At 41.1% G+C, this 115,343-nt stretch carries 97 protein-coding genes and 2 pseudogenes (1 of these 99 running past the window's edge); 77 read left to right on the top strand and 22 right to left on the bottom strand.

Translation table 11 applies throughout. The annotated features are described in order from the left end of the window. On the bottom strand, positions 1–102 hold the start of the coding sequence (gene pflB, locus Q4546_RS06580) for a formate C-acetyltransferase (RefSeq protein WP_102439873.1). The gene continues 2,181 nt to the left of window position 1, outside the view; the window shows 102 of its 2,283 coding nt (coding positions 1–102); its start codon is at positions 100–102; the stop codon falls past the left edge of the window. A gap of 531 nt (positions 103–633) precedes the next feature. Between pflB and focA the strand changes: the two genes are divergently transcribed. After that, positions 634–1,548 (top strand): formate transporter FocA, encoded by a 915-nt coding sequence (gene focA / locus Q4546_RS06575; protein WP_102519460.1) that lies wholly within the window; start codon positions 634–636, stop codon positions 1,546–1,548. Positions 1,549–1,900: 352 nt separating this feature from the next. After that, positions 1,901–3,427 (top strand): putative basic amino acid antiporter YfcC, encoded by a 1,527-nt coding sequence (gene yfcC / locus Q4546_RS06570; RefSeq protein WP_102439871.1) that lies wholly within the window; start codon positions 1,901–1,903, stop codon positions 3,425–3,427. Positions 3,428–3,541: 114 nt separating this feature from the next. On the opposite strand, the gene Q4546_RS06565 is transcribed toward yfcC, so the two are convergent. Both Q4546_RS06565 and cysK read right to left on the bottom strand, forming a co-directional pair. Continuing rightward, complete coding sequence (locus Q4546_RS06565; RefSeq protein WP_303445938.1) at positions 3,542–4,618, bottom strand: methyltransferase; 1,077 nt, start codon at positions 4,616–4,618, stop codon at positions 3,542–3,544. Between the two features lie 277 nt (positions 4,619–4,895). Then, the gene (cysK, locus tag Q4546_RS06560; RefSeq protein WP_102439869.1) at positions 4,896–5,861 is read right to left on the bottom strand and encodes a cysteine synthase A; all 966 of its coding nucleotides are present in this window, start codon (positions 5,859–5,861) and stop codon (positions 4,896–4,898) included. 357 nt (positions 5,862–6,218) lie between these two features. Between cysK and Q4546_RS06555 the strand changes: the two genes are divergently transcribed. Continuing rightward, entirely contained in the window at positions 6,219–7,340 is a 1,122-nt protein-coding gene (locus Q4546_RS06555) for a beta-ketoacyl-ACP synthase III (RefSeq protein WP_102439868.1), read from the top strand. A 125-nt stretch (positions 7,341–7,465) separates the two neighbouring features. Here Q4546_RS06555 and Q4546_RS06550 read toward each other — a convergent pair whose 3' ends face one another. Both Q4546_RS06550 and cysZ read right to left on the bottom strand, forming a co-directional pair. Then, entirely contained in the window at positions 7,466–9,862 is a 2,397-nt protein-coding gene (locus tag Q4546_RS06550; protein WP_303445937.1) for a carbohydrate binding family 9 domain-containing protein, read from the bottom strand. A 342-nt stretch (positions 9,863–10,204) separates the two neighbouring features. Then, positions 10,205–10,969: a sulfate transporter CysZ gene (cysZ, locus tag Q4546_RS06545; RefSeq protein ID WP_076540003.1), complete on the bottom strand. Its 765-nt coding sequence runs from the start codon at positions 10,967–10,969 to the stop codon at positions 10,205–10,207. Positions 10,970–11,173: 204 nt separating this feature from the next. Here cysZ and Q4546_RS06540 point away from each other — a divergent pair, with 204 nt between their 5' ends. The 19 genes and pseudogenes from Q4546_RS06540 (at position 11,174) to Q4546_RS06450 (ending at position 39,407) form a co-directional block, all read left to right on the top strand. Continuing rightward, positions 11,174–14,599 carry a chromosome segregation protein SMC gene (locus Q4546_RS06540; protein WP_303445936.1) on the top strand — a complete coding sequence of 1,142 codons (3,426 nt, stop codon included), beginning with the start codon at positions 11,174–11,176 and terminating at the stop codon, positions 14,597–14,599. 29 nt (positions 14,600–14,628) lie between these two features. After that, entirely contained in the window at positions 14,629–15,693 is a 1,065-nt protein-coding gene (zipA, locus tag Q4546_RS06535; RefSeq protein WP_102440420.1) for a cell division protein ZipA, read from the top strand. Between the two features lie 65 nt (positions 15,694–15,758). Continuing rightward, complete coding sequence (gene ligA, locus Q4546_RS06530) at positions 15,759–17,765, top strand: NAD-dependent DNA ligase LigA (RefSeq protein WP_303445935.1); 2,007 nt, start codon at positions 15,759–15,761, stop codon at positions 17,763–17,765. 149 nt (positions 17,766–17,914) lie between these two features. Further along, positions 17,915–18,367: pseudogene (locus tag Q4546_RS06525) on the top strand (DUF2919 domain-containing protein); the annotation flags it as partial. Positions 18,368–18,649: 282 nt separating this feature from the next. Continuing rightward, positions 18,650–19,855, top strand: a complete 1,206-nt coding sequence (locus Q4546_RS06520) for an HD-GYP domain-containing protein (RefSeq protein ID WP_303445934.1) — start codon at positions 18,650–18,652, stop codon at positions 19,853–19,855. 30 nt (positions 19,856–19,885) lie between these two features. Beyond that, positions 19,886–20,707 (top strand): SDR family oxidoreductase, encoded by an 822-nt coding sequence (locus Q4546_RS06515; protein ID WP_303445933.1) that lies wholly within the window; start codon positions 19,886–19,888, stop codon positions 20,705–20,707. Positions 20,708–20,795: 88 nt separating this feature from the next. Continuing rightward, positions 20,796–21,029 (top strand): RNA-binding S4 domain-containing protein, encoded by a 234-nt coding sequence (locus Q4546_RS06510; RefSeq protein ID WP_102440416.1) that lies wholly within the window; start codon positions 20,796–20,798, stop codon positions 21,027–21,029. 10 nt (positions 21,030–21,039) lie between these two features. Beyond that, positions 21,040–21,432 (top strand): ribonuclease E inhibitor RraB, encoded by a 393-nt coding sequence (locus Q4546_RS06505; RefSeq protein ID WP_102440415.1) that lies wholly within the window; start codon positions 21,040–21,042, stop codon positions 21,430–21,432. Positions 21,433–21,563: 131 nt separating this feature from the next. Beyond that, positions 21,564–23,549 carry an NERD domain-containing protein kinase family protein gene (locus Q4546_RS06500; RefSeq protein WP_102440414.1) on the top strand — a complete coding sequence of 662 codons (1,986 nt, stop codon included), beginning with the start codon at positions 21,564–21,566 and terminating at the stop codon, positions 23,547–23,549. Positions 23,550–23,656: 107 nt separating this feature from the next. Then, positions 23,657–24,100: an N-acetyltransferase gene (locus Q4546_RS06495; protein ID WP_303445932.1), complete on the top strand. Its 444-nt coding sequence runs from the start codon at positions 23,657–23,659 to the stop codon at positions 24,098–24,100. Between the two features lie 1,261 nt (positions 24,101–25,361). Then, the gene (locus Q4546_RS06490; protein WP_303445931.1) at positions 25,362–27,128 is read left to right on the top strand and encodes a S8 family serine peptidase; all 1,767 of its coding nucleotides are present in this window, start codon (positions 25,362–25,364) and stop codon (positions 27,126–27,128) included. A 70-nt stretch (positions 27,129–27,198) separates the two neighbouring features. Further along, positions 27,199–28,062 (top strand): hypothetical protein, encoded by an 864-nt coding sequence (locus Q4546_RS06485; protein WP_303445930.1) that lies wholly within the window; start codon positions 27,199–27,201, stop codon positions 28,060–28,062. Positions 28,063–28,561: 499 nt separating this feature from the next. Then, positions 28,562–28,829: pseudogene (locus tag Q4546_RS06480) on the top strand (Anion transporter); the annotation flags it as partial. Between the two features lie 442 nt (positions 28,830–29,271). Continuing rightward, the gene (locus Q4546_RS06475; RefSeq protein WP_102440412.1) at positions 29,272–29,625 is read left to right on the top strand and encodes a hypothetical protein; all 354 of its coding nucleotides are present in this window, start codon (positions 29,272–29,274) and stop codon (positions 29,623–29,625) included. A 537-nt stretch (positions 29,626–30,162) separates the two neighbouring features. Next, positions 30,163–31,542, top strand: a complete 1,380-nt coding sequence (locus Q4546_RS06470) for a DASS family sodium-coupled anion symporter (RefSeq protein ID WP_102440411.1) — start codon at positions 30,163–30,165, stop codon at positions 31,540–31,542. 249 nt (positions 31,543–31,791) lie between these two features. Beyond that, positions 31,792–32,553: a TSUP family transporter gene (locus tag Q4546_RS06465; protein WP_102440410.1), complete on the top strand. Its 762-nt coding sequence runs from the start codon at positions 31,792–31,794 to the stop codon at positions 32,551–32,553. Between the two features lie 76 nt (positions 32,554–32,629). Continuing rightward, entirely contained in the window at positions 32,630–33,889 is a 1,260-nt protein-coding gene (sbcD, locus tag Q4546_RS06460) for an exonuclease subunit SbcD (RefSeq protein ID WP_102440409.1), read from the top strand. Beyond that, complete coding sequence (locus tag Q4546_RS06455) at positions 33,889–37,686, top strand: AAA family ATPase (RefSeq protein ID WP_303445928.1); 3,798 nt, start codon at positions 33,889–33,891, stop codon at positions 37,684–37,686. The genes sbcD and Q4546_RS06455 overlap by 1 nt, the downstream gene beginning before the upstream one ends. Before the next feature lie 446 nt (positions 37,687–38,132). Then, positions 38,133–39,407: a peptidoglycan DD-metalloendopeptidase family protein gene (locus Q4546_RS06450; protein ID WP_102440407.1), complete on the top strand. Its 1,275-nt coding sequence runs from the start codon at positions 38,133–38,135 to the stop codon at positions 39,405–39,407. A gap of 60 nt (positions 39,408–39,467) precedes the next feature. On the opposite strand, the gene Q4546_RS06445 is transcribed toward Q4546_RS06450, so the two are convergent. The 4 genes from Q4546_RS06445 to Q4546_RS06430 all read right to left on the bottom strand — a co-directional run bounded on the left by Q4546_RS06445 (position 39,468) and on the right by Q4546_RS06430 (position 42,613). Further along, positions 39,468–39,902, bottom strand: coding sequence for an HNH endonuclease (locus Q4546_RS06445; RefSeq protein ID WP_102440406.1), 435 nt, complete (start codon positions 39,900–39,902; stop codon positions 39,468–39,470). Positions 39,903–39,943: 41 nt separating this feature from the next. Continuing rightward, the gene (locus Q4546_RS06440; RefSeq protein WP_102440405.1) at positions 39,944–40,627 is read right to left on the bottom strand and encodes a M48 family metallopeptidase; all 684 of its coding nucleotides are present in this window, start codon (positions 40,625–40,627) and stop codon (positions 39,944–39,946) included. A gap of 101 nt (positions 40,628–40,728) precedes the next feature. Then, entirely contained in the window at positions 40,729–41,166 is a 438-nt protein-coding gene (locus Q4546_RS06435) for a DUF3010 family protein (RefSeq protein ID WP_102440404.1), read from the bottom strand. Between the two features lie 79 nt (positions 41,167–41,245). Continuing rightward, the gene (locus Q4546_RS06430; protein ID WP_102532118.1) at positions 41,246–42,613 is read right to left on the bottom strand and encodes a DEAD/DEAH box helicase; all 1,368 of its coding nucleotides are present in this window, start codon (positions 42,611–42,613) and stop codon (positions 41,246–41,248) included. A gap of 118 nt (positions 42,614–42,731) precedes the next feature. On the opposite strand from Q4546_RS06430, the gene rssA reads away from it, so the two are divergent. The 6 genes from rssA to Q4546_RS06400 all read left to right on the top strand — a co-directional run bounded on the left by rssA (position 42,732) and on the right by Q4546_RS06400 (position 48,965). After that, positions 42,732–43,706, top strand: a complete 975-nt coding sequence (gene rssA, locus Q4546_RS06425) for a patatin-like phospholipase RssA (protein WP_102476082.1) — start codon at positions 42,732–42,734, stop codon at positions 43,704–43,706. 426 nt (positions 43,707–44,132) lie between these two features. After that, positions 44,133–46,253, top strand: coding sequence for an anaerobic ribonucleoside-triphosphate reductase (gene nrdD / locus Q4546_RS06420; protein WP_102440401.1), 2,121 nt, complete (start codon positions 44,133–44,135; stop codon positions 46,251–46,253). A 146-nt stretch (positions 46,254–46,399) separates the two neighbouring features. Next, on the top strand, positions 46,400–46,873 hold the full coding sequence (gene nrdG, locus Q4546_RS06415; protein WP_102440400.1) for an anaerobic ribonucleoside-triphosphate reductase-activating protein: 474 nt from the start codon (positions 46,400–46,402) through the stop codon (positions 46,871–46,873). Between the two features lie 139 nt (positions 46,874–47,012). Beyond that, positions 47,013–47,369, top strand: a complete 357-nt coding sequence (locus tag Q4546_RS06410; RefSeq protein ID WP_076540062.1) for a YibL family ribosome-associated protein — start codon at positions 47,013–47,015, stop codon at positions 47,367–47,369. A gap of 86 nt (positions 47,370–47,455) precedes the next feature. Next, positions 47,456–48,070, top strand: coding sequence for a GTP cyclohydrolase II (gene ribA, locus Q4546_RS06405; RefSeq protein ID WP_076540064.1), 615 nt, complete (start codon positions 47,456–47,458; stop codon positions 48,068–48,070). A 28-nt stretch (positions 48,071–48,098) separates the two neighbouring features. After that, on the top strand, positions 48,099–48,965 hold the full coding sequence (locus tag Q4546_RS06400; RefSeq protein WP_102476085.1) for a hypothetical protein: 867 nt from the start codon (positions 48,099–48,101) through the stop codon (positions 48,963–48,965). A 119-nt stretch (positions 48,966–49,084) separates the two neighbouring features. Here Q4546_RS06400 and Q4546_RS06395 read toward each other — a convergent pair whose 3' ends face one another. The 5 genes from Q4546_RS06395 to suhB all read right to left on the bottom strand — a co-directional run bounded on the left by Q4546_RS06395 (position 49,085) and on the right by suhB (position 52,113). Beyond that, positions 49,085–49,435, bottom strand: coding sequence for a VF530 family DNA-binding protein (locus Q4546_RS06395; protein WP_102476086.1), 351 nt, complete (start codon positions 49,433–49,435; stop codon positions 49,085–49,087). A gap of 114 nt (positions 49,436–49,549) precedes the next feature. Next, positions 49,550–50,215 (bottom strand): AAA family ATPase, encoded by a 666-nt coding sequence (locus Q4546_RS06390; RefSeq protein WP_102440397.1) that lies wholly within the window; start codon positions 50,213–50,215, stop codon positions 49,550–49,552. A 42-nt stretch (positions 50,216–50,257) separates the two neighbouring features. Beyond that, positions 50,258–50,560 (bottom strand): PilZ domain-containing protein, encoded by a 303-nt coding sequence (locus Q4546_RS06385; protein WP_102440396.1) that lies wholly within the window; start codon positions 50,558–50,560, stop codon positions 50,258–50,260. A 147-nt stretch (positions 50,561–50,707) separates the two neighbouring features. Continuing rightward, positions 50,708–51,115, bottom strand: coding sequence for a phosphate-starvation-inducible protein PsiE (locus Q4546_RS06380; RefSeq protein ID WP_076540074.1), 408 nt, complete (start codon positions 51,113–51,115; stop codon positions 50,708–50,710). 194 nt (positions 51,116–51,309) lie between these two features. Beyond that, on the bottom strand, positions 51,310–52,113 hold the full coding sequence (suhB, locus tag Q4546_RS06375; protein WP_076542340.1) for an inositol-1-monophosphatase: 804 nt from the start codon (positions 52,111–52,113) through the stop codon (positions 51,310–51,312). A 149-nt stretch (positions 52,114–52,262) separates the two neighbouring features. On the opposite strand from suhB, the gene trmJ reads away from it, so the two are divergent. The 12 genes from trmJ to Q4546_RS06315 all read left to right on the top strand — a co-directional run bounded on the left by trmJ (position 52,263) and on the right by Q4546_RS06315 (position 66,991). After that, positions 52,263–53,000: a tRNA (cytosine(32)/uridine(32)-2'-O)-methyltransferase TrmJ gene (gene trmJ, locus Q4546_RS06370; protein ID WP_102440394.1), complete on the top strand. Its 738-nt coding sequence runs from the start codon at positions 52,263–52,265 to the stop codon at positions 52,998–53,000. A 24-nt stretch (positions 53,001–53,024) separates the two neighbouring features. Then, positions 53,025–53,846, top strand: coding sequence for a serine O-acetyltransferase (gene cysE, locus Q4546_RS06365; protein ID WP_102476087.1), 822 nt, complete (start codon positions 53,025–53,027; stop codon positions 53,844–53,846). A gap of 313 nt (positions 53,847–54,159) precedes the next feature. Next, positions 54,160–54,621, top strand: a complete 462-nt coding sequence (gene iscR, locus Q4546_RS06360; RefSeq protein WP_076542338.1) for a Fe-S cluster assembly transcriptional regulator IscR — start codon at positions 54,160–54,162, stop codon at positions 54,619–54,621. 79 nt (positions 54,622–54,700) lie between these two features. Continuing rightward, the gene (locus Q4546_RS06355) at positions 54,701–55,915 is read left to right on the top strand and encodes an IscS subfamily cysteine desulfurase (protein WP_102440392.1); all 1,215 of its coding nucleotides are present in this window, start codon (positions 54,701–54,703) and stop codon (positions 55,913–55,915) included. A 39-nt stretch (positions 55,916–55,954) separates the two neighbouring features. After that, complete coding sequence (gene iscU, locus Q4546_RS06350) at positions 55,955–56,338, top strand: Fe-S cluster assembly scaffold IscU (protein WP_076542320.1); 384 nt, start codon at positions 55,955–55,957, stop codon at positions 56,336–56,338. A 14-nt stretch (positions 56,339–56,352) separates the two neighbouring features. Continuing rightward, complete coding sequence (gene iscA / locus Q4546_RS06345) at positions 56,353–56,676, top strand: iron-sulfur cluster assembly protein IscA (RefSeq protein WP_102440391.1); 324 nt, start codon at positions 56,353–56,355, stop codon at positions 56,674–56,676. A 60-nt stretch (positions 56,677–56,736) separates the two neighbouring features. Beyond that, positions 56,737–57,261 carry a co-chaperone HscB gene (gene hscB, locus Q4546_RS06340; RefSeq protein ID WP_102440390.1) on the top strand — a complete coding sequence of 175 codons (525 nt, stop codon included), beginning with the start codon at positions 56,737–56,739 and terminating at the stop codon, positions 57,259–57,261. Positions 57,262–57,350: 89 nt separating this feature from the next. Then, positions 57,351–59,213 (top strand): Fe-S protein assembly chaperone HscA, encoded by a 1,863-nt coding sequence (hscA, locus tag Q4546_RS06335; RefSeq protein ID WP_102440389.1) that lies wholly within the window; start codon positions 57,351–57,353, stop codon positions 59,211–59,213. An 8-nt stretch (positions 59,214–59,221) separates the two neighbouring features. Continuing rightward, positions 59,222–59,557, top strand: a complete 336-nt coding sequence (gene fdx / locus Q4546_RS06330; protein ID WP_076542310.1) for an ISC system 2Fe-2S type ferredoxin — start codon at positions 59,222–59,224, stop codon at positions 59,555–59,557. A gap of 445 nt (positions 59,558–60,002) precedes the next feature. Next, complete coding sequence (gene ndk, locus Q4546_RS06325) at positions 60,003–60,434, top strand: nucleoside-diphosphate kinase (RefSeq protein ID WP_102440383.1); 432 nt, start codon at positions 60,003–60,005, stop codon at positions 60,432–60,434. A 785-nt stretch (positions 60,435–61,219) separates the two neighbouring features. Then, positions 61,220–63,850: a TonB-dependent receptor gene (locus Q4546_RS06320; protein ID WP_303445927.1), complete on the top strand. Its 2,631-nt coding sequence runs from the start codon at positions 61,220–61,222 to the stop codon at positions 63,848–63,850. A gap of 426 nt (positions 63,851–64,276) precedes the next feature. Then, the gene (locus Q4546_RS06315; RefSeq protein ID WP_303445926.1) at positions 64,277–66,991 is read left to right on the top strand and encodes a TonB-dependent receptor; all 2,715 of its coding nucleotides are present in this window, start codon (positions 64,277–64,279) and stop codon (positions 66,989–66,991) included. A gap of 164 nt (positions 66,992–67,155) precedes the next feature. On the opposite strand, the gene Q4546_RS06310 is transcribed toward Q4546_RS06315, so the two are convergent. Both Q4546_RS06310 and Q4546_RS06305 read right to left on the bottom strand, forming a co-directional pair. Further along, complete coding sequence (locus tag Q4546_RS06310) at positions 67,156–67,518, bottom strand: TraR/DksA C4-type zinc finger protein (RefSeq protein WP_076542304.1); 363 nt, start codon at positions 67,516–67,518, stop codon at positions 67,156–67,158. A gap of 333 nt (positions 67,519–67,851) precedes the next feature. After that, positions 67,852–68,808, bottom strand: a complete 957-nt coding sequence (locus tag Q4546_RS06305) for a tRNA-dihydrouridine synthase (RefSeq protein WP_102476091.1) — start codon at positions 68,806–68,808, stop codon at positions 67,852–67,854. A gap of 314 nt (positions 68,809–69,122) precedes the next feature. Between Q4546_RS06305 and Q4546_RS06300 the strand changes: the two genes are divergently transcribed. From Q4546_RS06300 to nadE, 16 genes are all read left to right on the top strand, one after another. Next, positions 69,123–69,584 (top strand): hypothetical protein, encoded by a 462-nt coding sequence (locus Q4546_RS06300; RefSeq protein WP_303445925.1) that lies wholly within the window; start codon positions 69,123–69,125, stop codon positions 69,582–69,584. A 155-nt stretch (positions 69,585–69,739) separates the two neighbouring features. Beyond that, complete coding sequence (locus Q4546_RS06295) at positions 69,740–70,573, top strand: DUF692 domain-containing protein (RefSeq protein ID WP_102436342.1); 834 nt, start codon at positions 69,740–69,742, stop codon at positions 70,571–70,573. Further along, positions 70,573–71,322, top strand: coding sequence for a DUF2063 domain-containing protein (locus Q4546_RS06290; protein ID WP_102436340.1), 750 nt, complete (start codon positions 70,573–70,575; stop codon positions 71,320–71,322). The genes Q4546_RS06295 and Q4546_RS06290 overlap by 1 nt, the downstream gene beginning before the upstream one ends. A 349-nt stretch (positions 71,323–71,671) precedes the next feature. Further along, positions 71,672–72,037: a YbaN family protein gene (locus Q4546_RS06285; RefSeq protein ID WP_102436336.1), complete on the top strand. Its 366-nt coding sequence runs from the start codon at positions 71,672–71,674 to the stop codon at positions 72,035–72,037. A 158-nt stretch (positions 72,038–72,195) separates the two neighbouring features. After that, positions 72,196–72,747, top strand: a complete 552-nt coding sequence (gene apt, locus Q4546_RS06280; RefSeq protein ID WP_198589273.1) for an adenine phosphoribosyltransferase — start codon at positions 72,196–72,198, stop codon at positions 72,745–72,747. 219 nt (positions 72,748–72,966) lie between these two features. Continuing rightward, positions 72,967–75,681, top strand: coding sequence for a DNA polymerase III subunit gamma/tau (gene dnaX, locus Q4546_RS06275; protein WP_102532185.1), 2,715 nt, complete (start codon positions 72,967–72,969; stop codon positions 75,679–75,681). Between the two features lie 130 nt (positions 75,682–75,811). Continuing rightward, positions 75,812–76,141: a YbaB/EbfC family nucleoid-associated protein gene (locus tag Q4546_RS06270; protein WP_076542292.1), complete on the top strand. Its 330-nt coding sequence runs from the start codon at positions 75,812–75,814 to the stop codon at positions 76,139–76,141. 121 nt (positions 76,142–76,262) lie between these two features. Next, the gene (locus Q4546_RS06265) at positions 76,263–76,658 is read left to right on the top strand and encodes a GFA family protein (protein WP_303445924.1); all 396 of its coding nucleotides are present in this window, start codon (positions 76,263–76,265) and stop codon (positions 76,656–76,658) included. 114 nt (positions 76,659–76,772) lie between these two features. Next, on the top strand, positions 76,773–77,270 hold the full coding sequence (locus tag Q4546_RS06260) for a hypothetical protein (RefSeq protein ID WP_102476095.1): 498 nt from the start codon (positions 76,773–76,775) through the stop codon (positions 77,268–77,270). After that, the gene (locus Q4546_RS06255) at positions 77,263–77,493 is read left to right on the top strand and encodes a helix-turn-helix transcriptional regulator (protein ID WP_102436328.1); all 231 of its coding nucleotides are present in this window, start codon (positions 77,263–77,265) and stop codon (positions 77,491–77,493) included. The genes Q4546_RS06260 and Q4546_RS06255 overlap by 8 nt, the downstream gene beginning before the upstream one ends. Positions 77,494–77,712: 219 nt before the next feature. Further along, positions 77,713–78,312 carry a recombination mediator RecR gene (recR, locus tag Q4546_RS06250; RefSeq protein ID WP_076542258.1) on the top strand — a complete coding sequence of 200 codons (600 nt, stop codon included), beginning with the start codon at positions 77,713–77,715 and terminating at the stop codon, positions 78,310–78,312. A 399-nt stretch (positions 78,313–78,711) separates the two neighbouring features. Continuing rightward, positions 78,712–80,625, top strand: coding sequence for a molecular chaperone HtpG (gene htpG, locus Q4546_RS06245; RefSeq protein WP_102435782.1), 1,914 nt, complete (start codon positions 78,712–78,714; stop codon positions 80,623–80,625). 74 nt (positions 80,626–80,699) lie between these two features. After that, a complete protein-coding gene (locus tag Q4546_RS06240; RefSeq protein ID WP_102435780.1) occupies positions 80,700–81,572 on the top strand; it encodes a tetratricopeptide repeat protein in 873 nt (290 codons plus the stop codon). Positions 81,573–81,692: 120 nt separating this feature from the next. Further along, positions 81,693–82,337 carry an adenylate kinase gene (adk, locus tag Q4546_RS06235; RefSeq protein WP_076542252.1) on the top strand — a complete coding sequence of 215 codons (645 nt, stop codon included), beginning with the start codon at positions 81,693–81,695 and terminating at the stop codon, positions 82,335–82,337. 249 nt (positions 82,338–82,586) lie between these two features. Beyond that, positions 82,587–83,891, top strand: a complete 1,305-nt coding sequence (locus Q4546_RS06230) for an inosine/guanosine kinase (protein WP_102435778.1) — start codon at positions 82,587–82,589, stop codon at positions 83,889–83,891. 191 nt (positions 83,892–84,082) lie between these two features. Beyond that, on the top strand, positions 84,083–84,907 hold the full coding sequence (gene nadE, locus Q4546_RS06225) for an ammonia-dependent NAD(+) synthetase (RefSeq protein ID WP_303445923.1): 825 nt from the start codon (positions 84,083–84,085) through the stop codon (positions 84,905–84,907). Positions 84,908–84,924: 17 nt separating this feature from the next. On the opposite strand, the gene Q4546_RS06220 is transcribed toward nadE, so the two are convergent. Next, complete coding sequence (locus Q4546_RS06220) at positions 84,925–85,524, bottom strand: hypothetical protein (protein ID WP_241903441.1); 600 nt, start codon at positions 85,522–85,524, stop codon at positions 84,925–84,927. 118 nt (positions 85,525–85,642) lie between these two features. On the opposite strand from Q4546_RS06220, the gene Q4546_RS06215 reads away from it, so the two are divergent. Continuing rightward, positions 85,643–87,088: a carboxylesterase gene (locus tag Q4546_RS06215; RefSeq protein ID WP_303411186.1), complete on the top strand. Its 1,446-nt coding sequence runs from the start codon at positions 85,643–85,645 to the stop codon at positions 87,086–87,088. A 65-nt stretch (positions 87,089–87,153) separates the two neighbouring features. Here Q4546_RS06215 and Q4546_RS06210 read toward each other — a convergent pair whose 3' ends face one another. Then, positions 87,154–89,274, bottom strand: a complete 2,121-nt coding sequence (locus tag Q4546_RS06210) for a diguanylate cyclase (RefSeq protein ID WP_303445922.1) — start codon at positions 89,272–89,274, stop codon at positions 87,154–87,156. A 445-nt stretch (positions 89,275–89,719) separates the two neighbouring features. On the opposite strand from Q4546_RS06210, the gene Q4546_RS06205 reads away from it, so the two are divergent. From Q4546_RS06205 to Q4546_RS06190, 4 genes are all read left to right on the top strand, one after another. Then, a complete protein-coding gene (locus Q4546_RS06205) occupies positions 89,720–89,986 on the top strand; it encodes a DUF4212 domain-containing protein (RefSeq protein WP_076542242.1) in 267 nt (88 codons plus the stop codon). A gap of 10 nt (positions 89,987–89,996) precedes the next feature. Beyond that, on the top strand, positions 89,997–91,715 hold the full coding sequence (locus tag Q4546_RS06200; RefSeq protein ID WP_102435770.1) for a sodium:solute symporter family protein: 1,719 nt from the start codon (positions 89,997–89,999) through the stop codon (positions 91,713–91,715). Positions 91,716–91,958: 243 nt separating this feature from the next. After that, a complete protein-coding gene (locus tag Q4546_RS06195) occupies positions 91,959–93,809 on the top strand; it encodes a DUF294 nucleotidyltransferase-like domain-containing protein (RefSeq protein ID WP_303445921.1) in 1,851 nt (616 codons plus the stop codon). A 73-nt stretch (positions 93,810–93,882) separates the two neighbouring features. Next, positions 93,883–94,560 (top strand): exonuclease domain-containing protein, encoded by a 678-nt coding sequence (locus Q4546_RS06190; RefSeq protein ID WP_241900982.1) that lies wholly within the window; start codon positions 93,883–93,885, stop codon positions 94,558–94,560. A gap of 96 nt (positions 94,561–94,656) precedes the next feature. Here the strand turns inward: Q4546_RS06190 and Q4546_RS06185 are convergent, their stop codons facing one another. Together Q4546_RS06185 and Q4546_RS06180 are read right to left on the bottom strand one after the other, a co-directional pair. Then, the gene (locus tag Q4546_RS06185; RefSeq protein ID WP_102435766.1) at positions 94,657–95,730 is read right to left on the bottom strand and encodes a ketoacyl-ACP synthase III; all 1,074 of its coding nucleotides are present in this window, start codon (positions 95,728–95,730) and stop codon (positions 94,657–94,659) included. A gap of 86 nt (positions 95,731–95,816) precedes the next feature. Further along, entirely contained in the window at positions 95,817–96,488 is a 672-nt protein-coding gene (locus Q4546_RS06180; RefSeq protein WP_102435764.1) for a GntR family transcriptional regulator, read from the bottom strand. Positions 96,489–96,644: 156 nt separating this feature from the next. On the opposite strand from Q4546_RS06180, the gene gmhB reads away from it, so the two are divergent. Then, the gene (gene gmhB, locus Q4546_RS06175; protein WP_102476098.1) at positions 96,645–97,199 is read left to right on the top strand and encodes a D-glycero-beta-D-manno-heptose 1,7-bisphosphate 7-phosphatase; all 555 of its coding nucleotides are present in this window, start codon (positions 96,645–96,647) and stop codon (positions 97,197–97,199) included. A gap of 177 nt (positions 97,200–97,376) precedes the next feature. Here the strand turns inward: gmhB and Q4546_RS06170 are convergent, their stop codons facing one another. Both Q4546_RS06170 and Q4546_RS06165 read right to left on the bottom strand, forming a co-directional pair. Continuing rightward, entirely contained in the window at positions 97,377–99,476 is a 2,100-nt protein-coding gene (locus Q4546_RS06170; protein WP_303445920.1) for a sulfatase-like hydrolase/transferase, read from the bottom strand. Positions 99,477–99,508: 32 nt separating this feature from the next. Further along, on the bottom strand, positions 99,509–99,889 hold the full coding sequence (locus Q4546_RS06165) for a hypothetical protein (RefSeq protein ID WP_102476100.1): 381 nt from the start codon (positions 99,887–99,889) through the stop codon (positions 99,509–99,511). A gap of 265 nt (positions 99,890–100,154) precedes the next feature. Between Q4546_RS06165 and Q4546_RS06160 the strand changes: the two genes are divergently transcribed. The 15 genes from Q4546_RS06160 to Q4546_RS06090 all read left to right on the top strand — a co-directional run bounded on the left by Q4546_RS06160 (position 100,155) and on the right by Q4546_RS06090 (position 115,032). Further along, entirely contained in the window at positions 100,155–101,705 is a 1,551-nt protein-coding gene (locus Q4546_RS06160; RefSeq protein ID WP_303445919.1) for a murein L,D-transpeptidase, read from the top strand. Between the two features lie 534 nt (positions 101,706–102,239). Continuing rightward, positions 102,240–102,437: a Flp family type IVb pilin gene (locus Q4546_RS06155; RefSeq protein ID WP_303445918.1), complete on the top strand. Its 198-nt coding sequence runs from the start codon at positions 102,240–102,242 to the stop codon at positions 102,435–102,437. A gap of 93 nt (positions 102,438–102,530) precedes the next feature. Further along, positions 102,531–103,103, top strand: coding sequence for a prepilin peptidase (locus tag Q4546_RS06150; protein WP_102476103.1), 573 nt, complete (start codon positions 102,531–102,533; stop codon positions 103,101–103,103). A gap of 1 nt (position 103,104) precedes the next feature. After that, positions 103,105–104,445: an AAA family ATPase gene (locus tag Q4546_RS06145; protein ID WP_303445917.1), complete on the top strand. Its 1,341-nt coding sequence runs from the start codon at positions 103,105–103,107 to the stop codon at positions 104,443–104,445. Between the two features lie 44 nt (positions 104,446–104,489). Further along, on the top strand, positions 104,490–105,329 hold the full coding sequence (gene cpaB, locus Q4546_RS06140; protein WP_303445916.1) for a Flp pilus assembly protein CpaB: 840 nt from the start codon (positions 104,490–104,492) through the stop codon (positions 105,327–105,329). A 50-nt stretch (positions 105,330–105,379) separates the two neighbouring features. After that, entirely contained in the window at positions 105,380–106,837 is a 1,458-nt protein-coding gene (locus Q4546_RS06135) for a type II and III secretion system protein family protein (RefSeq protein WP_303445915.1), read from the top strand. A 69-nt stretch (positions 106,838–106,906) separates the two neighbouring features. Next, a complete protein-coding gene (locus Q4546_RS06130; protein WP_102476106.1) occupies positions 106,907–107,140 on the top strand; it encodes a hypothetical protein in 234 nt (77 codons plus the stop codon). Positions 107,141–107,161: 21 nt separating this feature from the next. Beyond that, on the top strand, positions 107,162–108,466 hold the full coding sequence (locus tag Q4546_RS06125) for a pilus assembly protein TadG-related protein (RefSeq protein ID WP_303445914.1): 1,305 nt from the start codon (positions 107,162–107,164) through the stop codon (positions 108,464–108,466). 9 nt (positions 108,467–108,475) lie between these two features. Then, positions 108,476–108,949 (top strand): TadE/TadG family type IV pilus assembly protein, encoded by a 474-nt coding sequence (locus Q4546_RS06120; RefSeq protein WP_102476108.1) that lies wholly within the window; start codon positions 108,476–108,478, stop codon positions 108,947–108,949. Beyond that, positions 108,946–109,380 (top strand): TadE/TadG family type IV pilus assembly protein, encoded by a 435-nt coding sequence (locus Q4546_RS06115; RefSeq protein ID WP_102476109.1) that lies wholly within the window; start codon positions 108,946–108,948, stop codon positions 109,378–109,380. The genes Q4546_RS06120 and Q4546_RS06115 overlap by 4 nt, the downstream gene beginning before the upstream one ends. A 71-nt stretch (positions 109,381–109,451) precedes the next feature. Next, positions 109,452–110,699: a pilus assembly protein CpaE gene (locus tag Q4546_RS06110; protein WP_102476110.1), complete on the top strand. Its 1,248-nt coding sequence runs from the start codon at positions 109,452–109,454 to the stop codon at positions 110,697–110,699. Positions 110,700–110,702: 3 nt separating this feature from the next. Further along, complete coding sequence (locus tag Q4546_RS06105) at positions 110,703–112,031, top strand: CpaF family protein (protein ID WP_102476111.1); 1,329 nt, start codon at positions 110,703–110,705, stop codon at positions 112,029–112,031. Between the two features lie 9 nt (positions 112,032–112,040). Beyond that, positions 112,041–113,018, top strand: coding sequence for a type II secretion system F family protein (locus tag Q4546_RS06100; protein ID WP_303445913.1), 978 nt, complete (start codon positions 112,041–112,043; stop codon positions 113,016–113,018). A 1-nt stretch (position 113,019) separates the two neighbouring features. Beyond that, complete coding sequence (locus Q4546_RS06095; RefSeq protein WP_303445912.1) at positions 113,020–113,991, top strand: type II secretion system F family protein; 972 nt, start codon at positions 113,020–113,022, stop codon at positions 113,989–113,991. 57 nt (positions 113,992–114,048) lie between these two features. Further along, positions 114,049–115,032: a lipopolysaccharide assembly protein LapB gene (locus Q4546_RS06090; RefSeq protein ID WP_102476117.1), complete on the top strand. Its 984-nt coding sequence runs from the start codon at positions 114,049–114,051 to the stop codon at positions 115,030–115,032. Positions 115,033–115,343: the final 311 nt, after the last annotated feature.

Genomic DNA, 115,343 nt, shown 5'->3' with positions numbered 1-115,343 from the left:
GTAGTTTTTCTGAATAAAGTCACGAACGTTGACTTCTGTTTTCCAGTCGCCAGCTTCAAAACCTTGCCACGCATTTGCAAATAACTCTGTTTTATCGGTCATGGTAATTTACCTTCTCGTCAATTAACTGCTGCTGAACTGCGACTTGATGTTAGTTGATGTCTATTACAAACAAGTTAGCAGAACAAAAATTGAGATCCCTATTGATGGATGATCGCAAGGGCATCTAATCCGTTGGCTTAACCGTTATCGTAATAGCGATTAAGCTAAATTTCCCATTTATCTAAATTGGTAAGACCAATTTACCCTGCAAAGATTAACATAGCTTTGGGTTAACTTCACTTAAAAAAATAAAATTTGGCTATGCGAACAGTGAAACTGTTAAGTGCTTAACAGTTTCTGAGCAAAAAGTTTTTTATTTAATCAATTGGGTCTATTCTTGCTAACCTTTTGCAAGCGTGCTGCTAAGGCTGCTTAGCCCTATATTGCTTGCTATACTGATTTATAGCACCTTTTAGCAAAACTGATACTTAATTAGTGGCTGTTAATCTAATTGGGTCATGGTGCTGGTAGATTTTTTAATCTTTGCTCTTGGTCATACCAATTTAACTTATAGTTTTACTCGGGGTTTTTATGAAAAATGCATCTGGCGATCTACAGCAAATTGCTGCGACGCCAACCACCTTCCAAAATGCTGAAGCATTTGGTTTAGCTAAAGTTGCTAAAAGCCCTTGGCAATCATTTATGTTATCGATATTTGCCGGTGCATTTATTGCGATTGCATTTGTGTTTTACATTACAGTGACTAACGGCAGTACTATGGGCTGGGGCATGACACGCTTTATTGGCGGTATTGCGTTTAGCTTAGGATTAATTTTAGTTGTGGTGTGCGGCACAGAGTTATTTACTAGTACAGTGTTAACCTCGATCCCTTGGGCGCAGAAAAAAGTCAAAACAGCGACCCAATTACGTTGTTGGGCCAGAGTTTATGCGGGCAATTTAGTCGGCGCACTATTGATGGTGTTTCTGATCATGAGTGCGCGCATGTTTGAACTCAATGATGGTCAATGGGGGTTAAGTGCAATGAAGCTTGCACAGCACAAAATTCATCACACTTGGTCACAAGCATTTACCTTAGGTATTTTATGTAACATGTTAGTGTGCTTAGCTGTGTGGATGACCTTTGCCACCAAAGATCTCCTGACGAAATCCTTACTGATGATCCTGCCTGTAGCCATGTTTGTGAGCAGCGGTTTTGAGCATAGTATTGCCAACATGTTTATGGTGCCAATTGGTATTGCTATCCATTCATTTGCACCGGATAGTTTTTATGTAGCACTTAACCTAGACCCGCAGCAATTTGCCGATCTGACTGTGAGTAACTTCGTGTTTCATAACCTGATCCCTGTAACCTTAGGTAATATAGTGGGTGGTGGGGTGTTTGTTGGCATCGGCTTTTGGTTAGTTGAACAAGGTAAATTAACCCTTGGCACTGACGGCGCAAGTCACGGCACTATTACAAGCCGTGTTGAGCCTAAAAACGATTAAGCCCCTTAGAGTATGAAGTCTGCATAGAACTACTGTCAGTCTTAATTTGAATGCCCAGCCTTTGCTGGGCATTTTTGTAGCTAGCCTTTTTTACCAAAGCAATTTCAAACTCAGCAGCATTTGATATCAAGCAATAATATCATCAGGCTTTTATTGTTGACTGGTTTTTATTCGATTAAACTTTTTCAATAACAAACGAATATGCGTTAAGGCTACTTTTTAGGCGCTAATATATTGTTAACCTGCCATTTTTAGATATTTTAACTAAAAGTCTGCAATATTTAAGACTATTTAAATGCTAGTATTTTATAAATAAAACCTACCTGATAATAACAATAACAGTGGTAATGAAATGTTAGAGCAACAAATAGCCAGTAATCCCCCCCAAACAACCAAAGTAATGCCTGATACCTTAGTGATCATATTCTTTGTTGCCTTTGCTGCAGCACTGTTGACCTATGTGGTGCCCATTGGCTCCTTTACTACCCAAGAGGCACATTATGTTGTCGATGGTGTGGAAAAGACACGCAGTGTTGTCGACCCTAATTCGTTTAGCTATGCAACAGATGAACAAGGTGAGCCACTACTTAGCCCAATGGGGCTATTTAAAGGTGATGGTGGCATGGGCTTTTTTAACTTCGCCTTTGAAGGCTTAGTTTCTGGTTCTAAGTGGGGCAGTGCCATTGGCGTGATTATGTTCATGTTAGTGATCGGCGGCTCATTTGGAGTGGTGATGGCCACTGGCACCATTGATAACGGTATTTTACGCTTAATCGATAAAACCAAGGGCAACGAGCAGTTATTTATTCCGGTTATCTTTAGTTTATTTTCTTTAGGCGGGGCGGTTTTTGGTATGGGCGAAGAGGCAATCGCCTTTGCAATTATCATTTGCCCGTTAATGATCCGCCTTGGTTACGACGGCATATGTACCGTGATGGTGACTTACGTTGCGACACAAATTGGTTTTGCCAGTTCGTGGATGAACCCATTTAGTGTGGCGATTGCTCAAGGCATTTCAGGGGTGCCGGTATTATCTGGGGCAGGGGTACGCTTTGGGCTTTGGGTTGGCTTTACCTTAATTGGGATTATTTTTACCATGCGCTACGCCAGTAAAATTCAAAAGCAACCCAGCTTGTCGTTTAGTTTTCATAGTGATCAGCATTTTAGAGATAACCAGCAAGGAACAGTAAAAGACAGTCGCTTTAATATGGGTGACATATTGGTATTACTAACCATTGCAGCAACCATAGGCTGGGTTATCTGGGGCGTGATTGCTCATGCGTGGTTTATTCCTGAAATTGCCAGCCAGTTTTTTACCATGGGCATTGTAGTCGGTATTATTGGCATATTGTTCAACCTAAACGGCTTAACCATGAATAAAGTAGCTCAAAGCTTTAAGCAAGGTGCAGGCACCATGCTCGAGCCTGCACTATTAGTGGGTTTAGCTTCTGGCATTTTATTATTAATTGGCAGTGGGGGGGCAACAGAACCGAGTGTGCTAAACAGTATTTTGCACAGTGCAGGTAGCGTGATTGGCCAGCTACCGAATGCCTTATCTGCTTGGTTTATGTTGTTATTCCAGTCGGTATTTAATTTCTTCGTCACCTCAGGCTCAGGCCAAGCGGCGTTAACCATGCCATTGATGGCGCCACTGGCAGATCTTGTGGGTGTGACTCGTCAAGTATCAGTACTGGCGTTTCAGTTAGGCGACGGCTTTACCAATGTGTTAGTGCCTACTTCAGCGTCGCTGATGGCGACTTTAGGCGTATGCCGAGTGGATTGGGGTGATTGGGTTAAGTTTATTTGGCGCTTTATGGTAGCGCTAATGGTGCTTTCGAGCATTGCAGTGATTACGGCCCATTATTTAGGCTTCAGTTAAACAAGGCGCGATATTATTTATTATAAATGGCATTTATTAAAAACGGCATCAATGAATTGATGCCGTTTTTTTATTGTGATAACGACTAAATAAGTCATTAACTTAAAAATGAGCTTAACAAGGCTTTTTCTTACAGCGTAACAAAGTATGACCTATGCCAATGTTATCTATATCTTCATCCACATAAAGGCCTGCTTCACTGATCATTTTTAGCATATCTTTACTGTGATACATGCGGCTATTACCATTCGCTATTGCAGTAAAATATAGTGAGGTGGCGTTAACACAGTAGGCACCCGCTTCGTATGGTTGTCTGTCCCAGTAAGTCTCTAAGATACACAACTCACTATCAGAGCGCATAGCAGCAGCGGCGCGTTTTAAAATAGTGACAATTTGCTGTTTTGAGAAACAATCCAAGAATTGGCTCATCCAATATAAATCAGCATGTTGATAGAAAGGTTTATCACTATCAAGCAAATCGGTTTCAAGTGGATGCACTCGATCGGCAACCTTATTTATCTTGGCATTTTCCATCGCTACAGTTAACTGCCCCGGCAAGTCCATAATGGTGATGTTGACTTGGTCATCATAGCCTGTGCAAGCAACCGCCCACTTACCTGTATTGCCGCCCACATCAACAATATGTTGTGGCTTAGATCGAAAAATTAACGGTAAAAGACTATCAAACGCATGATCGGAATAGTAATGGTCAAACTCAAACCAGCTGCGTTTAACCTGCTCAGGTAATTGGCTTAATCCCGGGTAAATGGTGTCCCAATCGCCAAGGTATTTTAAGCCTTCAGCTTTGCCATTACGAAGAGATGCTTCTAATTCAAACAAACCTTGGTAACAGACATCGTGAATAAAGTTAAGATTCTTTGCAGCCATATCATCATGTAATAAGAAATGTCCTGTTTTATCTAAGCGGTAAAGCTCATCTTTGCACCAAAGTAGACCCATACTTAGACCCATATCTAGCAAAACATGAATAGCATACTCAGATACGTCAGCATCATTTACTAACTGCGCTAAGCTAATACCTTGATCGCCTGCTGCATCAATTTGTGCCAGTAGGCCGAATTGGCTAAGGCAACGGGCCACTTGAAAGCTTACAGGTGCGAAGGCTATTTTTTGTGCTTCGAATTTAGCATCGTAGGCGGATATTTTTTTCGGTGATTGATAAAAAGACATAAAATGAAGATTGCTCTAGCAGCAGGAGAAAAAGTGCTGCGATATTAGCAAACACTATTAAATAGGAGCTTGATCTAGCTCTAGATGTTGAGCTTGTTAACGACATGCTAGGGCGGGATAATGCATTTTTGGGACACATGCCTTAGAAGTTGCAGATAGTTGAATTGAAACTTACTTATGTGCAGGTAGTTACGTTTGTTTAAACCAATAAAAAGCTCTGCAAATGCAGAGCTTTTAAAGTGTTTAGCGATTTTTAGCAATCAGTCACTAAATATGGTTACTGTACGTTTTCGCTATCGCTAAATTCGCCAGCAAATAGTGCTGATGATAAGTAACGCTCTGCAGCAGAAGGCAAAATAACAACAATATTTTTGCCTGCATACTCTGGCAGTTCAGCAATACGATTCGCTGCAACTACAGCTGCACCTGAAGAAATACCCACTAAGATACCTTCTTCTTTCATTAAGCGGCGCGCCATATCAATTGCATCTTCATTGCTAACAGCTTGCACAAGATCAACCAAATCTAAATCTAAGTTGCCAGGGATGAAACCTGCGCCAATACCTTGAATTTTGTGCGGTCCAGGTTGCAGAGGCTCACCTGCTTTAGCTTGAGCAATAACTTGAGAATCAACTGGCTCAACCGCCACTGACACAATATCTTTATTTTGACTTTTTAAGTAACGGCTCACACCCGTAATAGTACCGCCAGTACCAACACCTGCTACGAATACATCGACTTTACCATCGGTGTCATTCCAGATTTCTGGGCCTGTGGTTTTTTCATGAATTTCTGGGTTCGCAGGGTTACTGAATTGACCGAGAATAAGGTACTTTGAAGGATCAGATAAACGAATTTCTTCTGCTTTATCAATCGCGCCTTTCATGCCCTTAGCGCCTTCAGTTAACACAAGGTTAGCACCTAATGCTTTTAATAATTTGCGGCGCTCAAGGCTCATGGTGTTTGGCATAGTAAGTGTTAGCTGGTAACCGCGCGCGGCAGCAACATAAGCTAGTGCAATACCAGTATTACCTGAGGTTGGCTCAACTAATTCGATACCAGCTTTGAGGGTACCTTTCTTTTCGGCATCCCAAATCATGTTGGCACCGATACGACACTTAACACTGAAACTTGGATTGCGTGCTTCTATTTTTGCTAGCACATTACCATTGCTTACTCGATTAAGGCGCACTAGTGGGGTATTACCTAGCGTATATGAATTGTCTTCGTAAATGTTGCTCATGGTTTAGCTCCTTGTTTGCATTGTCTAATGATAATCGGTTTAGGTGGCTTTAACAGTGACAGTTAGTTATTCGTTATTCCTTTTAGTTATTAAAGCAAACTCTACTATAATAATAAAGCATCTTCTTAATTAACAATCATTTACTTTTGCTGCAACAGTTAAGCACATTATTACTCGCTTAGATGGTCAGACCTTTAGCAAATCGTCAATTAGTGCTTAGCGAAAATGCCAGAACCCAATAGACTTGTTTTAATTGTAAAATTTTCCCTGTATTAACCAGATGGCCAAAAGTTATCAGTATGGCAATGTCGAGGTGGGAAACTTGTTACTCCCCAATACCTTAATGGCAGATATAATATGAACAAAGTGGTGATTTCAGGAAGTGGACTTTACACCCCACCCCATAGCATTAGTAATGAAGAGCTAGTAACAAGCCTTAATCGTTACGTCGACCAATATAACAGCCAGCATGCTAGCTTAATCGCGAATGGTGAATTAAACGCATTAGCCCACTCATCGGCTGAATTTATCGAAAAAGCCTCAGGAATTAAGCAGCGTTATGTGATGGTCAAAGAGGGCATTTTAGAGCCTGACATCATGATGCCTTTGATAAAAGATCGCCCAAGTACCGAATTATCTATGCAGGCTGAAATGGGTATCGCGGCGGCGAATAAAGCCTTAGAACAGGCTAAACTGCTCGCCAGTGACATTGACTTAGTGATTGTTGCCTGTGCTTATACTCAGCGCTCATACCCTGCAATTGCTATCGAAATTCAGCAAGCCATGGGCACAAAGGGCTTTGCCTACGACATGTTGGTGGCGTGTTCGTCAGCTACATTTGCCATAGTCAATGCGATCAATGCCGTGCAGTCAGGTACAGCATCTAGGGTATTGGTGATTAATCCTGAAATATGTTCGCCGCAGGTTAATTATCGCGATCGCGATAGCCACTTTATTTTTGGCGATGTCGCAACCGCAGTTGTGGTTGAAAAAGCGAACAATGCTCACACTGAGTTTGCTTTTAATGTGCTGTCGAGCAAATGCGTTACTGATTACTCTAATAATATCCGCAGTAATTTTGGCCATATGAATCGCTGTGATCCGCTCAATGCTAACAGCAGTGATAAGTTGTTTCATCAACAAGGGCGCAAGGTATTTAAAGAGTTGTTGCCAATGATTTATCAGCATTTAGACAAGCAACTCGAACAAGAGCAGATACAAGCTAATGAATTTAAACGCTTGTGGTTACATCAAGCCAATATCAATATGAATCAGTTTGTGGTGCGTAAACTGCTTGGTGACAATGTGGATGCAGCGCAGGCACCAGTGGTATTAGATGAATACGCAAACACGGCTTCAGCGGGCTCGATTATTGCTTTTAATAAATATAATCAGGACTTTAAAACTGGTGATTTAGGTCTGCTTTGCTCGTTTGGAGCAGGCTACTCTGTTGGCAGTATTATTTTAGAGAAGACTTAATTTTAACTGTGTGTACTTTCAACTAAATCAAAAAGACTGCCAAGGCAGTCTTTTTGATCATCAATGGGTAAAATCTTAAACAACTAACAACTAACAACTAACAACTAACAACTAACGACTAATAACTACAGTAACCAGGCATAACTTACTTTCATAAAGTAGGTTTTATCTTTTTGGGTTAATGAATCGATTTCATCGGTAGCAACCAAGCCGTCGGAATAACCCAGATAAAATACACTTTGTGGATTTAGCTTATAGCCATATAAAATTTCATTGCCTAAATTCTGACTTTGCTTATTCGGCGATTGGTATTGATATAAACTTGGATCGCGCTCAATATCGGTATAGACACTGCTTAAACGTAAAAAACTATTTAAGCTGATTTGCCAATTGAGACGTAAATCAGTCAGGTTAGCGGTAAACAAAGTACCTTCATCAACATCAAGGGTTTGGTAGCGATGATTCACATCTAAGATGATTGACTCAGTCACCTTCCACTCCACCGCTGGGTTAAACATAGTCACAGTAGCCGCACGGTCGTTGGCGTAATCAATATCATCACCGTAGTTCATATCAATTTCTAATTTCAGTGACTGTATCGGGGTAAAGTTGGCGTACAACCAATTGAAATTAATATCGTACATGGTGGTATTGCCATCAATGGCCAGTGATGAGCCATCATGGCGTCTACCTACGCGGTCTTTGTGAACAAAACCGGTTGAGATGTAACTTTGTAAGCCGCCGTTAAACTCAATATACACCTCAGCTTCTTGTTCAATTTTTTCATTATTTTGATTGTGGGTAATGTCCCAATCGCCGCCAAATACCACTTTGTTGAAAAAGTTTTCCATTGGGTACCAAACATAATTACCGCCGACGACAAACTTACTGGCATCAATTCGGTCAATAAAACCTAAGTCAGCTCTAAAGTCTTCACCAATGGATTCATAACGGCTAAAGGCGCGCCAGTTACGACGAATATGGTCGTAGCTTACCCGGTACATACTGTCGGAAAAGTTATCTTGCTTGTTAGTGCGTAGCACGCGTTCATTGTATTCACAATTACCCAACTCACAGCTTTGTGGCGGTGCGCTGCAATCCTCGCCTTGGCAAAACTGTTGAAACAAATCATTAGGATATTGCGTGTCTGAAAATACATATTGCCCGGTAAAAGTATCTTGCTCAGTGGGCTGATACTTGATATCAACACTGGCAACATAGTTATGGTAATTCTCTGAGGTTTTAGCGGTAACCAGACCACCAAAAGATAGCTTCTTGTTGGGATCAAAGCGGTACCTTGCTGCAAGGTTATAGCTTTCTTCGTTAATGGTGGCGATATCTGAGCTTAAGTTACCCGGGATTAAAAACTGGGTATTTTCGTCATTAGCCGCCAACACAGCTAAAGTGTGATCATCAGTTTTACTGGTAAGCTTTACCCCATAGTCAGGTGAGGCAATATTACGAGTGTGTAATAGGCTTAATTGGGTATCGAAATAATCTTTATTATCTAAAAAGAAAGCACGTTTTTCAGGGTAAAATAACGCAAAAGTATTGTTAACATCTAGCTGACCAGAATCGGCTTCTACTTGGGAAAAGTCAGGATTAATGGTGGCATTTAATAACGTTGTAGGGGTGATGCCCCAACGTAAATCGAGCCCAGCTTCAACATGATTATCATCTTCCCAAGGCTGGTTAGGATTAAGATTACGTTGATTATTACTGGTTGCCACCACTGATGGCGTAATTTGAATATCTTTACCTTGCTTAGCGCCTTCAAGGCCTGTTGCGGTGCCGAGTTGGCATAATTGACATGACACATTACGATCAATTTTATGGCTTGATATACGATGGGTTTCATTTCTTGGGTAAAAGCGAATTAATTCAATGCCCCAAGTTTGCAGGTCTTTATTGTCATCAAAGTTAAATAGTCTTAATGGTAGCTCTAGTTCAACTTGATAACCTTGGGCTGTGATCTGACCACTAGCATACCAAATACCGTCCCAGGCATCACTTTCTTCACCTGTTAACTCATTTTCAATAGAGTCATTTTGAACCCCATAAGGGTTGATAAAAAACTGATAGGCAAGGCGGGCATTATTAAAGGTGTCGAGCTTAATACCCACTTGATCATCACCCCATGAGCTATCGCGGTCACGTAAATTACTGCGGATCTGTTCAGGGTTTGGGTCATTAGCCAAAAAGGCAACAAACAAACTGGTTTCTGTGGCAAATATTTTCGCTTCAGTGCTAACGGGGGCGGCAATGTTTTCACCCGGTGAGGTTTCATATTTAAGCTGCATAGTGGCAGCTTGTTGCCACTGTGGCTCATTCAACTCGCCATCGATTTCTACAGCCTCGGATAAGGTTGGAATGGCGATATTAAATTGACTTGCATCACCAGCGATAACAGAAGCAGGGAGCAGAAAAGTGCTAAAAAAAACGCTTAAAATAGCTGCGCTTCTAATGGTGGAATTTGATAGAAACAAAGGTGTTGTCAGGTATTTTTTCACAATACTTCTCATGATGAATCTGTAACTTATTGTTAGTTTGCGAGATTGTCGCAGAAAGTCATACTAAAGTCGTTAATTTTATGTGATTAAAATGTTTTTAATTGTTACTTGCGTTTGAGGGCTTGGAATTAACAATTGATAAATATTTACTTGTTAAAAACTAGGATGACGCATGCTCGATAGGCGGCTTCCTAACGTTAGCCTCATATGCATACTTAAAGGCAACAGCAAATAATCAAAGTATTAGTCACAAACCTCAGTAAAAGACAGATATGCAATAAAAAGCCTCAACAAAATGTCGAGGCCTCTTGATATCAATACCGCAGAATCAACAACGGTATTCTCATTGCGAAACTATTCAGGTGCTATTTCTGGATGCTTATAAGCATCACGGTATTTATCAACCCACATGGCGGTAGCGCCGCAAATAGCTACTGGCATGACGATAAAGTTCACTATCGGGATCATTGAAAACAGCGTTACTGTGGCGCCAAAGGTGTAGCTGGTGCCTTTAGTTTGATTGAGGGCAAACTTCATATCCTCAAACGGCACTTTATGGTTATCGAATGGGAAGTCGCAATACTGAATTGCCATCATCCATGCACTGAATAAAAACCATAAAACGGGGGCGGCGGTTTGGCCAACAACAGGCACGATAAATAACACTAGAAACAGTAATGCTCTAGGCAGGTAGTATTTTAATTTAGTCCACTCTCGGCCCATTATTCGCGGCAAATCTTTAATTAAATCTACCGTTGTGCCAGAGTTAAGTGACTTACCGGTTAAGTGCATCTCAACTTTTTCAGCCAGCAGGCCATTAAAGGGCGCAGCTATCCAGTTCATCACTGAGCTAAAGATAAAAGACATCACCACTAATAAGCTAACAACCGCCAGTGGCCACAGGAAAAAATTTAACCATGTGAGGTATTCGGGGATTTGGCCGTTCATCCAAGCAAACATTTCATCTAATTTACCAATGGCAAAATAAATGACCGTTGAGAATAAAACTAAGTTAACCATTAATGGAATGAAGACAAAGGTTCGTAGCCCCGGTTGTTTTATGAGCTTAAACCCATCCATAAAATAATTAACACCACTTTTCATTGGTTTAATTGGCATCGATTACATCCTTGAAAAAACTAGTTATGATGATTGTGGTGATGCATTGAGCGGAAAACAAGCCTTAAAGTGTGTTTAAGTCATAAAAATCGTTACAAAATGCAGCGCGATTGGTAAAGTTGTACTTTATCCGTCTTACGCAGACGAGATGATTATTCATTGACGCTTCTTAATCAATCTCACTGGAACAACTTCACAAGCACAATGCGATTAAAACAAATAAAACTTGCTGGCTTTAAGTCGTTCGTTGACTCCACCAAAATTCCCTTCAACCAACCTTTAACGGCCATTATAGGCCCCAATGGATGTGGTAAATCCAATGTCATTGATGCCGTGCGCTGGGTGCTAGGCGAAAGCTCTGCTAAGCATTTGCGTGGCGACTCGATGATGGATGTGATTTTTAATGGCTCTAGCGCCAGAAAACCCGTGTCAGTTGCCAGCATTGAGTTGAGCTTTGAAAATCTCGATGGTCGATTAGCAGGCCAATATGCCAGTTATCAAGAAATATCGGTAAAAAGACAAGTCAGTCGCGATGGTGACTCAAATTACTTTTTGAATGGTCAAAAGTGTCGCCGTAAAGATATTACCGATTTATTTATGGGCACAGGTTTGGGCCCACGAAGTTATGCCATTATCGAGCAGGGGACGATTTCGCGTCTTATTGAATCTAAACCCCAAGAACTGCGGGTTTTTATTGAAGAAGCAGCAGGCATTTCCCGTTATAAAGAACGCCGCCGTGAAACTGAAAACCGTATTCGTCATACGCGTGAAAACTTGGAGCGATTGGGCGATATTCGCTTAGAGCTCGGTAGCCAAATCGACAAGCTTGAACAACAAGCGCAGGCCGCCAAGCAATATCGTGAGTTTAAGCAACAAGAACGTGACTTACATGCGCAATTGTTGGTGATGCGCTATCAAGAGCTTAAAAACCAAAGCGACAATATTGCCCAAGAGATTTTACAACTTGAAGTTAATTTAGCTGCTGCCAATGCTGATGGTGAAACCACTGAATTAACCCTTACTCAGCTTAAAACCCAAATTGCAGAATTAACCGCTGCTGAGCAACAGCTGGTGGCCGAGTATTATCAAGCAGGCACAGAAATCGCTAAGCTTGAACAACAGCTTAAACATCAACAGCTACAAGATAATCAGCTGGAAAAACAATTAGCAGATCTCATTTCGCAGCAGCAAGTTGCTAGTAATGCGTTGCAAACCTTGATGCTGCAAGAGCAACAATTAACGGCGCAGTTAGCTGAGGGCAAACCTGAACTTGTTGCAGCAGAACAAGCGCTGGGCGTTATTGATGCTCAGCTGCAAGATGTTGAGCAAAAAGCGGCAGACTTACAGCAGCATTTATCGGTGTTATCTGATGGCGCGGCGAATGCCAAAATGGCAGCGGCACTAACCCAGAGCAAATTGCAGCATCAACAACAAATGCTGTCGCAGCAACAAAAGCAGTTAATCGAACTTAGTGCTGAGCAGCAGCGAAATACTGAGTCTGACTCACAAGCTGAATTAACCGCACTTGACCTCAAGTTAACCGCCCTTAAAGAGCAACTTGAATTAGAAGATGAAATCAAGCATCAACTCACTGATGAACTTGAAGATAAGCAACAACAGCTAGCTCAGGCAAGTGAAGATTATCAGCAGCAAAAACAGCAGTTATCGTCACTAAGCGCCAGAAGTGAGCTGATTGAGCAATGGCTAACCAGCAATGACGATGATCAGCAAGCTTTATGGCAAACCATTGAGGTAACGCCAGGCTGGGAAAAGGCTGTTGATGTATTACTGCAAGGCATTTTAGCCACCAAAGTGATTGATGCTGGTGGTGCAATTGGCCCATCAGTGAGTGGTTTTATTGCCACAGGTGAGGTGAGCGCGCTGAATCACCAAATTAGCGCTGCGGTTAATTTATCCCCTTGGCTTCACCATGTAAGCTGGTGCGCCAGTGTTGATGAGGCAAAAGCGCAGCTTAAGCAGTTAAGCTCAGATGGCATTATTGCCACCCAAGATGGCTATTTAGTCGGCCATGGCTTTGTCTTTAAAAAAGCCGACTCTAAGCAATCACAGCTGGCACTTAAAAATGAGTACCAGCAATTACAAATACAAATTAGCCAATTAAATGAGCAATTGTTGCAGTTGCAGCAGCAAGTGAGCTTACAAACTCAGCAAGTTGGCGATGCTCACGCGCAATTGAGTCAATCTCAACTTAAACATCACCAGTTGCAATTAGATTGCAGTAAGCTTGATGCTCAGAGCCACAGTTTGGTGCTGCAGCAACAAGACAGATTACGCCGACAAAAAAGCCTTGATGAACAAGTGGCTCAGCTGCAAGGACAAATTGGCGCAGGTCAACAAGCGATAGAGCGATTAACTGCCGAGCTTGAGTTATCCCAGCAAACGCATCAACAGCAGTTGGCAACCCAGCAGCAAGTAAATCAAGATTGGCAAACTGCCAGTCAGCAGCTACGAGATTATAAAGCTAACCGCAGTCAGCAAGAGCGTGATAGCAATAGTTGCCGGCAAAAAATGCAACAATTGCACACTCAAGTAGCAGTATTACAAGCCAATATTAGCCAGCAAACCCAGCAGAGCGAGTCCACCACAGCGCAAATCAAGCAGCTGCGGGAATCTTCGCAGCAAACTAATGCCAGTTTAGGTGAGCAGCAATTACAACAGCTGCAAACACAATTAAACGCGCAACTCGACATTCAGCAAGCTAAACAACAATTACTGAATTCAAATCGTACACAGCAGGCAGAGTTACAAACTCGGCTCGATAGTGCGGTATTGATTCAAAAACAACAGCTTGGTGCACTGCAAAACTTGACTCAGTCTCTCAGCGGGTTAAAGTTACGTCGTGAAGGATTAAAAGGTCAGGCCGATGGCCAATTTCAGTTACTTGAAGAACAACAGATAAAGATTCAAGATGTGATAGCGCATATTCCTGAAACAGCTAAAGTCATTGTATGGCAGCGAAACCTTGATAAAGTAAGAGCTCAAATCAGTCATTTAGGGGCCATTAACCTCGCGGCAATCGAAGAGTTTGAGCAGCAAAGTGAACGTAAGGCTTATTTAGATAATCAAGATAATGATTTAAATAAAGGCTTAGCCACACTTGAAGAGGCCATTCGTAAAATCGATAAGGAAACTCGCACTCGATTTAAAACCACTTATGATGCGGTCAATGCGGACTTATCAAAGTTATTCCCTAAGGTTTTTGGCGGTGGTAAAGCCTATTTAGCCTTAACGGATGATGATTTACTTGAAACGGGTGTGACCATTATGGCGCAACCACCCGGCAAGAAGAATAGTACTATTCACCTTCTTAGTGGTGGAGAAAAAGCCTTAACCGCTTTATCATTAGTATTTGCCATATTTAGACTAAATCCAGCACCATTTTGTATGCTTGATGAAGTTGATGCACCCTTAGATGATGCCAACGTTGAGCGTTTTTGCCGCTTATTAAAAGAGATGTCACAGAGTGTGCAGTTTGTTTATATTAGCCATAATAAAATCACCATGGAAATGGCTGATCAATTAATAGGTGTCACTATGCATGAACCGGGCGTTTCACGTATAGTCGCAGTCGATATCGAAGAAGCGGTGGCACTTGCCGACGCTGAATAAATAGAATAAATAGGATTACAGGGTCACCAATGGAAGATTTTCAACTGGTTTTGTCAATACTAGGCGCAATAGCGATTATCGCAGTATTGGTACATGGGTTTTGGTCTATTCGTAAACAACAACCTAAAACGTTAAAAGACAACCCAATGACGGGGTTTTATAAAGGCCAAGCAGAGCAGCGTGACTCACAGGGGTTTGACGCTGATGGTATTGGTGAAGTGAGACGGGTTAAAGCTGACGAGGTCTCAGTTGAGCCTGTTATGAGACAGTCGAAGGTTAGCCCACATTTAAAGCCTAATGTAAGCAGCAGTCAACTTGATAGTGCAGAGCTAGAAATTACTGCAGCGGGTTCAAAAAAGGGCATTGGCCTACAAAACCAATCAGCAGTGAATGTGCAAGCGCCAAGTTACCATCCGGGTAGAAAAGATCCCGTAATGACTACCGCTGCCAAAGAACCAGAGCATATACCAACCCAGCAAGCGCTGTTTGGTGAAGAGTTTAATGATGACTCTAATGAACCGTTTATTGACGACCCTATTGAAAAAGCCTCAGTAACCAAAGCTGAATCTAATGTGAGCTCTGCAAGTGTTCATTCGCCAGAACATCAAACCTTAGCACAAGAGCCGCTCACTCCTGTTGTCGAAACTGCGCCAAAGGCTGAGCCAGTAGAAGAGCCACTTGGCGAGCCGCAAGATGTATTAGTACTGCATGTGGTTGCCCGTGACGGTGAACAATTACAAGGCGCCGAGCTATTACCTTGTTTGTTATCGCTTAACTTTAAATTCGGCGATATGGATATTTTCCATCGTCATCAAGATAATGCCGGTAATGGAAAAGTGCTATTCTCCATGGCTAACATGTTAAAGCCTGGGGTATTTGACCCTGACAATATGGAACAGTTTGCCACTCAAGGTGTGGTGTTATTTATGACATTGCCTTGCCATGGCGATGCGTTAAGAAATTTCTCAATTATGCTTAATTCAGCCCAGCAACTGGCTGATGACTTAGGCGCTGAAGTGTTAGACGACAAGCGTAACGCCTGGACTGATACTAATAAACAAGCATACTTAAGCCGAATTCGAGCCGTTTCTTAAATTTTATTATATTTTACAATGAGGCCGCACTTGCGGCCTTGTTTGCTTTTTAGATGAGTGATTTTATGCAAGACATTAAAACAGAAATACAGCAAATTAGCAGTGAACTACACCGTCATAATATTCTTTATTATGTGGATGATGCGCCGAGTATTCCTGATGCTGAGTATGACCGTTTAATGCAGCGCCTTATCGCGCTTGAAACGGCTCATCCTGAGTTGATTAGCATTGATTCTCCCACCCAAAGAGTTGGCGGCGCGCCACTGGCCAAGTTTGATCAAATTACCCATTTAAAGCCGATGCTCAGTTTAGATAATGCCTTTGAGCAAGCAGACTTTGAAGCCTTTAATAAACGTATTAGTGATAAAGTAGATACGGTCAGTTACTGCTGTGAGCCAAAGCTTGATGGTCTAGCGGTGAGTATTTTATATCGTAATGGCGTATTAGAGCGCGCAGCAACGCGAGGCGATGGCAGCGTAGGTGAAGACATCACAGATAATGTGCGCACCATTAACTCGATTCCGTTAAAGCTTCGGGGTGATGATTTCCCTGAACTGATGGAGGTGCGTGGGGAAGTGATCATGCCTAAAGCAGCATTTGATGCGCTTAATCAGCGTCAACAGGCCAAAGGCGAGAAGACTTTTGTTAACCCACGTAATGCCGCCGCTGGCAGTATTCGTCAATTAGACAGCAAAATCACCGCCACGCGCGCATTAGGCTTTTACGCTTATGCTCTAGGTGTGGTCGAAGGTGAAAGCTCGACAATGGCACAGAGTCACTTTGGCCAGCTTACCCAATTAAGACAATGGGGCTTACCTGTTAGTCAAGAAGTTAAAGTCTGTGACAGCTTACCTGAAGTGTTTGCTTACTATAGCGATATTATGACGCGCCGCAGCAGTTTATCTTATGAAATAGACGGAGTGGTAATTAAAGTAAATGATATTGCCAAACAAACAACCTTAGGCTTTGTCGCTAGAGCGCCGCGCTGGGCCATCGCCTATAAGTTTCCCGCGCAAGAAGAGATGACGCTACTTGAAGAGGTTGATTTTCAAGTCGGCCGTACTGGCGCAGTAACCCCAGTTGCGCGTTTAAAACCGGTGTTTGTTGGCGGTGTTACTGTATCAAATGCCACGCTTCACAATGCTGATGAAATTGCGCGTTTAGGCGTAAAAGTCGGCGATACGGTGATTATTCGCCGCGCGGGTGATGTTATCCCGCAAATTGTTGCCATTGTGGCTGAAAAGCGCCCTGATGATGCTAAAGAGATTACCTTCCCGACAGCATGCCCAGTGTGTGACAGTTTAGTCGAGCGGCTTGAAGGTGAAGCGGTAGCACGTTGCAGTGGTGGCTTATTTTGTGAAGCCCAGCGTAAAGAAGCCATTAAACATTTTGCCTCTCGCAAAGCATTAAACATCGATGGCATGGGCGACAAAGTGGTTGAGCAACTGATTGATAAAGAATTAGTACAAAGCCCTGCTGAGCTGTTTACCCTTACAGCATCGATGATCACCATGCTAGAACGTATGGCAATGAAGTCGGCGACTAAGCTGGTTGCCGCCATTGATGATGCCAAAACCACTACCTTATCAAGATTTATTTATGGCTTAGGTATTCGTGAAGTTGGTGAAGCCACCGCAGCCAATTTAGCCAGCCATTATAAAACCCTTGATGCCATTAAAGCGGCCAGCATTGATGAGTTAATTGAAGTGGATGATGTCGGCGTGATTGTTGCTAAACATATAGCGCATTTTTTTGCTCAGCCCCATAACCTTGAAGTGATTGATAAGTTAGTCGCTGCGGGTGTAAATTGGCCTGCTCTTGAAGCCGTTGATGAGTCAGCCTTAAGCCTTAAAGGCCAAACCTGGGTATTAACAGGTACCTTAACTCAGTTAAATCGCAACGATGCTAAAGCGCAGTTACAAGCGCTGGGGGCAAAAGTGGCCGGCAGTGTTTCTAAAAACACCGACTGTTTAGTCGCGGGGGAGGCTGCAGGTTCTAAGTTAACCAAAGCCCAAGACTTAGGCGTGAAAGTGATTGATGAACAAGGCTTATTAGATTTGCTAAGTCACTAATTATTAATTAATAAACACTAATCACTAACAATTAGTCGCTTTAAATAATCTTAAAAAGTAGCTACTGGCAATTTATTAATAGCATAAGTTAAGGCTTACCTAGCTTCGAACTAAGCAAGTAAGCCTTTACCTAATAAACTGGATACCCTGTGAATTTTAGCAATATCACTTGGCTTGATGACAAGGGCCATATAAAACCGCCGATATTTTTGTATTTAATGCTGATCTTTCTCGCCCGTGGTTGGTGTGTCTTTATTGCATCGTTAACCCAATTTAACGATCGCACTGGGCTCGTGAGACTATTTTATCCTGAAAAAAGCGATTTTTTACTGGCATTAGCGAGCGGGGTTGGTGCGGTAATTATTTATGGATTAGTGATTGCGGAGAGAAAACGCAGCCCACAGGTATTAAGGCCGCTATTTAATCAGATTAAGTACATTCTATGGCTACTACTGATTGTTGATGCTTTATTACTTAGCCAACGCCTGGTTCACGATCATTTTGTTTTCAAAGTCAGCTTTGCACTTGATGCATTATTTATCTTTTGGTCAGCTATTTATTTATTAAAATCAAAACGATTGCAGCATTATTTTAAAGATTGGCAAAATGAAGCCGATTATATGGCAGTAGAAGCTGAACTTGCCATGGCGAAAGAACAACAAGATGCTCAACTTTATGAGCCAGATGAACAGTCACAAGCCGCGCAGCATACTCAAAAGATTGTCGAGTCAGCCAAACATAATCGAGGCGTGTCTAATAAAGTTATTGCAACAGAAATAACCGACTCGATAAAGGTGAATAAGTAAAACATGTTAAGTCATAGTAGCTGACAGAAATAAAAACCAATACCAGCGGCTGCTATGGCGGTTAAAAAGGATCTTATCTTGGCTAAAGTAGTGGCTAAAACTGAGCCTATCAATATACCGTTATCACAACTGGTGGTCGGTATGACGGTAAAACTGCCGTTATCGTGGTTTAATAATCCGTTTTTTCGTAATAAAGTACTGATTAGCTCCCAAGCAGAAATTGAACTGATTAATAGCTTAGGCATTAACTATGTGACTGTGATTGACGGTCAGCATTTATTTGTTGAGCCCGTTATCAGTCAACCTGTGGTTGCTGCGGAAGTGGCCCCCGCGTTTGATATTAACGCCATAATCAAAAAGTCAGTAAATACAAGTCGAGTTCGCTTCAGTAAAGCCTGCAGTAATCTTCGCCCCGCATATAGTAAAGTCATTAGTGATCCGCCGGTATCACATCGAGAAGCAGTGACAGTCGTGGAGTTACTATTAACCCATTTACATGAAACCAAACAGCCACAAATTGGATTAGTTAACTGTGCTGATAAAGAAATAAACATGGCTCAGCATGGGATCTCGGTTGCTGTGTTATCCATTTTAATGGGGCACAGCCTTGAGTTAGCCCCTGCGCAAATGCGAGATCTTGCGTTAGGCTGTGTGTTTCATGATATTGGCAAATTAAAAATACCTGATGCCATACGTCGCAAACGCATTGATTTAACTAGTCACGAGCGAAACTATATAAAGACCCATCCCAATATCGGCTATGAAATGCTAGATAGAAGTGGTTTATTCCCTAAAGCCATATTGGATATTGTGCTACATCATCATGAGTATATCGATGATAGTGGTTACCCCAATAAACTCACCAAAAATCACATTCCTTTATTGACCCAAATCGTGATTCTAGCGAATGACTATACGGTATTGTTAGAAAGCACAGGCTCAGCACAATTGGCATTAGGCACCTTATTTAAAAGTCGTGCTGATAAACATGATAAAGCCTTGATTAGCATACTAGTGAAAACCTTAGGCGTTTTTCCTCCGGGCTCCATTGTTAAATTGTCCGATGGTAGTATCGCCAAGGTAATGATGACATCAACCGCATCTAAGCAGCCCCATGTAGTTAGTTGTTCAGCTCATGGTACTCAGGCCAGTTTTAGATGCTTAATTGATGAAGGGGTAACGATTGTTGAGACGGTAAAACTAGAAGATTTATCAAAAAAACTAGCTAACTTGCTAGAAGTTCACGCCCCTGTATGTTTTTATGTTTGCCATATTAATGATTAATTTTAGCGTTTTTTAACCCGTAGGATTTTCATGAACTGTATTGCAATTATCGGCTGTGGTTGGTTTGGCCTGCCATTAGCGACAAGATTAGTTAAACAAGGTTATCAGGTTAGCGGCACTAAGCGAACCCAAGCCGGTTGTGAGCAGTTATCCTCACTGGGTATTGATGCTTATAAGCTAGATTTAAGTGAGCAAAATATTGAAGCAACACAGCTTGATGGCTTACTTGAAGCCGATGCGTTAATCATTAATATTCCGCCGGGCCTGCGCCGAGGTGAAAGTCATTATCTTGAGCATATTCAAACCTTGGTCAACTTGATTGCACCGCGCCAATATCAGCGGGTGATTTTTATCAGTACCACAGGGGTTTATCCTGCTAAAAATCGCATAATGACCGAAGCGGATGCTGCGGCATATGATGATAAAAGTGCAATATTATTGGCTGCGGAGTCGTTAATTGCTGCAATGGATAATGCTTGTATCGTGCGCTTTGCAGGCTTAATTGGCCCTAAGCGCCATCCGGGTAAGTTTTTTGCTGGTAAAACCGATGTTAGCGGCGCAAATGTCGCGGTTAATTTGGTTCATCTTGATGATTGCATTCAGGCAATAGAGGCCATATTGGCGGCGACGAGCTCTGGGAAAAATGTGTCGAGCTATTACAATTTAACTGCGCCGAGTCATCCTACTCGCGTTGAGTTTTACCAAGCAGCGACTGCTGACTTGGGCTTAGCAGCGCCGCAATTTAATCAAACCCAATTAGCCAGTAAAGTAATAAATGGTAATTTGATTTGCCAACAGCTTAATTTCAACTATATTCATCCCGATCCGCTAAAAATGCTAGCAGCTTGTTAATTGATAACTCGTTAGCGGCGAGATGGTTGGTATTAAGCAGTGATCAGGTATAATGCAACCCATATTTATGATTAAAGGCCAAAATTGAATGAGCAGCCAAGTTGCACAATTCGCACTTTTGAGTGGCGATGAGTTTGTTGAGTTATATAAAGTATTAAAAGTACAAGGTTTAGTCGATGGTGGCGGTGCAGCTAAGCATGTCATCTCTGAAGGCTTAGTCACAGTAAACAACGAAGTTGACACACGTAAGCGTAAAAAGTGTGTCGTTGGTGATGTCATTGAATTTAATGGCGATAAAATTCAAATTGTTGCCACAGCATAAGGATACAAGCATGCAATTCCCTGATGATGACAATGGTAAAATGTTAGCCGCAATGGCTGAGTCTGGTATTGACTTAACTGTAGCACTTGATGTTGATTTCTTTTTGATTTTTGATGATCAACGCGATGCAGAATCAGCATTAGAAGCACTCGCAGCAATGGGCTCAAATGGTGAGTTAGAGCTTAACTTTAGCGAAGAAATCGAAAAGTGGGAGCTGATTGTTTGTTTAAACATGGTGCCAACTTATGATGACTTGGTGGCTAAAGAACTTGAGTTAAACACCTTTGCCCAAGAGTTTGACGGCATGACAGATGGATGGGGCGTAATGCAACATCAAGAAGGTGATGACGAGTTTGCTGATGATGAGCATCAATGTGACGACAACTGCTCACACACCCACTAGTTAGCCTGTTAAAATATTGAAAACAAAAACCACCAATTAGGTGGTTTTTTTGTGTCTTTATATTATAGGATGGAGCCATATGCAGTTAAGGGAAGTTAATATCCCGCAGTATTTATGGAGTCGCATTTTAAATGGCAAGACACATTAGCTTTGGTACCCCAGTCAATGATGCCGAACGTTGGGCATTTTCTCTTTTATCTGACGAACTTCCTGAAGATTATCTCCTTTTAACCAATGTAGAAATTCCTACTCAAACTGGCCAAGCAATGGAGGTTGACGCCTTAGTTGTCGGTGAGTTTGGTGTGTATGTGGTTGACGTAAAAGGCTACATTGGTCGCTTAAACGCTGGTTTACATGCTTGGTCACTGGATGGTCGTCATGTGGACAATAGTTTATCAAAAGCCAATTATGTCGCCCGAGTATTAGCGGGTAAATTAAAGAACAAAATTCCTGTGGGCGTTTATGCTCCTTGGTGTCAGGGCATGGTGTTTGTTACAGGGCGTAAAGGCGAAGAAATTCTGGTTGAAAAAGATACCGGTAAACTGAGTATTTATACCCCTGCAAAAATCATCGCCGCGTTAACCAAAGAGTGGGGCTTAACGGCGCCGCATATTCATCCTGTGACCGACACTCAAAAAGAAATGGTATTAGACACCATAGGCCAGGTGGCACTGGTTGAGCAACGTAACAACAAAATTCAAGATTTCATTAAGCTCAAATGTTTATTCCTGCAGCAAGGCTTGGAAGTTTGGCAATCAGAATATAATCCGGGTGGCTGGACCGCGCCATGGCTGTTGAAAATACTGGTGACCAGTGAGTTTGACGACAGTATTGATGCCAATTATCACGAGCAAAAATTGCGTGATGAATTTAAACGGATTCAGTCACTTTCAGGTTGTAGCTGCGTGCCTTTTTGCGCGCCACTTATTCAAGATGGTGAACAGGTGGTCTTGCCCATCAGAATGCCCCGTGGTGTGCCACTGAATATTTTTGATATTGGACAGCAAACCACTTATCAGCTGTTAGAAATTCTGCGCCGCAGTGTCACCGGCTTACAGCAAATCCATCGCCGCGGTTACACCATAGGTGGCTGGGAAGATAATTGTATATTTATCTCAGATGACGCTGACGTTGAATTTATTGATATTAAAGATTCACTTAATACCAGTGAAGATATACAAGCTTATGCCACGGCCTTTTTAGAATTAGCTGAAAAAACCGTACAACCACGTATTTACCAATGGTATCGCGCTGCAGCCAAAGGCAGCACCATTGACCTTGACGCGATTCGTTGTGATTTATCTGCAGTTATCGATTTAGGTGTGTGTGACACTTTACCGCACAAAATCGTTATCGAGCAGGGCGCGGTGGTTGATCATCATTACCGCCTCGATCACTTTATTTCAGCAACGCCTCGCAGCCAGCTATGGCGGGCATTGCATTTACAAGGGAACTTCCCATGCTGCGTCAGTGTTTATCAAGATGTGGATAACCAATGGCACACCCTGAGTAACATGTATCGCAGCCTGGCTAAAATTTATCATCCACATGTTGAGCGTGTGCTGGCATTTGGGCAATTGCCACAGTCGGATGATTTATTCATTGCCAGAGATTGGGTACAAGGGGTCGCGCTAGATGAAGTGGCCACAATACAAGTGGGTCAACCCAGGTTGTGGTTTATTCAACTATTAACAGCACTACAATACTTGCACAGTTTAGATATTCACCATGGGGCCATTTGTCCTAAAAATATCATTTGCCGAGACGGTAAGGCTACCTTAGTAAACTTTGGTATAGGTTCTGATATAGCTGCCAGCCATTACGCTGCGCAATATGCCGATCCGACTATGTGGTCTGTAGAAGGCGATGCTGAAAAAGATTTATATGGCTTGGTCGCAAGTGTTGTCGATGCTATTTCTCCAGAGTCGATTAAACAAGGCAGTGGCGCAGATGCCATGATTAACGCCTTAATGAGCTTTGATAAGCAGTGGCTTGGCGAAGGCTTTTTTGAGGCTTGCTTAAGTATTTTGAAATTTGAATTTCGTATCGTTCCTAACCGCAGTTATGCCGAGCAGTTAGGGCTCGATGAAGTTGAGTATCAAAACTCTGGCTTGTAGTTATCTTGATTTATAGCCCTTCAGGCTTATGTTAAGGATGCTTGCCCCAAAAGCCGGTACAAGCCGTATTGGCTTATATCAATCAAGGATAATGTAAGAGGGACGCTATGATTATTAAACGCATTACAGTTGAACAACTTGATGATGTTTTGCCCCTATTTAGCCAGTATATGCATTTTTACGGGGTTGATCAGCCCGTAACTGAATATGCTGACTATTTAATGGAACGGTTAAATAATCAAGAAGCGTTCATATTTGGGGCTTACACTGAAGCGGATAAAGCGATTGGTTTTGTACTTAATTATCAAAGTTTTTCATCCACAGAGCTAGGTAAAGTATTAGTGTTAAATGATCTATTTGTTGAGCCAGACTATCGAAATCAAGGCGCCGCTAATTTACTTATCCGATGCTCTATTGAATTGGCTCGCGGTATTCAAGCCGTAAGGGTTGATTTATGCACTGCTAAGGTGAATTTTCCGGCCCAATCAGTTTATGAAAAAATGGGCTTTGTAAAAGATAGCCGCTTCTTTTCTTATAGCTTATCGATATAAGATTATCCTCCACTAGGTTAGTATCCCCTTTAAGAGTAATAACTAAATCAAAGGTGCTACATGCAAACGGACGAAATTTATTTTACTTACTTATACTGTGCGCAGGGATAAGCCCTAGATTTGCATACGCCAGCACTCGCATCATGGTCGTTAATTATTTTCTCTACTGCATCAAATATTTTATGGGTACCAATATCTACATTATCTGAATATTTGATTTCGACATGAGGCATGCAATTAAGCTCCGGAAAATGTGAACGCCTCAATATGAGGCGTTGTCTATGGAGTACATGTTACATGAGTTTATTGGCTTTATATCTTTGTGTTTAGTTACGTGCTCACTGATGTGTTCATTTCTATGAACTTTAAAACTTATAGCCAAAATTTAATGTAATAGAGGTTGATGTTTCAATGTCACCTTTATCTGCAAATAAGCCATCTTCACTTTGTAATTCCTCTCTACCTACAACAATTCCGTAAGCATGCTTTGAGTTTTCACTAAAAGTGGTTTGCAAGCCAGCAGCAAAGCTGACTAAGCCAATAGTAGGTTCAAACTCTCCTGCTGAACTTAATCCTGGAGCACTAAATAACGTAACAAACGTTAGAGCAAGTAAAGATGTTTAATGAAAATCTTTTCTCGGGTTGAACAAGAGGTAGTTGTTAGAGGCAACAAGGTCTTTTGAAGAATATTATTAATAAAATAAGTTACAACGGAAATAACTTAACAGAAAGTTATCTTAACGAACATAGTGAGCTTTAATTGGTAAAACATTCAGTTGTTTGCGATTATTAAGTTACTTGGTCAGATGTGATGATAAGCATTTCCTTATCAAATAATATTGATTAACCATGTCATCAACAGAATATTAAGAATGATATTATAAGCTTCGTTTTCAACTCATTAATTGGTCAATTTGTGATGCAAACTGTTTCAAAGTAATCACTGTTTTAACTTGTGTTTTATATCCTACTGGTAATGGCTGATATAATGTATTTTTATGCTTTTTATTTATTTTACACTAACGTTAACAGTGGTTTGTGAGGGGGTTGTTTATCTAGAATATACTATTTTTGTTTTGGTTTACTTTGAATTTAATGCGTTATTTGGCTTTTTATATCGTATTTGAGCTGTAGTCACTACTTATGGTCATTTAGCAAGTAATTAACACCCTTCTTGAGTATAATTAACTTCTATAACGAGGTTGAATAAACTCGTTTTCTTTTGATTCTATTACGTTATTTCGTGATAAAAGGAAAATTTATGGAAAAGCTTTTTACTATATCTCTTATTACCACGGCATTACTTGCAACATCAGCGCAAGCAGACACCATTCGAGTTGTATTATCTGATTCAGATATTGGACAATCTCGACAAATGGCAGCACCCATGGCGCAATCTAAAAGCCTTAAAACATGCCTAACTGCCCAAGAATCAGGTGAAGTTATTTGTTTCACAAAACCTCACTCAAAGGCGGCTCAATTCAGCACAAGCCAAATCGCTTCAACGGCTACTGCGAATGCAAGCAATCATTACCTTGTTGAAATTAATTCTGAAATAACCACCGCAGAAGATTTACTAAGCTCACTTCAACACACTAACCAATTTAAAACCGTTGAATTAGACTCGCTTGCGACCTCGCAGAGTGACACCAATGTATTGCCACCTAATGACAGCTTTTACGATCTACAAAGCTACTTACATGGCAACACTGTTGATCATATTCAAGGTCTAGGGTTTGAACTCGCAAATCATCTTGTTTCAGATATTGAAGACAAAGTATCTGTGATGATTATCGACACCAGCTTCGCCAACAGCAACGATATGGTTTATAGCGGAGGATATAGCTTTACCGATAATGATTTTGCTGAGATCGGAAAAGATTTCATCATCCCTGACGATGTAGCCAGCGATTTTCATGGTACGGGAGTAGCATCAATTGTAGGTGCGCTACGCAACAATGAAACAGGTATTGCAGGGGCAGCTGACAACGTAAGCCTTTTCGCTGCAAGAGTTGGAACAGGCGGTCAAGCTTGGGGGTATACAATAGCACAAGCCATTTTATATGCAGCTCAAGAGCTAGATACTACAAACTATCCTGACTTAGAGCCACTAGACAAGCCGATGGATGTAGTGAATATCAGCATGGGTTCAATTGATGATGCATGTAGCTTTTATATGACTGACGCCATTAGGCTTGCACAAGCTAAAGGGGTGCTAATCGTGGCAAGTGCAGGTAACGAAAATACAAATGGCAAACTCTACCCTGCTTCGTGTAGTGGTATTGTGAATGCAGGTGCATTATCAAGTACAAATGAAAAATCAAACTACAGCAACTATGGCGATACTCTGTCCATAAGCGCCCAAGGCGATAATATTTATGTACTTTCAAGAGGTGACGCAACCAATGCTGTCACAATGTCTGGCACAAGCGCAAGTTCTCCCCTTGTTGCGGCAGCAGCTGCTATTGCGAAACGTGCTGACAACAATATCCAATCATCAGTGTTGTCATTTTTAATTGAATCTACATCACGAACTCACATGACAGCTTCATGTATATCATTCGGTTGCGGTGCAGGTCAGCTTGATGCGTCAGCGCTTACACAAGCAGTAATTGACCTAAAAGACGGCAACAAGCCTCAAATTAATCATGCTTTATCTGATGAATCAGCAAGTGAACAAGAGTGGTACGTAAAGCATTTTGGTGACAAAGTTCCACTATGTACGACCAACCAAGTTAACTTTTTAAACGGAAACAGCGCCAAATTAAACACGTTTAAATTGAGCAGAATTAGCAAAGGCACTTCATTCACAGATCACCTTGATAATGAAACAGCCGAAACCCCTGTAGAAGTGCTACAAACACAGGACGGTATTTTGTACTTTGATGAAGCTACCCAAATTGACAACGAATCATTTGATTACGCTTATCAATTCTGTAAAGAAATCGGTGGCAATCAGATTTGTGATGAAGATTTTGTTCAAATAAACGAGTTTTCATTTGAATCACCAGAGGCTTGCTCTATTTAAGTTCAAACTCGATCATCCTAACTATTCGTTATATGAGCTCAAATAAAAAATAATACATCAAGGAATTCGTATGAAAATTCTTAAAACAAGTGCTGTCATTTTATCGTTAACGCTTATTACTGCATGTGGCGGTGGTGATAGTGAACCTTCAACCCCTAAGCCTGTACTCTCTATGTCCACTCAAAATAGCAGCAACACAGTATTAGAAGACGCAACAACTGATGTTGTCATTGACTACAGCAACCCAACAGGTAGCGTTACATTGACGGTAACTGGACTTGAAGCCGTTGAAGGTTTTGCACAAGTAGATTACTCGATTAAAAACAACATTGTTTCATTTACGTTTTCAAATTTGACTGAGAACATCAACACAGTCATTACTATCAACGGCACTGACTCAGCAAATAACACTGACTCCGTAAATGTTGGCTTTGTTGTTGAAAATACAACTATCAACCCCAAGATTGCTGCATTTAACCGCCTCAAAGAGTCTGTCGAAACTGACTTGATGCTACCCCAAGAAATGAAAACTCTAGCAGTTCATGGAAAGTTGGCCAGAATCTCAAACCGCCTTACGCACCTAGATCTAAAAGAAATGCTTTTAATTGCACAACCACGCATTGACAACAATTCAGCATTAGCGATTATTGAAGCGTTAAGTGTTGAAGCTCCAACAAACGAACAAGAATTAGACACTCTACTAGCCAATGTTATTACCCTTTACGGTGAACACGCACACAACGCTAATGCAATGCTTACAAGTATTCAGGAAAACCTTGATGGCATCATTACACCTATAAGTGTCGGCCAATTTTTTCTTACTGCAGATGGCCAATTAAGCCAGTTCTACGGTAACCCTAATATGGGTACAGGGGAACAATTTGAATTTGATGAAAATTTTTCTTACTTCAATGAAATTGTTTCTCTACAGTAATGAGTTAGTATTTCGGTATTGTGCACGCTATGTGTTGTAAAAAGTAAAGCCACCGATAGGGTGGCTTTTTAATGGGATAAAGCGTTTTCATGGGTCGAAAATTTTATCGCGTCTAAGTAAACTAAATTCACTATGGATAAAGTATAAGACTTGTTCTGGTTCACATAAAATGTACAAACTTTGCCCTGCAAAAATGTTATTTACACTTAATCAGATCTATCTCACATTATTGCGTGCTAATAAATATTCACTTAAAGCGCTTTAGGTGAATAACTTTGCATTTTTGATGCTTAATAACTAGATTTTTTTACTCATGTTATTGTGCGATCGAATTGCAAACTGTTTGTTTTTTGCAGCGAGCATCACGAAGGTGGTGTTTCTCCATGTAATAAAACAGTGATTTATCTTACTCGTGGGTATGTTTTATATTGTTCTCAATAGAAAATAGGGGAGGGCGCTTTAATGGAAAAAATCCAAATCAGTCGATGGCAGAAAAACAAACAAAAGGCACTTCAGTATATTAATCGGCAACATTGTGTTGTTAGCTCTGCTCTATAATTTTTCCCTTTTGAGCAAGGCATAAACACGGGTTTGTCGATATTAATCTTCTCGGCTGTTTTATGGTTAACAGAAGCTATTTACATCAGTGTTACCGCAATATTATTCCCAATTCTAGCGGTATTCTTTGGGGGGGTGATACCTCTACAGGAATGGGCAATTTTGCTAATCCGATTATCTACTTATTCTTTGGTGGATTGGCAGTAGCAGTTCTTCAAGGGCGGTTGCTCTTTCGAGATGAATTTTGCCGCAGTTTGTCGCCATTTTCTAGCAGGCGGAGCTGGTGACATCTTGTTCTACTTGAACAAGCGATAACGCAGTAGAAAGCGGCGACAAACCTTGCCCACCAAAGATCATCAGCCCCTAGGCTAGATCAAATTTATCATTGAATTAAAACTTATGCTGGTGAATTGTAATGATTAGATGTTGAAGTAGGCCCTAATTTATATCGCAGTGCAGAATAGCTATTAATAACCTATATTCATATTAATAATGGTCTTTTGTTCGCTGTTTTCCTCCGGTAATGCAGACAGTTTTAATCACTCGTCCGTGGATGAGTTTACAAGAGGGTCACATCCTTCATATGTGATTCATCCTATTAAGGTTAGTTGTTTAAAATAGTAATAACTTACGATATTGAGGTAACACCTGATGAGCTCTTTTAAAAAAACACTACTCGTTTCAACTTTGAGCATCGCCGCGCTGACAGGTATGGCGCATGCAAGTGATCTATCATGCACTGTTGCTGGTGGTGATGATATCACCATGGCTAATATTGATATTTTACGTTCAAATGAACCTGTGGTTAACATTGATGGCTATAAATCGCCGATCTTAAGTAATATTTATCGCATCGATGCAGTTGATGGCCAGGACATCAGCGAAACACCCACTTACCTTTTATACAATCATTACCCGCTAGCTGATCATAAGTTATATGCCAAGGTTCAAGTGCACGGTGAAGAGGCCGTTACTGGTTACTGCATTGTGACGGGTGAAATCTAAGCTCGCGTTATTGCATCGTATAATCGCATAACGACTAATACTCAGTAAGGCGGATGTGCCTTACTGAGTTTTTATTTTACTTTTTTAACGCCCCTATTGAGCATTCCTGCTGCTAAAGGATCTTTTTTGCTAAGCTAGTTTTACTATTAATAGCCCGTCACCCATCACCCATCACTATTTTATCATTTCTCTAAACGGCATTTAAAACCACTTATGGTTATTACAGATCACGAAACGCTAATTAACTTTGTCTTATTACAAGTTTATCCTGGGCCAGTTAGATCTATGTCACATTATTTAAACGCTAATAAACATTCAGTTTGAGAGTACTAAATGGCGAATTCCGTCAATTTGAAACTTAATAACCACAATACATCTAGTGTTACTATCGTTGCGCGTCACAACAGTGGCTGGTAATGGGATTCATCTCACGCCGCGCAGGCTTGACTATGTAATCAAGCAACCAAAAACAATGCTTTATCTTACCTATTACTCTGTTTACATTGTTGTCATTAAAAAATAAGGGAGAACGCTTTAATGGAAAACTGCCCAACAAAGTCGACGACAACCAAAAACAATAAAACTGACTTCATCATCTTGTTTGGCAACATTGCCTTGTTTGCCTTGCTATATCATTTATTACCCTTTGAACAAGGGGTCAATACCGGTCTATCGCTACTTATTTTTGCAGCTATTCTATGGTTAACCGAAGCGATTCATATCAGTATTACCGCCATTTTAATTCCGATATTAGCGGTGTTTTTGGGGGTGTTTGATACTTCCACCGCCATGAGTAATTTTGCTAACCCGATTATCTTCTTATTCTTTGGTGGTTTTGTGTTGGCGGCGGCGCTAAATCATCAGGGCATTGACCGCTTAATTGCGCAAAAGGTGTTGCTGCTGTCTCAAGGTAAGTTGAGTATTGCTTGTATGTTACTGTTTTTAGTGACCGCAGTGCTGTCGATGTGGATCAGTAATACGGCAACAGCCGCAATGATGCTGCCACTAGCCTTGGGTATTTTGCATCAACTGGATTTTAAACAGTACCGTAAAACCTATTTGTTCGTGCTACTGGGAATCGCGTATTCTGCCAACATTGGTGGAATTGGTACCCTAGTGGGCAGTCCGCCTAATGCCATTGCTGCGGCACAAGTGGGCTTAAGCTTTAGTGATTGGCTCGAGTTTGGTTTAATCACTGTGGCTATTATGTTACCAAGCATGTTAATCGCGCTTTATCTATTTTTAAAACCTGATTTATCGACTGTGTGTGAGATAAAAACAGAAAATGTAAAAATGACCGTTAGTGCAAAATTAACCCTGATTATATTTTTAGCTACAGTTTGTGGTTGGATATTCAGTAAACCATTAGCCCAAGCACTTGGTGGGATCAGTAAGTTTGATACCATTGTTGCTTTAGGTGCGGTAGTTGTGCTTGCCAGCCTTAAATTAGTGGACTGGAAAAAAATCGAATCGACCACGGACTGGGGAGTACTTATCCTGTTCGGCGGTGGCCTCACGTTAAGTGCAGTGTTAAAAGCCACAGGCACCAGTGTGTTTTTAGCCCACTTTGTGACAGATATTTTTGGCGATGCCCACATGGCGCTATTTATGATTGCAGTGATTACCTTTGTGGTGTTATTAACTGAGTTTGCCAGTAACACGGCTAGCGCCGCATTGCTGGTGCCAGTTTTTGCTGCAATTGCTGAGCCCTTAGGTTTATCGCCAGTGATGATTTCAGTGGTGATTGGTATTGCAGCTTCTTGCGCCTTTATGTTGCCTGTCGCCACCCCGCCTAATGCCATTGTCTTTGGCTCAGGTTATATCAAGCAATCTGAAATGATGCGTGCAGGTATGATTATTAACTTCATAAGTATGTTGGTGCTGTTTTTAATCACCAACTTGTTCTGGGGCTTTTAATTGCACTGTTAATCGCAGTTAAAAAGCGCAATCACTTTACTCACTAATAAAAAGGTAACTTAGGTTACCTTTTTGCGTTTTTTAGCCGATATCTGTCAACAATTATTAAATGTTCACAGGCTCAGTGTTATTAAAAATAGCGACGCAAACGTTTGGATAAACTAAGGCACAATCTAATGCAGATAGCTTTTGAATTTTGCCATTAAAGCAGGTCTAATAGCGTATTATTTTGATTTATAGACCTATCTAATGTTCGAGTTAACCCTACAAATTGCTGTTATATTATTTTTCGTCGCCATATTGGCGGGTTTTATTGATGCCATTGCCGGTGGTGGCGGTTTACTCACTATTCCTGCATTGATGTGGGCGGGTTTACCGCCAGCTGCGGCTTTAGGTACTAATAAGCTGCAAGCTTGTGGCGGCAGCTTTTTTGCTAGTTTGTACTTTATTCGCAAAGGCATGGTTGACTTAAAACAAGCACGCTTATCCATTGTGTGCGCGTTTATTGGCGCTGCAGTGGGCACCATTATTGTACAAATGATTGATGTCACCGTATTAGAACTGGTATTACCATTTCTTATCCTCGCCATTGGCTGTTATTTTTTGTTTTCTAAAAAAATCTCAGAAGAAGATAAACAACAAGTGCTGACACCTGCCATGTTTGCTTTTACTGCCGCTCTTGGGGTGGGGTTTTATGATGGATTTTTTGGACCCGGAACCGGCAGTTTCTTTGCTTTAGCCTTTGTGTCACTGGCAGGTTACGGACTGGCTAAAGCCACCGCCCATGCCAAAGTGCTTAACTTTGCTACTAATGTGTCATCGTTAATCTTTTTTATGATTGGCGGCCAAGTGGCGGTTTTATTAGGGCTTATTATGTTAGTCGGGCAAGCTATCGGCGCAACTTTTGGCTCACGCTTAGTGATGACCAAAGGGGTAAAAATTATTAAACCGCTGGTGATCACCATGGCATTTTTAATGAGCTTTAAATTATTGTGGGCGCAGTACGGGTAAGTGACTTATATCTCCAGACTAATTAAGCGTTTTATGACAGATTTCAATAACAACACATCGAACAGAAAAGGTTTTCATGCGCATTATTCACACATCTGATTGGCACCTTGGTCAAAACTTTTACGGTAAAAGTCGCGCTGTTGAGCACAAGGCATTTTTGCAGTGGTTGTTAGCACAAATTAGCCAGCATCAGGTTGATGCACTGATTGTCGCTGGCGATATTTTTGATACTGGCACGCCGCCAAGTTATGCCCGCAGTTTGTACAATCAATTTATTGTCGATATTCAAGCAACAAATTGTAAGCTTATCGTTCTTGGTGGTAATCACGACTCTGTTGCTACCTTAGGTGAGTCAAAGCAGTTGCTGGCGTGCTTAAATGCCACGGTTATCCCAGGTGCGCTTGATAACGCAGCTGAGCATGTGTTGTTAGTGGCTGATAGTCATGATCACCCCTGCGCGATTGTATGTGCGCTGCCGTATTTACGCCCTAGAGATATAGTATTAAGTGAGTCGGGTGAGTCCAGTGAAGATAAACAGCGCAAGTTAGCTAATGAAATCGCCGATTTATATCAGCGCTGTTTTGCTCATGCCCAAGCAATTAATAACCAGCAAACTACGCCATTACCCATTATTGCCACAGGGCATTTAACCACAGTGGGTGCCAGCACCAGTGAGTCGGTGCGAGACATTTATATTGGTAGCCTTGATGCATTTAATGCCAACTTGTTTCCTGCAGCGGATTACATTGCACTAGGCCACATTCATCGACCGCAAAAAATCGCCAAAACAGAGCATATTCGCTATAGCGGCTCGCCAATCAGTTTAAGTTTTGATGAACTTAACAGTCAAAAAAGTGTGTATTTGGTTGAGTTTGATAAGGCTAAATTAGCCGAGGTCAGTGCCCTTGAAGTGCCCAAGTTTCAAGCCATGGCAAGTGTAAAAGGCAGCTTGGCCGAAATCGCATCCCAGCTTGAAACCTTAGTTGAGCAAGGCAGCGATCAAGTCACTTGGCTGAGTATCGAAGTGGCCGAGCAAGACTTTTTAACCGACTTACAAAGCCGAATAGCCGAATTGACCGACGCCTTACCTGTAGAAGTACTGCAACTTAAGCGTGCTCGTAGCCAGCGCCAACAGCAAATTCAGCAAATGGATAATGAAACCTTAACTGAATTAAGCGTCACAGAAGTGTTTGAGCGCCGTTTAGCCCAAGAAGACTTTTCAGAACCCGAGCAGCAACAGCGACTTGAACGGGTAAAACAACAGTTTGATATTATCCTTGATGAAATGAATGAGCAGCTTAATGGCACAGCGCAACATGTTGAGGAGGCAAAATAATGAAAATCCTTAGCCTGCGTTTTAAAAATATTAACTCATTAAAAAATGAGTGGAAAATTGATTTTACCCAGTCGCCATTTAAAGAAAACGGCCTGTTTGCCATTATTGGCCCTACAGGCTCGGGTAAAACAACCATTTTAGATGCTATCTGCTTAGCGCTGTATCATCAGACCCCGCGCTTAGGGGTAATTTCAAAAACCACCAATGAGCTCATGACTCGTGGCACCAGCGATTGTCTGGCCGAGGTTGAGTTTGAAGTGAAAGGTAAGGCGTATCGCGCCTTTTGGAGCCAACGACGCTCCCGTGGTCAAGTTGATGGCAATTTACAAGATGCCCAAGTTGAGTTAGCGCAACTTGAAGATGGTAAAATTCTTGCCAGCCAAATTAAGCATAAAACCGAATTAACCGAAGCCATTACCGGATTAGATTTCGCGCGATTTACTAAATCGATGATGTTATCCCAAGGTCAGTTTGCCGCCTTTTTAAATGCCAAAGCTAATGAACGGGCTGAGTTACTTGAAGAGCTTACCGGCACAGAAATATACGGGCTTATCTCGGAGCAAGTACATCAAAAATTTAGCCAATCAAAGCAGAAGCTTGCCTTGCTTGAAGCTAAATCAAACAGCGTTGAATTACTAGATGATGACAGTATTAGCCTTAAACAAATAGAGCAAACTCAGTTAATTGAGCAAGCCGATTTATGCCAGCAACAACTGCAGCAACTGCAGTTGCAAGTCACGTGGGCTAAGCAGCTTGAGCAAGCAACTGAGCGACATCTTGCCAGTGAGCAACAATTACAACTAGCGCAGACTGAACTTAAAGCCCAGCAAGCCAGTTTAGCTAAGTTAGCTGCCAGTGAGCCAGCTGAAAGCTTAATTCCGTTATTTGAAGGCATGAGCAAACTTGAAAACAGCCATGCACAGTTGCAAAAGCAGTTACAGCAGCGCAATACTGAGCTTGAACAGGCCAGCGCACAATTAAGTCAAATCGCCACTGAGCAACAGTTGCAGTCTCAGCACTTTAGTTTAGCTAAGCAGCAACATACGGATTTAGTGACGCTAATTGATACTCAGGTGCAGCCACTTGATAATCAAATTGAGCAAGTGAGCTTTAAACATGCTCAACAGTTACAGTCTCAGCAGCAACAAACCCAGCTGCTAGAGCAATTACAGCAAAAGCAGCAGGCCATCGGCGGACAAATACAAACCGTTACGGCATTACAAGCCCAGCAGCAGCAAGTCATCAACCAATATCCCCAGGGCAAGTTGATCCAAACTCGCCTTGGTGTGTGGCAGCAGCAATATGCTAACTACGCCGAGCAAGTGACTCAGCAAACTAAGTTGACGCAACAAATTGCCCGTTTTCAGCAACAGCAAATTCAGCTCCAACAGCAGCAAAGCACACTGACAGCGCAAGTAACCAGTGAGCAACAGTTACTTGGACAATATCAACTCAGCCGCCAACAAGCCCAGCTGCAATTACAGACCTTGTTAGCCGGTGATGAAGAAGCACTCATTGAGCAGCAATATAATGACATAGTGACTCAGCAGCCAAAGCGCAGTCAGCTTGAACACTTGTCGACCCGTTACAGTGAATTGCAATTAGATCTTAATCAACATCGCCAGCAAAACGCGCAAACCCAACACGATATTGAGTTAAAGCAAGCTGAGTTAACCCAAATACGAGCCTTGTGGACAGATAAAAATCAGCAATTAAAAGACTTAACAAGCTTGCTAAAACAAGAGCAACATATTGCTGATTTAACCCAGCATCGGGCTAAGTTAGTAGAAGGTGAGCCATGCGCCTTATGTGGCTCGTTGGATCACCCTTTAGTGAGTGAATATCAAGCGGTTGATTTGTCGCAAACAGAGCTGCGCCATCAACAAACTAGCGCGCAATTAGATAAGATTAAAACCCAAGGCGAGCAAGCTAAATTGGCATTGCAAACCTTGCAGTTACAATATGAGTCAGCCTCACAAGCGGTGGCTAAGCTAACGGCGCAGAGTCAGCAATTACAACAGGACTGGCAGCAAACTTGTCAGCAACTTGGAATTGCATTTGCTATTGATGATAGCCAGCTGAGTGATTATGTAGCGCAAATGGCGCAGTTGCAGCAAAACTTATCCCAGCGATTAGCCGATATCAGGCAGGCTAAAACTCACCTGCAACAACAAAACGATCAGTACCAGCAAGCGAATAACGCCGCTGAGCAACAACAGCACCAATTAAGCTTATTAGCCCAAGAGCATACAAGCTGCAACAATGGCTTACAGGACGCTGAGCTGCAGCTTATTGAGGTGAATAAAACCCTTAATAACCTAGTGACTGAATTAAGCGATTCAATTGCGCAAACCGCAGAGTCTATGCCAGATATGGCTGGGTTTAAAGCGTGGTTAAGCGCCCTTGAACAACAAATAATGCAGTGGCAGCAAGCAAGCGATCAGCAACTTGAAGCACAGCAGCAATTACAATTATTGCAGCAGCAACAGCAAACCCAGGCGAGTCAACTAGAAGAGGCGTTGCAGCAATCACAGTCGCAGCAAGCGCAATTAACTGAAGTTGCAGCTGAGTTAGCCAAGTTGACGAGCCAAAGGCAGCAGCTATTTGCCGATAAGCAAACATTAACTGAAAAGCAGGCTAGCCAAGCCATGCTTGAGCAAGCAGAAAGCCAGTTAACAGCGCTACAAAGCCAATTGAATCAATATCAGCAGCAGCAAGATAATGTTAAGGCGCATATTGAAGCCGTTAATAAACAAATTGCAGTGGCATTGACTGAGTTAACCGCGGCAACCGAGCAGTGGCAGCAGCAATTAAGCCAAAGCCCATTTGCCAGCCAAGCGGAATTTGAGCAAGCCATTATTCCTCAGGCTGAGCGTGAGCAGTTAATTAACTTGCAGCAGCAACTTAATGAGCAGCAGTTAAAAGCGCGCACCTTGGTAGAACAAGCCAAGCAGCAATTAACAGCGTTAATGGCCCAAGCAGAGCAATTTGGTTATGAGCAGCTAACGACTGAAAAGCAGCAACAAGGCTCAGACAAAGTCTTACTTCAAGGGGCTGATCTAGATTCAGAGCTAAAGTCAGAGCAAGAATCTGCACAAGGCTATTTAGCACAGGTCAGTTTGCAGCATCAACAAGTCGAGACCCAGTTAGGTGAGATAAAACAAACCTTATGGCAAGTGAACCATTTACTGGATGACGATAAACAAAAGCGCCTAAGTCAGCAGCAAATGCTGTTAGAGCTTAACCAAGCCAAACAAGCTTATGATGATATCGCCTATTTACACTCACTCATCGGTTCGCAAAAAGGCGATAAATTCAGAAAGTTTGCCCAAGGGCTGACATTAGATCATCTGGTTACTTTGGCTAATCGGCAGCTGGATAGGCTTCAAGGACGCTATTTGCTTGAGCGCAAACAATCGGTAGATCTAGAGCTGCAAGTATTGGATACCTGGCAAGGCGATGCAATTCGAGATACTCGCACCTTATCAGGTGGTGAAAGCTTTTTAGTCAGTTTGGCATTAGCGTTAGCGTTATCGGATTTAGTCAGTCATAAAACCAGTATCGACTCGTTATTTTTGGATGAGGGCTTTGGCACCTTAGACAGTCAAACCTTAGATACCGCCCTTGATGCGCTAGATAACCTTAATGCTTCAGGCAAAATGATTGGTGTGATCAGCCACATTGAAGCGATGAAAGAGCGCATTGGGGTGCAAATTAAAGTGCATAAAATGAATGGACTTGGAGTCAGTAAGTTGCAGAGTGAATATAAAGTTAATAGCGATGTCGAATTGGCTTAAGTTTGTCTCTAAAGCTTATCGCTCAGACTCGCGGCTAGGCTAACAACTAAACCGTCACTTGAGGTTAATGCAGCCGCATTAGCCTCATTATTTGCTTTGGGGTAGGGTTATTTTTAGGTCAATAAATTCTAATGATAAATCAACCATGCTGAGTAAAAAGCTGCCATTGTTGCAGCGCTTTTAGGTTAATTAAGCGAGTTATAGATGTAAATTAAAAACATCATGACTGATAACAGTCTTTTCCCATCTCAGTTACTTTCAATTGCCTAGTTCAAAGTTATGCAGGCGTGGTGAGTTTTTATATTTGTATTTGCAGTCTTTTTTGATATAACTCCCCCTTGGTATATAGTACTTAAGCACTCATTAAACTAGTACTTAAGTATACATTCTTTTATACGTATATTAATACGTGCAGTAGGGCGGACACGAGATTGCTTTCAGCTCAAATGGATAAGCTACAAACGCTGGTTGGTAAAGCGCAAAACTTACCCACATTACATCGAAAATTATTGCTAGCAAGCGTGTTTATTGTCGCGGCGGCATTACTGTGGCCAACCCCGCAAGAATTTGCCTCACAGCGGATCCCTGTTGCCCTTGATATCGAAGCCTTGATCCCACAGGTAGCCAATCATACTCCGGTTGAAATTAGTGAGCCGGTTGCGCCGACATTTGAACGTATTATTGAGCAAGGTGACACCTTAAGTCAGTTATTTGAAATAGCTGGTATTGGTCAACAGACCATGTACAAAGTGCTTGAAGCTGATTTAAATGTACTGGCATTAGATACATTATCGCCGGGTAATCGTATTCGATTTTGGCAAGACGAACAGCAAAAACTAACCAAACTAGAGTTGTATTTTAATCCAGCTTACCAAGTGGTATTTAGCCGTTTTGACGATGGCAGTTACGAGGTTAATGAGGTCAATATAGAAGGCATTTGGCAAAACCGCATTATTAGTGGGGATATCAATGGCTCATTTTATTTATCGGCCCAGCGCTCAGGTTTAACTGCAGCGCAAATACAAACCATAGAAACGCTACTTTCAAGCAAGCTAAATTTCTCCCGTGATTTGCGTGCAGGTGATCAATTTTCAGTATTAATGAATGATCAATTTATTGAAGGCGTATCCACCGGAGCCAGTAAATTAGAAGCGGTGCGTATTGAAACCAGAGGTAGAAATATTAGCGCCTTTCAAAATGTGGATGGTAATTTTTATGATGACAAAGGCCAAGGTCTAGCCAGTGCCTTTCAGCGAATACCGCTGGAAAGGCAGTATCGCTTATCTTCACATTTCAATCCGACCCGTAAGCACCCTGTTACTGGTAGAACCTCGCCACATAACGGTACTGACTTTGCCACTCCTACTGGCACCAGAGTGGTAGCGCCGGGGGATGGTGTGGTGTCAATGGTCACTAATCATCGCTTTGCAGGCAAGTATATTGTGATTGAACACGACAATAATGTTAGAACCCGCTATTTGCATATGTCGAAGTTCTTGGTCAGAAAAGGCCAGCGGGTTAAACGCGGGCAGGTGATTGGCTTATCAGGCAGCACAGGTCGGGTGACGGGACCACATTTACATTATGAGTTTCATGTTAATGGTCGCCCAGTTAACCCAATGAAGGTGAGTATCATTGAAGCCTCTGTATTGCCTAAAAAGCAAATGAACGCCTTTAAGCAACTGGTGAAAACCAAACAAATGATGATGGATTTAGGTTAACCCATTTAATCTTTTTATCGTTAAATTAAAACCACTTTTAATTCGTTTGAAAGTGGTTTTTTATTTGCGCCATTTGGTTTCTGAGTGATTTGATTTACCAAGGTTACATTGATCGCATAACACTTGTAGGTTATCGATATCGAGCGCAAGTTCAGGATATTTGGAGCGAGGTTTGATGTGGTCAACGTGCATGACTGCGCCATGTTGTGGGCTAGTGCCGCAGCACTGACAAACTGAGCCGTACTTTTCAAAAGCGTTTAGACGCAGGCTTAACCATTTTTGAGATGAATAAAAAGATACCGATTTGGGTTCTTCAAATGGGATTAACTCCCAATCATTAAATTCGCATGGCGCCAGATCGGGTCCCATCAAACCCACCGAAAACCCTTTAAGTTGATTATCCTTAAGCCAATTACGAATGGCTTTCATGGCTGCTTTTTCGGTTTTGTATTTTCGAGTGCGACGATTGTCGCCCCTAAAGCTTGCTACATACATTAATACCCTCCTAAGAAAATAGGTTTATGAATATCTTAAGCTTAATAAGGGGCTTTTCCTAGCTCAATACAGGTCAGTAATAAGCGTAAGTCGAATTCCAGCTGGTGGTAATCGCTGGTCATATATTCGCACAGTTGATAAAAAGCTTTGTTGTGATCTTTTTCTTTAAGGTGGGCTAATTCGTGCACCACCACCATTCTCAGTAATGGCTCAGGCACATGGCGTAGTCGTGATGAAATTCGAATTTCATTCTTAGCTTTGACCTTACTGCCTTGTACGCGATTGGCGTAGGTATGTAGGCCTAAGGCTTGATGACTGAGGGTGATTTTGTCGTCAAAAACCACTTTAGAAAGCGGCGCAGACTGTTTTAAGAATTGCTGTTTAAACACCATGGTGTAGTCATAAAGCGCTTTATCAGTGCGTATATCGTGCACACTTGGGTAACGCTTTAATAGCACGGCAGCTAAGCTGTCATTGGCAATATAGCCTTTTACCTGTTCGATGGTTTGGGCTGAATAACCGGCAATGTATTTAAGCTGGGCTGTTTGCTGTTTTTTGGCCTTTACCTCATCACTGGTTACCAGGCTTGCTAGGGCTTGCTTAGCCGCCAGTTTAGTCGCTGTAGCTTGATTAACCGCTTTTACCGTCATTTGCGGCGGCGCACTTGGTCTGACTTTTTTTGATGTAACAGGAGTGGAAAATGAGGCGGATTTTCTTGAATTCATAGGGATATTTATTGCTTACTTTAAGCTTATCAGTAAGCTGCTTTTACCCACAAACAGGCCATAAAGCAGCTTACTCACAAGAAAATCTAATTCAAACTGAGTTAGATTTTGCCATACATGTGGCGGTTTTGCTGAGCGTATGCGGCTTCAAAAGCAGGTAATTGCACACGTTTAAGCTCAAGGGTATCAAGATCGGCTTGTGGCGGATTACGCTTTAGCTCTTCTTTGATAGTCACTGGGCTAATAATCGCTACTGGTAATTCAGTAATTTGAATTGCTGCTTCAAGTTTAAAGCTAGTAGCAGAGCCGGAGAACTTGCCTTTTTGTTCACGTTCAATAATCACGATTTCATCAACTTTGTAATCTTCCATTAATTTATGGAAAGCAAAATGAAATTCACGAATTGATTCTGTTTCAACAGATTTTGAAATGCTGAACGAGATTTGACGACATTCCGGTACGTTGAATGACTCTTTCTCATAATTTAATAAGCTGATGATGGCTTCGCCACCTTTTAATTCTACACCACAAATCTTCATGTTATACCTTACTTAGAGCGAGTTTATTTGGCATGTTGTTGAGCTGTGCTCAAATATGTTCATGCTGTCAAAATTACGGTTATTCTTCGTCACTGACAATTGAATCATCAGTTTCGATAATTTTTGCTGGTTTTGCTTTACGGCGCATTGGTGCGTCACCAATATCAATACCGGTGGCAAAGCGCTTGTCGCGTTTAGGCGCCACTTTTGGCTTCTTGCTAGCGACACGCTTGGCATTACCTGTATTGGCATCAGCTGATTTTGCATTGGCGCTTGATGCCTTAGGATTGTCTCTTAAGCCTTTAAATTTAGCTTCAAGGCCTGCGATAGTTGAGAAGTCAAAGTTCTTACGTAAGAACACCTGTACTTTCTTAAAGCTATCCCAGTCTTTCGGGCCTACTAATGAAATAGCATCGCCTTTAGCGCCTGCGCGGCCAGTACGGCCAATACGGTGAACATATTCTTCGGCAAACTTTGGCATGTCAAAGTTAATTACTAATGACACATTTAATAAGTCTAACCCGCGAGAAGCAACATCTGTGGTGACTAAAATCTTTTGTTGGCCACGGCTGAATTTGTCCATAATTTGATTACGTGCTGACTGACTTAAGTCACCACTGAGCGCAGCGGTTTCTAGCCCTTCAGCAGACAATAGTTTGGCGAGTCTGTCAGTGTCTGAGCGAGTTGCAGTAAAAATGATCACTTGCTTGTGTTGCTCATGTTTTAAAATATGCTGCAGCAGGGCTTGTTTGTGATCAAGGTGGTCAACTAAAAAGATGCGCTGAACAATATCTTTATGCTCTGCATGCGATGCGCCAATAGCCACATGGCTAGGGGTCTTTAATAATGTTGCGGCGATATCATTGATGTCATCGTGATCTAATGTCGCTGAAAACATCAAGGTTTGTCTGCGCTTATGATCTGCAGCGTCATTAATGGCTTTAAGTTGTGGCGCAAAACCAAGATCTAACATGCGATCGGCTTCATCAAGTACCAGTAACTCTAAGCCATTTAGGTATAAGTGGCGCTGTTGAAGATGATCGGCAATACGCCCAGGTGTTGCCACAATAAAGTGTGGGTCACGAGATAGCGATTTTGCTTGATCGTTAAAGTTCTCGCCACCTAAAATACTAATGGCTTTATATTGGGTATTGGCAACCAGTAAACGTAATTGACCATAGACTTGCTGAGCAAGTTCACGGGTTGGCAATAAAATCAGAACGCGAGGGTCTTTTTTAGAGAGGGCCCTAGTCGATATTACCCGCTGCAAAGCAGGTAATAAAAACGCCAGGGTTTTACCTGAACCGGTTTTAGATGATGCCATTAAATCTTTACCCGCTAGGGCAATTGGCAGGGCTTGCTGCTGAATTTCTGTTGGCTCAGAAATGCCCATATGCTTTAGACTGTCTAGTAAGCGTTTATCTAAAGAAAAATCGGTAAATAACAAAGGTAAATCCCCTAAAAAATGATAGCCAGATATTATAACGTGTAAGCGACTTGATAGCCAACAGCTTAAGCGTAAGATAAGCTACTTAGGTGTGCAAAAATGGTTAAGGGTTTGGTAAATGTCTAAGGCTTCAAAAGAAAATAAATCATCACTTCGTGTTGGGATCGCCCTCGGTAGTGGCGCGGCTAAGGGCTGGGCTCATATTGGGGTGATAAAAGAGCTGGCCGCCATGGGGATCCACCCTGAAAAAATTGCTGGCTGCTCTGTTGGGGCTCTGGTGGGCGCAGCTTATGCTAATGATCATTTAGAAGAGTTACATGAGTGGGTGAGTGGGTTTTCTAGTTGGGATGTTTTAGGCTTAATGGATTTAAGCTGGCGCAAAGGTGGCTTAATCAGTGGTGAAAAAGTATTTGATGTTTTAGCTGGTCGAATAGGCGATCTAAAAATAGAGCAATTGCAAAAGCCGTTTGCGGCAGTGGCGACCGATTTATATTCTGGCCAAGAAATTTGGTTCAAAGAAGGCGATTTACGTCATGCGGTAAGAGCCTCGTGTTCAATGCCGGGCTTTTTACCCCCAGTACAATTGCATGATCGCTGGTTAGTGGATGGCGCAGTGGTAAACCCTGTGCCAGTGTCAATGTGCCGCACCATGGACGTTGATGTAGTGATTGCAGTGGACTTAAATGGTCACCGCCGTAATAGTATGCATATGTTGCCTCAACAAATGACCAGCTGTGCGCCCACTGAAATTGAAAAGCAATTAGTGGCCAAAGAGCCAGAGTCGGCGTTTATGGATCTGCTAGGTAAAGGTAAAGAGTATATAAATAGTTTTTCAGAAAAGTTTTCCACAAGCACGAAATCTCACCCTGGGATGATTGCGGTGATGTCGCAATCAATGGATATTTTAGAGCAGCGCCATAAACGCGCCAGATTAATGGGCGATCCACCGGATGTGTGTTTAGTGCCACAGCTTGCTGATATCGGTACCATGGAGTTTCATCGTGCTGATGAAGCGATAGAAGCAGGCCGTCAATCTGTGCGCCAATCTGCGCATTTAATTTATGCAGCCCTTGGTATTAGCCCAAATGATTAACGCCAATTAAAGCGCTTTGCTTTAATCATACTGATTTTTAACGGTTGAAATGACCTGTTTAAGCATCAATATACCAGTATAAATCTGTGATAACTATTTGTATAAATCTGTGATAACTATTCGTATAAGCCTGCAATTACCAGTTTAAATCTGTAATTACCAGTTTAAATCTGTAATAAATAGCAGTCTATTTATAGGCGTTTCAGCACTCAGTAGCTGCTTTTTATAACCTGGTCAAGTTCAACTTTTCTAAATAGTGTTGAGCTTGGCAGTAATTTTTTTCATTTTGTTCCCCTTCATCAAAACATGATCTAGATCATGGATTTTTAGTGCCTATTATTGCCTAATGCACCATATATTGTGTTTGTTGATAATTATGTGTGGATATATAGTGTTTATATCCTGTGCATAAAAGGAGTAAAAGTAATGCCTGTAGTAATTAAAAGGGACGGTTGTCGTACTCTATTTGATGAGTCGCGGATCAAGGATGCCATTGTTGCAGCAATGGAAACTGCTACAGGTAGTGCTGATGAAGACTATGCTTCAACAGTCGCTTGTGTGATTAGAGATCAAGTTGCTAACGATGAAGAAGTTGAGATCCATCATTTACAAGCTTTAGTTGAAAACTTATTAATGGAAGGTCCTCATAAAGAGGTTGCGCGTCATTATATTGAGTATCGTCACGACCGTGATATTTGCCGTGAAGCCAAAAGTAAATTGAACTGCGAAATTCGTGGTTTGGTTGAACAAAGCGACGCGTCGATTTTAAATGAAAATGCCAATAAAGACGCTAAAGTTATTCCAACTCAACGGGATTTACTTGCTGGCATCGTGGCCAAACATTATGCCAAGTCGCATCTATTGCCAAAAGATATTGTTGCTGCACATGAGTCAGGTCAACTGCATTATCACGACTTAGACTATGCACCATTCTTCCCAATGTTTAACTGCATGCTAATTGATTTAGCTGGCATGTTAACCCATGGTTTTAAAATGGGTAACGCTGAAATTGACACCCCTAAATCAATTTCAACTGCGACTGCAGTAACTGCGCAAATTATTGCCCAAGTGGCTAGCCATATCTATGGCGGCACCACCATTAACCGCATTGATGAAGTATTAGCTGAGTTCGTTCAAAAGAGCTATCAAAAGCAGTTGGTTATCGGTAAAGAGTGGGGCGTAGCAGATGTTGAAGCCTTTGCCATGGCGCAAACTGAAAAAGAATGTTACGACGCATTCCAGTCTTTAGAATATGAAGTAAATACCCTTCATACCGCCAATGGCCAAACGCCATTTGTGACCTTTGGTTTTGGCTTAGGCTCGTGCTGGGAAGCGCGTTTAATTCAAAAGTCGATTCTTAAAGTACGTATGGCAGGTCTAGGTAAAAACCGTAAAACAGCGGTATTCCCAAAACTGGTTTTTGCTATTCGTGATGGCCTAAATCATAAAGCTGCTGATGCTAACTACGATGTGAAGAAGTTAGCATTAGAGTGTGCCACCATGCGCATGTATCCAGATATTCTTAATTATGAACAAGTTGAACGCGTTACTGGTTCATTTAAAACGCCAATGGGTTGTCGTTCATTCTTAGGAACTTATGAAGAAAATGGTGAGTTAATTCATGAAGGGCGTAACAACTTAGGTGTTGTCAGCTTAAACTTACCTAGAATCGCCATTGAAGCCAAGGGCGACGAAACCGCTTTCTTTGCCTTATTAGAACAGAGAATGACACTCGCTCGTAAAGCACTCGATACCCGTATTGCCCGCTTAGTGGGTGTAAAAGCGCGTGTTGCACCAATCCTATATATGGAAGGTGCTTGTGGTGTTCGTTTAAATGCAGATGATGATGTGTCTGAAATCTTTAAAAATGGCCGCGCGTCAATCTCATTAGGCTACATTGGCTTACATGAAACCATTAATGCACTTTATGGTACTGATGAGCACGTGTTTGATAGCGAGCTGTTACGCACTAAAGCCATTGAAATTATCTCAGTGATGAAGCGCGCGACTGAAGCGTGGAAACAAGAAACAGGTTATGGCTTTAGCCTATACAGCACCCCAAGTGAAAACTTATGTAGTCGTTTTTGCCAGCTAGATGCCAAAGAGTTTGGTGTGGTTGCAGGGGTTACTGATAAAGGTTACTACACTAACAGTTTCCATTTAGACGTCGAAAAGAAAGTCAATCCATACGATAAAATTGAGTTTGAATTACCGTACCCAGAAATCACCAATGGTGGCTTTATTTGTTACGGTGAGTTCCCGAACATGCAGCACAATATTGAAGCATTAGAAAACGTCTGGGATTACAGTTACACCAGAGTGCCTTATTACGGTACCAATACCCCAATCGATGAATGTTATGACTGTGGTTACGTTGGTGAGTTTAACTGTACCAGTAAAGGTTTTGTGTGCCCTAAATGTGGCAACCATGAGCCAAGCCGTGTGTCGGTAACCCGTCGTGTATGTGGTTATCTAGGCAGCCCTGATGCAAGACCATTTAACTATGGTAAGCAAGAAGAAGTTAAACGCCGCGTTAAGCATTTATAAATAGCAAATTCATGAAGTTAGCAAAGCTAATTCCGTGATTAACCCAACAAGGCGCTTTAAGCGCCTTGTTTTGGTTTGGCCTTAGTGATGCAAATAGGTTTACAGCGTGAGTGTTTACGCGACAATGAGCAGTAAGAGAAGTGATTATGAATTACCATCAGTATTTTCCTATCGATGTGATCAACGGCCCAGGTACCCGCGCGACCTTGTTTGTTTCAGGTTGTGAGCATCAATGCCGTGGTTGTTATAATCAGTCTACTTGGGATCCTCGTTCAGGCCATGAATTTAGCCAAATGATGGAAGATCAAATTATTGCTGATTTAAATGATACTCGTATCAAGCGCCGTGGTTTATCACTTTCTGGTGGCGACCCATTATTCCCAGCTAATCTCGACAGCATTTTGTCTTTGGTTAAACGGGTAAAACAACAATGCCCAGATAAAGACATTTGGCTATGGAGTGGCTACAAGCTCGATCAAATGTCCCTCAAACAACTGCAAGTATTAGACTATGTAGATGTGTTAGTGGATGGCAAGTTCGAGCAAGATTTAGCGGATCCTAGTTTGAAGTGGCGTGGTAGCAGTAATCAAATTATTCATGATTTAGTTCAAATAGATTAACCATAAGCTGCTGTGGATAATGTGTTTCGTCTAACGAACTGTTATACTTCGCCTCCGTAAACGTGTTGGATTGATACAAGTGCTGTGTTTGAGCATGTTATTGTGTCAGTGGCACAATGTTGAAATTTAAGGTAGCACAATGAATTTAAAAGAAGAACTGCAAGCATTAAACGATAAAGCAGAAAAGTTTCGCCGTAAACTTGCTGCTGCACAAGCCCGTGAAGATAAAGCGGTTATCATGCAGTTTAAAAAAGAGATCGCGACAGTAACAAAACGTATTGCAAGTTTGAAAAATCAGCAATCACGTCAATTAAACAAAGCCGGTAAAGATGTAAAAGAACTAAAATTTAGTCGTGTGCTGACCAAAGCGGAACAAGCAGACATGGGTAAATTAAAAAAATCAGTTAAAGGATTAGTTGTTGTACATCCAATGACTGCGCTTGGCCGCGAAATGAATATTAAAGCAGTAACTGGTTTTGCCCCAGCAAAATTCTAATCCAGTTTATCCCTATTAGTTATGACGTAAGTCAGTTGCATGGATGATGAGACTCATAAATTGAGCGTTGTCTGAAAGGTTGGTCAATGTCGATTAAATATATCGCCACTTCTAAGTTACCTACGCCTTGGGGCGTATTTGCAATGCATGGTTTTGAAGATACCGAAACCGGTAAAGAACATGTTGCGCTAACGTTTGGTGAGCTAAATGCTAATGAGCCAATGTTAGGTCGTATTCACTCTGAATGTTTAACCGGTGATGCCTTGTTTAGTTTGCGTTGTGATTGTGGTTTTCAGCTGCAAACTGCAATGCAAAATATTGCTGAATTAGGCCAAGGTTTTATTCTTTATTTAAGACAAGAAGGCCGTGGCATTGGTTTACTGAATAAAATCCGAGCCTACGAACTGCAAGATCAAGGTGCCAATACTGTTGAAGCTAACGAACGTTTAGGTTTTGAAGCTGATATGCGTAAGTACGATATGATTGAACCTATGTTAGCTCAAATTGGTGTTAGCAAAGTGAAGTTAATGACCAATAATCCACGTAAAGTGAAGGCCATGCAGGCAGTTGGCATTGAAGTGAGCGAAAGAGTTCCATTGCAAGTGGGCAAAAACCGTTACAATGAAGCATATTTAAAAACCAAATCAACCGAGTTAGGTCATATGATGACAGAACACCATTTTATTGATGACAATAAATAACAGTTGACGAAATAGCGTAGATTAAATCATGTTACTGAGTTGGTTTACTGGTTTTAAAGCAAATCAATTTCCATTATATAAAAGCGCTGTAATAGCTATTGCAGCGCTTTTTGTTGTTCAACCTTGTCAGGCTCAATTTGATGCTGACAACCCCGATCTTTCCCATTATGCTTTTGCAAATTATATTGGCAGCGGGATTTATCGCGCTTCTGGCCAGAGCGCTGCAGTGGCCAATATTCCTTTCGCATTTGATATTGAACAGGCCGATGATCACCTGCTGACCCTAAGGTTGCCAGTTTCATTGGGCTTTTTTAATTACTCTTTTAGTGACTTGCCAGAAGGTGAACTACCCGATGGTGTCGGCACTATGACCATAACCCCAGGGATTGAGTACAAATGGTTTTATGACGAGCAGCTCACCCTAGAAACCTATTTAGATTTGGGCTACGGGCATAACTTTTCAAATTCCAGTAATGTGGGGATTTTCTCTACTGGTTTTTCAGCGTTATATGAATTGGCACAACCCAAATATAATCCGGTGTGGGTTAACCGAATTTATTATGCTGGCTATAAAAGCAGTATCAATGACAGCTCTGATGGCTATTCTGTATTGCAATCTGGCATTGATTTTGGCTTAAATCAACGCTGGGATTGGGGTGAGTATACCGTTGAGCCACGCTTGTTTGTAGCGGGGCGCTGGTATTTCGATAAACTTAAGTTTGTTACCCCAGTGCAAGAAAATGTGCTTACGCAATATTCCTATGAAGTGGGAGTGACATTAGCCTTGTCTAAGCCGTTAGGTTGGGGATGGTTCAGTACAGACCGATTTGGTATGAGTTATCAAACTGATGGGGAGTTACAGGTGTGGCGATTAATTTTTGAATTCCCTATGTAGTTTCATCGGTTACAAAAAAGCCTGATGGTTTAATTAAACCAATCAGGCTTTTTTGTACTATTTACCGAATAAACAGGTAGTTAGAGGTTTGTTTCAGACCGCTTGTTTATCAATGGTGTTTATTTGCCCCAAATATCAGCGTTAACACCTGCAGTGCATTTATTATTTTGCGCTTTGGACACAGGTTTGGCACCCGAGCCTTGATGAGCCTTTGTCGTTGATTTTGCTGCATCATAAACTTTAGGAGCAGGCAAAGGCAGCTTGTTGGTTTTTAGCCATAAGTATTCAACTTTATCACGGGCCCATTCGGTTTTTCTTAAAAACTTGAGGCTGGATTTAACACTTGGATTATCTTGAAAACAGCGAATATTAATGCGGCTGCCTAATTCTTCCCAGCCATACTTTTCCACTAATTCAGTGACAATAGTTTCTAATTTAATTCCATGAAGAGGATTGTTTGCTTGAGTCATGTACGCAGCTTAATTTACCAATTTGCCGACATTATAACATTGGCTTGCTGATGACGTTAGTGCTGAAATGTTTCAGTGCTAAGTTAACCACACTGAAACTTCAGCATATCAGACCTAAAACTCGAAGCTATTATCTGGTGGAATGGCAAAAAGCTCTTCGGCTATGGCGCGAATTTCTACTGCTGCTTTACCTTCAGGGTCAATCTCAAGCACTGACGAGCCACTTTCTTCGCTGTCATCATAAATATTACGATTGAAGGTAATGGCATTTAGCGCTTTTAAGCCAAATGATTGCACTACTTCCTTGGCCTCTAAAATACGCTTAAATTGCGATGGCAGAGCAGGGCATTGACTGACGACTATTGCAGCCACCATTTTTGGGTTGACCATTTTACAGGTGCTTAGCATGTCCTCCATGTGTGGAAGCGTTTTTAAATCACGTCTTTTGGGCCTAAGCGGAATGAGTACGTAAGTGGCGACTGACATCGCTGCGCGCATGGCAAGGTTATCTTGACCACCGCAATCGACAATAACGTATTCAAAGCGCTCATTAAGACTAAGTAAGTCATTACGGATTTTGCCGTATAATTGAATGCAATTAATGGGTTTTAAACTGGGGTGTTCATTTCTGGCTTGGATCCAATCTGAGGTGGTTTTTTGCGGGTCACAATCAACCATCAATACACTGGCATTGAAGGTTTCGGTTACATATACAGCGAGGTTTTGCGCTAAACAACTTTTGCCACTACCACCTTTTTCGCCGCCGACTAATATAATCATAGTATCACCTTAATGTTAAAGATATTGCACTGCTTTAAGCGTTTAAAGCAACTGCATGGCAATATGATAACTCTGTGGATTTGACTCAAGGCAACGACATACTTGGCCTTTGATGGTATTTTGTTTGTCAGTGTTATGGTTGAAGGTGACTGCGATTAAGTCGCCTAAGGCAAACGGCGCTTTATAGTCGATTAAAATTCCTTTACGGGCTAAATCGATACAAATGCCAGCATCTTCCTGGGGCTGGCCATTAGCGTCAATCCAATGCAATAAAACTCGCTCGGCTTCCATATCGACTCTTAAAGAAGCTCTTTTTTCTTCAAACCCTATAGGCTCATTTGACATAACCTTATCGCTCCCTGTTTGCTTAATCCATCATAAGTATTAGTCATTATTAGTGATAGTAATCAACATCGTTAAAAAAAGCGATAAGTAAGTCACTTATCGCTTTATTTGTTGATATAAATTAACAAAGGTGTCTACTCTGTGAGCTTAGTCGAAATCTTTGCTTTTAGGGTAGGGCAGTTTCAGTTGTCCCCAGCGAATGACAATGACCGTGGCTGCTAGCACAATCGTTGAAACAGAAATCGCCAGTATGCGCCAGTCATCCATATCTTTCATATCAAGAATTAAGTAACGGGCCAGTGCCACAATAGCAATATATAGTGGCATGCGGATAGGTAGCTTACCTGACTCGAGGTAATTGACCACCATGGCTAAGACTTCAAGATAAATGAAGAGTAGTAGCAAATCGGCAAGTTCTACGGTTCTAATATCGAACATATGCATCACCTCTTCGCCAATGGCAAAGACGGTCGCAAGAGAAATAATGAAAAGAACGATATGTTCGACGCCTTTAAGGCTTTTAACACCTATTTGGCGGAGTATAGGGAGTGGCATGATTATTACATCTCTTATTATAAATTTGATTGATAATTCAGTATATTCTGCTAAATGGAATAATACTGAGTGATCTAGTTCAAATAATATAAATTTATCCCAATATCATCACTATTTAGCAGTGCCATTGAAGGCTAAAGAACTGCAGATACAAAAAAGCCGCCATAAAAGGCGGCTTTTGGCGTTAATTGAAATTAGCGTTTTAAGCCTTCATTTAATAAAGGACGCATAATTTTAACTAACTCGGAAGTCACTTTAGGAGAACCTGCAACAATATTACCTGAAGTCATATAGTTATGGTTTCCGGTAAAGTCAGCTACAGTACCGCCAGCTTCACGACAGATTAAGTCGCCTGCTGCGATGTCCCAAGGCTTAAGACCGATTTCAAAGAAACCGTCAAAACGACCCGCGGCAACATAGGCTAAATCAAGTGCTGCTGAACCGGTGCGACGAATGTCTGCACATACAGGGAATACTTCACCTAAGATGTTTAGGTAAGATTCAGTGTGTTGGCGAGCTTTGAACGGGAAACCAGTACCAATAATGGTGCCATCAAGTGTTTTAACATTAGTTACACGTAGACGGAAGTCATTAACTTTAGCGCCTTTACCACGAACGGCAGAGAACAGTTCTTCGCGTACAGGATCGTAAACAACGGCAACTTCAATTTTGCCTTTGTATTGAACAGCGATAGAAACTGCGAAATGAGGGATACCACGAACGAAGTTGTTGGTACCATCCAAAGGATCAACTATCCACACATAATCTTTATTGGTGCCACGGTTTTCACCGTTTTCTTCGCCAACAATCGTATGATCTGGGTAAGATTTACGAATTTGGTATGTAATGGTAGATTCAGCTTCCTTGTCTACACTCGTAACAAAGTCATTTAGACCTTTTGAATCAATCTCAACATTGTCGAGTTCAGTGTAGGCGCGCATAATAGTTTGGCCCGCAGCGCGTGCAGCGCGCGTGGCAATAGTCAGCATCGGATGCATAGCAATCCCCTGGATGTTAAAGAACGAATAAATCAGCGGCATATTATACGCTTTTTGACAGTTATATCAAATGCAGATTTTCATATAACGAATTAATTGCTGCTTGTGTTACTATTCCAAAATAGTTTTTTAAAGAATAAAGTAGTTTCATGCTGAGTAATATACGCGTTGTTTTAGTGGGTACATCACACCCTGGTAATATTGGTTCTACAGCAAGAGCAATGAAAACCATGGGGTTATCAAATTTATATTTGGCTGAACCAAGAGTTGAGCCTGATGGGCAATCTATTGCACTTGCTGCTGGCGCAGCAGATTTAATCCGAGATATCACTATTGTTGATTCTTTAACGGATGCAATCAAAGACTGTAGCTTAGTCATTGCAACCAGTGCCAGAAGTCGTACTTTAGATTGGCCAATGCTAGTGCCAAAAGAAGCAGGTGAAAAACTTGCTCTTGAAGGGATAAAAGGGCCAGTAGCGATTGTCTTTGGTCGTGAGAACCACGGGTTAAGCAATGAGGAATTACAAGAGTGTCATTATCATGTAGCCATACCTGCGAATCCAGAATATAGCTCATTGAACTTGGCGCAAGCGGTACAAATCATTTGTTATGAAACCCGTATGGCCCACCTTGCGTTAGATGAAAAAGCAACGGTTGAAGAAGAATACCCGTTAGCAGAAGACTTACAGCGTTTTTATGTACACCTTGAGTCAACACTAACAAAAACTAACTTCATTATTAAGAATCATCCAGGGCAGATTATGACCAAACTTAAACGTTTATTCGCCCGTGCAAGGGTTGAAACTGCGGAGATGAATATTCTGCGCGGTATATTGACTTCAATCGATAAAAAAGTCGCGAAATCAGACGAGAACAAAGATTCATAACGTTAACGTATTAAGGATTGTTATATGGGCGTGATTGCGCGACTAAAAGAAGATATTGAATCTATATATCACCGCGATCCCGCGGCGAACAGTAGTTTCGAAATATTAATGAACTACCCTGGTATGCAGGCAATTTGGATCCATCGCATCAGTAACAAGCTTTGGAATGCAAATTGGCGTCTGCTATCTCGATGTTTGTCTACTTTTTCGCGTTGGTTAACAGGGGTCGAAATTCATCCTGGTGCGACTATTGGCCGTCGATTCTTTATCGATCATGGTATGGGCGTTGTGATTGGCGAAACAGCCGAAATTGGTGATGATTGTACGCTTTATCATGGCGTTACCTTAGGTGGCACAACATGGCAAGCGGGGAAACGTCACCCAACACTGCAAAATAATGTGGTGGTTGGTGCTGGGGCACAAATTCTGGGGCCTATTACGATGCATGATGGCGCAAGAGTTGGCTCAAATTCAGTAGTGGTTAAAGATGTTGCTAAAGACACTACTGTAGTGGGTATACCTGGCCGTGTGGTATCAAGTCCTTCAGCGCAATCGAAAGAACAAACTGAGCGTAGAAGCGCCATGGCGAAAAAATACGGCTTTGATGCCTATGCAGTGTCGCCAGACAACCCAGATCCTGTTGCCAGTGCCATTGGGCAAATGCTTGATCATATGCATTTAATGGACTCTAAAGTACAAGAGATTTGCCAAGCGGTGCAAACCATGGGCGGTGAAGTCTGTACTGAAAAGCTACCAGAGTTGAATGTTGACGACTTTACTGAAGCTGAACAAGAAGCGGCTGAAAAACGTACTCAAGAAATTGATAAGTTTGACCCGATTATATAATCAGTAGACTTGAAAATGACACAATCGACACCCACTTATCTGGGTGTCGATTTTTTATTTCTGTACTGCAAATTTTAACAACTGAAGCATTTTTGTAAAAGTAGGACGAATTTATCACAAATTAGGGCTTTTAATGGCTCGCTGGCATTGAATCTTGCACTATAAAAAGGTTAAATAGCCCTGCAAATTTTAAGACCTAAATTGTTAGATGTGAACGAGAGATAATACTTGAGTAAATTACTTGGTTAAATACTTGACTAAAATACTCGGGTATGGTGAAATTGCTCTATGGTTTATGGGAGCAAATAACGTTATGAAACTGACATCAAAAGGTCGCTACGCAGTGACAGCTATGCTGGACGTTGCAATTCACTCAGCTACCGGGCCAGTTCCCTTAGCGGATATTTCTGAGAGACAGGGGATATCGCTTTCCTATCTTGAGCAACTTTTCGCCAAGCTTCGTAAACATGGTCTTGTATCAAGCGTGCGTGGTCCTGGTGGCGGTTATCGCCTAGGCCAAGAAGCCAATGATATCTCTGTAGGCATGGTTGTCCATGCTGTTGACGAGTCTGTCGATGCGACTCGTTGTCAGGGAAAAGGGAACTGCCAAAGTGGCACCCGCTGTCTAACCCATTCGCTATGGGGTGACTTAAGTAAACAAATTTCAGATTTCTTAGATGGCATTACACTTGCTGGATTGATGCACAAACGAGATGTTCAATTTATCTCACTAAAGCAAGATGAAATGCAGAATGAACATAGAGTTAGTTTATAATTTCCTGTTCATATATTGATAACTATTTATATGTACGTTGTTAGTAGCCTCCTTTGGGCTACTCAGTACGGAGTGTATGATGAAGCTTCCTATCTATTTAGACTATGCCGCAACAACCCCTGTCGACAAACGCGTTGCCGACAAGATGGTGCAATTTATGACAATGGACGGTGTGTTTGGTAACCCTGCATCTCGTTCTCATCGTTATGGTTGGCAAGCCGAAGAAGCAGTTGATATTGCTCGTAACCAAGTAGCAGATTTAATCAACGCTGATCACCGTGAAATTGTATTTACATCTGGTGCGACTGAATCAAGTAACCTTGCCATTAAAGGTATTGCGCATTTCTATCACAAGAAAGGCAAGCACATCATCACTAGCAAGACAGAACATAAAGCAACGTTAGATGTATGTCGTCAGCTTGAACGTGAAGGCTTTGAGGTCACTTACCTTGAACCAAGTGCAAACGGTTTAATTGCATTGTCAGTGATTGAAGCTGCCATGCGTGAAGACACTATTTTAGTGAGCATCATGCATGTAAACAATGAAATTGGTGTGATTCAAGACATCGAAGCCATTGGCGAATTATGTCGCTCAAAAGGTATTTTCTTCCATATGGATGCAGCACAAAGTGCTGGTAAATTACCGATTGATGTACAAGCAATTAAAGTTGATTTGATTTCAATTTCTGGCCATAAAATGTATGGGCCTAAAGGCGTAGGTGCATTATATGTGCGCCGTAAGCCTCGTATCCGTTTAGAGTCACAAATGCATGGTGGCGGACATGAACGTGGTATGCGTAGTGGTACATTAGCGACACATCAACTTGTTGGTTTAGGCGAAGCAGCCGCGATTGCTAAGCAAGATATGATTGAAGACAGTGCCCGTATCCTTCGTCTACGTGACAAGTTATGGAATGGCATTAAACATATTGAAGAAACTTATATTAATGGTGACATGCAGCAACGTTATTGCGGCATTTTCAACGTCAGCTTCAACTTTGTTGAAGGCGAGTCATTAATGATGGCGCTTAAAGATTTAGCGGTTTCATCAGGGTCTGCATGTACTTCAGCAAGCCTAGAACCAAGTTACGTATTACGTGCACTAGGCTTAAATGATGAAATGGCACATAGCTCAATTCGCTTCTCAATCGGTCGTTTTACCACTGATGAAGAAATCGAGCATGCAATTAAAGTAATTGATGAATCTATCGGTAAATTACGTGAAATGTCTCCATTATGGGAGATGTTCAAAGATGGTATCGACCTTGATCAAGTTCAATGGGCACATCACTAATACATTATTATCGATAGCGATAAACGGAGCAGAATTGTTATGGCTTACAGCGAAAAAGTAATCGAACATTATGAAAATCCACGTAACGTTGGTTCATTTGATAAAAATGATCCATCAGTGGTAACCGGAATGGTAGGTGCACCCGCATGTGGTGATGTAATGAAATTACAACTTAAAATAGGCGAGAATGGCATCATTGAAGATGCTAAATTCAAAACTTATGGTTGTGGTAGTGCCATTGCATCAAGCTCATTAGTAACAGAATGGGTTAAAGGCAAAACTGTTGAAGAAGCCGCTACGATTAAAAATGCAGACATTGCAGAAGAGTTAGCGCTTCCTCCAGTTAAAATCCATTGCTCAATTTTAGCTGAAGATGCTATTAAAGCAGCGTTGGATGAGTACAAATCAAAGCAAGATAAGTAATACCTGGAGTTAAGATGGCAATTACAATGACCCCAGCTGCGGCTGATAGAGTTAAATCTTTTCTAGTAAATCGTGGGAAAGGTTTAGGTTTACGCCTTGGGTTAAGAACATCTGGTTGTTCAGGTATGGCTTATGTCATCGAGTTTGTCGATGAAATTAATGACGACGATGAAGTTTATGACATCGAAGGCGTAAATATCATCATAGATGCCAAAAGCTTTATTTATCTGCAAGGTATAGAGTTAGATTTTGTTAAAGAAGGCCTAAACGAAGGTTTTCAATTTAACAACCCTAATGCCAAAGGTGAATGTGGTTGTGGTGAAAGTTTCACTGTTTAGTTAATCTATACTATGAAGCTTGTATCGCAAATCACCAATCAAAGAGCATGATATCTGCCAATGAATTATTTTGAGTTATTTCAATTTTCACCTTCCTTTGATATCGATATCGCCCAACTTGCAGAACGCTACCGCGAACTGCAACGGGCGGTTCATCCCGATAAATTCGCTAATGGATCTGAGCAACAAAAATTATTATCCGTGCAGCGTACTGCACAAGTTAATGATGGTTATCAGACTCTCAAGAATCCGCTCAGACGTGCCGAACACATATTGAGCCTTCGTGGTATTGATATAAGCCATGAAACCACCACAGTTAAAGACACTGCATTTTTAATGCAGCAGATGGAATGGCGTGAAGCATTAGAAGATATCGAGCACAGCCAGCAACCCGACGACTTAATCAGTGACTTATTTGACTCTTTTGCTGATTTTGAAAAGTCACTCTCGCAAAGCCTTGCTATTTTACTGGTTAAAGACACCGATAATGATAATTTATTAGCGGCAGATCAGATCAGAAAGCTAAAATTTATGGCAAAATTGCAAGATGAACTCGCTAAAATTGAAGATTCATTACTAGACTAATGGATTGGTAAACTTAATGCTCTGTTTTTAACAGAGCATTTTGTTTTGATTTAATCGATGAATGTTCACTAATAAACTATTGGATTACTATGGCCCTTTTTCAAATCGCTGAGCCCGGTCAAAGCGCCGCGCCCCATCAGCATCGTCTCGCTGTTGGTATCGACTTAGGTACCACAAACTCTTTAGTAGCGGCTGTTAGAAGTGGCGAAGCATCAACATTAGTTGATGATAACGGACAGCATTCTCTTCCTTCTGTGGTCCATTATAATGCCGAATCTATTGATGTTGGTGTTAATGCGCAAGCACAATCTGCCCAAGATCCTAAAAATACCATTGTTTCAGTAAAACGTTTTATGGGTAGAAGCCTTGCTGATATTCAAGCAAAAGAGCAACAGTTACCCTACGACTTTAGCTCAAGTGACAATGGCTTACCGATTTTTAATACTGCTTTTGGCGCTGTTAACCCCGTGCAAGTCTCGGCTGAAATTTTAAAGCCTCTTATTGCTCGCGCCGAGTTGACATTAGGTGGCAATCTTGAAGGTGTGGTGATTACCGTACCGGCTTATTTTGATGATGCCCAGCGTCAAGGCACTAAAGATGCAGCAGAGCTATTAGGTGTTAAAGTATTACGTTTACTCAATGAGCCAACGGCAGCAGCAATTGCCTATGGTTTAGATTCAAAACAAGAAGGTGTGATTGCCATTTACGACTTAGGTGGCGGCACATTTGATATTTCAATACTGCGCCTAAATCGCGGCGTGTTTGAAGTATTAGCCACTGGTGGTGACTCTGCGTTAGGTGGTGATGACTTTGACCATTTATTGCAAGCACATCTACAGCAAGCTTTTGGTTTAACTGATTTGTCTGCCACGCTTTCACGTCAATTATTGATTGAATCGAGAAGAGTTAAAGAGCACTTAACCACATCTGAGAGCTGCATAGCATCGATTACGTTAGATAATGCTGAGCGCGTAGAAACACAAGTGACTAAAGCTGATTTTGAAACATTGATCAGTTCACTGGTGAAAAAAACCATTGCCAGTTGTCGCCGCACGTTACGTGATGCCGATGTCAGTACTGATGAGATTATCGAAACTGTAATGGTTGGTGGTTCAACTCGCGTGCCTTTAGTACGTGAACAAGTTGAAAATTTCTTTAAGAAAACCCCGTTAACCTCAATCGATCCTGATCGCGTGGTTGCCATTGGCGCTGCGATCCAGGCTGACATTTTGGTGGGTAACAAACCAGAATCTGACTTATTATTACTTGATGTTATTCCATTGTCTTTGGGTATCGAAACTATGGGTGGGCTGATTGAAAAAGTCGTCACCCGTAACACCACCATTCCAGTGGCGCGAGCTCAAGAGTTTACCACCTTTAAAGATGGTCAAACGGCGATGGCATTTCATGTGGTGCAGGGCGAGCGTGAAATGGTTGACGATTGTCGCTCATTAGCGCGCTTTACCTTAAATGGTATTCCAGCACTTGCAGCCGGCGCTGCGCATATTCGCGTGACCTTCCAAGTGGATGCAGATGGTTTACTTAGCGTAACCGCTATGGAAAAATCAACCGAAGTGAAGACCACGATTCAGGTTAAACCTTCATTTGGTTTATCTGACTCTGAAATAGCGACTATGCTGAAAGATTCAATGAAGCATGCTAAAGATGACATTAGCCGTCGTATGCTAGCTGAGCAGCAAGTTGAAGCGTCTCGAGTAGTGGAAACACTAACCGCAGCATTAGCAAAAGATGCGGACTTATTAAATGAGCAAGAGCGCAGTGCTATTTATAGCGCCATTGAACAGTTACAAGTGACCGCTCAAAGCGATGATACTGACGCGATTGAAAAAGCGATTGAAGCGTTAGATGCACAAACCCAAGAGTTTGCTAATCGTCGTATGGATAATTCAATTCGAACAGCACTGAAAGGCCAGTCTGTCGATAATATATAGGTGAACAAATGCCGCAGTTAGTATTTTTACCCCATGAAGAGCTGTGTCCTGATGGAGCAGTTCTTGAAGCAGAAATAGGCGAAACGATTTTAGACGTTGCTTTAAAAAATGGCATTCATATTGAACATGCTTGTGAAAAGTCATGTGCCTGTACCACTTGTCATTGTATCGTCCGTGAAGGCTTTGATGAGCTAGAAGAAAGCGATGAATTGGAAGATGACATGCTAGATAAAGCTTGGGGTTTAGAGCCTGAAAGTCGTCTAGCTTGTCAGGCTAAAGTGGTTGATACCGATATGGTTATCGAAATACCTAAATATACTATTAATATGGTCAGTGAAGGCTAGTTTACTTCACTAGTACTGACTGCTTTTTAGCTAATAACAGTTTATAGCGTTATTTCAAAGCAGCGGTTCTATGTCTCGACATAGCCGCTGCTTTTTTGCAGCCTGCTTAGGCTAACACGATTATGCGCTATTAATCATTAACGACAATTTTGCTTTATTCTTCGCCTATAAGCTGTCCATATTGAGCCAAGATGATTTTATACATCAGTAGGCTACGCTCGTTGCAAGATCCTTGAGCCCCTTTGAGGCTATGCTGCAGAAATATTAAACGGCTTATTATTAAGAGGTTACTCACGAGCATGCGTTTTATCACAATTTTACTATTACCTTGGTCACATGGTTAAATTTTGATAATGTGATGCCGATAACACTATGCATTACAGGCTAAATTACGTATAATCCGCGCGAATTTTAAAATATATTTGTTATTTAAAGGAAGCTCACAATGGCGATCGAACGCACTTTTTCAATTATTAAACCAGATGCAGTTGCTAAAAACCACATCGGTGCTATCTACAACCGTTTTGAAACTGCTGGTCTTAAGATCATCGCTTCTAAAATGGTGCACCTTACTAAAGAGCAAGCAGAAGGTTTCTACGCTGAGCATAGCGAGCGTCCTTTTTTCGGTGCTTTAGTTGCATTCATGACTTCTGGTCCTATCATGGTTCAAACGCTTGAAGGTGAAAACGCTGTTCTAGCTCACCGTGAAATCTTAGGTGCGACTAACCCAGCTGAAGCTGCTGAAGGCACTATCCGTGCTGATTTCGCAGAAAGCATCGATGAGAACGCTGCTCACGGTTCTGATTCTGTAGCATCTGCTGAACGTGAAGTTGCTTACTTCTTCAGTGCAGAAGAGTTGTGTGCACGCACACGCTAAATTCTACATTGATTTTAAAAAGGAGCCTTATGGCTCCTTTTTTTATTCCTAAAAAATATGTTTAACAAAAGGTTTTGATGAAAAATAGACTAGCTTACTTACTTCCCTACATAAGCTAGCTTTAGTTATGCCTCTCTTGTCATTTAAATTGCTCGGTTACATCTAATACTCTCAGTGTTCATTTTTACACGAAAAAAACTCTACCAGCTCTCATCTTTACCGCCGAGACTCAACGCAATTGATTTCCGAGAACATATACTAAAGAGATAAAACAATATTTAGAATTCATTTAGATCATACAATTAACATTGCTTGAAATTTATTATGTATTTACTGTCATTATTTATACGTTTATTAAATATTATTTGAACTTTACAAAGTTATTTTTTGATATCTAGGTTGTTAAATTGTTAATAAGGTTAAATTCTTTGTGTTATATTGTTTATTAATTATTTAAACTTTTATCTATATTTAACTCGGTAGGTTGATTTTTGATCTGATTTAATGTTGCGTGCAACAAAAGTGCAAACTTTATATTTATATTTAGTAACAACTGTTCATCGTGTATTTTTAAGTAGTTGTTTTTATGTGATTAACTTAACTTGTAACACGATCTCATTTTATGTTGTATCTTACGCAACCCTATTGGTTATTTATTTGTGAAATTTGTTGACTAAGGTCGACTTATTTAACAATAATGACTTTAGTTGACTAAATTAGTTAACCTAAAAATTATAAATATAACGTTGTGGGTTTATTTGAAACATGACGAAGGGAGTTTAATAATGAGTTCATTATCTTTGACAGCTAAGGCAATCCGCCGTGGCTTTTTGACAATAGCAGCAACAACCGTCGCAACAGGTTCAGTTTTTTCAGGCAGTGTTATTGCTGAAGAAGCGCAAGCTGAGAAAGTAGAAAGAATTGCAGTTACTGGTTCACGTATTAAACGTACCGATATGGAAACTGCTAGCCCAGTTAGCGTTATTGACGCTTCAGCGATTATCGCTTCTGGCGCAACATCAATCGATGATGTATTACAGAAGATGACATCTTCTGGTGGTGCGATGACCAATGCAGCTGTAAATAACGGCTCAGGTGGTAACGCCCGTGTAAACCTTCGTGGTTTAGGTTCTAACCGTACCTTAGTTCTTGTTAACGGCCGTCGTATGATTGCATCAGGTACTGGCGCAGCGTCTTCAGTTGATTTAAACACAATCCCAGTTTCTATGATCCAACGTGTTGAAGTACTAAAAGACGGCGCATCAGCAGTTTATGGTACTGATGCTATCGCTGGTGTAGTTAACGTAATCTTAAAACGTGATTTTGATGGTTTTGAGCTAAATGTTCAAACGGGTATTTCAGGTCAAGGTGATGCAGATGAATCAAGCATTGACTTCACTATGGGTAATACCTTCGATAAAGGTAACGTTGTAATCAACGCTCAGTACACCAAGCGTGGCGATGCAAGCCAAGCAGATCGTGACTTCTCTGAATGTCCAATTGCTGAAGGCGCTGACGGCCTATATTGTGCCGGTTCTTCATACTCAGAAGGCGGCCATATTTGGGGAGCAAATGGTGCTGATTTAAGTGGTCGTGGTGGTGAGTACCATGAGTTCACTGATGCTGACCGTTATAACTATTCAGCTTCAAGTTTCCTATCTACTCCGATGGAGCGTTTGAATTTAAGTATGGCTGGTACTTATGATCTATCTGATTCAATCATGTTCTTCTCTGAAGCAATGTACTCTAAGCGTTGGTCTGACCAACAAATGGCGCCACAACCAATCTGGAACAGCGAATCTTGGGAATACCAGCCAATTTCTGCAGGCGGTTGGATGACTGATGATCTTCTTCCATGGGTAGAAGATGGCGAACTTGTAGATTATGGTCGTCGTATGGTTGAGAGTGGTTCTCGTGACTTTTCTCAAGTGGTTGACACGATCCGTTTAGTTGTTGGTGTTGAAGGCGAGTTCGACAATGGTTGGACATGGGATGCTTCTTACAATAAAGGTAAGAATGATTCAGTAGACACATTAGCAAACCTACACAATATCGGCTCTATCAATGATGCTGTGCAAGCTGAAGAATTTGATCCTTTCCTTCAGTCATCTTGGATGGGCGATAGTATTGCTCCATTCGTATATACAGAAGTGAATGCTGGTGGTAGCGAGTTAGATATTGCTTCGCTTTCTCTTTCTGGTGATATCGTTGATTTACCTGCAGGTACTATGGGTTTTGCTGCGGGTTATGAATTCCGTAAAGAATCTGCATACTACACTCCTGATTCATTAACGGCTCAAGGTCTTGCAAATGACCCACGTGTTGAAGCAACTTCAGGTTCATTTGATGTTAATGAAGCCTACGTTGAGCTTGCAATTCCGCTAATCAGCGATATTCCATTACTTCAACAAGTTGATCTGAGCGCTGCTATTCGTTACTTCGATTACAGCACATTCGGTGATGATACGACTTGGAAACTTGGTTTAACTTGGCGTGTATTTGATGACTTAATGCTTCGTGGTGGTCAATCAACTGCATTCCGTGCACCAACAGTATCTGAATTATTTGGTGGTAAGTCTCCGTCATTCGATCAAATTGTTCACCCTGCAACAGATCAAACTCAAGCGGAAGTAACAGTTGGTGGTAACCCACTGTTAACACCTGAAGAAGCGGATATTACTACTCTTGGTTTAGTTTATTCTCCAAGCTTTGTTGATGGTTTATCGTTAACTGTTGATTACTATGATATTGGCATTACAAATACAATTACTTCAGTAGATTCAAACTACATTGCTAACCAGTGTTTAGATGCTAATGGTAATAAGATCAATGAAGGTACTGCTTTATGTCAGGCATCTAACATTGAAATTGATAACACTGGCCGTATAAGTTTTGATAATGGTTTACAAAACATTGGTGAAACAAATACATCTGGTTTCGATATTAACTTAGCTTACACATTCGAAGGTTTAGGTCTAGATTGGAAAGCGGGTCTTGATACTTCTATCTTAGATACATATGAAGAATTTGACCAAGATGGTAATGCTGTTGATTATAAAGGCTTCATTACTGGTGGTGTTGGTGCTTATGCTGAATTTAAAACCAACTTCAACTTAACTGCAGCTGGTGATGATTGGTCAGCTACTTATGAAGCGCGTTACATTGATGGTATGGACTCATTTGCGTGTAAAGATGATCCAAGTGATTGTTACGCGCCTTCAGTTGACTCAATCGTTTACCACGATATCTCAGCTAACTATGACATTACCGAAACAGTTAGATTGTCTGGTGGTGTGAATAACGTATTAGATGAAGAGCCTCCATACTACACAGGTAACAACGATTCGAATACCGATCCGTACACTTATGATGTATTAGGTCGTTACTTCTTCGTTAGAGCAAGCGTTAAGTTTTAAGCTAACGTTTATAAGATAATTTGTTTGTCTTAATGAAAACCCCAACCATTCATTTGGTTGGGGTTTTGTTTTATCTATAGAACAATCCCGTATCGTTTACTGATCTTTCTTTGCAGTGTTACCAGTGGTTAATTTTTTAAACTCTTCTTTATCAATTGAAAGGAAGTGTATCAAGCGGTTGCTTGGAGGCTTTCTTTTTGGTCGCTGGTCTCAAGTTGCTGTTTAATGGTGTTATTTTATGTTCTGGTCGTTTGTTTGAGCGAGCATCTGTATCAATTTGTGCTCTGGCAGTTAAAAAGCTGTGACTAATGTTGAAGATTAAGCGTTGATTTAACAGTATCGAATCGAGGCTTTAACTTCAGCACAACTAAATAAAACAATAATAAGTCAATGCGTTAATGATATTTAACGTCCAGGGAGATTTACATGAGTACAATGACATTAACAGCAAGAGCGATCCGTCGCGGTTTGCTTGCAGCAGCTGCCACATCAGTTGCGTTTTCGGGGGTCGCTTTTGCAGAAGAAGTGGCTGAAAAAGTAGAGCGTATAGAAGTAACAGGTTCACGTATCAAGCAAGTTGATATGGAAACTTCTTCACCAGTTACCGTATTAAGTGCTGCTGATATTGCATTAACAGGTGAGAAAACAGTTGCTGATGTATTAAACAACTCTTCTATAAATGCATTTGGCTCATGGCGTGGTACGTCAGGGTACGGTTCAGGAGCTAGTGCAACGAGTTCTGTCAACATGCGCGGGCTGGGCGCTCAAGCAACGCTAGTACTACTTGATGGTCGTCGTATGCCTGGTACTAGTTCAAGTTCAGGTGCCACTGCTGATACCTCACAGATCCCATTAGCTATTGTAGAACGTATCGAAATCTTACGTGACGGCGCTTCTGCTGTTTATGGCTCAGATGCTGTTGCTGGCGTTATTAACATTATTACTAAAAAGGAATTTGATGGATTCCAATTAGATTTCAGTACCGAGCAACCTTCAGTTGAAGGTGGTGATGCTAACCGTTTCTCAATTGCCACAGGCTTTAATACTGATAAAGGCAATATCACTTTTACTTATGAGTACTATGATACTAAATCAGTCATGGACCGTGATATTTGGAACATGGATGATCCATCTTATGGTGATTACAGTTCATTCAGTTCTGTGCCAAATGGTTATTATAACACTGGTGTTCAAGACACTAATGAAGATGGTACTCCAGCCTTTGATGATGATGGTGAACCAATCTATGTTTACGATTTTTATTCAAACTCTGACATGTGTGACCAAACTGAGAATGTCTCAAATGGTATCGGTGAAGACAATAGTGGCCGTTGTTACTACAGTTATGGTGAAGTAACCAAATTATTTGGTGATATGGAACGTAATTCGTTCATGACCAATTTTAATTATCAAATCACTGATGACATTCAATTCCGTGGTCGTGGTTCAGCATCGCTAAGTGAAACAAATACTCGATATGCTGGTACGCCAGTCTCTACTAATTACCCTGTCTTAGCTGCGGATAACCAATACAATCCGACTGGTAAAGACATGACGCTGTACATGCGTTCGGTACAAATCGGTGAACGTGATACGTTAACAGAAACCAACAACTTTGATATTTTAGGTGGATTTGTAGGTTTTGCTGATGTGGGTAATGGTATTGATTGGGAATTAAATGCCCAATACTCTGGTTCTACAACTAACTCGTTTAATTACAATTTGATAAATGACAGCATTATTCAAAGAGAGTTAGATACAGGTAATTACGATATTTTCAATACTACCGGTATGAGCTATGAAGATTGGGATCAGCAAATGACAGCGCTTTACAGTGCTGCGAATCATACTGGTGTTTATCAAGGTCAATTTGATAGTACTCAAATTGACGGTTTAGCTTCAACATTATTAGTGGAAAACGATACCATTTCTTTAGCAATGTTAGTTGGTGCTGAATATGAAATGATTAACTTCAAGCAAATGTCAGATCCTGAATCTGCTTCAGGTATTATTTCAGGCGGTTCAGGTGGTGATGATGTTGATGCTGAGCGTGATCGCACCGCAGCATATACTGAAATTCAATTAGGCCTACCAGCGAATATTGATGTATCTATGGCTGTTCGTTATGAAAGATACGAGCAATCAGGTACGTTAACTGGCGCGAGTGGTGAAATCGTTAATTCTTCAACATTTGATGCAGTAGTACCTAAGTTAGGCGTCAGTTGGAGACCGGTTGATTCATTACTTGTTCGTGCAAGTTATGGTGACTCCTTCCGTGCGCCAAATATGGGTGAGATGTTCTCTTCACAATCACTTAGCTTTGAAACCGCGTATGACTCAGTTTGGTGTGAGGCTAATAATGACTCTGACGCTAACTATTGTGCAACAGCTAATCAGCATAAAACTTGGTTTGGTGGTAACCCAAATCTAGAAGCTGAAGAAGGTAACTCGCTAACTTTAGGTGCAGTTTGGAATGCGACTGATGCTTGGAGCATTGAGCTTTCTTACTATGACATTACCTACGACAACAAAATCGAAGCGGTTAGTGCAACAGATGTTATCCGTGATGAAAAAATTAACGGTAGTTCAGAGTTAGTTCACCGTGGAAGTGATGGAAAAATTGAGTACCTAGAAAGTGGTTATATCAATATGTCATCAGTTAAAACCTCAGGTTTTGACTTTGCAACCACTTACAATGTTGAAACAGGTTTTGGTGACTTCAACTTTAAAGTTGATTTAACTCATATCCTAGAGTTTGAAGAGCAAGCGAATGCAGAGTCTGAAGCAATTGACCTAGCTGGTATTCAAGATTATCCAGAATGGCGTGGTAACTTTGCCGCAGCTTGGTATTACAACGACTTTAATGCTGCTTGGACTACGGTTTATATCGGCAGTCAGTCTGGTGATTACTGGCGTGATCTTGGCTACAGCTATATCACAGATACTCCTGATTACTTTAAGCATAATTTCCAAGTCGGTTACACACATGACTGGGATGGCACTGTAACAGTAGGTGTTAACAACCTGTTTGATGAAAAAGCGCCAACTTGGTATGACTTTGCGGGCTATCGTGATGTGAACACAGGTCTATATGATGTATTAGGTCGTACTTATTATGTTCGCTTAAGCCAAAAGTTCTAAAATAGTTTCTCCTCCCTGAAACCCAAAAACCTCCGCTTGCGGAGGTTTTTTTTATTTGCGAATAACAACTTTGTGGCTGGATTAGACTATAAATCTGGGTCGGACCATAAATGACGATGAATTGCTATCAAGAATAGAAAGCACTTTAAACCATTAATCAAGCTTTAATGACTTAGCTTAAGCTCATGACGATGTTGTTGGTTGTACTTTTCAGCGCAGTGAGCACAGCGCTGCTCTGTGGGATCGGCGGCCAAGCGCTCCGCTTCAATGTCAGACTCACAGTCAGAACATAAACCATAGAGGCCAAGTTCAAGCTGGCAAAGAGCGGCATCAAGACGGGTTAGTTGTCCAAATAGAGGGGTGTCAGTTAATCGCTGCTCACTCATGAGTTCAATCAACTCGGTCAAACTCATATTAAATTGAACTTGAGCAGAAGGCTGAGTTTGTTGGTTTAATTGATGTACAAGTTCATATTTTAACTGTGCTTCTCGTTGCAATAATATTTGTTGTACGTCTTGAGTGTTCACAAGATCACCTAATTAGTTTGTTCATTTCACTGGTTATCCAGTCTACCGTTAATCAATATGCTTACTATGATGGAGATCAATTGAGAGTTAATTTGGGATTTCAGTATTAGGCTTTATTTATATAGTGTGAACTAAGTAGGTAACTAAACGCGCAAAATCTTATATTTTGTGCTGTAAATTAAGCAAGATAGCGAAGGGGATAGCTCAATGATGGTCTGTATCGGGGCAAATTGCTGACTCAAAAAGAATAATGCAGTTTGTTTAACCGAAAACCCATCACAGAAATGAGTTCTCAGTTAATGAAAGCTGTTAATGCTAAAAAGACTGCTTAAGTTAGCCGTTAGTCGCTAACTGTTGTTCATGGGCTTTTTCTAAAATGGCAATGATACCTTCAGCCGTTTTAAGCACTCTGAGCTCTCTGAATAACACATCAGCTTCAGGGTACTGTTTATTCAAATAAGTAAACCATTGCTTTACTCGGGCAGGGTAATAATCAATTTTCTTGTTAACCAACTGCTTTTGGGTGTAGTTCAGTAACAAATTTAGCGTTTGTGACCAAGTGTAAGGCGCTTCAACGCCTTTTATGGTGGCAGCAAGGTTTGGCAGAGACATTGCCCCGCGCCCCAGCATTATGCTGTCACAGCCTGTAACTGCCATACAGCGCTTAGCATCATCACTATTCCAAATCTCACCGTTAGCAATAATAGGGATAGGTAAACGCTCACGCACCTCGGTTATGTATTCCCAATAAGCAGGCGGCTTGTAACCGTCAGTCTTACTGCGAGCATGAATAGCAAGCTCGGTAGCACCCGCTTCATACACAGCGATAGCGTTTTCCATAAATAATGATTTATCTTCGTAACCGAGACGGATTTTAGCAGTAACAGGTTGATCTGCTGGTACTGCATCACGCATTGCTTTGACTATATCGTGAATTTTATCCGGGTATTGCAGTAATACTGCGCCGCCATTGCTGCGGTTAACCATTTTAGCGGGGCAACCAAAGTTAGCATCAACACCGCATGAGCCTAGCTCAACCGCGCGCTGGGCGTTTTCTGCCATCACTTGCGGATGTTGCCCTAATAATTGAATTCTTACCGGGGTGCCTGATGCGGTCAAACCGCCATTACGCAGCTCAGGGCATAATTTATGATAAACCTTCTCAGGAAGTAACTGATTAATCACCCGCACAAATTCGGTTACCACCAAATCATAAGGGTTGATTTCAGATAAAATTTCTCGCATCAAATCATCAATGACGCCTTCCATCGGAGCTAAGACTACGTGCACAGTACTACCTGGTTAACTATAAAAGGAGCGCTATTCTAGCGAGTTTAATTTTTTATACAAATTCATTTCAAGTATTTGAATTCACTGTTATCTGCTGCAACTGAATATTTAATCTTTTATATCAAGTTGATAGATGAATATTTTGTCCTATCCTTAATCATTAGAGAACTTCTCTAGCAATATTTTTAATAAAAAATGATGATTTAGATCAATTAATGTGAAATAAAAGTAACAGGTTGTAGGTCTATTCATCTGTAAGCCAGCACTGTTTGTTGTTGGTCATCATTATTAAGTTTGAATTTAAGGAAATTATTATGAACTCAGTAAAGCAAACAACAGTCGCATTGGCATTAGGTGCAGTCGTATTAACCGCTGGCGTATCTACGTCTGTAGAGGCTAATCCATTTGGTTTTGAGCAAATGAATTCAGGTTATCAGTTAGATGGCGGCGATAAAAAAGCTAAAGAAGGCAAGTGTGGTGAAGGTAAATGCGGCGGCGATATGAAAAAAGCCAAAGAAGGCAAATGCGGTGAAGGTAAATGCGGCGGCGATATGAAAAAAGCCAAAGAAGGCAAATGTGGCGAAGGCAAGTGTGGCGGTGACATGAAAAAAGCCAAAGAAGGCAAATGCGGTGAAGGTAAATGCGGCGGCGATATGAAAAAAGCCAAAGAAGGAAAATGTGGCGAAGGTAAGTGCGGCGGCGAGATGAAAAAAGCGGCTGAAGGTAAAGCCAAAGAAGGCAAATGTGGTGAAGGTAAGTGTGGTGGTGCTAAATAATCAATCTGATGATTAGCAGGCTGATTTAGCAGCAGAAATCGATTTATAGCTTTCATGCCGATTAAATCTACGCCAATATAAGGCCTGTTATACAGGCCTTTTTAGTTGGTAACTTTCATTAATTTAACTGATTAATTGTGTGTTTGAGGTGATAAATGGCAAAACAAGCAACAGTGGGACTGGGTTTGCGCCGAGAAATGCTTGATGAGTTTTGTCAGCATGTGCCTGATGAAATAAACTTTTTCGAAGTGGCGCCTGAAAACTGGATGACCCTAGGCGGTAAGTTTGGTAAGCAGTTTAGGCAACTTACAGAGCAACATGAATTTTTTTGCCATGGTTTATCTTTATCTATCGGCAGCCCACATGCGTTAGATACTGAGTTCGTTAAGCAAGTAAAACGCTTTTTAGATAGCCATCAAATCAATATCTACTCTGAGCACTTAAGTTATTGCTCTGGTAGCGGCCACATGTATGACTTAATGCCGATCCCCTTTACCGAAGAAGCGGTAACTTATGTTGCAAAGCGTATTAACCAAGTTGAAGATATTTTAGAGCGGCCGTTTATTTTAGAAAATGTGTCTTTCTACGCTGCGCCCGGCGCGAAAATGACTGAGCAGCAATTTGTTAATGCTGTGCTGGATGAGGCAGATTGTAAACTGCTGCTTGATGTTAATAATATTTATGTAAACTCAATAAACCATCAATATGATGCCGCTGAATTTCTCAGCTCAATGCCGACCAAGCGGATTGAATATATGCATATCGCGGGTCATTATGAAGAATCATCCCAGTTAATGGTCGATACCCACGGCGCTGATGTGATTGATCCTGTTTGGCAATTATTGCAACAGAGTTATCAGCAACATGGGGTGTTTCCGACATTATTAGAGCGTGACTTTAATATCCCCAAAACCGCTGAATTACTGCAAGAGATCAATCAAATTCATCGCTATCAACAAGCCGCAAAAGCGATCAAAAGGAGTGCTTAATGGATTTTATTAACACTCAACAAGCCTTTATGGATTATATTCGCGATCCCAGCAAGCCACTGCCACAAGGCATGACATTTGAGCGAATGAATGTTTACCGTGAGCTATTTTTCAATAACATCAATGGCTTTGTGTCAGGCGCGTTTCCGGTACTGAAAAGTCTTTATACTGATGATGCATGGACCAAACTCATTCAACAGTTTTTTGTAAGTTTTGACTGTAAAACCCCCATATTTATTGAAATATCCCAAGAGTTTATCTGTTTTTTGCAAACTCAATATCAGCCTGCGGATTACGACCCTGCCTTTATGTTGGAGCTAGCACATTACGAATGGCTAGAGTTATATATTGCCACTGTTTTCGATGATGTTAATGAGCAGCCAATTGCCAAAGACTTGATTACCGAGCTACCGCTAAAGCTGTCAGTGACCGCCACTGTGGCGCAATATCAATATGATGTGCAGCACATCAGTGTCGATTACCAACCCACAGAGCCCAGTGAGCAGGGGCAAAGCTTTTGTGTTTATCGCGATGAACATGATGAAGTTAACTTTTTAAAGTTAAACCCATTAACAGCCCAAGTGTTAGCCTATATTGCTCAAGCCGAGCAATGTTACTTTAATGATGTATTGACATGGCTTAGCGAGACCTACCCACAGATGACGCCGGAAACCTTATCTAATGGCTGCTTGCAAATGTTGCAACAATTGGCCGACAAAAGGGTTATCTGTTCGTTAACACAGGCTTAAACAGTGGATAAAACTCCTACTTAATTTGTGGTTTATATTAAAAGTCTTTTTACATACAATAGCGCGAATTTTGTGATCCAGTTCACGCTGCTGTAAGGCGGCCAACATTACTGTTAGGAAGTAAAAACTATGAGTCAGCCGTTTAAAGACCCATTTAACATTATGTATTTTATTGGTTTTATTCTTGTTTTATTGTTACCAACGCTACCAGCGTCTCTATCTGCCTTGCGACTTGCAGGCTTAATTTAACTGCCAATCTCAGTTATTATACCGCTCAGTTAAGTCATAGAGTCGGTTATCCAAAAACCATTCTATTGAATGGTTTTTTTTGATTTGGGCTTGGAGTCATATGGCGTTAAAACGAGGCTTGTTCCTCATTACTGGTTTAACGAGCTTAACGCTTGGCACCATTGGTATTGTGGTGCCCTTATTACCAACAGTGCCTTTTATCTTGCTGGCTGCTTATTGTTTTGCCCGCTCAAGTACGCGGATGCATCACTGGTTGATGACTCATCCTTGGTTTGCTCAAGGGTTAAATGATTGGCAAGATAAACGAGCAATCAACAAACGGCTGAAGAAAAAAGCCATGATAATGACCACCTTAAGCTTTGTTGTGAGCATTTTAATTGTGCCATTAGTTTGGGTGAAAGTGATGCTCGCTTGCATGTTATGTTGCCTACTGGTTTATCTGTGGCAGATCCCAGAGTTAGATTAAAAGTTACCTTTAATTTGCTCGTTAGTTGCAACTATCTTAAAACATGCTTAGTATCACTGCCATTGAGTGATATGCCAGAAACTATATTTTCAATTTCAAGCTAATGATATTGAAAATGATGGCTATTAAAACATTCCTTTTACAATAGATTATCTAATATGACTATGAACTCAGAACGTTTAGCGCTTATCAAAAACAGTATTAAAGCTATTCCTGATTACCCAATCCCAGGCATTATGTTTCGCGATGTCACCAGCCTTTTAGAAGACTCTGAAGCTTATAAAGCCACTATCGCTTTATTTGTAGAGCATTATAAAGATCAAGGTTTCACTAAAGTTGTCGGTACTGAAGCGCGTGGATTTTTATTCGGTGCGCCATTAGCATTAGAGCTTGGTATTGGTTTTGTACCCGTACGTAAGCCGGGAAAATTGCCGAGAAAGACGATTGCGCAAACATACGATCTTGAATACGGTAAAGACACCTTAGAAATTCACGTAGATGCGATCACCCCTGAAGATAAAGTATTGGTCGTTGATGACTTACTTGCTACAGGCGGCACCATTGAAGCAACGGTAAAATTAATCCGTGAATTAGGCGGCGAAGTTAAGCACGCTGCATTTGTTATTTCTCTGCCAGATATCGGCGGCGAAAAACGTCTTGAAGGTTTAGGGGTTGAGTTATTGACCTTATGTGAGTTTGAAGGCGAATAGCCAAGCACGTATAATATGTTAGCGGCTTTGTTGAGCTTAACTCAATAAAGCCTGATTTTTGCTCTGCATCGATTGAATCTTCAGCAAATTATCCAGCCTTTTAGAGTAGCAATAGCCTGTGATTGATGAGCATGCTATTGTTATTTTTATTTTCGGGTACAATTAATTACCATTGGTATTATTTAGATCATCCCGTTTCATTAAAGCTTGGGGAATTCCATGTCTTATCAGGTGTTAGCCCGTAAATGGCGCCCTGCCAAATTTGAAGAAATGGTAGGGCAGTCACATGTTCTACTGGCACTTACAAATGCACTCACACAGCAACGATTACATCATGCGTATTTATTTACTGGCACTCGAGGTGTGGGTAAAACCAGTTTAGCGCGCCTATTTGCTAAGGGGCTTAACTGTGAGCAAGGGGTCACTTCGACACCTTGTGGCGTGTGTTCAAGTTGTGTTGAAATTGCCCAAGGCAGGTTTGTTGATCTTATTGAAGTGGATGCGGCCTCAAGAACTAAGGTCGATGATACCCGTGAGCTACTTGATAACGTGCAATATAAGCCTTCAAGAGGCCGTTACAAAGTCTACTTAATCGATGAAGTACATATGCTGTCTCGAAGTAGTTTTAATGCCTTACTGAAAACCCTTGAAGAGCCGCCTGAGCATGTGAAATTTCTACTGGCCACCACAGATCCGCAAAAATTGCCGGTGACTGTGTTGTCTCGCTGTTTACAATTTAATTTAAAAAGTCTGTCTCAAGATGAAATTACTAAGCAGCTAGATTTTATCTTAACTCAAGAGCAATTAACCTTTGAGCCCCAAGCATTAACACTATTGGCAAAAGCGGCTAACGGCAGTATGCGTGATGCCCTGAGCTTAACCGATCAAGCGATTGCCTTTGGTAGCGGCCAAGTGATGCACCAACAGGTGCAAACCATGCTTGGCAGTATTGATGCCCAGCAAGTCTTAGTGCTGCTAAAAGCCTTATGTGATGCCGATATTGCTAACTTAATGCAAACTATTCAGCAAGTGCTGAGTTTTGGCGCAGATGCCGATGAGGTGCTGCGCAGTTTATTGGAATTACTCCACCAAATTACCTTAACGCAGTTTGCGCCAGCCGCGGCGCAGCAGTCGTTATACAGCGAACAAATTTTAGCCTTTGCTCAGCAATTAACCCTTGAGCAAGTGCAGCTTTACTATCAGTTATTGTTAACGGGTCGCAAAGAATTAGGCTTTGCTCCTGATCCTAAATCAGGTCTTGAAATGGCGTTACTTAGAGCCGTGGCATTTGTACCTGAAAAGCCCGTTAAACGTTGGCACACCGATGAGCCAGTAACGATTTCATTGACGCCAGACCCCGTGACCCCAGAAACGGTTAAATCGGCGCCGGTTAGCTCGAAGGCTGACACTGCTACAAATAATGCAGGCGCTTCAGTTGCAGACAATGAAGCAATAACGGCTACTAAGCCAGCCCAAGTAAGCAATACTGCAGTTGATAGCAGTTCTGTGTCTGCGGCAATAACGCTGCCACAAACTGCAAGTATCGCAGCTGAGGACGATAATCTAAATGCTGCTCCCGAGATAGCCGCAGAGCAAGCTATTATCCTTAGTCAAGCTGACAGTTTAGGTTTCAATCAGCAAGCAGCGACTGAAACGCAAGCAGTTGACTCAGGCGTTATTGCAGCGCCAGCAGTTAAAGCCGCTGCAGTAGAAACACCTAGAGTAGAAACGCCAGCAATTGAAACTCAGCCTGTCACATCAACAACATCGTCAAATGAGATGCCCATTGATGCCTACGAGCAGTTTGCTCAGGCAAGTGACGAATCTTATGCTGAATTTGATAACGACGATCACAATCAATATCAGCAGGCAGAAGCAAGTACTCCGCAAGCTAATGTTCAGCAAACTAGTGCCGCGCAAGCTAAGCTTGAGCAAACAACCGTTGATACTACAGAAGCTGACTTAAGCGACATGGATGCTTTACTTGATGCTGTGCTCGCTACCAATGATTCATTAAAGGCGGAATTAAATTCGCTAGCCGAAGAAGGTGAACAAGCAAAAAAGCAACAGGCGGTAGCCAATCCAAGTATTAAAATTCCTGCACCCAAAGCGAAAATGCAGTCGATTGAAAATACCGCCACAGTTGATGCTACTATTGATGTAACCACGCAAGTAAACACAAGTGCAGCAAATGATGCAGCAGATAGACCGCCATGGGAAAAGCCCACTGAATTACCTGCAGCTTCAGTTTTAACTGCAATAGCAACAACAGAGCCTGAGGTGAGCCATAGTGCAGCAACTAACATGGCAGTTGACAATGCACAAACTACTATCGCCGCCGTTGAAGTGCCAACAAGCGCTGTTAATGAGGAGCCGGGAAGTCGTCAGCATGCACACACTGCCATAGCGTCAGCTGAGAATAATGCCCCAGTGGCTGAGACAGCAGTCGCTCACGTATCGACTGAAGTGGCATTAAACGGTCACCATGAAATCTCAGGTGATAGCCTAGATTTGCACTGGTACAAAATTATGTCGCAGTTAAGCATAGGCGGCAGGGTAAGACAGCTCGCCGTTAACTCGGTATGCCAACGACTGGACAATCCGATCCCGTTATTACTTAAACCGGATCAAAAACATTTATCCGCCGAAGTGGCGATTGAGCAATTACAAATTGCCTTATCGGAGCTTTTGGGCGAAGACACAAAGGTGCAAATTCAGGTTGGGCTTGATCCACAACATGAAACCCCACTTGAATTGCGTAAAAGATTTCATCGAGAGTTATTAGCTAATGCAAATTACGCTTTAATTAACGATGACAAAGTACAATGGATGTTTACTCGTTTAGCGGCTCAGCTAAATCCAGATACTTTAGTGTATCCGGTTGAAAAGCTACAGGCGATAGGGCAACAAATTCCAGCATTGACTGTTCAATAAAACAGCTAAAGCGTTATAGGCGTCAAAACTTTGATAGCAATAGCCGCGGATTTATTGCCAATTTATTTTTTTTCAGTAAGATTAGCCCCACTTTGGCTGCTTGCTAATAACCTAATTAAGAGAAAAGACTATGTTTGGAAAAGGCGGTATGGGCAACTTAATGAAACAAGCCCAAATGATGCAAGACAAAATGGCTAAAATGCAGGAAGAAATCGCACGCACTGAAATGACCGGTGAAGCGGGTGCAGGTTTAGTTAAAGTGACCATGACGGGTTCACACAACATTCGTAAAGTTGACATCGACCCTAGTTTGATGGAAGACGACAAAGAAATGTTGGAAGATCTTATTGCTGCAGCATTCAATGACGCAGCACGTCGCATCGAAGAAAACCAAAAGACTAAGATGGCTGAAGTCACTGGCGGTATGCAATTACCTCCAGGAATGAAAATGCCATTCTAAATCTTAAAGGTTTTAAGATTCAAAAGCCCAAGTTTATCTTGGGCTTTTTTGATCGCGTTTCGTTCAGATTAAATTTTCTGCTAAATTGTACCGCCATGTCAGAGTCTTATAAGGATATATTATGCTAACCAAGGTCGGTGAAACCGTTATTAAGTCGAAACATCGAGCCAGTTGTCATTGCGGCGCGGTTGTATTATCACTTTCATTACCCAATGGCATTGAAAAGCCAAGACGCTGTGATTGCTCAATTTGTCGCAGAAAAGGCGCCATTGTGGGCTCGGTAGAATTAGCTGGCATTCAAATCGTAAAAGGCGCGGATGCTCTCAAGTTATATCAATTTAATACCCACACTGCTAAGCACTACTTTTGTCGCCATTGCGGTATTTATACCCACCATCAACGTCGCTCTAATCCTACAGAATATGGCTATAACATTGGCTGCTTAGAAGGTGTTAATCCTTTTGATATTGATGATGTTGTGCTTAACGATGGTATAAATCACCCCGCAGACAGCTAAGCGATAAAAGCATTAATTTGTTAACCCAAGGTTAAAAATATTTGACATGGTTGATTGTTAGCCTAAACTAAAAGCGTGTCAAAAATAGTTAACACCAAGTGAGGTTTAATTAACATGAGTAATGCAAATAAATTACTGCAATGGCTGCAAGAAACGAGCTTTCGAGAAGTCACTTTATCCGTTGATTTACTGGTAACGGGCTATATTTTCTATTTTTATGGTAGCAGCTTATTTCATGCTAGCCCTGAAGAATTAGCTTCAATACAGTGGATTTCAGGTATCTTTTTAGAAATTATAATTTATTCAGTAGTGCTAATGGTGGTGAGCTACATTGCTCTGGCATTAATCACAGACGATGAACTGTCACAACCTATGGATGTACGCGAAAAACAAATTAATCTCATTGGCTATAAGTATTCAGCGATTATTTTGAATGTAGGCGTGATACTGGCCATAGTGCAATACAGTGTTGAAGCCAATGACCTTGGTCTATCACAATTGGGCTTTGCTCATGCGCCGCTGCATATTTTAGTGGTGTCTTTTTTGTGTGCTGAGCTGGCATTTTATGTGGTGCAGCTATACAAGGGGCGTACAGGTGATATTTATGAGTAAACCGGCGATTTCTAACGCTATCCGCACCTTGCGTTTTTTAAATGGTGAAATGACACAAAAGCAGCTTGCTGAATTAATAGGTGTCACTAGGCAAACCGTGATGGCCATTGAGTCTAATAAGTATTCACCCACTCTTGAAGTGGCTTTTAAAATTGCTGAAGTGTTTGAACTGCCGCTAGATCAGGTATTCAGTTATCACCCCGAAAGTGATACTAAGTCCTAGCACTAATAGTTAGCAAGCTAGCTAGCCTTGGCAACAGTTAATACTGACAAAGAAACGCTAACCGAACTGACGAGTTCTGTGTTGTGAGTAGCATTAGCAATAACATCATTCTTTTGTCGCAATCATAATTACAGTACCATACGCACATTGATGCTGATTGAATGGTTTATTAACTTAAATCAGCACGCTTAATTAATAAAATAAGGCAATGAAGTATTTATGAAATTTAGTCCACTGGTTGATGAGCTTATCGAATCTTTGCGCTGCTTACCGGGTGTCGGACCAAAATCAGCCCAACGCATGGCGTTTCAATTATTAGAGCGTAACCGCAAACAGGGCCATAAATTAGCCAGTGCGTTAGAACGTTCAATGAGTGAAGTGGGGCATTGCCAAGCCTGCCGTACCTTTACAGAAGAGCAGCTATGTCCGATCTGTAGTAGCCCTAAACGGGGTAATTCAGAAGTAATTTGTGTGGTTGAAACCCCAGCTGATGTGTTAGCCATTGAAGCGGGTGGCCATTTTAGCGGCCGCTATTTTGTGTTACTTGGGCATTTATCACCCCTTGATGGTGTGGGCCCTGAAGAGCTTGGCTTAGCGTTATTAGAGCAACACCTTGCATCAGATGATGTCACAGAGTTGATTTTAGCAACCAACCCCACAGTAGAAGGTGATGCCACGGCGCATTTTATTGCTGATATGGCCCGTAGACATAATGTAGTGATCAGCCGAATCGCCCACGGAGTCCCTGTTGGTGGTGAGCTTGAGTATGTTGATAGCACCACGTTAGCGTTGTCATTCAATGGTCGTATTCCGCTGTAGTTGCTAACTGTAGTTATAAATGATAGTTGCGAACTGTAGTTATAAATGATAGTTACGAACTGCAGTTATAAATGATAGTTGCGAACTGTAGTTATAAATGATAGTTACGAACTGTAGTTATAAATGATAGTTACGAACTATAGTTGTGAATTTGTGTCTTATTTTAAAGCCCAGCTTATGAGTGAGTAAGCTGGGCTTTTTGTTTCCAATATTAGCCGTTATTAGCTCAAATCGATTGCTAATCGCCAGTTATTTCGCCAGTTCATGGTTTTTTTTCAGCAATAAAATAATTTCCCCTTGAATTCTATTTATCGCGCCCCATTTCCTAGGTAACAAAGATTTTTATACCGTGTTGGATACAACATGGTTGATGTATTAACGTAAACAAGGGAAATTTTCATGTCTCAACAAGAAACGCATGGCTTTCAAACCGAAGTAAAACAGCTTCTACATCTGATGATCCATTCTTTATATTCAAATAAAGAAATTTTCTTACGTGAACTAGTCTCAAATGCTGCGGATGCGGCAGATAAGCTACGTTACTTAGCATTAACTGATAACGCATTATATGAAAGCGATACTGAACTGCGTGTTCGTATTAGTACCGATCAAGAAAAAGGCACTGTTACTATTGAAGATAACGGTATCGGTATGACACGTGATGGTGTGATTGAACATTTAGGTACGATTGCAAAATCAGGTACTGCAGACTTCTTTAAAAACTTATCAGGTGAAGAGTCAAAAGATTCGCAGCTTATCGGTCAATTTGGTGTAGGTTTTTATTCTGCCTTTATCGTTGCTGATAAAGTCACTGTACGTACCCGTGCAGCAGGTGCAGCAGTTGATCAAGCGGTTCTGTGGGAGTCAGCAGGTGAAGGTGACTTTACCGTTGATACCATCACTAAAAATAGCCGCGGTACTGAAATTACCCTTCATTTACGTGATGAAGAAAAAGAATTCGCTGATGATACTCGTTTGCGCTCAATCATTACTAAGTACTCTGATCATATCTCAGTACCAGTAGAAATGTTTGAAGCTGGCCTACCAGAAACAGATGGCGAAGATGGCGAGAAAATCCCTGCTACTGAAGGCGAGTGGAAGCCAATGAACAAAGCCACTGCGCTTTGGACTCGTAGCAAATCAGATATATCAGATGAAGAATATCAAGAGTTCTACAAGCATATTTCTCACGACTATGCTGATGCAGCAACGTGGTCTCACAACCGTGTTGAAGGTAAGCAAGAATATACCAGCTTATTGTATATCCCAACCAAAGCCCCTTGGGATATGTTTAACCGCGACGTTAAGCATGGTCTAAAACTATTCGTTCAACGTGTATTTGTACTAGATGATGCTGAACAGTTTATGCCAACTTATTTACGTTTTGTTAAAGGCTTAATCGATTCAAATGATTTGCCACTCAACGTATCGCGTGAAATCTTACAAGATAACAGCGTAACTAAAGCATTGCGCACTGGTGTGACTAAGCGCGTTCTTGGCATGCTAGAAAAAATGGCTAAAAACGATGCTGAAAAGTATCAAGCTTTCTGGGCTGAATTTGGTCAAGTATTAAAAGAAGGCCCAGCTGAAGATTTCGCTAACCGTGAGCGTATTTCTGGTTTACTGCGTTTTGCTTCAACCCATAACAATTCACCAGTGACAGATGTGTCATTAGATGATTACATCAGTCGCATGAAAGAAGGCCAAGATAAGATTTACTATATCGTGGCTGATAGCTATGAAGCGGCAGCTAACAGCCCGCATTTAGAGCTACTGCGCAAGAAAGACATTGAAGTTCTATTAATGTCAGAGCGCATCGATGAATGGCTAATTAACCACTTAACTGAATTTAAAGACAAGAAGCTTCATTCAGTTACTCGCGGTGATTTAGAGCTAGGTGAACTTGAAGATGCTGCTGAAAAAGAAGCTCAAGAAAAGTTAGCTGGCGAAGCTGAATCATTAGTATCACGTATTAAAACAGCGCTAGAAGGTAAAGTATCAGATGTTAAAGTGACTTCTCGCTTAACGGATACCCCTGCATGTGTGGTTGCCGGTGAAGGTGAAATGTCATCGCAAATGATTAAGCTTATGCAATCAGCAGGTCAGCCTGTACCTGAGTCTAAGCCGACATTTGAAATTAACCCACAGCATCCGCTGGTTGAGCGTCTAAATGACGAGCAAGATGAGCTAGCATTTGCTAACTGGGCAGATTTGTTATTACAACAAGCTCAGCTTTCAGAAAAGGGCAGCTTAGCGGATCCATCGGCATTCATTAAGTTAACCAACCAAATGCTAGTGGCGAGCTTAAAATAGTCATTAGTATTGCAATAAAGCGGGCTTAGGCCCGCTTTTTGTTAGCTATCACGAAATAGTTAAAAGGAATCAATATGGAACATATTATTAATTTAACTAAAGAAAATATTCAGCAAATTGTTGATGCTTCGATGGATAACTTTGTGGTGATGTCTTTTTGGGCACAACAGCAACCGCAAAGTGTACAAATGCTACAAGTGATGGAACAGATTGCCAATGAGCAAGCTGGGCGCTTTATCCTTGCGAAAGTGAATTGTGAAGCTGAGTTAGAAATTGCTAATTACTTCCAAATTCAGAGCTTACCTACCCACCTAGTGCTGAGTAAAGGTCAGCCGGTTGATGGTTTCGCTGGGGTGCAAAGTGCAGCGCAAGTGAATGAATTACTTGATAAGCATCTTCCTGCGTTATGGGTAACAGATTTTAATGCTGCAAAAGCGATTTTGGTTGAAGCAGGCATTGAAAAGCCAAGCGACGAAAAACTTGAACAAGCCTTAGCATTACTGAAAAGTGCCTTTGCTGAATCTCAGCAACAAGCAGAAGTGGCCTTAGTGCTTATCGATGTTTATTTACAATTGGGCATACTGGCTGAAGCTAAGACCTTATTAGATACGATAGGGCTTGCAGATCAAGACAGTTACTATCAGAACTTAAAAGCCAAGTTAGCCCTAGCAGAAGACGCTGCAGATACCCCTGAAATTCGTCAGTTACAACAATCATTACAACAGCAGCCTGGTAATATTGAACTGACTATCGATTTGGCCAAAGCATTGAATCAAGCTAATCGTGGCGAAGAGGCACTTGAGTGTTTATTTGCCATTTTAGAGAAAGATTTATCCGCTGCGGATGGAAAAGTTAAACAAGTGTTTATGGAAATATTGACAGCACTAGGGCAAGGCAACGCCATAGCCAGTCAGTATCGCCGCCGTTTATACAGTTTACTGTATTAAACACGGAAAATTTTCGTATTAGATATTGGTCTAAATCTTGAGGTTTTACCTTCTAAAGACCGTCTAAATGTGCGAAAATCGCCGCCTAAAAATATGAAAGCAATATAGAGGACTTTTGAGATGCGCATTATACTATTGGGTGCCCCTGGTGCCGGTAAAGGTACACAAGCTCAGTTCATTATGGAGCAGTACGGTATCCCACAAATCTCAACTGGTGATATGCTGCGTGCAGCAATTAAAGCTGGCACTCCGTTAGGATTAGAAGCTAAATCAGTGATGGATGCGGGCCAGTTAGTATCAGATGACCTAATTATTGGTTTAGTTAAAGAACGTATTGCCCAAGATGATTGTGCAAAGGGTTTCTTACTTGATGGTTTCCCTCGTACTATTCCTCAAGCAGACGCTATGGTTGCTAATGGAATTGAAATCGATCACGTGATAGAAATTGATGTGCCTGACGAAGAAATCGTTAAGCGTATGAGTGGTCGTCGTGTTCACTCAGGCTCTGGCCGTGTTTATCACATTATCTTCAACCAACCTAAAGTTGAAGGTAAAGATGACGTCACTGGTGAAGACTTATCTATCCGTCCAGATGATGAAGAATCAACTGTACGTAAGCGTCTTGGTATTTATCATGAGCAAACTAAGCCGCTAGTAGAATACTATGGTAAAGTCGCAGCTGCTGGTAACACTCAATACACTAAGTATGATGGTACTCAAACTGTTGCCGCTGTTAGCGCGCAAGTAAAGCAGTTGTTAGGTTAATACCTACAAAGTAGTATTTTTATACTGTTGAATTATAAAAAAAACCTGCATTGCAGGTTTTTTTATGTCATAAATAAAATCATCGTCACAAAAACTGAGAATGATTGACATCTATCTTGGTGTTGATTGTATTTGTGTTAAAATTAGCGTTTGGTAATAAGAACGTTTCTATTAAAGCGTTACTGTTTTCAAAAGCTGTGAATAACCCATAATCCTTATTGCATGGATGCCTACTCAAGAGAGTTTAAGATGAAGTTCCCTGGTCAACGCAAATCTAAGCACTATTTCCCAGTAAACAACCGAGACCCATTATTGGCTCAGTTAACCCAGCAAGAGCAGTCTGTATCTACCTATATTTGCGGTATTGACCAAACTCTTGTGGATATTGAAGCAAAAGTCGAAGATGAGCTACTGGGCCGTTACGGGCTTCCAAAAGGCAACTCAACTCTTATTGATGATCAGCAAGCTCACGAACTTTATAATGAACTAAAAAACAATGAGATGATCAGCGATGAATTTGCTGGTGGCACCATTGGTAATACCGTTCATAACTACTCAATTTTAGCTGATGACCGTTCGGTATTATTTGGCGTTATGAGCCAGAATATCATGGTCGGTAGTTATGCCTATCGCTACCTTTGTAATACCTCCTCTAAAGTGGACTTAAACTACCTGCAGCCAGTAGATGGCCCTATCGGTCGTTGTTTTACTTTGATCTCTGCTGAAGGTGAACGTACCTTTGCGATTAGCAAAGGTGCAATGGATAAGCTAACCCCAGAATATATTAATAAAGACGTGGTTCAAGGTAGTTCAGCGCTAGTTTTAACTGCGTATTTAATGCGTGCCAGCGAAGGTGATTTAATCACTGAAGCGGCAATGAAAGCGATTGAATATGCTAAAGAAGCCGATGTGCCAGTGGTATTGACCTTAGGTACCCGCTTCTTAATTCAAGAAGACCCTAAATGGTGGCAAGATTTCATTTGCGATAATGTAACAATTTTGGCGATGAATGAAGACGAAGGCGAGGCCTTAACGGGGTTCAGCGATCCGCTATTAGCCAGCGAAGCGGCCTTAGAGTGGTGTGATATGGTGTTGTGTACTGCAGGACCGTTAGGTTTATATACAGCAGGCTATACTGAAGACTCTGAAAAAAGAGCCACAGCCCATTTATTATTACCGGGCGCAATTCCTGAATTTAACCGTTACGAATTCTCGCGTCCTAAACGTAAATCAGACTGTACTACACCGATTAAAGTGTATGCTCATATCTCGCCTTATATGGGTGGACCAGATTATATCCGCAATACAAACGGTGCCGGAGATGGAGCGTTATCAGCATTACTGCATGACTTAGCAGCTAATACTTTCCATAAAACCAATGTACCGGGTTCAAGTAAGCATCAGCGTGATGGCCTGTGTTATTCATCTTTCTCGCAAGTGTGTAAATATGCTAACCGCGTCGCTTATGAAGTATTAGCCCAGCATAGCCCAAGATTATCTCGTGGTTTACCTGAGCGTGAAGATAGTTTAGAAGAGTCATACTGGGAAAGATAACCAGACAGGTTTTCCGTTTATATAATCAGTGACTAAATCAAGGGCAATCACCAAGTGGTGATTGCCCTTTTTGTTTGCATCAAGATAAACAAGTACTTGGTAGACGCTGAAAAATTCAGTAGGATGTTGAATATGCAGAAACATACCTCATTTTAAGTAATTCTGGTTTTAAAAATACATTGGAGAGCATTGTGAAGGGACAAATCTTAAGAGAAATGAAAGTACTTAAGGCGATTGAACCTGCTTATGAAGTCGAGCGCCGCGTAGCATTTCTTAAAACCAAATTGGTCGAGGCTCACAGCCATTGTTTGGTATTAGGGATTAGTGGTGGCGTTGACTCATCTGTAACCGGCAGATTATGCCAGTTAGCGGTAGACAGCTTAAATGCTGACAATCCACAGCAGGCTTACCAATTCATTGCGGTGCGTTTACCATATCAAGTACAAAAAGATGAAGATGAAGCTCAGCTTGCATGTCAATTTATTCAACCCTCAAAGCAGGTAACAGTGAATATTGCTGATGGGGTTATTGGTGTGCATAACGCAACGGTTTCAGGACTTGAGGATGCCGGTATTCAAGTCGCTAATAATGTTGATTTCATTAAAGGTAACGTCAAAGCCCGTATGCGAATGATTGCTCAATATCATATTGCAGGCCTAACTGGCGGCTTAGTCATTGGCACCGATCATAGTGCAGAAAATATTACCGGTTTTTATACTAAATTTGGTGACGGCGCCTGTGACTTAGCACCCTTGTTTGGTCTTAATAAGCGTCAAGTTCGCCAATTAGCCAGTTACCTTGGAGCGCCAGATATATTAGTGACCAAAGCGCCAACGGCAGATTTAGAAGACGATAAACCGCAATTAGAAGATGAGGTGGCATTAGGGCTAAGCTATGATCAAATCGATGATTTCTTAGAAGGCAAAGAGGTTGATAGCTTTGTTGAAGATAAACTTATTGCGATTTACCAGCGCACCCAACATAAGCGTCAACCTATCCCGACGATTTATGACTAATTTAACTTCCCACTAGCTTAGAGCAAGGATTGTTTAAGTGAGCTTAAATAGCGCCTTAGCTGCTCAATTAACACATTGGGAAACTGGCGGTAATCTAAATATGGCGTGATGAGTATCTGCTCATGCGCCATTATTTTTTGGCTTTCATCTATGGCGGTTAACGCAGATATAAACGATTGATCGCTTATATTAGCGAATGCAGCTTGGCCACAAATGATATGAATATGGCTATTCACACTAAGCTTAGTAGCATTAATGATAATGTTACATTGACTAAAATCTACCCGCTTTAAATCATCAGTAGCTTGCGGATTAAATAATTGGTTGCGGCAATCTCGCCATGTATCTGGCGCTTTATCAGTAACAGCAATCTTGGCCATGATAGTAAATATTTTTCGCCAATGATTGCCATTATCGTTAATGATTTGCTCGATAGCATTTGTATTTTGCCAATGCCATGCTTTGGAGACTTTAGGTGGCGTTGGCAAATAGAATGTGATTTCAGCTTTTTCAGAGCCTAATAAAATAGCTTTTGAGCTAAGCTCGGCGTTTGGCTTAGTCGCGTTATTTGTGATAACAGCAGGCTTTGTATGAATGCTTGGCTGAGTTGATTTCATTGTGGGTTTGCTACTCAATATTTTCGGCCTGATGGCATATTATTATTTGTAAATTCAGACTCTTTTTAGACTATCATTAAAACTATACGGACAAAAATTAATTTCATAGGACTGGCGAATGAAAGCAATAGTAATCGGTTCGACTAAACATCTGTTATTTTTTGCTATTTATGGTTTTATTGCCAGTTTACTGCTTTTTATCGCCGCCGTGGTGTGGTTTTTAACGGCTCGCTCTGAATTAGAGATTTGGCATACAACACGCTTGAAAAGTGAGTATCATCAACAGTCTGGCTTAACAGACTTTTCCCAGTATCTTGCTCTTGAAGACAAGCTATTTAATGAGTTAGACCGCAAAATATACCAACAATATACTCCTAAGCTGGCTTCACCTATTAATCGTTACGAAGCCAATAGCTTATCAGATCCAAATCATTGGGATGTAAACTGGAATCGCTCTTTTGAGTGGTCAAACCCCGATGCCAATTATGGCATTTTATTTCTCCATGGTATGTCAGACTCCCCTTATGCGATTTCAAACCTAGCGCGACATTTTAGCGCTTCAGCCGATGTTTTAGGGCTACGTTTACCAGGGCACGGCACTATTCCTGCTGGCTTAGCAGATATCACTTGGCCAGATTTAGCCAGCGCAGTAGCATTAGCGACTCAGCACATGAAGCAAAAATTGGCCGGTAAACCGTTATATGTCGTGGGCTTTTCTACCGGTGCAGCACTGGCATTAAACCTTCAACTAGAAGCAATTGCTGTTAATAACCCTACAGATTATCAAGCAATGATGTTTCTTTCGCCAGCTATAGGGTTAGCGCCCATTGCAGCAGGCGCAAAGTGGCAAGCGAGGTTAGGGCGTTTAATTAATCAAGAAAAACTGTTTTGGAATACCATTGAGGTTGAATACGACCCTTTCAAATATATCTCATTTGCAGTGAATGCCGGTGACGTTGTTTATCAACTGGCTGAAAGAAATCAATATTTAATAAAACAATTTGATCAGCAGCAATTAGCCAATATTCCTCCTATTTTAACCTTCCAGTCAATTGCAGATGATACCGTTTCTACTAACGCGGTGGTCGAGCATTTGTATCAATATTTACCCTCAGATAAGCATAGCTTAGTGATATTTGATATCAATCGTAACCGTAATAATCATCAATTGATCACTAAAAACTTGTTAAACGAAATGGGGCCACTTTGGCTCAACATGCCCATGAACTACCGTTTAAGTTTAATTGAAAATAGCCAGCAATCTGAGTATGGCGTGCAAGAGCAAAACTTGGTTGAGAGCGAAGAGGGAGCAACAGTAGACTTAGCACTGAAATGGCCAGCTGGGGTGTATTCATTATCGCATGTTGCCTTGCCTTTTCCTGAAAATGACCCCTTATACGGACCACATTATCAGCCTCAAAGTCAGCATATTCAGATAGGGCAGGCAATCTTTAAAGGTGAGCGGGGATTGTTTGGGATCCCCGCAGCAGAGATGTTAAGACAGAAATGGAATCCATTTTATCCGTATATGTTAGATAGATTGGAGCAGTTTATTGAGCCGTGATTATCGCGGTAGCTAAACTCGTCACTAGCTTAGCGATTATGGTTTTGATATAAAACGTTAGTGGGCTACTCTGGGTCACTTGGATCATTAATCACATCAATAATGACTTTATTTCGCCCTTGCTCTTTTGCTTTGTATAGGTTGTCATCTGCAACTTTTATCCAGTGATCAATGTCTTTAGAAAAGTTGGCGTTAGCCGTTATCGCGCCAATACTGGTGGTGACTGAAAAGTGCTGTTCATCCGTTGGCGAGTTAATTATTACTTTGGCTAACTGTTCTCTAAAATGATTGAGATGCTGCTCAATTTTAAGGGCATTAGATAAAGGCAATATCAAAATAAACTCTTCACCACCATAGCGAGAAACGATATCGGTATCGCGTTTAAATTGCTGTTTTAATAGTTTAGATACGACTCTTAAGCATTCGTCCCCAGCCAAATGACCGTAGCTATCATTGACCTGTTTAAAGTAATCTAAGTCAAGGATAGCAATGGTAATGGCATGCTCACCTCGCAGACAAAAATCCAGCAAGCTATCAAATCTATCTTCTGCATAACGGCGATTATAAAGCCCAGTTAGTGGATCTTTATCCACTAATGCCAATAACTTTTGATTGGCTTTTTCAAGCTCATCGGTGCGAATCGCGACAGTTTCTTCTAGCTCCAGTTGGTGCTTAAGTAAGTCACGTTTACTGGCGGTGAGGCTCTTGTACAGGTTATATACTTCTTCTGATGTACTTTCATTATCAATTTGTTCTTTTAATTCAGTACCACTGATTTGTCCGAATTGATTAGCCACAATTTCTAATGAGTTAGTGAGTAAACGACACACTCTGGAGGAGATTGAAAAGGTCAAAATGATGGAGATGAATAGCATCAAGTAGGTGCCTAGCATTTGTGTTTCGGCGGTTTTAACTAACGGAGACAGTGGCTGTAATACATACAACTTCCAACCATTGTTTAGTCGATTACTGATGTACACGTATTCAGGTGATGTGGCGGTTAAGTTGTGAATATTGATCACATTTAAACTGGTGCGGTAATTTCCTTTTTCATTTGAATAGGTAAATTCTACGTGAGTGCTTAAGTTTAGAGAAGGGGTGGAATAAATGATGTTGTTATTGTTATCAACGATGATAATAAACTCTTTATCCCCTGTTCCATTTTGATTATCTATCTTAGAAAAGAACGCTAAATCCAGCGAGCCTTCAATAATTCCACTGACCTTTGATTGATCATTATTGTGATAAAAAGGGGCACTGATGGCGATAATTGATTCGTCACCAAAGCCGCGGCCTTTAAACACAGGCGAAACAAACAAGCGCTGATTATAAAAAGACTCAATAAAGTAGTCTCTATCTGAAATTGATAAATCCAGAGGTTGCCCTGTTTTATTGAGCATAATACTGCTGGGGCTTGCGGCAATCACTTGAGCATCAGTGTCTGCCAGCAGCATAGTAATAAAACTAGGATAATGCTGATGCAGTTTGATTAAAACTTGTTGTAATTCACTGTAGGATGACGTCGTTAAGCTGATTAAATCTGCTGCATAATCAATGACCATTTTATGTTCATTAAGGTATTGCTCGGTTGCCGTACTAATATGTTCGGTGGTGTCAGTTAAATTTCGCTTCAGTAACTCTTGTTGTTTTTCAAGAAACAAATAATTAAAAGTCAGTGCTGATAATAACAAGCAAAGGGTGATCATTAACGTCATAAAGTAGGTGACTTGAGCGTTAAAACTACGACGTTTTTGGTTGGTTTTTGTGTCATTTAACTGCCACGTATTAGGAATAAACAAGATGAACAGTGACGCCAAGCCAGCGTAAATTAAACCGTTGATGCTTTGCTTGATAATGGCGAATAACATGTGGCTATCTGGAAAATCAGCAAGTGTCACCATGTATATATAGGTTAATGGCATACCAAGAGCTAACCAATAAATACCACTGCTATATAAGGGAAACAGGCCTTTTCTGCGAGCAATGCCAATGAATATTGCTTCGGTACAAAATAGTAAATATACATGGGGGCTACCCCAAGTGAGCATTAATCCACTTGCGCTGAGTATGGCGGTGACTAAACCATACCAAGGGCCTAAAAGCACAGCTGAAATAACGGTAAAAGTATTACCTAGCACTAATTGGACATTGGCGAATATTGGAATGGGGTAGCAATTAATTACCATTCCTAATAGGCCAAAACAGAGTGCAATCAGGAGGTTTTTTTTATTTATTATAGGAAACTGCAATCGAATACCATGTGATCGAACTGTTATGTAAAAATTTTATACTCGTCAAGCATTTAACTCAAGTGGAAACGATATTGTGGCCCCCGTAATGTGAAAAATCTGAATTCTGCTTGTGAGCTCAATACCCATTTGAGGCAATACTTTCCTGCTGCTTATCTTAGTCAATCACTAAATTCAGTTCGACCTTGGTCTACATTAGCTTAATTGGTGATGTAGACATAACTTCAGCATTTCATAGGTTAAGCTGTTGTTAATAAGTAACTATTTTGTTTTTTCTATAACTGGCCAAACCAAATCTTAGACTAAGGTCGTGATTGTGGTCACATTTTGAGTTGTTAGATTAACTATCGACTTAAAAAATAATTAGCACTGGGGAGTCACTATGAGTTTCGAAAATCAAGATACAGCAAGTGGGTACTGGCGTGAGAATTTACGCTTAGTATTGGGGTTGCTGGCAATTTGGGCTGCAGTATCATTTGGCTGCGGTATTTTACTGGTCGATGTTCTTAATGAAGTCCACTTCATGGGCTTTAAATTGGGATTCTGGTTTGCACAACAAGGTGCCATGTATGTGTTTGTTGCACTGATTTTTGTGTATGTAGCGAAAGCGAATGCTTTAGATAAAAAATATAACGTACACGAAGACTGAGGAATAAATCATGGATGTTCAAACTTTAACTTATATTATCGTGGGCTTGACGTTTGCCCTGTACATCGGTATCGCAATATGGTCTCGTGCTGGCTCAACTAAAGAGTTTTATGTCGCTGGTGGCGGCGTGCCGCCAGTTATGAACGGTATGGCAACAGCGGCGGATTGGATGTCCGCGGCATCATTTATATCACTTGCCGGTATTGTTTCATTTACTGGTTATGATGGTTCTGTCTATTTAATGGGCTGGACCGGTGGTTATGTTCTGCTAGCGCTTTGCATGGCTCCATACTTACGTAAGTTCGGTAAATTTACTGTGCCAGACTTTATTGGTGATCGCTATTACTCACAAGCTGCGCGAACTGTTGCAGTCGTGTGTGCGATTTTCATCTGTTTCACCTACATCGCCGGTCAAATGCGTGGTGTTGGGGTGGTATTCTCCCGTTTCTTAGAAGTCGAAGTTGAAACTGGGGTTTATATCGGTATGGCAGTGGTGTTCTTTTATGCTGTTTTAGGCGGTATGAAAGGGATTACTTACACTCAGGTTGCGCAGTATTGTGTGCTTATTTTTGCCTTTATGGTACCAGCCATTTTCATCTCGGTAATGATGACAGGTCATGTGTTACCGCAAATTGGCTTTGGTGCAGAACTTGTTGATGCAGCAGGTAATGGAACAGGAGTTTACCTGTTAGATAAGCTTGATGGCTTGTCGGCAGAACTTGGCTTCTCTCAATATACTGAAGGCTCAAAGAGCATGATTGATGTGTTCTTTATTACTGGTGCCTTGATGTTTGGTACCGCTGGTTTACCCCATGTCATCGTGCGTTTCTTTACAGTGCCTAGAGTAAAAGATGCGCGTGTATCAGCAGGTTGGGCATTAGTATTTATTGCTATTATGTATACCACAATTCCAGCATTGGCAGCTTTCTCTCGTGTAAATATGATTGAAACCATTAATGGCCCAGAAAAAACCGGTGTTGCTTATGAAACAGCGCCTGAATGGATTAAAAACTGGGAAAAAACTGGCTTAATTACTTGGGATGATAAAAATGCTGATGGCAATATCTATTATGCTAAAGGCGATACCAATGAAATGAAAATTGACCGCGATATCATGGTATTAGCAACGCCTGAAATTGCATCTCTGCCAGCATGGGTCATAGCATTGGTCGCTGCTGGTGGTCTTGCGGCGGCACTGTCTACATCTGCGGGTTTATTATTAGTTATTTCTACCTCGGTATCCCATGATTTATTGAAGAAAAACTTCATGCCAGATATCTCAGATAAGAAAGAGCTTTTATTTGCGCGAATTGCCGCGGCGCTAGGTATTGTCATGGCGGGTTACTTTGGTATTAACCCACCAGGCTTTGTGGCCGCGGTTGTTGCGATTGCATTTGGTCTAGCTGCCTCGTCATTGTTTCCTGCCATTGTTATGGGGATCTTTTCAAGAACCGTTAACAAAGAAGGTGCGATTTCAGGGATGGTTTTAGGTTTACTATTTACTGCAAGCTATATCGTGTACTTTAAGTTTGTTAACCCAAGTGCCAATAGCAGTGAAAACTGGTTCCTAGGTATTTCGCCTGAAGGTATTGGTATGCTAGGTATGATGATTAACTTTGGTGTTGCATTTGCTGTTAGCAAAGTCACTGCAGCGGTACCTGCTGACGTGGTTGCTATGGTTGAGTCAATTCGATTCCCGAAAGGCTCAGGTGAAGCGCACGACCATTAAGATTCATACAATATGAATTTTAAAATGTGAGTATTTAATTCTCGGATAAAAAAGCGCTTCGGCGCTTTTTTTATTGGTGACAGTGTTCAATTCTTTATGAACAAATGCTGTTAGCAAGTGTTTAATATTAGTGAGTTAAATATTGCCACTTATGGCCATTGGTCGAATATCAGCCTCAATATAATTTACGTATATTAAATTAATAAGACAGAAAATGATTTGGCAGTAAGTAAGAGGCCCGCGATGAAAGATGCCAGTGAACTGCAACCCATTGTTCAATTTATTAAAGAGTTAGTACCATTTGATAGTCTTTCAGAGACAAATTTAACGCGCTGCTGCAAGCAAATCACCATTGGTTATTACAGTAAAGCATCGGCTGTAGTGCCCTTAGATGCCAGTCATCCACAACTTTATATTGTTCGCTCTGGCGCATTTGAAGTAAGAGACAATCAAGGTGAGTTATTAGATAGGTTGGGCGAAGGAGACTACTTTGGTTTTCCATCTTTGCTATCTGGTGAAAAAGTCAGTAACCAAGTGCAGATTTTAGAAGACAGTTTGGTGTATCACTTAGATCCCGAAACCTTTGATTTTTTGCGTAGTGAAAGCCGCAGCTTCGATCGCTTTTTTAATCGTGCCTTTGCCAGAAGAATGCGTCATCAAGCTAGATTTAAAGCAAAAGACTTAACCACAACCAATCGTATCAATAGTTTAATGTCTGCCGATCCTCTAATTATAAATTGTAATGCCAGTGTCAGTGAGGCGGCGAAAAAAATGCGTTTAGCCAGAGTGTCATCAGTGCTAGTGATGGATAATCAGCAATTGATTGGTATTCTTACCGATCGAGATTTACGTAATCGAGTGCTTGCTGAAGGCTTTGATGGCAATTTGCCGGTTCATCAAGCGATGACTCCCAATCCCACCAAACTTGAAGCTAACGCCTTAGTATTTGAAGCAATGCTGTTGATGAGTGAACATGGCATTCATCACTTACCCATTATGGAACAAGAAAATGTGGTGGGGATATTAACCAGTACTGATATTTTACGCGGCCAGAGTTCACAGCCCTTGTTATTAATCGGCGAAATCGAGCGGCAAACCAATATCCATAGCCTGATCAATGTCAGTAAACAAATTCCGGTATTACTGCAAAATCTAATCAGTGCAGATGCCCGAGCTGAAGAAGTGGGCAGGGTATTAACCTCGGTTACTGATGCATTAACCCGGCGATTAATTATTTTAAATCAGCAAATTTTAGGTGAAGCGCCAATGGCCTTTTGCTGGTTAGCGTTTGGCTCACAAGGCAGGCAAGATCAAGCGGCCTGTTCAGATCAAGATAACGGTATTTTGCTGGCCCATGAGCCTGATGAGCATGCAAAAGGCTATTTTGACGCCTTAACCCATGCGGTTTGTAAAGGGCTGGATCAATGCGGCTATATATATTGTCCCGGGGATATTATGGCGCAAAACCCCAAATGGCGTTTGTCACTGTCCCAATGGCAACAACACTTTGAAAAATGGGTGCTATCACCCGAACCTAAAGCCTTAATGCATGCCAGTATCTTTTTTGATATGCGCTCCGTTTATGGGCCGCAGAATTTATTTGATCAGTTACAACAGCACGTCTTAAGCAACACCAAAGATAATGATATTTTTCTTGCTGGAATGGCGGGTAACTCACTGGTTGAAACGCCGCCGCTAGGCTTTTTTAGAAAGTTTGTGTTAGAGCGTGACGGCAGTGAAGTAAAAGGTATGGATTTGAAACATAAAGGCGTAGCGTTAATCAACGATATCGCCAGAGTGTATGCTTTAAGTGCAGGTATTACTGAAGTGAATACGCCTAAGCGGATCCGAGCATTGATGGAAGCCAATATCATTAACCGTAAAGATGCCCTTAATCTAGCTGATGCACTAGAGTTTATTGCGCATATGCGGTTATCAAATCAAGGTCAGCAGCATACACAACAACAAGAAGTCACCAATTACTTAAAACCGCAGCAAATGTCATCGTTATTGCGACATCAACTCAGGGATGCTTTTAAAGTGGTTCATGATGCGCAATCTGGCTTAAGAATGAAGTTTATGCGAAGTTATTAATGGTATTTCTATGTGGGTTGGCCAGTGATGTTAATTTAGCTTGTGATGTTAATAGTGTGGAGTAAACAACTTAGTGAATGAGTTATGGCTTAAAACGCGCTTACAGTTAGAACTTCTCGGTCAAAAAGACGAGCTTGCGGCTTACCAGTCGAGCGTTAAGCCATGCCTTAGTGCTACGATTGCGGATCTACCGATTATGGCAATAGATCTAGAAATGACCGGGTTAGATCCTCATAACGACCAAATAATCAGTATTGGTATCGTGCCGATTGAGCATGGCGCCATTCCGTTATCAAAAGCCCTGCAAGTGATGGTGACAATCGATGGAAGTGTAGGACAGAGCGCAGCTGTGCACGGGATTATCGATAATCATTTAACAGAAGCGTTATCACTAACACAAGCCATGGCCTGGTTGCTTGCACAAACTCAAGGCTCAATTTTATTAGCTCATCATGCACCAATGGACATTAGTTTTATCCAAAGCCATTTAGAAAAAGTCTATAAAAGAAGCATTAAATTGCCTTTTATTGATACCTTAGCGATAGAAAAACAACGACTTTTACGCCAACATGATGTGCTGCAAGAAGGTAGTTTACGACTGGATGCTTGTCGAAAACGATACGGTCTGCCGACTTATTATGGCCATGATGCCCTCACAGATGCACTAGCGTGCGCCGAATTGTTTGTGGCACAAATAGCCTCTATTGGCGACAGTAAAACCATGAAGGCGGCGCAATTTATTAGTATATAAAGGCAGTAGCCTGAACTTAATCAAATCAGTTTAAATCCAGTAAATAGATATAAAAAAACCAGCACAAGGCTGGTTTAATGGTTTAGCAAGCTGAGTTTACTTTGATTTGTTCATGAAGAAATCAACAGCTGGCTTGATAAGCTCTAAGGCAGTGACTTCACAAGGTGGGAGCTCGGCTGTAGGTGGGTTAATCGGTGTAGTACGCTCACCCCATTTAACTAATGCAGCCGCTGAGGTTAAACCCGCGCCAAAGGCACATGATAAAACAGTTTGACCTGCTTTCAACTTACCTTGTTCAAGAGCATCACAAATCGCAATAGGGATAGTGGCTGCCGAGGTATTGCCATATTTTGCAATATTAACAAAGGCTTTTTCTTTTGGAATTTTCATGCGGCCGATTAAGGTATCAATAATACGTTCATTGGCTTGATGAGGAATAACAAAATCAACGTCTTCTTTATTGATATTGCACTTTTCAAGCACTTTAGTGCTTAGACCGCCCATGCCATGAATCGCGCGTTTAAACACTTCTTGGCCATTTAGATGAATGAAGAAGTCTAAAGAAGATGAATCAAAGCGATCCATTTTGGTACCAAAACCAGAGGCTAAAATATCACGCGCAGCAGGGTCATTATTTAACTCGTAACCTAAAACACCGCCTGGTTGGTCGCTTACTTCTAATACCACCGCGCCGGCGCCATCACCAAATAATACAGCGGTTTCACGGCGAGACCAATCAAGGTAAAAAGACAAACGCTCTGCACCAATAACCAACACTTTTTTATTTTGACCACTTTTGATCATTGAACTACCAAGACCAAGACCGTATAAGAAGCCACTACAGGCCGCGTTGATATCAAACGCGCCGCAAGTTGCACCAATATTGGCTTGCACCGTTGAAGCAATGTTTGGAATTAAAGTGTCAGGGCTTGCTGTTGCTAAGATGATTAAGTCAATCTCACTGCCATCAATACCTGCCGCTGATAACGCATTTTGCGCTGCAACGGTTGCAAGTTCTGAGGTATTTACGTGGCTAATACGTCTTTCGCTGATCCCGGTACGAGTTTTAATCCACTCGTCTGACGTTTCCATAAATGTGGCTAAATCGTCATTGGTCAGAGTTGCTGGTGGGACACATTTTCCCCAGCCGGTAATATGAGCATACTGCATGTGGTGATCTCTCAAATAAAAATTAAAAAATAATCTGGTAATAAAATGTCTTCATTTAATAGAGGGACTGTTACTCCCCACTAAACCTACTTTAAATGCTGGACCACAAGTGCCTTAATGGCTTCTGCTGCATGTAAAATATGTTGTTGTAATAATTTGGTCGCTTTGCCGATATCTTTGCGTTTGCACAATTCGAAGAGTTCGCGATGCTCTCGTTCCGCCGTTGGTATTCCACCGGTTAAAAGTAGCTGTAAACGGATATAGCGATCACAGTTATTATTTAAACCATGGACAACTTCGAGAGTATGAGGTCGATTAGCGGCTTCATATAAGCACGTATGGAACTGAATATTGAGTTCGCTCCAAGTTGCAACTGAGTCCTCTTGCTTAAAAGCCGACTCGAGTTTGGCTAGCACCTTGTCAGCCCGCTCAAAATCATCATCTTGTAGATTAGGAATTGCTTTTGCAAGCAAATCACTCTCTATCATAGCGCGTAGCTCAAATAATTCTGTGACCTGCTCAACAGAAAGCATTGTCGCAGTGGCACCTTTATGGGCTTCAAACTTGACTAACCCTTCAGCCTCTAACTGTACTAAAGCCTCACGAACAGGAATACGACTGACATTAAGTTGCGCAGCAATTGCTGACTGTCTAAGCGGTTCACCCGCTTTGATATAGCCAGAAAGTAATTGTTCTCTCAAAACTTCTACTACAGCTTGGGTGCGAGTTTTATGAATTATTGGCGTTATTTGACTCATTACTTCTTATAATTGTCACAAAATATCTACGGAAGGGTAACCTTTACTGGCGTTATTATAAAGTATCGATGTAAAAAATCTTCCTTTTATAATACATGTGCATATTTAACTAAGTAGTGGGATAATCACTGTAATTGAAATTTTAGGAGTAGTACCGTGAATAAAGCCATTTTTTTAGACCGTGACGGCGTTATCAATATCGATAAAGGCTATGTGCACTTGGTTGATGACTTTGAATACATTGAAGGTGTGTTTGAAGCATGCTTAGCATTTAAAAAAATGGGCTACATGGTCGTGGTGGTGACAAACCAATCTGGTATTGCTCGCGGTATGTATAGTGAAGATGATTTTCACCATTTAACTGAATGGATGGATTGGAACTTTGCTGATAAAGGTGTGGAGTTGGACGGTATCTATTATTGCCCCCATCATCCAGAAAAAGGCCTTGGGGATTACAAACAAGATTGTGATTGCCGCAAACCTAAACCCGGTATGCTTAATAGTGCTGCAGAATTTTTAAAAATTGATATGAGTCAATCTATCATGGTGGGTGATAAAGCCGATGATATGCGCGCTGCTAAAGCGGCAGGCATCCTAACATCGATTTTAGTTAAAACCGGTAAAGTTGTTGATGAAGCTGGGGTAAGTGAAGCCACTGCGGTAGTAAATAGTATTGCAGACGTGCCAGCTTATTTAGAGCAAATTTTATAATAAGCAAATAAATACTTATAAAATGCAACTAACAGGCTAGATTGCCCATGCTAGCCTTGTTGTTTTCTCATTGGAACCTTGCCATAGACCTAACGGTTTAGGTAATTAATAAAGCGCGTTAAGTCTGTTTACGCTTTAACTAAATTACTTTAATCCCACTGCCTTGCAAACTCATCATTAATTCTCTAATTGAGAGTATAAATCCAATGAATTCTGACATGGCGTTTTTGGCATGTTAACCAAATCAGCTTGGTAATGTTCGCAGAGTGCGGTTAACATTTTTTGCCACGGGGCATTGCCTTGATAGTTGGCTAGGTTGTGCCACTGCATAGTGTCAGTATTGACTAAAATGAGCCGTTCAACCTTAGGCAACATGGCGAGTTGCCACTGATTTTCATATACAGAGCGCTGCTTCAAAGCGATATTTTTTTTATAAAACTCGGGTTTCATTACCGCTCGGCCATTGTCTCTTACTTCATATTGTGAAGCGGTTTCTGACATGACTTTATTATCATCGATGAAGCTGGTATTGATAGCGCGAACAGGCAGTGAAGACTCAACAAAAACAAATCGCGTATCATCTAAATCTGTCTGCATCTGTGGAAGCGCTATACCGTCAAATTGCCAATCATTATTTGTCGAATCTGATTTTAAACTAGCCACGATAGTTGGTGCTATATCAATAAGAGAGAATAACCCTGGCACCTTACCTGTGTGGTTAATCGGTTCGCTATGGCGATATCGCAAACTTGCAAGCAATACTTGTGATTGCTCCTGAGACAAGATATTGGTCCCATGGCCCCATGCGGCTACATTGAGTTTTTCAATTTTATCGCTAGGGTTGTTATTGTTATTTTGTATTTCCGTTGCCGCAGTCAATCTATCTTGAGCTAATAAAAAACCTTCACCGTGGTCTGATAGTAGATACACTATGGCATTCTCTAACATGCCACGTTGGCGTAAGCCGCTCATAAAATTGGCTATCTGTATATCTACTGTTTTAATCAATTCTCGATGCATATAATGATTGTAGTTACCGTCCCAGCGTGATTTATCCAATTCAATAAAGTCTTTTGAAGTGAACGGCCAATGTAGCTGACAAAAATGCACCGCTAAGAAATTGGGCGTATCGACAGATAACGCATTGAGCACTTCTTGATTAAACCGCATAGGATCATAGGCTTTACCATAGGCGCGATTAATATATAAATAGGGAAACATATAGCCAGAAATTGGGGTGTTGATGGCAAGGTTAATTAGGGGGATATCTGCTACGTTGGCGATTATGGCATCAGCGGCCCCAACTTTGGGACCAATAACACGATCAAAGCCATAATGCTCATCTATTTGATTAAAGCGGCGCTCATCCATTGCATAGGTTGTTTGATACCCTTTACTTGAAAGTGAGTTTAGGAGCGGCAAATCTTTATTCACTAATTCAGGTGGGGCTAAGTTAAACCTTGCTCCATTATTGACAGGGTATTGTCCCGATAATATACCCATCCATGCCACATATGTTCGTGCTTGTGGTGTATAAGCTTTATCGTAAATTAATGATTTTGCTAATAGCTGATTGAGCTTTGGTGCTATTGAATTATCAGCTCCTCTGTGTGCAAGGTGGTCAGGGCGCAGCCCGTCAATACCGATAACAAAAATATTAGGAAGCTTATTAACCGCTTTGCTAGTGCTTGAAAGCGTGTCGTTATTAAAGAAATTAACAAAGCCAATGCTAACAATTAATAGGCTAATTAAAACAAGGGTTTTATGGGGAGATAAGCTGCTGAAGAGGGCATACATAAAATTACTTAGGAGTAAAAAAAACAGCCCCCAAAGTAGCCAAGGTTCTACTAATATTGTGCCACGAAATATCCCCAACAAAGAGGTGGGGTATAAATATGAGTTTGCCGCAACGACAAGAATACAATGGAGTAGTAGGATCACAATCCAGATCTGTGTCTTAATATTGTCATTGTGGCAATACTGAAACCAAGGCCGGCATGAGAGGGTAATAATTGCAGCCCAACAGGCATGTAGCAATATGACCATAGCTGCGAAGAAACTAAGATCGTACAGTAAGCCTTTACTGAACAAGTGCTGAGTTTTGATATGTGTCATCGCATTAGCAATAGAGAAGGGGGAGTGGTCTTGTATTAACTGTTTATAGTTAAATGCAATCACAATAAGAAAAATTAATACCGCCAGTGTTCTAAAATACGTGCGCATCAAAGAGATTGATGGGACGCTAAGCTTAGCATTGCTTGTTACGGTTTTAGGCATGGCTTATCTCTTATGTTTAATTCCGAGTCATTTTAATCTAACGCTTCATTTTTGTTTTGGTGTAGCCCTTGAACATCATGTTTAGTTTGATGCTGCATTTTTGATTGAGCTTGTATTTGGCTGAATTGAGATGCTGACATGTTACTGAGAGATGAATGGTTAGCGGTTGAGTCGATGTTAATTTGAAAATCCTTGAAATGAGTCAGTAACATATCTTCATTACCCGAAGGCCAATCACCAAGAATAAGGTATCGTTCGGCCAATGTTGCCCCTGATTCTTTATCTGTTTTAAGCGCCAGCCGAGCATTGGCAACAGTCCATGCAGGATAGATGATTAGCAATAACAATAGAGTGATCAAAGCGATTAATGCCACTTGTATAAAATGATCTGTACTAAGGTTGGTTTTCAACATATCCGTTTATTAACTCATCAGATGTAAAAGACCCGTGCAAGTGGGTCACTCAAAGTGGAAAATAATAACCAAAGTATAGATTAATAATGGATAAACAATTTAAAAATAGTCATTAAAATGGTTACAAAGAAGCTAATTAGTCTGAATGCTTGTTATAAAGCCTGTAGTGTACTAAACCTTGAACTATGGCTACACCACGTTACTAGCCTATGATATTAATCTGAGAAGTTATGCTTACGCATAATTATATTAGGGTTCAGGTGCTATGAAATCACATCTACTTAGCGGTCTTATTGATTGTTATTTTTATAACGTGGTTAATCGCACGGTGTTGAACAGCATTTCGTTATTTAAAAATTTCTTTTTTACAACCTGTTTATTATTCAGTTTTAATGAATTTTTATTTGCCGCTGTAGAAGATGATCGAAATCTTAATCTACCTCAACAACAGCTTTCCTCGCTTAATAGTAATACAGCGTTGATTTGGTTTAATGAGCAAGGTCCCAAACCTACTGCAACAAAGCTATTTTCTTTAGCCGAGGATATGGGGGTTAGTAATAAAGATTCGACTTTGTTTGCGATGACAGATAACAATTCTTTAAGTGATTTAGATCGCCATTACTCACAGTTTTTAATCAATATGCTGAATCAGACAACAGTCAAAGGTAGTAATAAAAAATTACTCAGCCTTGAACAGTTGCATCTAGCATCAGACCGACAGCAATTACCGCAGTTGCTTGCAAGTATGTTGCCTGAGCATAAGCAGGTGATATTACTCCGTGAAAAAATTAGGCAATATCAACAACTCGAAGCCTATGTTTGGCCATCAATCACTCAAATACATTTTCGATTAGGGCAGCGAAATACAGATATTGCTAAACTGAGATGGATGCTCACACAGTTAGAGGATATTCCACCTAAGGAGCCTAATGGCTATCGTGATGCGATATATGATCCAATAATTTCAAATGGTATTAAACATTTTCAATTAAGGCACGGTCTTGACGCCAGCGGTAAATTAGATAAACAAACATTACAAGCCTTAAATGTACCGCCATCACAGCGTATTACTCAAATGCGACAAGCTCTATTTCGTTGGTTTGAATTACCGGCTAAACTCCCACCCAATTATATATGGGTAAATATTCCATCATATCAGTTACATGTGATGGAACATGAGACAAGCGTCATGAGCATGAGAGTTATAGTGGGCAAACCAGCAACCCCGACACCACCTATGCAGACCCAATTAACCTTGCTTACCGTAAACCCCACATGGACGCCACCTGCTAGTATTGTTTATGGTGAATTATTGCCTAAACAGAGCCTATCACCAGGTTATTTAGCCAGTCATGATTTTGAATTACGTAAGGTATCCTCAAGTGGTTCTGCAGTACTGCCTATAGGAAACATGCCGCGCCAGCAAGTCGCCAGTTTGTTAACTGAATATCGATTGGTACAGCAACCAGGCGCGAATAACTCCCTTGGCAAGTATCGATTTTCAATCCCCAACGATGAAGCAATATACCTGCATGACACGCCTGCAAAATCATTGTTTTCACATTCGCAGCGGGCGTTAAGTCATGGTTGTGTGCGGCTAGAAAATGCCCGTGGTTTAGTTAATTACCTATTGGATCGACATATTAATCAAGCATCCTCTTCTATCGATCGCGCTTTAAAGCGCAAGCATCCAAAGTATTTTTCGTTATCAAAGCCACTACCTGTGTTGATGACTTACCTAACGACTTGGATTGATGCAAAAGGCATTTTACAATTACGCCCAGATATATATCAGCTTAACTCAAATCTACCGTAATACTTGCATAGTTTGAGGCTATGCTTTATTTAACAGATTAATCATAATTGTTTACATGAGCTGCTTTATTAAATAAAGGTAGCGCTTTTAGCTGTTTCTAATAAATATTCATACAGAGGATATTAAAATGGCGAGCTCCTTCATATTGTAATTTATCTAACTTGAAGATAATCATCAAATTTCTATATTTAACCTTCTGCACTTTGCTGATCTAGATCAATAAAGTATCACCTTTATACTTTACTACTATGGAAAGTGGTAAACATAGAAGAATTAGCTATTTTTAAATATATTTGCAATGTCACCTACTAAAAAAGCAATACTTTGCTACCTTTAAATGTAGCGGCAATGTAATAGCGATGTGATTATCTTGTGTTGGTGGTGCATTGTTCAGGTTGCTGGTTAACAGACTGCTTTTAAAATCGAATTTAATTTAGCAGTTGGCAATAAACAATGGCACTGCGATAAGGATCAAGTTAAGGGACGGATACCCATATTCACCATGGTGCCTCATTTGGCTGTTAGGAGAATATTATGAACCTTACAAACATACTGAAAGACTTTATAGAAGACGAAAGCGGTTTGACTGCTGTTGAATATGCTATTGCTGGTGGTTTAGTGGTCGGTGGCATGATTGCAGCGTTTAATCTGTTAGGTGATAACGCGACAACTAAAATTAAGTGTTTAGCGTCAGCAGTGAATGGTGCCAGTGCAGATTGTACTGGTAGTTAGCGACTTCACTTAATTTATAACTATAAATTTGCCCAGATTCGCAGTTTAGCTGGGCAATTATCTTATCAACTTCCCATGAATCAGGTTGACGCCATGAGTGAATACCAACTCTTACTGCAGTTGTGTTTAGCTGGGCTGTTCTTTTTAATTGCCATAGCCTCAGATTTAGCGACCCAACGTATACCCAATCTATTATGTTTAATTGCTATTTTTACTGGTTTTGCCATTAATGGTTATTACGCACAGCTGAATGGTTTGTTGCTTGCAAGCTTTGGTTTTGGCTTGGCATTTTTAATGCTTTTTCCGGTATTTGTGATACGGGTGCTAGGGGCTGGAGATGTAAAACTGATGATGGGTATTGGCGCTTTGATGGGGCCAGAGTTACTGCTTTGGAGTATTTTGTATGGCATCGTCGCAGGCTCTATCACCAGTTTATTACTCGTAGTATGGCGAACAGGGCTGGCTGGATTAGCAAAGACGCTTAAACGTTACTGGGATTGTATTTACTGTAAAACCTATTTTAAACCAGAAATGGGCGAAGCCGCAGGTCAAAAGGTCCCCTATGCGCCAGCATTAGCCATTGGCTGGGCCGTAGCGTGTAGCATAAATTATGACTTACAGAATGTGTATATTCAGCTAAGTCATTATTTAGGAATGGAGGCCTGATATGTTGCAACCTGAATCAAATAACCCAGCGAATTTTAACATACCGTCAGATGATGTCCCCGCAGAAGCTATGCATAGCACAGATGCCAATAAGTTAGCCCCTAAACCTATCACCATCGAAGCGACAGGGCTTTCGGAATCTTTATTACTTGATCTGGTTACCAAGCATATTTTTACTTCAGGTGTACTCACTAAAGAGCAGATGGTGGCCAAAATTGGTATCACTGGCGGTATTTTGCAACAGTTACTGGATAACGCCAAGAAATTGGGTTGGGTTGAAAACCGTCAAACCACCCTTGATGGACAGATGCGTTATGCATTAAGCCATACCGGTGAAATTCATGCGAAATTGGTATTTAGTCGTAGTGGTTATTTAGGTTTAGCGCCTATTCCTCTTAAGCAATATATTCCTATTTGTAAACAACAATCGAGTCGAGCGCGCCCGATAACCTATGAGATGTTAGAGCGAGGGCTTAAAGATCTGGTTTTGCCTGCAGACTTACTCTTTAAGATTGGCCCTGCGATGAACTCGAGTCGGCCTGTATTGATTTATGGTCCACCAGGAACGGGTAAAAGTTACCTATGTCGTCACCTTAATTTAACCTTGGGCGATGATGTATTAATTCCTTATGCTATTGCTATAGGTAATGAAATTATTCAGGTGTACGACCCCGAATTGCATCACCGTAGTGAAGTGGACTTAGAAGATAATCCATTAGATTTGAACAGTGGTCATGATCCAAGATGGATAAAATGCCAGCGTCCCCTTCGAATCACTGGTGGTGAACTCACAGCGGAAATGCTGGAAGTGCAATTTGATACCCATAGCCGCACTTATATGGCACCACTGCAGCTCAAAGCCAACAATGGTATTTTGCTGCTTGATGATTTAGGACGCCAACGTATTAGCGCAAAGCAATTATTTAACCGTTGGATTATTCCGATGGAAGAACACCGAGACTTTTTAAGCCTGCAGTCTGGTGAGCATTTTGAAATCCCGTTTGAATTGATTTTGCTCTTTTCTACTAACCTTGATCCTAAAGAGTTAGTTGATGAAGCATTTTTACGTCGCCTTGGTTATAAAATTCATTTTGACGCTTTAGATAGTGAACTATACCGAAAGATTTGGTTCCGGGTTTGTGATGATTTAGGTCTTGTTTGTAGTGATGCGAATTATGAGTACCTCATCAGGGAGTATCATATTAAATACCATAAACCTCTCATTCCCTGTTACCCACGAGATCTGCTTGGGATCATGTCAGATCAAATTTGTTTTATGAAACTTGAATCAGTAGTAACTCAGTCGCTCATTGACTCAGCTTGGTCAATTTACTTCGTATAATAAACAACAAGATAGCACTTTATAGTTAACATAAGGAGTTCACTATGAATAGCAAAACGATAATGTTCATCGTCTTGTCGCTAGTTTTTGGTGCGATTGCCGTTTTCCTCGCTCAAAACTGGCTCAAGTCTAATACCCCGATGAATCATGCTGGTCAAACTACTACGGTAGTGACTCTATCTAGCTTGGTGCCAATGGGAACCATCATTGATAGGAAACATATGGTGCTAACAACTGTGCCTGAAGATATAGCGCCAAAAGGGTCTGTTACTAAGTTTGAAGACGCTGAAGGAAAGGTAGTTAATCAAAAACTTTACTCTGGTGAAATTCTACGTCATGAAAAACTGACGACTAAAGGTGAGGGAAGTACCTTAGCTAGCCTTATTCAACATAACATGAGAGCCGTTACCATTAGGGTCAATGATGTTGTCGGGGTTGCGGGTTTTTTATTACCCGGTAATCGAGTTGATGTAATTAACCTATATAAAGAAGGTAACTATAAAACCGATATCGTGCTGTCCAATGTCAAGATTTTAGCCATTGATCAGCAAGCCTCAAATGATGAAAACAAGCCAATGTTAGTGCGTGCGGTGACATTGGAGTTAAGCATGGAGCAAGCTGAACTGCTGTTAATTGCTAAAGGACGTGGCTCACTGCAGTTAGCATTAAGAAACCCTAATGATAATGCACAAGTTGAGGTTGCATCGCTAAATCAGGATAGCAAGCTTCAAGAGAAAGTGTTAATGACCAAGGCTATTCAGCTGGAGGAGGTTACGCCGTCCTCCACACCATTAGAGAAAGTTGTATTTGTTCAGTCTAATACTAAAGCCAAGGTGCTAGTACTTAAAGGGATGAATGAACAAGAGATTAAGGTCAATAATTAGTCACTTGAAAACTTAATTTATACAACCTAAAGGTTGAAAAGGAGACGGATATGCTGCATTCATCAGGCAAGCTTTGGCAGCTAGGGTGCCTATTATTAGTAGTCATTTCGATATCGTTGCACCAATCAGCGCTGGCTGGTGGGCCAATTGGTGGTGAAAAAGAACTAAAACTCATTCCCATTTTTAAATCTCGAGTATTGGTATTGCCTAAGTCTGTTCATCGAGTGTCAGTGGGTAATCCTGATATTGCCGACATAAAGCTATTACCTAAAAATGAGCTTTATGTATTGGGTAAAAAACTGGGCAGCACAAATATCATGGTTTGGGACAAAAACGAAGTGCTTACCAGCGTAATGGATATTGAAGTGACTCATGATTTGAATGGCTTAAAATTACGCTTACATGAATTTTTACCAGCAGAAAAATTAGCGGTTCAAACTTCTCAAGGACAGCTATTGCTAAGTGGACAAGCCTCGAATTTACAGAAAATGAATACGGCGGTTGAGTTAGCACAAGCCTATGTCGATTCAGCACCTACAGTAGGGAAACCTAAAAGTACCGTGCTGAATATGATGACGATTGGCGGAGGCCATCAAGTGATGCTTGAGGTGGTTGTAGCTGAAGTTCAACGAGAAGTTGCCCGTCAATTTGATTCTAAATTTTTGATATTCAATCAAGGGGATAAGCTATCAGGTGGTGTTGTTGGCGGCGGCGGTGGTGTTGTTGACACTGGTATTGGCGGTGTACTCAGTAAAGGTTTTTTTGCCCAATACATAAATAATGATTTGCTAATGAATTTTGCTTTAGATGTAGCCAAGCAAAATGGTCTAGCGAAAGTATTAGCCGAACCCAACGTAACCGCAATGAGCGGCCAATCCGCTGAATTTTTATCAGGCGGAGAGTTTCCTATTCCGGTCCCTGATAGCGATGGCAGCACCACAATTCAATATCGTGATTTCGGTGTCGGGGTTAAATTTCTTCCTACGGTGTTAGATTCAGGGCAGATAAATTTAAATTTAAATGTCGTGGTGAGTGAAGTCAGTAATGCTAACGCGGTTTCAATACAGAGCAACAATACTTCGGCAATTATGGTCGTTCCATCGCTGGTTAAACGTAGTACTGCTACCACGGTCGAATTAGCTGATGGACAAACCATTGCCATCAGTGGCCTTATCAGTGACACCTTACGTGAGAATATTGATAAGGTTCCTGGTTTAGGTGATGTTCCTGTTTTAGGTCAGCTTTTTTCTAGTAAAAGTTTCCGAAGTGGCCAAACAGAATTAGTAATTTTAGTGACCCCAAGACTTGTTCGGCCTTTTAACAAAAAGGATATCGCGCTACCAACCGATGGATTTGTTTCTCCATCAGATATGGAGTTTTATTTACTCGGTAAGATTTCAACTAAAGAACAGCCTGATCAGAAAGTTGATACGCCATACGAACCCGTGATGTCTAATGTCAAAATTGAAAATAGTGGTACCCAACAAAAATATGGGCACTCACTTTAGATTGGAGCGTTTAATATGAGTTACTTTAATTTAAGGACAACTTTGATAAATAAGGTTGTATTGCTTTCTATGGTCTTGCTCTTATCTGCTTGTGAGAGTGTCCATAATTTCACTATGAATGACAGTTATCACCAGTTAAAAAATGTGCAGATACTTGATCCTGATGCCTCAGAGAGAAACGACGGTTTGGTATTAAGTCTTGAAGGAAATTACGGTCGTCAGGTGATGCTCAAATACCGTCAAAGTAGCGAAGCCCCCATTAGTGCAAAAGAAATGGGTTCATCATCAATCATCATGGATTAGCCATAAGTATTGGGGGTTGCAATGTATAGCACGACTAATTGTCATTCTAAGGGAATCTTTAGTGGCAAAGGACGTCAATGCGGTGCGATTTTAGTGATGTTTACCATCGGCTTATTTTCATTATTAGCCGTTGCGGCATTAGCACTCGATGGCGGCCATTTGCTACTGAGTAAAGGTCGACTTCAAAATGCAGTCGATGCATCGGCATTACATGCCGCTAAGGTACTTGATGGTGGAGCAACACTTGCTGAGGCCCGTCAAGCTGCTGTAAGCATGTTGTCGCAAAATATGGCATTTAAAGAAAATAATGAGCTTGAAACTAATATCAGTTTCTCGCCAACCAATTACAGCAATAATGCGGTAACGAATAACATAGTCGTCGAGTTTTCTGTATTACCAGATCCTTTTACGCCCGTGTCAATTGAAGGCAGTGAATATGTTCGGGTCAGAGTCGAAGATGTCGGCTTAGATAATTTTTTTGCACAGTTGCTAAGCTTTAATAAACGTGTCAGAGCTTCCGCTGTAGCAGGACGGAGTACCGACATTATTTGTAATAACAGGCTGGTTCCATTGTTGGTGTGCGCGGTTAATGATGATCCAAATTTTACCACTACTAATGCTAATGGTGTAACCGTTCCCGCCCCCTACGGCATTGCAACCAATAGTTTGTATGCCATGAAGTCAGGCGCTGAACAAGCAAATGCCCCTGCTATCGGCCCTGGTAATTTTCAGCTGCTTGCTCTAGATGGCACTGGTGCGGATATATTGCGCTCCTCGCTTGCTGGTGAATATACCCCTAATTCTTGTATTGGAGCGGGCGATATTGTTCCTACCGAGCCGGGCAATAAAGTGGGCCCGGTATCCCAAGGGATTAATACCCGTTTTGGTAAATGGCAAGGAGGAGGGCTGAACTCAATAGATCACCCAAGGGATAGGAACATTTGTCAAGGAGACCGCATTAACCTCGACGGCGATGGCAATATTGACAACCCGACAGCGGCTTATTATAGCCATGCTCAATATCTAGCCGATAACGACACCAATAGTTGTATTGATAGCAATATCGCAGCAAATAATCGACGTGCAATGCCTGTAGTCATAGGTGTTTGCGATGGCTTGACTAATGGACGAAACAATATCGAAGTGAAAACCATAGGTTGTTTTTTCTTGGTTCAGGATGTCGACAAAGGTGGGAAAGAGTCATTTGTGGTTGGTGAGTTTGTGAGTGAGTGTCCCGGCACTGGTAATGCGTCCGTTGATCCTAATTTTGTTAGCAATAATTATACGATTGTGCTGTATAGAGATCCCGATAGCCCTGATTCCTAGGAGATTGGTATGAAGCGTTTATCACAAAAAGGCGTAGCGGCGGTAGAGATGACTATTCTTTTGCCCTTTATGTTGTTACTGATTTTTGCCACCGCAGAATTAGGGCGGTTTTTGTATCAATATAATACCCTGACTAAATTAGTACGTGATGCCGGAGTCTATTTAGCTGCTCATGCAGATACTCGCCAGACCAGCAATTTACCCTTTCCATTTATTGATGCAGAGTGCGGAAATTGTATTGCTGAAACTAAAAACCTATTAATTTATGGCACCACAAATACTGGAACAACGCCGCGTTTGAACGGGTTATCAGGCAACGATATAACCATTACTGAAGCTCCAGCTGGAAGCCGTAGGTTGGTTATTTCGGTGTCTTATAATTGGCAGCCACTGTTCGGCGAAAAGTTGGTTTCACTGGGTATCGGTAATGATGTCGATCTCAGCTTTAATTTGAACACCCACTTTGCGGTGACAGCATTATGAAACGTGTAAAAGGGATCTATTCAGTTGAGTTTGCCATTGTTGCCGGCGTATTTTTTCTATTGCTGTTTAGCGCGATAGAAGTTGGTAGGTTGCTATACACCTATAGTGTTTTACAAGAAGCATCGAGGCGAGCTGCAAGGTTGGCTATCGTTTGTCAGCCAATCACTAATATCGATAATTTAGCATTATTTAACGGCGCCAAGTTAGTGCCTGATTTATCAGCGGCTAACCTTGATATTAGCTATTTATCGCGTACTGGCATCCCTGTTACTGGCGCTGATATTGAACTGGTAAAGGCTGAGATAAAAGATTATCAATTTAATTTTTGGGTACCTGGGTTATCTATCAACTTAAATTCACCAGTATTTACCACCATCCTTCCACGGGAAAGTCTTGGTGTATTTCCTGGAGGAACGACGGTATGTCAATAAATAACTTTATTAATAAAATTAACGACTATAGTAAATATATGACTGACAGAAGTAAGTCAAAGGTTGATTAAATGGAAAAACCACTAGAATTGTTTTCAACAACATCAAGTGCTCCTTCAAAAGCAGGTGACTTAATGGATTTTTATATGTCCTCGCCACTTAATGTGCTGTTAATTAACGCACAAAAGGCGTTTTTACCTCAGATAGAGGCTAATTTGACACAATGTGTCAATTTAAACTGGGAAAAAACGTCAGATTTAAGCGGCAGTAAAAATGTCGATGTCACTGGTAAGCCATTTAATTTGATATTACTTGTTATACCTAACGACGAAGAGTTAGCAACACAAGTGTTAGCTTGTGCCTCCAGTTATCAAACCGATGTCATTATATTGGGACAGGACACACCTCAAAATGTGCTTCGTCATGCATTTCAATTTGGTGTAAGCGATTTTATTCCTCTTGATGCTCCAGATGTAGAATTACTCAATGCACTGAAGCAAATAGCTGTAAAGCAAAGTGATCAAGCAGAGCTAGCACCCGTTCTAGCTGTGATAAATGGTAAAGGGGGCTCAGGAGCGAGCTTTATATCCTCATGCTTAGCGGCCATTTCAGCAGAACTTGGTAATGTTGATGTGGCGCTTCTTGATACAGATCTGCATCACGGGGCCTTAGCCCACATTCTTGGGGTGGAACCCAATTATTATCTTTCGGATGCATTACAAGCGTTAGATGATCTTGATGAGGTTGCATTAAAAAGCGCAATGACATCCATCGGGCCGTTACATTTATTAGCAGCTGCGCCGTTTTCATTATTAAATTTAAATAACGATATCAAATTAGAGAACATGTATGACCTGTTAACCAAATGCAGGCAGCATCATCAACAAGTCATTTTAGATTACTCTCGTGGACCAGAATATTGGAATATTGAATTACTCCGCAATGCAGAGATTTTGGTTGTTGCCCAGCAAAACCTGATTATTATCAGAGAAGTCAATGCGTTAATACAGCAACTGGTTAATCTTATCGGCATTGAAAGAAGCCGAATTCATATCCTCGTTAATCGTTATGATAAATCCAATACTCAAATAAAGTTAAATGATATAAAAAAAGCGCTTGGCATTGATTCGATTTACGTAGTTGCAAATGACTATAAGTTAGCAAGTGAATGTGTGGATATTGGTAAACCGATTACAACAATTGCTAAAAAACAACGAATGTATTTAGATTTGCAAAAATTAACCCAAGAGTTAATTCCTTCTAACAGTAATCTACAAAAAAAATCATCGAGTTTGTGGGATCGTTTAATGGGAAATTAAAGTATGGATAATCAAACGAGTCTAACTAGCACTGACGTGTATCAGCCACTAACGATTGAAGAGCAGCAACTTAAGATTAAGTTATATGACAGATTATTGAGCGTAATGGACCTGTCTTTAATCGAAACGGTTTCTTCAGATCAAGCACGTGTTCAAATTAGTGAAATATGCGAAAGGCTTATTAATGATTTGCATGTACCAATCAATCTGACGTCTAGAAAGAAATTAATAAAATTAATTATTGATGAAGTCTTGGGGTTAGGCCCGTTAGAAACATTATTAGCCGATCCAACTATCTCAGATATCTTGGTTAACTCCTTTGACAGAGTCTATGTAGAACGACTAGGTAAGTTAGAAAAAGTGAATATCAAGTTTCATAGCGATGCTCACCTGCTCAATATCATCGATCGTATTGTATCTAGCGTCGGTAGACGTATCGATGAATCATCCCCTATGGTTGATGCTCGACTCGCTGATGGCTCAAGGGTTAATGCTATTATCCCACCTCTAGCGTTAGATGGCCCATCTCTGTCTATACGTCGATTTGCAGTGGATAAATTAACCGCACCTGAATTAATTAAGTTTGGTTCAATCACTGCCGATATGGTGGAGTTATTACAAGGTGCAGTTAAAGGTAAATTAAATGTACTGGTGTCTGGCGGTACTGGTAGTGGTAAAACCACGCTACTGAATATGCTTTCGGGCTATATTCCAGCTAATGAACGCATTGTCACCATTGAAGATTCAGCAGAACTTCAACTCCAGCAAGAGCATACTGTCCGTTTAGAAACTCGACCACAAAATATCGAAGGTCGTGGCGAAATCACCCAACGTGACTTGGTAAAAAATTGCCTTCGAATGCGCCCTGACAGAATTGTCATTGGTGAGGTGCGTGGTGGAGAAGCATTGGATATGCTGACCGCAATGAATACCGGTCACGAAGGTTCACTAACAACATTGCATGCCAACAGCCCACGAGATGCCCTCGGCAGGTTGGAGTATATGGTTTGTATGGCCGGATTTGATATGCCTGTGAGTAATATCAGGACACAAATAGCATCGGCAATTGACTTGGTTGTACAGCTTGAAAGGCAAGAAGATGGCCGCAGAAGGGTGATAAGTATCCAAGAAATCAATGGTATGGAAGGCGACATCATAACCATGTCAGAGATATTTCGCTTTTCACGTGAAGGCGTTGATGAACAAGGTCAAATTATTGGTCATTTTAATGCCACAGGTGTAGTGCCCAACTTCCATTCTAAATTAAAGCAGCATGGTATTGATCTGCCATTTAAGCTATTTAATTGCGGTGACCCATTCGCTAATTTTTAGGAGTCTTTTATGCCTTCCAATGAAATTATTTTCCTAGTTTTAATTTTTATTGCCGTAATTTTCCTTTCTCAGGCGTTATTTTTACCTGTCTATAGTCCGCAGCGTGCTAATACAGCCCAAGTACGTAAGCGATTACAGCAACTATCCCAAGAGTCTGGTGATGGTGTACTTGAGACTTCTTTACTGAGAAAAAACCGATTAAGCAAAGTTGGTAAGATTGGTCGAGCTTTAGAAAGCATCGGTTTTATTGAAGACTTAAGTTACCGTCTCGAGTTGGCTGATTATCGATTTTTAGGGCATCAATTTTTATTTTTAGCTTTATTTGTTGCCACATTAGTGGGGATAGTAAGTTGGTGGTATTTTCGTGTACCACTGATGGTATTTTTTGCAATGTTTATCGTGTTCTTGTTGTTTTATTTTAAATTAAATCGTGATATTGCAAAAAGAATGGATGCGATAGAGGCAAGTTTTCCTGATGCGCTTGATGTATTAAGGCGCGCTTTACAAGCGGGTTACTCGTTTTCTGATGCCATAAAACTGGTTACAGAGGAAATGGAAGGTCCATTAGCCAAAGAGTTTAGCTTGATGTTTGCCAACATCAATTACAGTAAAGATACCAAAAGGGCTATTCTTGGATTTATTGAGCGGGTACCAAGTGTGTCCGCGATGGCATTTTCAAGTGCGGTGATGGTGCAGAAAGAAACCGGCGGTAATCTAGCTGAAAACATTGATAACTTGGCACAGGTTATTCGTAAACGTTTTATGTTCAGGCGTCGAGTAAGAACGTTGTCGGCTGAGGGACGTTTATCTGCGTGGATTTTAATCTTATTACCATTTGTATTGTTCGCTGTTATCTATTTACAAACACCTGACTATGTGGGAGAGCTGACTGGCACCGAAGATGGCAAGACATTGTTAATGTGGGGCGCAATTGGGATGACGTTAGGTGGCCTTTGGATCAGTAAATTGATTAGGATTGATATGTGATATGGACTATTTACTTGGACTCATTAATCAGACATTCGACAATCCCCAACATGTTGAGTGGGCGATATACATTGTTGCTGCGATAGTCGGTATTACATTTGCTCTATCAATTTCGTTGTTAGTAAGCGGGGTATACTCGCCTGTGCGTAAACGCTTACAACAAATTTCTGGCGCTAATACTCAAAGCTCGGCTGTTGAAAATAACGAGGTAAATAAAACCCTGGAGCATGGAATTGGCCAATTAGGCAAAGTGCCATTTTTGAATTTATCAAATAATGAAACAAGGCGGTTGTTAATTCATGCGGGGCTACATTCCGATAGCGCATTGGCCATCTTTAGCGCGATACGTTTACTACTGTTGCTAATAGGTGCAGTACTTTCTATCGTGGTTTTAAAAATATTTCCGGATTTATCGACATTGATCAGTATTTATCTAGTGTGTTTGATTATGGGGGGATTTTTTTTGGCGCCTTCTTTAGTTTTAACCTACTTAGCGAATAAAAGAATGCGATCTTTACGTGTCGGCTTTCCTGATGCACTTGATTTGCTGGTGGTGTGTTGTGAAGCGGGTTTAGGGCTATTAGCAGCATTGCAACGTGTAGCTCGCGAACTTTCATTAAGCCACCCTAATTTATCCAGCGAATTAGAGTTAGTGTGTAATAAAGTTAGAGCAGGTCTCACTATTAGGGTGGCTTTAAGTGAATTTACCGAGCGAACGGGCTTAGAAGACATTAAAGGGCTTAACTCTGCAATATCCCAAAGTATGCGTTTAGGAACAGGGATTGCAGCGACATTAAGGGTTTTTTCAGAAGAATATCGAGACAAAAGACTACAACAGGCAGAAGAACAAGCTGCAAAGATGGCGGTAAAAATGATTTTCCCAATGATGTTTTGTATCTGGCCGTCCTTTTTTATTGTCGCAGTAGGTCCTGCTGTACTTAAAGTAATGAAAGTATGGGGGCAAGCCTTTTAATATGAATATTCTATATATTAATTTTATTGGATTCAGCAAGAGGCGAGGTATATGTCAATGATGAAACGTGACCTAAAAATGCTTTTCACGCTGGCAATACTTAGTTTTAGTCTTTGTGGTTGTGCATCAGTTGATGAGGATCTTGAACTGACAAAAACACCGCAGCGTCAAGATTTGTATCAAGGGAAATCTCAGATTGCAGTCGGGGGATCACCTCAATCAGAAATTGAGGCTCTTAATCAAGCTCAAGATGCAGAACGCTCCGGCGATTTAGATAAAGCATTATACGCCTATATACAAGCATTAGACTTCAATCAGCAAAACGCTGACACATTTTATCAAATTGCTCGAATACACGTTGCTAAAGGCAATAAAGACATAGCGTTAAAAGCCTATAACGAAGCGCTGACAATAAACCCTGATCATAGGTTAGCAAATGCAGAGTTAGGAATTCTTGAAATAGATAGACGGCAATATGTATTGGCAAGAAAGCATCTTGAGAAAACCATCTTTCTTGATCAACAGCGATTATCGGCAATTAAGAGTAAGGCTGCTGGAGCAGATTATACTTCTTTAGATGAGCTATCACCTTTAAGAGTATATAACGCACTGGCTATTTTGGAAGATCTGGAAAACAACAATGAAGCAGCAAGAACATATTTTAGACTCATACTAGCATTCCAACCTCAATCAGCAATTATCGCTACCAATTTAGGTTATTCATTTTATCTTGTGGGAGACTTTGATAATGCAGAGTCATATCTCAAGCAAGCACTAAGAGCTGATCCGAGTTTTACCCGAGCATGGTCGAATTTAGGTTTGGTTTATATCCGCCAAGGAAATTATAGAAGGGCACTGGCAAGTTTTGAACAAACCATGACAACAGCGGATGCATTAAATGATCTTGGCTACTTTTTGATGTTAGAAGGCAAGTACGAACAAGCGATAAGTTTATTTAAGCAAGCAATAGATACTTCACCGACCTATTTTGAACGAGCTCATAAAAATTTGAAAATTGCTTTAGCATCTAAGATTAATTAAAGCTGTGGCTAGATAGATATAAAGTGACTGAATTGAAACTTTACTGATAATGAGGTGGAGCTAGTAACTATTAACCTGCATCAAGTTGAAATGTCATTGAGATGACATACTCATCTTCAAGTTTTAGCCGTAAGCGCTAAAATAATGGATTAACCCTGCATCAAGTTGAATTGATATTGGGATTACACATTCATCGTCGAGCTCTAGCCGTAAGCGCTAAAGTAATGGTTTAACCCTGCATCAAGTTGAAATGTCATTGAGATGACATACTCATCTTCAAGTTTTAGCCGTAAGCGCTAAAATAATGGATT

This window comes from Shewanella sp. 4_MG-2023, assembly GCF_030548015.1.
Lineage (GTDB): Bacteria > Pseudomonadota > Gammaproteobacteria > Enterobacterales > Shewanellaceae > Shewanella.
This window is presented reverse-complemented; position numbering and strand designations above follow the sequence as displayed.

Bases quoted from the DNA above. Each gene is read 5' to 3' on its own strand.
- Q4546_RS06220 (WP_241903441.1), bottom strand. From the start codon at position 85,524: ATGAAATCAACTCAGCCAAGCATTCATACAAAGCCTGCTGTTATCACA.
- Q4546_RS06145 (WP_303445917.1), top strand. From the start codon at position 103,105: ATGTTGCAACCTGAATCAAATAACCCAGCGAATTTTAACATACCGTCA.
- Q4546_RS06095 (WP_303445912.1), top strand. From the start codon at position 113,020: ATGGACTATTTACTTGGACTCATTAATCAGACATTCGACAATCCCCAA.
- cysE (WP_102476087.1), top strand. From the start codon at position 53,025: ATGGGCGTGATTGCGCGACTAAAAGAAGATATTGAATCTATATATCAC.
- fdx (WP_076542310.1), top strand. From the start codon at position 59,222: ATGCCGCAGTTAGTATTTTTACCCCATGAAGAGCTGTGTCCTGATGGA.
- dnaX (WP_102532185.1), top strand. From the start codon at position 72,967: ATGTCTTATCAGGTGTTAGCCCGTAAATGGCGCCCTGCCAAATTTGAA.
- Q4546_RS06395 (WP_102476086.1), bottom strand. From the start codon at position 49,435: ATGACTCAAGCAAACAATCCTCTTCATGGAATTAAATTAGAAACTATT.
- Q4546_RS06255 (WP_102436328.1), top strand. From the start codon at position 77,263: ATGAGTAAACCGGCGATTTCTAACGCTATCCGCACCTTGCGTTTTTTA.
- Q4546_RS06230 (WP_102435778.1), top strand. From the start codon at position 82,587: ATGAAGTTCCCTGGTCAACGCAAATCTAAGCACTATTTCCCAGTAAAC.
- iscA (WP_102440391.1), top strand. From the start codon at position 56,353: ATGGCAATTACAATGACCCCAGCTGCGGCTGATAGAGTTAAATCTTTT.
- Q4546_RS06355 (WP_102440392.1), top strand. From the start codon at position 54,701: ATGAAGCTTCCTATCTATTTAGACTATGCCGCAACAACCCCTGTCGAC.
- Q4546_RS06465 (WP_102440410.1), top strand. From the start codon at position 31,792: ATGTTCGAGTTAACCCTACAAATTGCTGTTATATTATTTTTCGTCGCC.
- Q4546_RS06515 (WP_303445933.1), top strand. From the start codon at position 19,886: ATGAACTGTATTGCAATTATCGGCTGTGGTTGGTTTGGCCTGCCATTA.
- Q4546_RS06240 (WP_102435780.1), top strand. From the start codon at position 80,700: ATGGAACATATTATTAATTTAACTAAAGAAAATATTCAGCAAATTGTT.
- Q4546_RS06435 (WP_102440404.1), bottom strand. From the start codon at position 41,166: ATGAAGATTTGTGGTGTAGAATTAAAAGGTGGCGAAGCCATCATCAGC.
- Q4546_RS06105 (WP_102476111.1), top strand. From the start codon at position 110,703: ATGGATAATCAAACGAGTCTAACTAGCACTGACGTGTATCAGCCACTA.
- Q4546_RS06270 (WP_076542292.1), top strand. From the start codon at position 75,812: ATGTTTGGAAAAGGCGGTATGGGCAACTTAATGAAACAAGCCCAAATG.
- Q4546_RS06455 (WP_303445928.1), top strand. From the start codon at position 33,889: ATGAAAATCCTTAGCCTGCGTTTTAAAAATATTAACTCATTAAAAAAT.
- Q4546_RS06165 (WP_102476100.1), bottom strand. From the start codon at position 99,889: ATGTTGAAAACCAACCTTAGTACAGATCATTTTATACAAGTGGCATTA.
- Q4546_RS06160 (WP_303445919.1), top strand. From the start codon at position 100,155: ATGAAATCACATCTACTTAGCGGTCTTATTGATTGTTATTTTTATAAC.
- Q4546_RS06290 (WP_102436340.1), top strand. From the start codon at position 70,573: ATGGATTTTATTAACACTCAACAAGCCTTTATGGATTATATTCGCGAT.
- ligA (WP_303445935.1), top strand. From the start codon at position 15,759: ATGCAAGACATTAAAACAGAAATACAGCAAATTAGCAGTGAACTACAC.
- Q4546_RS06385 (WP_102440396.1), bottom strand. From the start codon at position 50,560: ATGTCAAATGAGCCTATAGGGTTTGAAGAAAAAAGAGCTTCTTTAAGA.
- Q4546_RS06135 (WP_303445915.1), top strand. From the start codon at position 105,380: ATGCTGCATTCATCAGGCAAGCTTTGGCAGCTAGGGTGCCTATTATTA.
- Q4546_RS06410 (WP_076540062.1), top strand. From the start codon at position 47,013: ATGAATTTAAAAGAAGAACTGCAAGCATTAAACGATAAAGCAGAAAAG.
- Q4546_RS06495 (WP_303445932.1), top strand. From the start codon at position 23,657: ATGATTATTAAACGCATTACAGTTGAACAACTTGATGATGTTTTGCCC.
- cysZ (WP_076540003.1), bottom strand. From the start codon at position 10,969: ATGCCAATTAAACCAATGAAAAGTGGTGTTAATTATTTTATGGATGGG.
- Q4546_RS06110 (WP_102476110.1), top strand. From the start codon at position 109,452: ATGGAAAAACCACTAGAATTGTTTTCAACAACATCAAGTGCTCCTTCA.
- Q4546_RS06210 (WP_303445922.1), bottom strand. From the start codon at position 89,274: ATGGTAATTAATTGCTACCCCATTCCAATATTCGCCAATGTCCAATTA.
- Q4546_RS06445 (WP_102440406.1), bottom strand. From the start codon at position 39,902: ATGTATGTAGCAAGCTTTAGGGGCGACAATCGTCGCACTCGAAAATAC.
- Q4546_RS06285 (WP_102436336.1), top strand. From the start codon at position 71,672: ATGGCGTTAAAACGAGGCTTGTTCCTCATTACTGGTTTAACGAGCTTA.
- Q4546_RS06450 (WP_102440407.1), top strand. From the start codon at position 38,133: ATGGATAAGCTACAAACGCTGGTTGGTAAAGCGCAAAACTTACCCACA.
- Q4546_RS06485 (WP_303445930.1), top strand. From the start codon at position 27,199: ATGAAAATTCTTAAAACAAGTGCTGTCATTTTATCGTTAACGCTTATT.
- Q4546_RS06215 (WP_303411186.1), top strand. From the start codon at position 85,643: ATGAAAGCAATAGTAATCGGTTCGACTAAACATCTGTTATTTTTTGCT.
- cysK (WP_102439869.1), bottom strand. From the start codon at position 5,861: ATGAGCAACATTTACGAAGACAATTCATATACGCTAGGTAATACCCCA.
- focA (WP_102519460.1), top strand. From the start codon at position 634: ATGAAAAATGCATCTGGCGATCTACAGCAAATTGCTGCGACGCCAACC.
- Q4546_RS06125 (WP_303445914.1), top strand. From the start codon at position 107,162: ATGTATAGCACGACTAATTGTCATTCTAAGGGAATCTTTAGTGGCAAA.
- Q4546_RS06260 (WP_102476095.1), top strand. From the start codon at position 76,773: ATGAGTAATGCAAATAAATTACTGCAATGGCTGCAAGAAACGAGCTTT.
- cpaB (WP_303445916.1), top strand. From the start codon at position 104,490: ATGAATAGCAAAACGATAATGTTCATCGTCTTGTCGCTAGTTTTTGGT.
- Q4546_RS06400 (WP_102476085.1), top strand. From the start codon at position 48,099: ATGTTACTGAGTTGGTTTACTGGTTTTAAAGCAAATCAATTTCCATTA.
- Q4546_RS06440 (WP_102440405.1), bottom strand. From the start codon at position 40,627: ATGAATTCAAGAAAATCCGCCTCATTTTCCACTCCTGTTACATCAAAA.
- Q4546_RS06470 (WP_102440411.1), top strand. From the start codon at position 30,163: ATGGAAAACTGCCCAACAAAGTCGACGACAACCAAAAACAATAAAACT.
- iscR (WP_076542338.1), top strand. From the start codon at position 54,160: ATGAAACTGACATCAAAAGGTCGCTACGCAGTGACAGCTATGCTGGAC.
- Q4546_RS06180 (WP_102435764.1), bottom strand. From the start codon at position 96,488: ATGAGTCAAATAACGCCAATAATTCATAAAACTCGCACCCAAGCTGTA.
- hscB (WP_102440390.1), top strand. From the start codon at position 56,737: ATGAATTATTTTGAGTTATTTCAATTTTCACCTTCCTTTGATATCGAT.
- Q4546_RS06115 (WP_102476109.1), top strand. From the start codon at position 108,946: ATGAAACGTGTAAAAGGGATCTATTCAGTTGAGTTTGCCATTGTTGCC.
- Q4546_RS06540 (WP_303445936.1), top strand. From the start codon at position 11,174: ATGCGATTAAAACAAATAAAACTTGCTGGCTTTAAGTCGTTCGTTGAC.
- Q4546_RS06120 (WP_102476108.1), top strand. From the start codon at position 108,476: ATGAAGCGTTTATCACAAAAAGGCGTAGCGGCGGTAGAGATGACTATT.
- suhB (WP_076542340.1), bottom strand. From the start codon at position 52,113: ATGCATCCGATGCTGACTATTGCCACGCGCGCTGCACGCGCTGCGGGC.
- Q4546_RS06090 (WP_102476117.1), top strand. From the start codon at position 114,049: ATGATGAAACGTGACCTAAAAATGCTTTTCACGCTGGCAATACTTAGT.
- Q4546_RS06555 (WP_102439868.1), top strand. From the start codon at position 6,219: ATGAACAAAGTGGTGATTTCAGGAAGTGGACTTTACACCCCACCCCAT.
- iscU (WP_076542320.1), top strand. From the start codon at position 55,955: ATGGCTTACAGCGAAAAAGTAATCGAACATTATGAAAATCCACGTAAC.
- Q4546_RS06510 (WP_102440416.1), top strand. From the start codon at position 20,796: ATGAGCAGCCAAGTTGCACAATTCGCACTTTTGAGTGGCGATGAGTTT.
- yfcC (WP_102439871.1), top strand. From the start codon at position 1,901: ATGTTAGAGCAACAAATAGCCAGTAATCCCCCCCAAACAACCAAAGTA.
- Q4546_RS06315 (WP_303445926.1), top strand. From the start codon at position 64,277: ATGAGTACAATGACATTAACAGCAAGAGCGATCCGTCGCGGTTTGCTT.
- Q4546_RS06390 (WP_102440397.1), bottom strand. From the start codon at position 50,215: ATGATTATATTAGTCGGCGGCGAAAAAGGTGGTAGTGGCAAAAGTTGT.
- Q4546_RS06185 (WP_102435766.1), bottom strand. From the start codon at position 95,730: ATGCAGTATGCTCATATTACCGGCTGGGGAAAATGTGTCCCACCAGCA.
- Q4546_RS06205 (WP_076542242.1), top strand. From the start codon at position 89,720: ATGAGTTTCGAAAATCAAGATACAGCAAGTGGGTACTGGCGTGAGAAT.
- Q4546_RS06490 (WP_303445931.1), top strand. From the start codon at position 25,362: ATGGAAAAGCTTTTTACTATATCTCTTATTACCACGGCATTACTTGCA.
- Q4546_RS06195 (WP_303445921.1), top strand. From the start codon at position 91,959: ATGAAAGATGCCAGTGAACTGCAACCCATTGTTCAATTTATTAAAGAG.
- zipA (WP_102440420.1), top strand. From the start codon at position 14,629: ATGGAAGATTTTCAACTGGTTTTGTCAATACTAGGCGCAATAGCGATT.
- nrdG (WP_102440400.1), top strand. From the start codon at position 46,400: ATGAATTACCATCAGTATTTTCCTATCGATGTGATCAACGGCCCAGGT.
- Q4546_RS06150 (WP_102476103.1), top strand. From the start codon at position 102,531: ATGAGTGAATACCAACTCTTACTGCAGTTGTGTTTAGCTGGGCTGTTC.
- Q4546_RS06295 (WP_102436342.1), top strand. From the start codon at position 69,740: ATGGCAAAACAAGCAACAGTGGGACTGGGTTTGCGCCGAGAAATGCTT.
- adk (WP_076542252.1), top strand. From the start codon at position 81,693: ATGCGCATTATACTATTGGGTGCCCCTGGTGCCGGTAAAGGTACACAA.
- ndk (WP_102440383.1), top strand. From the start codon at position 60,003: ATGGCGATCGAACGCACTTTTTCAATTATTAAACCAGATGCAGTTGCT.
- hscA (WP_102440389.1), top strand. From the start codon at position 57,351: ATGGCCCTTTTTCAAATCGCTGAGCCCGGTCAAAGCGCCGCGCCCCAT.
- htpG (WP_102435782.1), top strand. From the start codon at position 78,712: ATGTCTCAACAAGAAACGCATGGCTTTCAAACCGAAGTAAAACAGCTT.
- Q4546_RS06505 (WP_102440415.1), top strand. From the start codon at position 21,040: ATGCAATTCCCTGATGATGACAATGGTAAAATGTTAGCCGCAATGGCT.
- sbcD (WP_102440409.1), top strand. From the start codon at position 32,630: ATGCGCATTATTCACACATCTGATTGGCACCTTGGTCAAAACTTTTAC.
- Q4546_RS06170 (WP_303445920.1), bottom strand. From the start codon at position 99,476: ATGCCTAAAACCGTAACAAGCAATGCTAAGCTTAGCGTCCCATCAATC.
- Q4546_RS06550 (WP_303445937.1), bottom strand. From the start codon at position 9,862: ATGAGAAGTATTGTGAAAAAATACCTGACAACACCTTTGTTTCTATCA.
- rssA (WP_102476082.1), top strand. From the start codon at position 42,732: ATGTCTAAGGCTTCAAAAGAAAATAAATCATCACTTCGTGTTGGGATC.
- Q4546_RS06200 (WP_102435770.1), top strand. From the start codon at position 89,997: ATGGATGTTCAAACTTTAACTTATATTATCGTGGGCTTGACGTTTGCC.
- Q4546_RS06380 (WP_076540074.1), bottom strand. From the start codon at position 51,115: ATGCCACTCCCTATACTCCGCCAAATAGGTGTTAAAAGCCTTAAAGGC.
- Q4546_RS06320 (WP_303445927.1), top strand. From the start codon at position 61,220: ATGAGTTCATTATCTTTGACAGCTAAGGCAATCCGCCGTGGCTTTTTG.
- Q4546_RS06300 (WP_303445925.1), top strand. From the start codon at position 69,123: ATGAACTCAGTAAAGCAAACAACAGTCGCATTGGCATTAGGTGCAGTC.
- Q4546_RS06100 (WP_303445913.1), top strand. From the start codon at position 112,041: ATGCCTTCCAATGAAATTATTTTCCTAGTTTTAATTTTTATTGCCGTA.
- recR (WP_076542258.1), top strand. From the start codon at position 77,713: ATGAAATTTAGTCCACTGGTTGATGAGCTTATCGAATCTTTGCGCTGC.
- trmJ (WP_102440394.1), top strand. From the start codon at position 52,263: ATGCTGAGTAATATACGCGTTGTTTTAGTGGGTACATCACACCCTGGT.
- Q4546_RS06265 (WP_303445924.1), top strand. From the start codon at position 76,263: ATGCTAACCAAGGTCGGTGAAACCGTTATTAAGTCGAAACATCGAGCC.
- Q4546_RS06155 (WP_303445918.1), top strand. From the start codon at position 102,240: ATGAACCTTACAAACATACTGAAAGACTTTATAGAAGACGAAAGCGGT.
- ribA (WP_076540064.1), top strand. From the start codon at position 47,456: ATGTCGATTAAATATATCGCCACTTCTAAGTTACCTACGCCTTGGGGC.
- Q4546_RS06565 (WP_303445938.1), bottom strand. From the start codon at position 4,618: ATGTCTTTTTATCAATCACCGAAAAAAATATCCGCCTACGATGCTAAA.
- apt (WP_198589273.1), top strand. From the start codon at position 72,196: ATGACTATGAACTCAGAACGTTTAGCGCTTATCAAAAACAGTATTAAA.
- nrdD (WP_102440401.1), top strand. From the start codon at position 44,133: ATGCCTGTAGTAATTAAAAGGGACGGTTGTCGTACTCTATTTGATGAG.
- Q4546_RS06500 (WP_102440414.1), top strand. From the start codon at position 21,564: ATGGCAAGACACATTAGCTTTGGTACCCCAGTCAATGATGCCGAACGT.
- Q4546_RS06475 (WP_102440412.1), top strand. From the start codon at position 29,272: ATGAGCTCTTTTAAAAAAACACTACTCGTTTCAACTTTGAGCATCGCC.
- Q4546_RS06130 (WP_102476106.1), top strand. From the start codon at position 106,907: ATGGTCTTGCTCTTATCTGCTTGTGAGAGTGTCCATAATTTCACTATG.